The organism is Azospirillum largimobile, from assembly GCF_977007025.2.
Genome location: NZ_CDRMUA020000002.1, coordinates 115344 through 228912 on the forward strand (window position 1 = coordinate 115344; position 113569 = coordinate 228912).

Sequence of the window (113569 nt, forward strand, 5' to 3'; positions counted from 1 at the left end):
GCTGAAGCAGTCCGGCGTCAACTACGCCTATCTCGGCAACACCGCCGGCTCCAACATCTCGGTGCTGAAGGCCTGCCAGACGGTCGGCGCCAAGGTGCAGTTCATGGGCAATGTCTGGGGTATGGACGAGAACGCCGCCAAGGCCGCCGGTGCGGCCGCCGACGGCGTGGTGTTCCCGATGCGCACCGCAGTGACCTGGAACGCTGAAGTGCCGGGCATGAAGACGCTGAAGGACATCTCCAAGATCTCCGACGCGGCCGGCACCGCCTACCGTCCGGTGCACTACATGGCCGGCGTCTGCACCGCCTTCTACATGAAGGAGGCGATGGACTGGGCGTCGAAGAACGGCGGCGTCACCGGTCCGAACATCCGCAAGGCGATGTACCAGAAGAAGGACTGGGTCCCGGCCGGGCTGGAGGGCGTCTGCGTTCCCTCGACCTGGACCGAGAACGACCACCGCGGCATGACGGCGGTCAACATCTACCGCGCCAAGGTCGGCGGCGACACCGGCGCCGGCGTGGACGAGTTGGTCAAGGCCGGCACGATCAAGCTGGACAAGCTGACCACCGTCGACGTCCCGCGCAAGCCGGAATGGCTGGGCTGGTAAGTCGATAAGCACGCGGCGCCTCCGCTTTTTTCGCGGCGGGGGCGCCCCCCTTCTTCCGAACAGTTCAGGTGCTGCATGCAGACCACCGCCACGGCCGCTTCGACCAACGCTCCCGTCCAAGCCGGAATGCCGCCCGTCACGGCTGCGAAGCGGATGATGCTGTCCGTCAACAACATCGAGGTCGTCTACAACGACGTGATCCTCGTGCTCCGCGGCCTTAGCCTGGAGGTGCCGGAGGGTGAAATCGTGGCATTGCTGGGCGCCAACGGTGCCGGCAAGTCGACGACGCTGAAGGCGATCTCCGGCCTGCTGAAGACCGAGGACGGCGAGGTCACCCGCGGCGACATCACCTTCAATGGCGAGCGCATCAACGGCATCGACCCCGACCAGATCGTCCGCAAGGGCATCTTCCAGGTGATGGAGGGCCGGCGCATCATCGCCGACATGACCTGCCTGGAAAACCTGCGCCTGGGCGCCTACACCCGCCGCGACAACGGGGTGAAGGACGACCTGGACATGGTCTTCAGCTATTTCCCCCGCCTGAAGGAGCGCACCGGCCTTGCCGGCTATCTCTCCGGCGGCGAGCAGCAGATGCTGGCGATCGGCCGCGCGATGATGGCCCGGCCGAAGCTGATCCTGATGGACGAGCCCAGCATGGGCCTGTCGCCCCTGATGGTGAAGGAGGTGTTCAGCATCGTCCAGCAGATCAACAAGGATCTGGGCGTCACCATCCTGCTGGTGGAGCAGAACGCCCGCATGGCGCTGCAGGCGGCATCCCGCGGCTACATCATGGAAAACGGCAAGGTCGTGCTGGACGGCACCGCCGAAGAGCTGCGCAACAACGAGGACGTGAAGGAATTCTACCTCGGCGGCGGCAACGAAGAGCGCAAGAGCTTCAAGAACCTCAAGAGCTTCAAGCGGCGCAAGCGCTGGATCTGAGGGCGGCAACTCTCCGCGTCACCTCGGCCGACCCCTGAACGGACGAACGACCATGACCGACTTCTACGACGACCTCGAAACCCGTTCCTCCGACCGGCGCGAGGCCGAGCAGTTCGCGGCGTTGCCCGCCCACCTGCACCACGCCAAGGACGCGGCACCCTACTTTCGCCAGCTTCTGGCGGAGATCGACCCGGCTGCGATCCACGACCGCGCGTCGCTCGCCACCTTGCCGGTGACGCGCAAGGCCGACCTGATCGCGCTGCAGCAGGCGAACCCGCCCTTCGGCGGTCTGGCGGCGGTGGAGATCGGCCGCTTGGCCCGCGTCTTCGCCTCCCCCGGACCGATCAACGATCCGGAGCCGCATGGCGTCGATCCCTGGCGCAGCGCCCGTGCGCTGTTCGCCGCCGGCTTTCGTGCCGGGGATCTGGCCCACAACTGCTTCGCCTATCACCTGACCCCTGCCGGCTCGATGTTCGAGACCGGGGCGCACGCCGTCGGCTGCGCCGTCATCCCCGCCGGCACCGGCAACACCGAGATGCAGGCGCAGGTCGTCGCAAGCCTCAAGCCGCGCGGCTACATCGGCACGCCCGACTTCCTGAAGATCATCCTGGAGAAGGGCGACGCGCTGGGGCTGGACGTGTCGTCGATTCGCATCGCCGCCGTGTCGGGCGGTCCCTATCTGCCCGACGCCCGCGCCTTTTACGAGGCGCGCGGGCTGGACGTCTACCAGAGCTACGGCACCGCCGACCTCGGCATCGTCGCCTACGAGACCGAAGCCCGCTCAGGTTTGGTGGTGAACGAGGGCTGCATCGTCGAGATCGTCCGGCCCGGCACCGGCGACCCGGTTCCCGACGGCGAGGTGGGCGAGGTGGTGGTGACCATCTTCAACCCGGCCTATCCGCTGATCCGTTTCGCAACCGGCGACCTGTCGGCGGTTCTGCCGGGAACCAGCCCCTGCGGCCGGACCAACATGCGGCTGAAGGGCTGGATGGGCCGCGCCGATCAGACAACCAAGGTCAAGGGCATGTTCGTCCATCCCGGGCAGGTCGCCGAGGTGCTGCGCCGCCATCCCCAACTCTCCCGAGGCCGCCTTGTCGTCGGGCGCCAGGACGCCAGCGACACCATGACCCTGCGTTGCGAAGCGGAGGAGACCGGGGACGATCTGGCCGCCGCCATCCGCGAGACGCTGTCGTCGGTGACCAAGCTGAAAGGCGCGGTGGAGTTCGTGCCGCCGGGGAGTTTGCCCAACGACGGCAAGGTGATCGACGACACGCGGGGGTGAGAGTGTCGCGGCGTGGAGTTAGACCCCCACCTATCCTCCCCCGCTGGGCGGGGGAGGGACTGCCGCCGCCTCCCCGCTTAAGCACTTGTCCCCTCCCCCGCCCAGCGGGGGAGGGTTAGGGTGGGGGTCTAAGTTAGCGAGACGCTACCCTCAGCACTCCGCGTCCGCCGACGGCATCAGCTCATACTGCGGCTTGTAGCCCGGCTGCGCGCGGATGCGGTCGGCCCAGGCCTGCACGTTGGGGTAGTCCTTCGCCTCGATGGCCGATTCGTTCAGCAGGTCGATCCAGGGGAAGGCGAAGATATCGGCGATGGTCAGCCGTTCGCTCTGGATGAAGCTGTGGCCAGCCAGATGCTCGTCGAACAGCTTCATGCCGCTGGCGGCGGAAGCGTCGAGCCAGGGCAGGGCGTTGGCGTCGCCGTTGAACTTGCGCACGGCCCGGGCGCGCTGGACCGGCAGAAGCACGTCGGCCAGCCAGCTCAGCCATTCGGCGATGCGCAGCTTCTCGGCGTCGTCGCGACCGCCGAACTTGCCGGTCTGTTCGGCCAGATAGGTCAGGATCACGCTGGATTCGGAAATCGAATGGTCGCCATGCACCAGCGTCGGCACCCGGCCGAACCGGTTGATCGCCTGGTATTCCGGCGACTTCTGCTGCCCATTGCGCAGGTCGACATGCCGGTACTGGAACGGGATGCCGGCCAGCCGGAAAAACAGCGCCACGCGGGTCGCCGGCTGGGAATTCACGTTGCCGTAGAGGATGAAGGGCGCTGTCACGATGCTCTGTCTCCCTGGTTTGCGGACCCGGATGGTCCCCCCCGGATGATCGTGCGGAAGATCGATCTCCGGCTTTGCCGGGAGGATGGCCTCAACCGGACCGGTCGCGCCAGCGGAAAGCGCAGCTCCACTATTCATGGCACTACTGCAACAAGTTTCACACAACATCGGTGAAAGTGCCCTTCTCCAAAGCTGTGGGCTGCTTGACCAGCGAAACCAAAAGCCGTAGACACTGAGTTACATGTGAAATACCGCGTGGATATGCCGTGTGTGGTCCTGTGCGCCGGTTGGCGCCGCATGGCCGGCGGCACGGGGCGCGGAACCAAGGTCCGGATGACGAGATGGTGGACACGGTCGAAAAGACGCGGACGATCCTGGTGGTCGAAGACAATGTGCTGATGCGCAAGCTCTTCGTCCGTTGCCTGGAGGAAGGCGGCTTCGCCGTGGTCGAGGCGTCCGACGCGACCTCGGTTCTGTCGCTGATGCGCGAGATGGTTCCTGACCTGGTGGTGATGGACATCGTCATGCCCGGCCTGTCGGGGCTGGAGTTGATCAAGCAGATCCGCGCCGACGGCGATCTCGCCGCGACGCCGGTGCTGGCCGTGACCAACCTCGCCACCCCCGCCGACAAGCGTCGGCTGGCGGATGCGGGCTTCGACGGTCATGTCTCCAAGCCGATCAAGCCCAAGGAATTCCAGGCTGCCGTCGCCGGTTTCCTGACTGCCGCCTGAGCCTCGCTGGGCCGGAGGGGAGCGTCCTCCTTGCGCGATTTTCGCGCAAGCGCGGGATCCGGGGCCCCGGTCCTCGCGTATTTTCCACCATGGACCCAAAAGCGGAGGGAGCCGCAGCGATGGCGCGTTATCTGGTCACCGGCGGTTGCGGCTTCATCGGCTCGCACCTGATCGAGCGGCTGCTGGCCGCCGGGCACGAGGTCCGGGTTCTGGACGACCTGTCCACCGGCAAGCGCGAGAACCTGCCCCCGACCGTGCCGGTGACGGTCGGCGATGTCGCCGACGCCGCGGCGGTCGAGGCGGCGATGGCCGGCCCCGAAGGTGAGCGCGTGGACGGCTGCTTCCATCTGGCCGCCGTCGCTTCCGTCGACCGCTCGCGCGAAGCGTGGCTGGAAACCCACCATGCCAATCTGTCCGGCACCATCGCCGTGTTCGACGCCGCCCGCCGCGCCAATCCCAAGGGGCCGGTGCCGGTGGTCTACGCCTCCTCCGCCGCCGTCTATGGCGACAATCCGGCCATGCCGCTGACCGAGGACGCGGCGACCCGCCCGCTGTCCGCCTATGGCGCCGACAAGCTGGGCTGCGAACTGCATGCGCGGGTGGCCGACATCGTGCACGGCGTGCCGACCACCGGTTTCCGCTTCTTCAACGTCTATGGACCGCGCCAGGACCCGAAATCGCCCTATTCCGGCGTCATTTCCATCTTCGCCGGCCGGATCGTGAGGGGAGAGCCGGTCACCATCAACGGCGACGGCGAACAGGTCCGCGATTTCATCTTTGTAAAGGACTTGGTGCGATACCTGACCGCGGCGATGGATAACCCAAGGTCCGGCGCACCGGTCTTCAACGTCTGCACCGGCCGTCCGACTTCGGTCAATCGGCTGGCGGAGGTGCTGGCGGAGCTGTCGGGCCGGGCGCTCGACCGCCGGCACGGTCCGGCGCGGCCGGGCGACATCCGGGTGTCCATCGGCGATCCGTCGCGCCTCGTCGCCGCCTTCGGCATGAGCTGCGACACGCCGTTGGAGGACGGGCTGCGCGAGACGCTGGCGTGGCTGGGATGACCGTTCAGGTCGGGTAAGCGTCGGGAAGGGTTCGGCTGGCGTGATCGGTGGTCTGATCGGGCGGCGCGCTGTCGCCGTGGGGCTGGTTTCGGGTGCGGCGTCTCTGGCGCTGCCCAACCGCCCCTTGCGGGCCACCGAGGCCGGCCAAGCTTCCGCCTCTGCATCCTCCGCCACTCAATCCCCAAATTCTCCCTGGGCGGTCTATTACGCCGATGCCGCTCCGCTGTCGGCCTTCCAGCCCTACCGGTTGCTGGTTCTGGACAGCCGCACCCATCCGCCGCTCCAGCCGCTGGCCGACCGCGGCAAGACCCTGTTCGGCTATCTCAGCGTGGGCGAGGTGGAGACGCACCGCCCCTGGTTCGGCCGGGTGAAGGGCTGGGGCATCCTGGACCAGGAGAACCCCAACTGGCCCGGCAGCTTCTATGTCGACGTCCGCGACCGCCGCTGGGTCAAGCTGGTGGTGGAGGAGCTTGTGCCGGCGATCCTGCGCGAAGGCTTCCACGGCGTCTTCCTCGACACGCTCGACAACCCGCCGCATCTGGAGCGCACCGATCCAAAGCGCTGGCGCGGCATGACCGATGCTGCGGCGGCCCTGGTGCGGGCCATCCGCCGCAACTGGCCGGACATCGGCCTGATGCAGAACCGCGCGTATGAGATCCTGCCGCAGACCGCGCCGCTGCTGAGCCATGTGCTGGGGGAGAGCGTCTATGCCGGCTGGGACTTCGCCGCCAAGCGCCCGCACCGCCAGAGCGCCGAGGATTACCGGTTCCAGGTGGAGGCACTGAAGGCCGCCGGCGCGTCGAACCCGCGGCTCGGCCTGCTTACGCTCGACTATTGGGACCCGGCCGATACGGCAGGCGTCCGGGCCATCTATGCTCTGCAGCGGGCCAACGGCTTTTCCCCCTATGTCTCGACGGTCGAACTCGACCGCCTGATCCCGGAGCCGCCCCGGTGATGCGCATCGCCAAAGCGACAGCGGCGGTGGCGGCGCTGGCGCTCGGCCTTCTGCTGCCGGGGTTCGCGCTCGCCGCGGCGGCCGGCGTGCAGCCCGCGGCCGCAACCGCCCGGCAGGAGGTGCCGCGCACCATCCTGGCGCTGGTCGACCTGCGCGAAGAGGAAACGATTCGCCTCAGCCGCATCCACACGATGGCGGAATTGCCGCTGAACCATCTGGGCCTGTCCGTCGTCTATTGGAACGTCGCCGACGGCCTTCCCGACCTGTCGCGCTATCCGGGCTTGCGCGGCGTCGTCACCTGGTTCGCCGGCGAGCCCTTTGCCGATGTCGGCGCCTACATCGACTGGGTGGGGCGGGCGATGGACCGCGGCGTCCGCTTCGCCGTGCTGGGCCAGCCTGGGGTTCGGCTGGAAAGCGGCGGCAGGCAGGTGCCGCTGGCGCTCGCCAACCGCTTCTTCGCGCGCTTCGGGCTGCGCGACGACGACGGCTTTTCCGACCTGACCTATAAATCCAAGCCGGCACTGGCCGACGGGATGATCGGCTTCGAACGGCCGCTGTCGGGCGTGCTGCCCGGTTACCCGCTGTTCCGCAAGACCGATGCGCGCGTCGCCTCCCATCTGGTGATGCGGCGGGCGGACGATCCGGCCAGCGACAGCCATCTGGTGGTGACCGGCTCGGCCGGCGGGCTGGCGGCCGAAGGCTACAGCCGCCATTTCGACGCCGAGTACAACCGGCGCCAATGGATCATCGATCCCTTCGCCTTTTTCGGCGACGCCTTCGCCACCGACGACCTGCCGAAGCCCGACGTCACCACCTTGTCGGGCCGGCGGCTCTATTTCAGCCACATCGACGGCGACGGCTGGCGCAACGTGACGGAGGTGGCGCCCCATGCCGTCAAGCGCGTCCTGTCCGCCGACATGGTGCGCATCGCCGGTATCGAGCCCTTTCCCGACCTGCCGGTGACCGTCGCCCCCATCGTCGGCGACCTCGACCCGACCTGGAACGGCACGCCGCAGTCGGTGGAGGCCGCCAAGAAACTGTTCGCCCTGCCGCAGGTCGAACCCTCCAGCCACACCTGGACCCACCCCTTCCAGTGGGCCTTCTTCAAGGACTACAGCCGGCAGAAGGAGGCCCCGTTTCTCGACCGCGACGGCACCTACCGCCCCGCCAAGGGCGACGACCATGCGGCGGAGACGGCGGGCGAGGTGTCGGACATCGGCCGCTATGCCCTGCCGCGGGCCTATCTGCAGCAGCCCTTCGACCTCGACCAGGAGATCGGCGGCGCGCTGGACTATTTCACCCGGCTGGCCCCCACCGGCAAGCGGGCGGTGCTGGTGCAGTGGTCGGGCGACACCTCTCCGTTCGAGGCGGCGCTGGCGGCGGTCCGCAAGGCGGGCGGCGTCAACATGAACGGCGGCGACGCCCGCTTCGACGCCGATTTCCCCTCCATCACCGGCCTGCCGCCCATCGGCCTGCCGGTGGGGGCGGAGCGCCAGATCTACGCCGCCGGCAGCAACGAGAACACCTACACCGACCTGTGGACCAGCCGCTTCTACGGCTACCGCAATCTGGTCAACACCATGCGGCATGCCGGCGACCCGATCCGGCTGAAGCCCTTCAACGTCTATTACCACATGTACAGCGGCCAGAAGGCGGCCAGCCTGAACGCGCTGGTTTCGGTGCTGACCGCTGCCCGCGGCCAGGAACTGGCGCCGGTCGCCGCCTCCACCTATGCCCGCATCGCCGAGGGCTTCTATACCGCGCGATTCGAGCCGTTGGAGGATGGGCGGCGCTGGCGCGTGCGCGACCGCGGGGCGCTGAACACGCTGCGTTTCGACCGGGCCAGCGCCAGCGCGGTCGATTTCGCCCGCTCAACCGGGGTGCTGGGCCAGCGCCACAGCCAGGGCAGCCTCTATGTCGCGCTCGACCCTACGGTGGCTGAGCCGGTGGTGGCGCTCGCCGAGATCGACCGCGCCGACCGCGATCCGCCCGCGTCCTTGCCCTATCTGGTGGAGGGGCGCTGGGCCTTCTCGGCGCTGGCCGGCGAAGGGCAGGGCTTCCGTGTCGCCGCCACCGGCTATGGCGAAGGCGCCATGGTCTGGCGGGTTCCCCGTCCCGGTCCCTGGACGATCACGGCCGAGCGCGACGGCGCCACCCTGTGGACCGGCAGCGCGACCGCGGATGAGGATGGCCGGCTGGCGCTGACCGTCCCGGTGCCGGGCATCGCTCCGCTGCTTTTGCGGCTTCGCCCCATCCTTCGTCCCACCGGCGGCGTGGCGGGGTAGGGCGGCGATGCGTGCGAACATCCTGGTCGTCCTGCTGGTGCTGCTGGTGGGCATCGGCGCCAGCCTGCTGCTGATTCCGCGCGGCGGCGAGCTTGCCCTGCAGAAATTCCGCGACCGCGATTACGACAGCGCCCGCGCCGTCTATGAGGAGCGCTATGCCGCCGGCGACCGCGGCGGCGCCACGGTGATGCCGCTGACCCGCCTGTCGCTGGCCCAAGGCGACGTGGAGCGCGCCATCGCCCTGACCGAGGAGTTCATCGTCGCCGAACCGTCCTCGATCGAGGCGCGCGAACTGCTGAACCGCCTCTACCAGGATGCCCAGCGGCCGGGCGACTACCTGGAAAACCTGACGGTCCTGGCGGAGCTGCGGCGCAGCGCCGACCTTTACCGCGAACTGGCCTATGCCGCCGGTTTCCGCAACCGGATGGCGCTGAAGGCCGATGCGCTGGCCCGCTACTGCGCGCTGGCGCCCGAGGATGTCGAGGCGCAGCAGGAACTGGCCGCCCTACTGGCGGCGCGCGGCGACCATGCCGGCGCGGTGGATTGGCTTCTGCGCGCCGACGACCGTGCCCAGGGCAACATCGGCGCCGACAGCCGCGAATTGTTGATGAGCCTGCTGATCGACCTCGGCCGGGCGGAGGATGCCTTCGGCCGCGCCCGGCGCTGGCTCGGCGAGCAGCCGACCGTCGCCGCCATGATCGGTCTGGCGAGCCAGCTGGCGGCGGCCTCCCGGCCGGACCTGGGCCTGCGGCTGATTGAACCGCAGGTTTCCGGCCCGCAGGTGATCGGGCCGCAAGCAACCGGCCGAAAGCCCGCGCTGGCGCTGGAACTGACCTACATCGACCTGCTGATCGCCGCCGACCGCCGGGAGGAGGCGCGGACCCGCCTGTCGGCGCTGTCCGGCCCGGTGGAGGATGTCCAGTTCGGCCGGCTGCTGGCGCTGAAGATGAATGCCGGGCAGGCGCAGGAGGCCTTGCGGAACGCCAAGGGACGCGATCTGCGTCTGGCGCCCGATTGGGTGCTGGCCGGGCTGGCCGAGACGGCTCTGCGCGACGGCGACCGCCCCTTCCTCGACCGCCTGCATCGTGAACTGGGCGAAGGGTTCCTCGCCGATTACCCGGTTCTGGCGGCGAACATCGCGCTCGGCCGCGGCGACGCCGATTCCGCCGCGCGCTGGGCGGAGCGCGGTCTGGCCGGGAGAGCGCTGACCCTCGGCGACCGTCTGGCCGCCATCCGCATTCTCGACCGCGCCGGGCGTCGTGCCGCCGCGTCCACGGCCTTCGACCGTCTGGCGCTGTCGAACTCTCTCCCCGACGACCGGCTGCCCGACGACCAACTGGAGGAATTGGCAGCCCTGTTCATCGACCTGGACCGTGCGCCGGTCGGCCTGCACTGGTTCGTCGTGCGCCGGCAGGGCAAGCCCTCTCCGGCGGTCGAGCAGGGGTGGGCGAGGCTGGCGGCCAAGGCCGGCGATCCCGCTGCCGTCGCCGATTGGCTGACCGCCCGCCCGGTGCTGCCCGCCGCCCTGTTGCAGGACATCGCCGGCAGCGCGGCCGAGCGGGCTGTCGCTGACCGGCGTGCCGCCCCGCTGGCTCTGGCCGCCGCGCAGCGCGCCTTTGCGCTCGACCCCTCGCCGCGCAGCCGTCTGGCCGTCGCCGCCGCCCTGACCGCAACCGGAAAGCCGGCGGAGGCGCTGCCGCTGCTGGCCCCGCTGCTCGACCAGGGCGGTGCGGAGGTGGAGGCCGCCTACATCGCGGCGCTCGACGGCGCCGGCCGGTCGGAGGAACTGGCCCGCCACCTGACCGCCAAGCTGGCGAAGGGCGGCCTGACGGATGCGGAGGAGCAGGGCATCGCCTATCTGCTGCTCGACCACAAGGCCTACCGCGCCGCGCTGCCGCTGCTGCGCGCGCGGGCAGAGCGGCTGGGCGGCGACTGGCTGGCGGCTTATGCCGATGCCGCCGCCAAGGCGAACGCACTGCCCGATCTCGCCGCCCTGCTGCAACGGCAGGCCGCCGCCGCGCCACTGGCCGAGGCGGAGGATTCGCTCTATCGCGGCACGCTGGAAAAGCTGGGCCGCAAGGCCGACCTGCGCCGCTACCTGCTGGCCCGCGCCACCGACGACCGCCTGCCGGTGGAGCGGCGGCGGGAGCCGGCCTCCGCCCTGCTGGCGCTCGGCGACAAGGCAGGCGCGACGCAGGCTTTGCAGCGGCTTGCCGCCGGGCAGGGGCCGCAAAGCGACGATTTCAAGCAACTGGCCTATCTGTGGGGGCCGCGCCCGCCATCGGCTGCGCTGGACTGGCTGGAGACACGGGCCAAGGCGGCAACCGGCCCGGCGGAGCAGGCGGCATGGTACGATCGTCTGGCCGAACTCGGCGGCAGCGCCCGCGTCACCGCCGGCCTTGCGACGCAAGCCGGCCCGCCGGCCCAGTCGGCACTGAAGGCGCCCTACATCGAGGCGCTCGCGTCGGCCGGCAAGGGCAAGGAGCTGGCGGTCGCCGTGCGCGCCGCCCTGCGCGAGGAGACCGCGCCGGACCGGCTGCGCCGCTATGCCCGCCTCGCCGAACAGACCGGCCAGCGCACCGCCGCCGGGGAAGCCTGGACGGCCGTGCTGGCGCGGATGCCGGAGGATGCCGACGCGCTGCGCCAGCTTGGCATGCTGGCCTATGACGAGAACCGCCTCGCCGACGCCGAGCGCCTGCTGCGCCGCTACACCGCGCGTGGTCCCGACGATTACGAGGCGCATTACTTCCTGGGCGAGGCACTGACCGCCCTCAAGCGCCCGGCCGCCGCGGCACCCTTCTACCGTACCGCGCTGGCCCAGCTCCGCGCCCGCGGCAGCCGGGGCGACGCGGCGGTCCTGACGGAGGCGAACCTGCTGAACCGGCTGGGCAAGGTCGACGACGCCGTCACCCTGTTCGAATCGCTGCGCAAGCGCCGTCCGGGCGACCGGCAGCTGAAGGCGGACTATGCATCGATGCTGATCGAAAACGGACGACTGCCGGAGGCCCGCCGTGTCCTGGCTCTTCCGTGATGAATTCCGCGCCCTGACGCATTCCACCCCCTCTCCCCCCCGGGGAGAGGGTCGGGGTGAGGGGGTCACATCGCGTGACTTCCTGAGAATACTCGCCACGCATCCCCCTCACCCTAACCCTCTCCCCGGGGGGGAGAGGGGATTCTGGGTGCTTCTCCTCGCCCTCCTCCTCGCCGCCACCCCCATCCATGCTCAGCCGGCGCCATCCGCCGCACGCTTGGAAACGGTGCGGGAGGACCGCGCCGCCCGTCTCACCCTGGGCTGGACCGCTCCGGTCGCCACCGAGGTGGAGCGCCAGGGCCGTGAAATCGTCCTGCGCTTCAGCCGGCCGCTTGGCGAGGTCGCGCTTGACCGCGTGCCGGAGCGGCTGGAGTCCTGGATCGACAACATCCTCTATGGCTACGACAGCGTCGTGCTGGTCCTCGCCGCCGACGTGACGGCCGAGATCGTGGCGGACCCCAGGGGCGTCACCGTCGCGCTGGCCCGCGCCCCCGCCGCGCGCCCGACGCCGCAGGCCGAGGCGGCCGACCGTGCCGCCCAACGCCGCATCGACTATTTCCGTGCCCTGGCCCTGATGGAGGGCGGCGAGGTCCGGCCGGCGCGGGTGCTGCTGCGCGACCTGCTGGCGCAGGATCCGCGTGACGCCCAGTCCACCGCCCTGCTGGGCCAGGCGGAGGAACGGCTCGGCCGCTGGCGCGAAGCGGTCATGGCCTATGACAGCGCGCTGGAGCTGACGCCCGGCGAACCGTCGCTGGTCCAGGGCAAGGCACTGCTTCTGCATGCCAATGCCGACCGTATCCGCCTCGACGTCGATTGGCAGCAGGTGCGCAACGCCGACATGCAGCGCATCGCGCGGCTCAGCGGCGTGCAGGAGCTTGGCCGCTCCACCAGCCTGACCTGGGGGCTGGAGCGGCGCGAGGTGGATGTCGACGCTGCCCAGCGCGCCGACGGCCGGCTGGAGCCCTTCCACGGCGCACGATCCCGGCTGGAGGTCGGGCTGGTCCATGACTGGCCCGAGTTGCAGCGCTCCACCCTGTCCGTCTACGCCGCACCGCGGACGCTGGGCGCCGGCTACACCCATGGCTGGCGCGACGAGGAGTCTGAGACCCGCGCCGGCTTTGCCTGGAGCGAGCCGAACTTCGCCTTCCTGGAGGGCATCGTCGGCGGCGGGCGGCGCGACTGGGTTTTCCTGCAGCATGAGGAACGGCTGTCGGAGCGCTGGTCCCTGTCGCTCGGCGCCGGCTACAACCGCTATGGGCTGGCCGGGGCCGCCGATCTGGCGCGCAGCGCCACGGTTGAAGGCTCCCTGCGCTATATCCTCAACGCCGCCGGGCCGCTCGCCAGCGTCGCCTATGTGCTGGACGCCGAGTATGTCGGCCACCGCGAGGAACGGCAGAACGCGGACGGACAAGCCTACGTCCCGCTGCCGGCCGCGACGCGCGAGGTCCACGCGCTCCAGATCAATGTCGAGGACTATGTCACCGATTATGTCCGCTATGCCGCGCAGCTCGGCTACGCCTACGACCGGCGGGGGCGCAGCGGCCCGCAGGGCGCTGTTTCCCTGGGTTGGGAGCCGGCGGACGGGCTGGAACTGGGGATTCGCGCCGCCCACGCCCGCTCCACCGCCCGCGGCACGGCCAGCGCGGTGAACAGCGCAGGCGTCACTCTGGTCTGGCGATATTGACGGTGTGTCAACGTCTTCATGGTTAAAGGAAGGGAAACAGCGGAATGGGGATGCGTGACGCGATGGGGCCGACGGGCATGGGGATGAAAGCCAAGGGAATGCGGGCTTGCGGCGCGCTGCTGCTGGCCGGGATGCTGCTGGCGGGCTGCAGCGTCGGGCGGATCAACAGCCGCGACTTCGCCCAGCCGGGTGCCGCGCTGCCGGCCGGCGCAACCGTCGCCGTTCTGCCGTTCGAGAACCTGACCAACCACCCCAACGCCGGCCAGATCGCCGCCGATCTCGTCTCCACCGAACTGTACGGCGTCGGCAGCGTCCGCACCGTGGAGGCCGGCCGGGTCCGCAGCCGCCTTGCAACCCTGAAGTCGGCCGACGCCGGTGCCGCCGCGGTGCCGGAAGCCCCCGCCGATGCTCCGCTCGACGCGCAGGCCGCCGGCCGGGCGCTGGGGGTGGATGCGGTGCTGGCCGGCAGCGTGTCGGAATACGGCTATCAGCACGGCCTGCGGGAGGAGCCGGTGGTCGGGCTGAACGCCCGGCTGGTGCGGGTGTCCGACGGCGCCGTTCTGTGGACCTCCAGCCAGTCGGAGGCCGGGCGTGGCTATTTCAGCCGCGACAGCGTCAACAATGTCGCCCAGCGCGTGGCGACGCGCATGATCGACAGCCTGCGGCCGGTGGTCGCCGCCACTCCCTGAGGCTCGGTCCGACGATGAGCAGCCAGCCCCCCGCCGTCCCGGCAGCCACGATCCCCGCCGACGGTGCGCCCCGCCGCCGCTGGCTCGGCCTGCGTCCGGTGGCGCTGCTGGAACTCGTGCTGTTCTTCGCCGTGGCGCTCGGGCTGGATGTCTGGCTCGGCTCCGGGCTGCGGTTCGAGGGGGTGCAGCCGCATCCCTTCTGGATCCCGGTCCTGCTGCTGGCGATCCAGTACGGCACCAACGAGGGCGTGCTGGCGGCACTGGCCGCATCGGTGGCGCTGCGGCTGGGTAACGTGCCGGACGCCGGCATCAGCCAGGACCTCTACGACCATCTCTTCACCCTGACGCGCGAACCGATCCTGTGGCTGGTCGCTGCGGTGCTGTTCGGCGAACTGCGCATGCGCCAGCTGCGCGAGCGGGAGGAGCTTCGCGCCGGCCTTGCCACCGCCCGGCAGGAGGCGGAGGCCATCGCCCGGTCCTACCGCGCCCTGAAATCGGTGAAGGAAAGCCTGGAAACCCGCGTCGCCGGCCAGCTGCGCACCGTCTTCACCCTCTATCAGGCCGCCAAGTCCATCGACCGGCTGGACGAGGGGGAGGTGATGCTGGGCGTCGCCGACCTCGTGCGCACGGTCATGAAGCCTGAGAAGTTTTCGCTGTTCCTGCTGAACAACGACGTGCTGGAATCGGTGACGAACGAGGGCTGGGACGACGAGAACGACACCTACGCGCGCTGGTTCGACAGCGGCACCGCCCTGTTCCAGCAGGTGATCGCCCGCCAGCGCCAGGTCTGCGTCAGCCGCGCCGAGGACGAGCGCATCCTGGCCGGCGAAGGCGTTCTGGCCGGCCCGCTGGTCAGCAGCGACACCGGCGAGGTGGTCGGCATGGTGAAGATCGAAAGCCTGGGCTTCACCGACCTCAGCGTCAACACGGTCGAGAATTTCCGCATCCTGTGCGAATGGATCGGCACCGCGCTGGCCAAGGCGCGCCAATACCGCGCCGCCAACGAACAGCGGGTGTTCACCGACGACGCGCTCTATTCCTCCAGCTACATCGGCCGTCAGGCGGAGTTCCTGGCCCTGCTCGGCCGCCGCATGGGGTTCGAGACGACGGCCATCACCATCCGTCCGACCGGCATCGCCCGCCTGTCGGTGGGCCAGCGGGCGGAGCTTGCCGCCGCCATCGGCGAGGCTGTGCGCGGCAGCCTGCGCGACACCGACCTCGCCTGCGACTTCGGCCATCAGGGAACGTCCTTCGGCGTCGTGCTGGCCGGCACGCCGCTGGCCGGCGCCCGGCTGGTGGAGGCGAAGCTCGAACGGGCCGTCCGGCAGGCGCTTCCCGCTGCACTGGCCGACATCACCATCGGCTTCACCACGCGGCGGATCGAAGCCCCCGCGGATGGCCGGGTAGAGAACCGGCTGGACGGGCTGGAGGTGCGATGAGCGCCCCGACCCCCGCCGCTTTCGATGGTCTTCCCGGCGACCGGCCGTCCGCCGGCGTGGGCGAGCTGCTGCTGGTGGCGCCGGCCGCCGGCCTGCTCGACGCCGCGGTGGCGGCCTTTGCCCTCTCGGGACCTCCCTTCGCCCTGCCGATCGGCGCGGTGCTGCATCTGGCGCTCTGCGGTCTGGTCGGGCTGTGGGTGCGCGGTCTGGTGCGGCGCGGGCGGGACCTGCGGCTGGCCGGGCTTCTGCTGGTCACCATGGTGCCGCTGGGGCCGGTCGGAGCCGCCTGCACCGTGGTGACCGCGGCGCTGCTGGCGCTGTTCAGCCGCTATGCCACCGGGTTCCAGGACTGGTATCTCTCCCTCTTCCCCGACAGCGAGACCGGACCCGCGCGCGAGCTGTACGAACTGATCGTGACAGGGCGGGAGAACGCGCATCTCGCCGCCGGCGATTCCTTCACCGACGTGATGTGGATCGGCTCGCCGCAGCAGAAGCAGGCGGTGATCGCGCTCGTCGCCCGCCATTTCCGTCCCGCCTTCACGCCCGCGCTGAAGGCCGGCCTCGCCGACGCCGACCCGTCCGTCCGCGTCCAGGCCGCCACCGCCACCGCGCGGGTGGAGCATGAGTTCAACGAGCGTTGGCTTGCGCTGGACCATGCGGCACGCGACCGGGCGGAAGATCCGGACGCCCTGTCCGCACTCGCCCGCCATCTCGACGATTACGCCTTCTGCGGCCTGCTGGACGCCAACCGCGAGGCGGAGATCCGGGAAAAGGCGCTGGAAGGCTATCGCCGCAGCCTGGACCTTGCCCCCGACGACGACACCATCCGCCTCGACCTCGGCCGGCTGCTGCTGCGCTGCGGACTGGCGGCGGAGGCGGCGGCGCGGCTGGAGCCGCTGGTCGACCGCACGCCCGACCGCCGTATCCTCTACTGGTACGCCGAGAGCCTGTTCCGGCTGGGCCGCTTCGCCGAGCTCCGCGCGCTTCCCGCCCGCCGGCCCGACCTGCTGGGCGACGAGGAGGCGTTGCCCCACACGTTGCGCGACGTGTTCGCCCTCTGGCGCGACGATCCGCCATCGACACCGCCGGAGGCCGTTCCCCCGGTGGCCGGTGCGAAGGAGCTTGCCGCATGAGCCGCAGCACGCCTCTGCCGGAAGCACCCTTTGCCCCCAAGGCCGATGTCTGCCTGCTGATGGAGGGATCCTATCCCTATGTCGCGGGCGGCGTGTCGACCTGGACCCATGACCTGATCCGCTCCCATGCCGACCTGACCTTCCATGTCGTGGCGCTGGTCGCCGACCGCAGTGCGCGCCAGCTGGCATACGAGCTTCCGCCCAACGTCACCGGCTTGACCCATGTCTATCTCCAGGATCCGCCCGCCGGCTGGCGCTGGCAACCCGGCACCGCGCGGCTGGTGGCGGCGCTGGAGAAGCCGCTCGGCCGGCTGCAGCAGGGCGGCGGGCTGACTGAGGTGGCCGAGGTGCTGCGGCTGCTGGCGCCGCGGCGCGGCCGGGTCGGCAAGCGGGCGCTGCTGAACTCCGAGGACGCCTTCCAGATGGTGGTGCGCATGTGCAGGGCCGCCCTGCCGGACGCCTCCTTCCTCGAATATTTCTGGGGTAGCCGCGCGCTGATGAGCGGGCTGTTCGCCACGCTGCTGGTGCCGATGCCGCGGGCCTCCGTCTATCATGCCGTCTCCACCGGCTATGCCGGGCTGTTCGCCGCGCGGGCGAGGCTGGAGACCGGACGGCCGGCGCTGCTGACCGAACACGGCATCTACACCAACGAGCGGCGCATCGAAATCCTGATGGCCGAATGGCTGTTCGAGGGCGGCGACACCTCGCTGGTGCTCGACAGGAAGAAGCGCGATTTGCGGGATCTGTGGTTGGACACCTTCGCCAGCTACTCCAAGGCCTGTTACGACGCCTGCGACCGCATCATCACCTTGTACGGCGGAAACCAGGAGTTCCAGCGCCGCCAAGGCGCCGATCCGGCCAAGCTGATGATCGTGCCCAACGGCATCGACTACGCCGGCTATTCCCAGGTGCGGCGCGCCCCGGAACCGCGCCCGCCGACCATCGCCCTGATCGGCCGCGTCGTGCCGATCAAGGACGTGAAGACCTACATCCGCGCGGCCGCCATCCTGCGCGAGGACATCCCCGACCTGAAGGCGATGATCCTCGGACCGCTGGAGGAGGATCCCGGCTATGTCGAGGAATGCCGCACCATCGTGACCCATCTGGGGCTGGAGCAGACTGTGATCTTCGCCGGCCGGGTCAAGCTGACGGATTGGCTGGGCCGGGTCGACGCCATCGCGCTGACCAGCGTCAGCGAGGCGCAGCCGCTGGTGATCCTGGAGGCCGGCGCGTCCGGCGTGCCGACGGTGGCGACCGACGTGGGATCCTGCGCCGAACTGCTGCTGGGCCGCCCGGACGAGGTTCCGCCGCTGGGGCCGGGCGGGGCGGTGACGCCGCTGGCGAGTCCGCTCGACACCGCGCGGGAGCTGCGTGCGCTTCTGCTCGACCGCCCCTGGCGCGAGCGTTGCGCCCAGGCCATCGCCCGGCGCGTCGCCCAATCCTACGACAAGGTCGCCATCGACCGAATCTACCGCGCCATCTACGACGAGCACATCGCCATGCCGACACGGCCGACGCTTGACGAGTCCGAAGCGGGTGTGCCCGGCTCCGCCCTGAGCGGGGTGGCCTGAGATGGCCGGCATCGGCTTCGCGCTCCGCCGGCTGGCCCGGCGCGACGATTTGCTGGGCGTGCTGCAGGGCTACGCCCATTCCGCCTTCATCACGTCGGGGCCGTGGATGTTCACCATCTTGGCGCTGGCCGGCATCACCCTGATCGGCCGCGATCTGGTGGGGGTGGAGCAGTTGACGCTGTTCCGCGTGGTGGTGATCTACAATTTCTGCTTCTCGGTGGTCTTCACCGGGCCGCTGGTGATGGTCGCCACCCGCTATCTCGCCGACGCCATCTATGCCAAGGAGGTGGAGGCGGCGCCTGGAATGCTGCTGGCGACGCTGGGGCTTGCCTACACCATCGCCGCACTGACCGCCGGACCCTTCTATCCGCTGTTCAGCGGGCTGCCGCTGCCGGTGATGCTGGGCGGGTTGGCCAACTTCTTCCTGGTCTGCGGCATCTGGGTGGTGTCGATCTTCCTGTCGGCGCTGAAGGACTATCTGGCCGTCACCATCGCCTTCGGCGTCGGCATGGCGGTTGGCATGGCCGCCACGCTGCTGCTGGGCGACCGCTATGGTGCCGCCGGGATGGTCTGGGGCTTTTCCGCCGGGCTGGCGGTGATCCAGTTCGGTCTGATCGCGCGGGTGCTTGCCGAATATCCCTATCCCGTCGGCCGGCTGTTCGACTTCCTGTCCTACTTCAGGCGCTATTGGGACCTCGCCCTGATCGGCCTGCTCGCCAACGCCGCGGTGTGGACCGACAAATGGATCATGTGGTTCGCGCCGGAACGCGAGATCGTCTCCGGCGCCATGGCAATCTACAGCGCCTATGACGGCGCCATGTTCGTCGCCTACCTGACGACGCTGCCGGCGCTGACCCTGTTCACGGTGAACATCGAGACCCGCTTCTTCGAGCATTACCAGGGCTTCTACCGCGACATCCAGAAGCACGCGACCTTCGACCAGATCGCCCGCAACCACCGCGCCATCATCGCCGCCCTGCTGGACAGCAGCCGCAATCTGGTGATCCTGCAAGGCGCGGTCTGCGCCGTCTGCATCTTCCTCGCACCCACCATCGTCGGCGCCATCGGCCTGCAGTACCAGCAGATCGGCATGTTCCGCTTCGGCGTGCTGGGCGCCTTCTTCCAAGTGCTGTTCCTGTTCTGCACGGTGATCCTGGCCTATTTCGACCTGCGCGCGCGGAATCTGACGGTGCAGCTGGTCTATCTGGCCGCCAACGCCGGCTTCACCCTGCTGTTCAGCCGGATGGGCTTCCCGTGGTACGGCTACGGCTATTTCCTCAGCTCGCTGATCGCCTTTGCGGTCGCCTATCTGATGGTGGCGGACGCGGTGCGGCGACTGCCCTATTTCGCCTTTGTCGCCAACAACCCGTCGGTGCGATGACCCGCCTACTCCTGACCGTCGCGACGCTGGCCGCCCTCCTGCCTCATCTGTCCGCCGGAGCGCAGGAGGTGCTGCCCACCGACCGGACCGTCCCAGGCCATCTGCGCCCGCCCTTCCGCGCCTACGAGGCCCCGCCGCCGGGTCACGAGCCGCGCCCGCGCCGCACCGAAAGCCGCCGCGTCTACGCCCTGCCGCAGGGACTGAAGGGCCTCGCCACCTTCGACCGCACCCTGTCGCACCTGTGCCGGCGCGGCGCCTTCCTGCAGGAGATCGATGGCCTCTATTGGGCGGCGACGCCGGAGTTCCGCTATGGCGTCGCCTTTTCCGGCGGCGCCAACCTGTTGGATCCGCAGAACCGGCGCCAGCCCGGCAAGGTCTATTTCTTCCGCAACCAGGACAGCCGCTGCAGCGTCTGGATCGGCGATCAGGCGAAGCTGATGCCGCACTACATCGGCGGCTGACAGTCGGCGCCGCTCAATAACGCAGCGACAGCTTGAGTTTGGAGCCCGCGGCCGGGAGTGCGAAGGCCGACGCCTCGAAGGAGGGTGGGCCGGTCACTTCGGGATCGTTGCTCAAGGCATAGCCTTCCGTGGGGATCATGCCGAGGAAGCGGTTCATATCGCCGCTCGCGTCCTCGTCATGATAGGCCATGATCGCATAAGTGCCGGCGGGAAGGTCGCGGAAGACCACCTCCACCGTGCCGGGCGCCGCCGGAACAGCCTGGATGGCGCGGCTTTGCGCCTCCTTGCGGAAGCTGTCCGGGCGATCGTACAGGACGACCTTCACCTGCCCCGCCGCGTCCCGGACGGGGCCGACCGAAACGGCAAGGTCTGCCGCCGCCGCCGTGCCGTCCATGACCGTGCCGCCCGCGAACAGGGTTATGGCGGCGAGGAGAAGCGCGAGGTGTTTCATGGTCGTCCCTGTCCGGTCGTTCAGGCCGTGACCTTAGCCTTTTCCGCGAACTGGTCATAGGCTTCCAGCGCCTGCGCCGCATACATGACGGAGGGGCCGGCGCCCATGTAGACGGCCATGCCCATGGTCTCCATAATCTCCTCGCGGGTGGCGCCCTGCTTCACCGCGGCCTCGGCGTGGAAGGCGACGCAGCCGTCGCAGCGGATGGCGACGGCGATGCCCAGCGCGACCAGTTCCTTGGTCTTGGTATCCAGGGCGTTCGCCTTCAGCGCCGCCTGGGCCATGCCGGAAAAGGCCTTCATCACCTCCGGCGCGCCGCCGCGCAGTTCGCGGATGGCTCCGGACAGCTCGACCGTCATGTCGGGCCAGTTCTTGTGCATGAAACCTATCCTTCTGTGAGCGGTGGAGATCAGTTGAAGGCGCAGCCGGGGCGGGCGCCGGCCTTCTTCAGCACGATGGCCAGCGGGCAGAAGCCGGTGAAGGCGGCCTGCAGCATGTTCGCGCCGACGAAGGCGGGCAGCCACAGCCACGCCATGCTGTGAAGCTGCGACAGGGCGAGGCCGGCCAGGATGACGGTTCCGGCGAAGGCCATGACGATGCGGTCGATGTTCATGTGTCCACTCCGGTGAGAGTCCAACCGGGGCGTCGCCTTGCCCGGCGAGCCGCCAATGCATTCGTTGACGCTAAATTAGATTTATCTTATTAAATGGTCAAGCGTCAAACCGAGAGCCATAGGCCAGGGCTTCCCATCATGAGCACCCGCAAGAGCGCCCTTCCGGCGCTTTCCATTCTCGCCCTCCTGCTGTGTTGCCTTTCCACTCCGCTTGCGGCGGAGGAGGGCCGCGTGACCGTCGAAAGCCGCCCCGTCGAGGATCTGAAGTCCGTGTTCGCCACGGTGGACAGCGTCCGTCAGGCCAAGGCACGCACGCGGATCGGCGGCACGCTGTCCGGCCTGACGGTGCGGGAAGGCGACCGGGTGGCGGTGGGGCAGGTGATCGCCACGGTCGGCGATCCGAAGCTTCCGCTGCAGATCGCGGCGCTCGACGCGCGCCTGCAGTCGCTCCAGGCGCAGCAGCGCCAGGCGGAGATCGAGCTCGAACGCGCCCGCCAGCTTCGCGCCACCGGCATCGGCAGCCAGCAGAAGCTCGACGACGCGACGACCGCGCTCGACGTGGTGCGCGCCCAGATGGCCGCCATGAAGGCCGACCGCGCCGTGGTCGAACAGCAGCTTCGCGAGGGCAACGTGCTGGCCCCCGCGGCCGGCCGGGTCCTGCAGGTGCCGCTGGTCGACGGCGTCGTCGTGCTGCCGGGGGAGGCGGTGGCGACCATCGCCACGGAAAGCTATCTGCTGCGCCTGCGCCTGCCCGAGCGGCATGCCCGCTTCATGAAGCAGGGCGATCCCGTGCTGGTCGGCGCCCGCGGCCTTGCGCCGGATTCGGCGGCGGGCCTTTCCCGCGGAACGGTGCGTCGGGTCTATCCCGAACTGGAGGACGGACAGGTGGTCGCGGATGCCGAGGTCTCGGGCCTCGGTGACTATTTCGTCGGCGAGCGGGTGCGGGTTCTGGTCGCCACCGGCAGCCGCGAGGCGATCCTCATTCCGCAGGACTACCTGACCCGGCGGATGGGCCTGGACGTGGTGCGCCTCGCCGACGGGTCGGAGATCCCGGTGCAAGCCGGGCGGCCGGTTTCCGGCGACGATACGGGCGCCATCGAGATCCTGTCCGGCCTGCGGCCCGGCGACGTGATCGTGAAGGCGGGGGCGGCGCGATGAGGCTCGGCCTGTCCGGCTGGCTGACGCGGACCTTCATCCGCTCGCCGCTGACCCCTCTGATTCTGCTGGCCTCGCTGGTGGTCGGGACCGTCGCCCTGCTCTCCCTCCCGCGCGAGGAGGAACCGCAGATCAGCGTGCCGATGGTCGACGTCCATGTCCGCGCCGACGGGCTGCGCGCCGACGACGCGGTGGAGCTGGTGACCAAGCCGCTGGAGGAGATCGTCAAGGCGATCGACGGCGTCGAGCATGTCTATAGCCAGACGGTTGACGACGGCGCCGTCGTCACGGCGCGCTTCGTCGTCGGCACGCCCTCCGACAACGCCATCCTGCGCGTGCATGAGAAACTGCGCGCCAATTACGACCGCATGCCGCTCGGCATTCCGGAACCGCTGGTCGTCGGCCGCGGCATCGACGACGTGGCGATCCTGACGCTGACGCTGTTTCCCCACGCAGAGGCGGCGGCGCGCTGGGACGACAACGCGCTGTGGACGGCGGCCGACCGCATGCTGGCCGAATTGGTGAAGACCGACGATGTCGGCCTGACCTACATCGTCGGCGGCCGGCCGGACCAGATCCGGGTGGAACCGGACCCGGAACGTCTGGCGCTGGCCGGCGTCACGCTGAACCAGCTGGTCGAGAAGGTGAAGAACGCCAACCGCTCCTTCCAGGTCGGACAGCTGCGCTCGCGCGGCGGCAGCCTGCCGGCGGTGGCCGGGCAGACCCTGCAGGGCGTTCCCGACATCGGCCTGCTGCTGCTGACCACGCGCGACGGGCGCCCGGTCTATGTGAAGGACGTCGCCGACGTGATCGTCGGCGCCCGGCCGGAGGAGGCGCGGGCCTGGCATATGACGCCGGACGGCAAGGGCGGTCTGGTCCGCGTGCCGGCGGTCACCATCGCCGTTGCCAAGCGGGCGGGGGCGAATGCCGTGGTCATCGCCGACCATGTGCTGGGGCGCCTCGACGCCCTGCGCTCCGCCGGACTGCCCAAGGATCTGGAGGTCGCCGTCACCCGGAACTATGGCGAGACGGCGGACGAGAAGGTGGACGAGCTGCTGTTCCATCTGGCGCTCGCCACCCTGTCCATCGTGCTTCTGGTGGCACTTGCCATCGGCTGGCGCGAGGGGGCGGTGGTCTTCGTGGTCATCCCGACCACGATCCTGCTGACCATGTTCGCGTCCTGGGCGATGGGCTACACCATCAACCGCGTCAGCCTGTTCGCGCTGATCTTCTCCATCGGCATCCTGGTGGACGACGCCATCGTGGTGGTGGAGAACATCGACCGCCACTGGTCGATGCGCGATGGCCGATCCCGCATCCAGGCCGCCATAGAGGCGGTGGCGGAGGTCGGCAACCCCACCATCGTCGCCACCCTGACGGTGGTCGCCGCCCTGCTGCCGATGATGTTCGTCTCCGGCCTGATGGGGCCGTACATGAGCCCGATCCCAGCCAACGCGTCCGCTGCCATGCTCTTCAGCTTCTTCGTCGCCATGGTGCTGACGCCCTGGCTGATGGTGAAGCTGAGGCGCGGCGAGATGCCGCCCGCGCATGGCCATCATGGGGGCGGGGAGAGCCATGGCGGGCGTCTCGGCCGGCTCTATCTGGCGGCGGCGCGTCCGGTGGTGCGCAGCAGACGGTCGGCCTGGGTCTTCCTGCTGGCGGTGGGCGTCGCCACGCTGGCCTCGCTCCTGCTGTTCTACAGCAAGGACGTGACCGTCAAGCTGCTGCCCTTCGACAACAAGTCGGAGCTTCAGGTGGTCGTCGACCTGCCGGAGGGCGCCTCGCTGGAGGATACGGAACGCGCGCTGTTCGCCGCCGCCGACCGCATCGCCGGCCTGCCGGAGCTGACCGGCATCCAGGCCTATGCCGGCACAGCCTCTCCCTTCAACTTCAACGGCCTGGTCCGTCATTCCTATCTGCGCCGCCAGCCGGCCCAGGGCGATCTGCAGGTCAATCTGGCACCCAGGGCGGAGCGTGCGCGCGCCAGCCACGACGTGGCGATCGACCTGCGCCGGCGCCTTGCCGCCGTTCCCTTCCCCGCGGGAACCGTGGTGAAGGTGGTGGAGGTCCCGCCGGGGCCGCCCGTGCTGTCCACGCTGCTGGCCGAGGTTTACGGCCCGGATGCGGAGACACGTCGCGAGACCGCCGCTCTGGTCCGGGAGGCGTTCCGGCGGGTCGATTTCGTCGTCGACATCGACGGCACCGTCCGCCAGCCGGGGGAGCGCCTGCGCTTCGCGCTAGACCACGGCAATCTGGAGTTCTTCGGCGTCGAGGAGCAGGCGGTCTACGACACGCTGCAGGCGCTGCTCGGCGGCGTGCCGGTCGGCTATTCCCATCGCGGCGCCGGACGGCTGCCCATGGAAATCTCCGTCCGCCTGCCGAAATCGGACCTGTTCCTGTCGGAGCGCGTGCTGGCGACGCCGGTGCCCGGCCGGCGCGGGTCGGTGGAACTGGGCAACCTCGTCACCATGACCAGGGAGCCCGCCTCCTACACCGTCTTCCGGCGTGACGGGCGTTTCGCCGAAATGGTGCAGGCGGAGCTGGCCGGCAGTTTCGAGGCGCCGATCTACGGCATGTTGGCGGTGCAGGACCGTTTGTCGGAGATCGACTGGCGCGCCGTCGGGCTGGACCGCCCGCCGGAGGTGCGGCTGCACGGCCAGCCGGCGGACGAAACCCGACCCGTCATCCTGTGGGACGGCGAATGGGAGATCACCTATGTCACCTTCCGCGACATGGGGGCGGCCTTCGCCGTCGCCATCCTCGGCATCTATCTGCTGGTGGTGGCCCAGTTCGGCAGCTTCAAGCTGCCGCTGGTCATCCTGGTCCCGGTGCCGCTGACGCTGATCGGCATCCTGATCGGCCATTGGCTGTTCGCCGCACCCTTCACCGCCACCTCGATGATCGGCTTCATCGCGCTGGCCGGGATCATTGTCCGCAACTCCATCCTGCTGGTCGATTTCATCCGTCATCTGCAGGCTGGCAGCGGCGCGATCCGCGACATCGTGCTGGAGGCCGGGGCGATCCGCTTCAAACCGATCCTGCTGACGGCGCTGGCCGCGATGATCGGGGCGGCCTTCATCCTGACCGACCCGATCTTCCAGGGGCTGGCGATCTCCATGCTGTTCGGGCTTGCCAGCTCCACCCTGCTGACCGTGCTGGTCATCCCCGCCATCTACGTCGCGCTCCGCGGCGGGACCGCCCGCTAAGCGGACAGCGCCGTAGTGACGACCGCCAGCGCACGGTCGAGGTCGGCACGCGGGATGGTCAGCGGCGGGGAAAGCGTCAACACCGTCCCTTGCGAGATCTTCAGGCTGACCCCGCCCTCCAGTGCCGCATAGAATGCTACTTCCGCCCGGTCGGCTGCGCTGCGGCCGTCATGGTCGGCCAGTTCCACTCCGATCAGCAGCCCCGCACCGCGGATGTCGGCGATGCCGGGCAGAGCCGCGGTGTGGTCGCGCAGGCGGTCCAGCGCATAAGCGCCCAACTCGGCGGCGCGCTCCACCAGCCCTTCGTCGCGGATGATATCCAACGTGGTCAGGCCGGCGCGGGCGAGCAGCGGGTTCTTCTCGTGGGTGTAGTGACCGAGCGCGCGGTCGGCGGCGACGTCCAGCCCGGCGCGGGCGATCACCGCGGACAGCGGCAGCATGGCGCCGCCCAACGCCTTGCCCAACACCAGGATGTCCGGCCGCGCGCCGAACGGCTCGTGGCTGAACAGGCTGCCGGTCTTGCCGAGGCCGGTCGGGATCTCGTCGAAGATCAGCAGGGCGCCGGCCGCGTCGCAGGCCCGCCGGACCTCCGCCCAGAATCCCGGCGGCGGCACATAGGGCACGGCGCGCACCGGTTCCGCCACCACGGCAGCGACGTCACCCTCCTTCTCCAGGACATAGCGCAGCATCCGCGCGCATGTCATCCGGCAGGCATCCAGGTCGGGACCGCCGCCGGGGGCGGGGTCGAAGCCGTAGGGGCAGCGGGCGCAGGCGAAAGGCGCCACATGCTCCGCCCCCGGCAGCAGCGGCCCGATCCCGTGGGAGCGGAACAGTGCCTCGCCGCCGACGCCGGACGCGCCGAAGCCGGCGCCATGGAAGGCATCCCAGAAGGAGACGGTCTTGAAGCGGCCGGTGGCGACGCGGGCCAGCTTCAGCGCGATCTCGATCCCCTCCGACCCGCCGGGCGCGAACAGCACGCGGCTGCCGGGGCCGGTCGGGGCCAATGCCGCCAGCCGCTCCGCCAGTTCGGCAGCCGGCTCGCAGGCGAAGCGGCGCGGGGCGAAGCTCAGATCGTCCATCTGCGCCTTCAGCGCTGCCACCAGCCGGGGGTGGGCGTAACCGATGTGATGGACGCTGTTGCCATGGAAATCCATGAAGCGGCGGCCGTCCATGTCCTCGATCCAGATGCCCTCCGCCTTGCGGATCGCCGACAGGCAGGGGGTGGACAGCGACTGTCTCAGGAAGGCGGCGGCATCGCGCTCCACCAGGGCGCGGGAACGGGGGCCGAGCGCCTCGGCCATCCAGCGCGCGCGCCGTGGGCCAAGGTTGATGTCGCCTTCGGAACGGTCGGCCTGCATCGGGTCTTCCTTACTGTCAGTCGGTCCGTCAGCCGCCGGTCTTGCCGGAGCGTGCGGCGGCGCAGGCCTCGCGCAGCGTCGCGGAGAAGGGATCGAGCGCGCCGAGCCGGCCGGGCGCGAAGGGGGCGAGGTTTACCGGTCCCGGCTGGCCCAGGACGGCTGCCGCCACCGTTCGGCCGATGCCCCCCGACGCGGCGATGCCGGCACCGCAGCAGCCCGTCGCCATGAACAGCCCCTCCACCTCCGGAACCGGCCCCAGCACGAAGCGGCCGTCGGCGGTGTAGGTGGACAGGCCGGAGACGTAATGGGCGATGCCGGCCTGGAGCAGCGGCGGACAGAGCCGCGCCAATGCCTGCCAGCCCTCCTCCAGCGTCTCCAGCCCGCCGTCCGAATCGTCGAGGTCGAGCCCGGCCGTGTCGTGGGGAAGCCGTGCCAGGTCGAGCGCCAGCGACCGGCGCCCGCGCAGCCCGAACAGCAGCGCCCCCAGTTCCGGCCGGGCATAGGCGCCGGCATCGGGCATGACAAGCACGGGCAGGTCGTGGGGAAACAGGTCGGGGCGCGGCTCGGTGATCCAATACTGGCTGCGCACCGGCGCCTGCGGCAGTCCGACCCCGGCGGACCACGCCAGTCCGGCCGCCCAGGCTCCGGCGGCATTCACCACCACCGGTGCAGCGATGAAGCCCCGGTCGGTACCGATGCCCGCCACACGACCGCGCTCCACCCGGATCGCCTGCACAGACAGGCCGGTGCTGATCCGGACACCGGCATGGCGGGCCGATCGGCGGTAGGCGTCGGCCAGCCGCACCGGATCGATGAAGCCGTCCAGCGGCATGAAGGCGGCACGCTCGACCGCCTCGGTCGACAGGCAGGGGGCGAGGCGGGCGGCGCCGTCGCCGTCCAGCCAGTCCACCGGATCGGTGCCGGCGGTGACCAGGGTGCGTAGGGCATCGACGCGCGCGGCGCTGGCGGCGACATGCAGGGTGCCGACCCGCCGCAGGCCGAGATCCTCGCCCAACTCCTCTTCCAGGCTCGTGATCGCGGTGTAGGTGTCCCGCACCAGCGCCGCCGTCGCGACGTCGCCTCGGGCGCGGGTCAGCAGGGCGGCGGCCCGCGCCGTGGCCTGGGTCGAGGGCGGATGACGGTCGACCACCAGAACCGACCGTCCACCGCCGGTCCCCAGCGCCCGCCCCAGCGCCCAGGCGACCGCCAGCCCCAGGATGCCGGCGCCGACCAAGACGATGTCGGCGCTGTCGATAGGGGCAGGGCTTGCGGTCACGGCTTCTCGCCGCGCGCAAGCCGCGCTTCGATGGCGTCGAGCAGCGGCAGCGCCTCGGCCAGCGAGCGCACCACGTAATGGGCGCCGGCCCGCGCCAGCCGGTCGGCCGCCGCGGCGTGCAGCGCGTCGCGCCGGTCCTGTGCCAGCGCCTGCCAGTCGGCGAGCGGCAGGCCGACCTCGTTGCCGGTGTCGGCCACCGCGATGGTCCACATGCCGGCGTTCAGCCCCTCTTCCACATCGACGACGGTGTCGCCGATCTTCACGCAGGCCTCGACCGGTGAGACCGACAGCTCGACGACGCAGCGCAGAGCCATCGCCGGACCAGGGCGCCCGGCCGGCGTCTCCCCGGCGCAGACGGTGATGTCGGGCTGATAGCCCTGCGCGGCCGCCACCCGCTGCACCACATCCATCACTGGGCGCGGATAGCCGGTGGTCGAGCCGATCTTCAGCCCGCGTGCCCGCATGGCGGCGACCGTCTCCGCCGTGCCGGGGATCAGGTCGGAATGCTGTGCCACCACATCCACCTGCAGGGGCAGGAAGGTCTCATAGAGCCGGTCGACGTCGGCGTCGGTCGGGGCGGCGCCATGCACCGCGGTCCAGGCCTCGGCCACCGGCGCCATGCGGGTGATCGCCTGGATGTGGTGCCACTTGGCCATGCCCATGGGGGCGCGGGCCTGCTCCAGCGTGATGGTGACGCCGGAGCGGCGGAAGGCCTCCATGAAGGCGCCGGCCGGGGCGAGGCAGCCATGGTCCACCGTGGTCCCGGCCCAGTCGAGGATGACGGCCTGCAGCGGGCCGGTGTAGCGGCGCGAATAGACGAAGCTCATGGGATTGGGCTTTCGAGCGGAAGGGGGGGTCAGGGGGTGCCGGAGGCGACGCCCATCTCGGACAGGGTGGCGTGGATGGCGGCGATGGCGGCGGTCATCTCCTCCGCGCCCAGCCGGCCGATGCAGCCGATGCGGAAGCTGTCGGCCACCGTCAGCTTGCCGGGATAGATGACGAAGCCGCGCTGGCGCAGCCTGTCGTAGAACTCGGCGAAGACGAAGGCCGGGTCGGCCGGCATGCGGAAGGTGACGATGATCGGGGCCTGCAGGTGGTCGGGCAGCAGCGTCTCGAAGCCCAGCGCCCGCATGCCCTCGATCAGGATGGCGGCGTTGGCGCGATAGCGGGCGCCCCGCCCCTCGACGCCGCCTTCCGCCTCATGCTCGTCCAGCGCTTGGGCGAAGGCGGCGACCACATGGGTGGGCGGGGTGAAGCGCCACTGCGCGTTCGCCTCGAAGCCGCGCCACTGGTCGTGCAGGTCGAGCGACAGGGAGTGGGCGTTGCCCTTGGCGGTTTCCAGCGCATCGCGGCGGGCGATGACGAAGCCCATGCCCGGCACCCCCTCCAGGCACTTGTTGGAGGATGCGGCGACCGCCGCGGCGCCCAGCGCCACCATGTCGAGCGGCAGCGCGCCGAAGGCGCTCATGGCGTCGATCAGCAGGGCGCGGCCACGCGACCGGACGATCTCGGCCACCGCCTCGATGGGGTTGAGGATGCCGGAGGTGGTTTCGCAGTGGACGGCGGCGACATGGGTGATCGCCGGATCGGCGTCCAGCGCGTCGGCGAGCGCGGCGGGCGACACCGGCCGGTCCTCCGCCGTTTCCAGCGCGGTGACGGAGCGGCCGGCCACCTCGGCGATGCGGACCATGCGGGTGCCGTAGGCGCCGTTGACCAGCACCAGCAGCCGGCTGTCGCGCGGCACCAGCGTGCCGATCATCGCCTCCACTGCGAAGGTGCCGGAGCCCTGGACCGGAACCGCGACATGGCTGTCGGCGCTGCCGCCGGCCAGACGCACCAGCCGGTCGCGGATGCCGGCATTCAGCGCGATGAAGCGGCCGTCCCGCGATCCCCAGTCGCGCAGCATCGCCTGCTTGACGGTGGCGGAGGTGGTCAGCGGGCCCGGGGTCAGCAGATAGGGCACAGGGTCGGACATCTGGGAAAATCCCGAAGGGAAGAAGGGAGCCGTAACGGACGGAATGGCCCCATGACGCCGGTTCGCCTATCATAAATCCAATCCATTCGACCTATGGGTCCATAGATGAAATCAATGAACTTCGCGCAGCTTCGCGCCTTCCATGCAGTGGCGACGGAGGGGGGATTCACCAAGGCCGCCCGCCTGCTGAACGTGACGCAGCCCACCTGTTCGCAGGAGGTAAAGGCGCTGGAGGAGACCTATGGCGTCACACTGTTCGACCGCGGCAATCGTCAGGTGGTGCTGACGGAGGTCGGCACGGCGCTGTTCGCCGTCACCCGCCGCCTGTTCGCGGCGGAGCAGGAGGCGATGGAACTGCTGGCCGGGGTCCGGCATCTGGATGGCGGCACGCTGGCGGTGGGGGCCGACGGGCCGTTCCACGCGGTGCCGCTGATCGCCCGCTTCACCCGCGCCCATCCGGGACCGACGGTGACGCTGGCGGTCGGCAACTCGCGGACCATGCTGGAAGGGCTGATGGAGACGCGGATCGACGTGGCGGTGCTGGCCGACGTGCCGGGGGACTCACGGCTCTATGTGCTGCCGCTGCGCCGCGACCCGGTGCGGGTGCTGCTGCCGAAGGCCCATCCGCTGGCGCGGCGCCGGGCGGTGGCGCTGACCGATCTGGCGGCGGAACGGCTGGTAATGAGGGAGCCGGGATCGATGACCCGCCGGCTGATCGAACGGGCGCTGGCGGCGGCGGAGGTCACGCCCGCAGCATTCATCGAGATTCAAAGCCGCGAGGCGGTGGTGGAGGCGGTGGCGGCGGGGCTTGGCATCGGCTTCACCTCCGCCGCCGAATTCACCGGCGACGGGCGGCTGGTCCTGCTGCCCATCGCCGGGGCCGAGATCGAAATGGACGAATATGTGGTCTGCCTGCGCGAACGCCGCCGGCTGGCGGTGGTGCGGGCGTTCCTGGATCTGGCCCGGGAAGGAGTTTGAGGGTGCAGTTTCGCTTGAGTTAGATTACCTTCGCGGTAATATCCTCCCAGGGATCAACCTTGGGTAATTTTTTGAAATGAAAGCTGCAGCTTTTTACATCCTCATGTTTTTCCGGCCGATTCTGAAGATATCTCTGAGAATAATCGGTGGAATATGCATGTTTGGATTTCTAGCCACTCTGGTTATCGGCGGATTTAGCGACGTAAAAATTCCCATATGGGTGTCTCTATTTTACTTCCTGATCTCTTTTGGCGCATTTCTTGCGGGCTGGTTTTACGATAACCTGCTTCTCAAGCTCAATCCGGAATCGAATATTCTGATTCTTCAAAGGTGATCGAGCGCAGAAAAAGCGTAGCGTGCACTATCTTCGCCGCCACGCCTGCGTCCGCCGCTGCAGCGCCCAGGACAGCAGGGCGTGCAGCGCCCGGACCACGGCGGAGGTGAGGACGATCATCATCGCCATGGCGGCGGCCCCCGCCACCTCGCCGGCGTCGTCCATGTTCAGCACGGCGACCGACGCCGGCTTGGTGTCCGGCGAATAGAGGAAGACGACCGCCGACACCGTGGTCATGGCGTTGACGAAGAAGTAGATGGCGATGTCGAGGATGGCCGGCAGGCACAAGGGCACCGTCACCCGCAGGAAGGTGGACCAGACCGGCACCTTCAGGCTGGCCGACACCGCTTCGAACTCGGCATCCAGCTGCTTCAGGGCGGTGACGGCGGTCAAATGGCTGACGGTGTAGAAATGCGCCACCGTCGCCAGCACCAGGATCGCCATGCCGTGATAGAGCCAGCCCAGCGGGTTCCACGGCGCGTTGAAGAAGAAGATGTAGGCAAGCCCCAGAACCATGCCCGGCACCGCCAGCGGCAGGATCGCCATCAGTCGCACCGTGCCCTTCATCACCGCGCGCCCCGGCGCCCGTTCCACCAACCAGGCGCCGGTGAAGACGATGGCGGTACCGGCCAGCGCGGTCCAGAAGGCCAGGATCAGGCTGTTGGCGTAGCTGCTCCAGCCCGCTGCGTCCAACTCGGCGAAATCGTAGTTCGCCAGCGTCGGCGTCAGGTTGTAGGGCCAGAAGGTGACGATGGAGGCGAAACCAGCCACCCCCAGCAGCCCCAGCAGCAGGCCGCCGACCAGCGCGCAGAACAGGAAGGCCAGCCGGTCGCCGACCGGGTTCGGGCGCGGCTGGAACGGCACCGAGCGGGCGGACAGCAGCGCCACCTGCCGGCGCTGGCCGAACCAGTCAGCGACGAAGGCCAGCACCGCCGGCAGAAGCAGGACGATGCCCACCACCGCGCCCATGCCGAAATTCTGCAGGCCGACCACCTGCTTGTAGACGTCGGTCGCCAGCATGTTGGTGGAGCCGCCGATCACCTTGGGCACGCCGAAATCGGTGACCACCAGCGTGAACACCACGAAGACGGCGGAGATCAGGCCATAGCGAATGCCGGGCAGGGTGATGGTGACGAAGCGTTTCCACGCCCCGGCCCCCAGTGCCTCCGCCGCCTCGTAGAGCCGGGCGTCGGAGGTCGACAGCGCCACCGTCAGGATCATCACCGCATGCGGGAAGGCGTAGAAGACCTCGCCCATCACGATGCCGATGGGGCCGTAGATGCTCTCCCCCATCAGCAGGCCGCGCAGGATGCCCTTGTTGCCGAAGAGATAGACCAGCGCGATGGCCGGCAGCAGCGACGGCGCCAGCAGCGGGATCTGCGCCAGCAGCCGGAACACCCCTTTGCCCGCCATGGCGGTGCGGGTCAGGCAGAAGGCGTAGAGGAAGGCCAGCGTCACCGTGATGGCCGTGGTCAGCAGCGACAGCGTCAGGCTGTTGACCACCGACCGCACCAGCGTCGGCGTCTCCAGGAAAGCGGCGAAGTTGGCGAGCCCGACGAAGGCGCCGTCCCGATCATAAAGGCTGCGAAGGAACAGCGCGCACAGCGGCAGCAGGACGAACAGCGCCAGGAACAGCGCGATCCCGCCCATTCCCAGACCGAAAAGCCAGCGCTCGCCCCGCTCCACCGGCCGGCCGGTTTGGCGGGCGGCGAAAAAGGACGGCTTCAGCGCATTTGCCCTGAGCGCGCTCATCGCGTCGCCTCGAACACGCGCAGCCGCTCGCGCGGCAGGGTCACCGCCAGCCGGCGGCCGGGATCAAGCGACAGGTCGCGCACCAGATTGGCCGACAGGTCGGCGGTGACGCGGGCGTCGCCCAGCCCATCGGCGGCCAGCCGGGCGCGGTGGAAGGGGCCGAGGAATTCCAGGCTTTCGATCACCGCGTCGAGCGTGTTGGCGCCGCCGGCCGCGCGCACCTGCACATCCTCCGGCCGCAGGCAGACGGTGACGGCGGCACCGGGAGCCGTGGCGGACAGATGGTCGCCGTCGCAGTCGAAACCGTGCTCGCCCAGCCGCACCCGGCCCGGCGCCTCAAGCACGCCCGGCAGGAAATTCATCGCGCCCACGAAATCGGCGACGAAGGGGCTGGCCGGCCGGTGATAGACCTCGTTCGGCGCGCCGACCTGCTCGATCACACCGTTGTTCATCACCACGATGCGGTCGGCCATGGTCAGCGCCTCCTCCTGGTCGTGGGTGACCATGATGGTGGTGATGCCCAGCCGGCGGTGCAGGTCACGGATCTGGCGGCGCAGATGCAGCCGCACCCGTGCGTCGAGCGCCGACAAAGGCTCGTCCAGCAGAAGCAGGCCGGGGGAGGGCGCCAGCGCGCGGGCCAGCGCCACCCGCTGTTGCTGGCCGCCCGAAAGCTGGCCCGGGTATTTCGGTCCGGCGTCGGGCAGTCCGACCAGCGCCAGCAACTCCTCCACCCGCGCCCGTTCGGCGGCCCGGCCCAGCTTCAGGCCGTAGGCGACGTTCTTGTAGACGGTCAGGTTCGGGAACAGCGCGTAGGACTGGAAGACGATGCCGTAGTCGCGCGCCGAGGGCGGCAGGCGCGACACGTCGCGGTCCCCCAGCCACACCGTACCGCCGCTCTGCGGGTCAAGGCCGGCGATCACCCGCAACAGCGTGGTCTTGCCGCAGCCGGACGGCCCGAGGAAGCAGACGAACTCGCCGCGCCGGATGTCGAGCGACACGCCCTTCAGCGCGGTGAAGGCGCCGAATGTCTTGACGATGGAGTCCAGGCGGAGATGGGGCTTGGCGGCTGTCATTGGCGGCATGTCCCGGCGGGAAACGGAAAGGACGGGCGGGCGCGCATGGCACCCGCCCGCCGGCTCGATACGGGTCGGCTCGGCTTTTGCCGGCGTCAGCTCTTCGGTTCGGACTTGGCGCCGTAGCGCTTTTCCCAATCCGCCAGGATGCGGTCGCGGTTGGCGGCGGCCCAGGCGAAGTCGTTGATCTTGTTCATCGCCGCTTCCGCATTCTTCGGATAGTTCGGCGTCTCCTTGGTCACGCCCGGATGCGCCGTGACCTGATAGAAGTTCACATACTGCTCGTTCGCCTTGCGGCTGGCCGCCCAGTCGGCGAGCGCCTTCGCGGCCTCGACGTTGCGGGTGCCCTTGACGATGGCCGTCGCCTCCATCTCCCAGCCCACGCCTTCGGAGGCCAGGATCACGTCGATCGGCGCGCCCTTGGTCTTCTGCTGGGCGCCGGTGTATTCGATGGAGATGCCGATCGGGTATTCGCCGGCCGCCGCCATTTTGCAGGGCTTGGAACCCGAATGGGTGTAGAGCGCGACGTTGTCGTTCAGCTTGTCCATGTAGCCCCAGGCCTTGTCGCCGCCCATCGTCTGCAGCCAGCCCGACACGGCGAGGAAGCCGGTGCCCGACGAGGCCGGATTCGGCATGACGATCTGGCCCTTGTATTCCGGCTTCAGCAGGTCGGCCCAGGAGGTCGGCTTCGGCAGCTTCTTCTTCTCCGCCTCCACCGTGTTGAAGCAGATGGCGGCCATCCAGGCATCCATGCCGACCCAGGCCGGCGGGGACTTGGCGTCGCGGAAGCTCGGCTTCAACGCGTCGACACCCTTGGGCTGGTAGGGCATCAGCATGCCCTGGGCGTCCAGGATCATCAGGCTGGAGGCGGCGAGGCCCCACACCGCGTCGGCCTTGGGATTGTCCTTCTCGGCCAGCAGCTTGGCGGTGACGACGCCGGTGGAATCGCGCACCCAGTCGATCTCGATGCCGGGATTGTCGGCCTCGAACGCCTTCTTGTAGGGGGTGAGCTGTTCGTTCTCCAGCGCCGTGTAGACGGTCAGGCGGGTGGCGGCCCCGGCCGGGGAGGCGGTCGGAACGGCGGCCAGCAGCGCCAATGCGCAAGTGCCCAGCAGAATGGTGCGGCGGATCATCATGGTGCTCCCGTGGTCCAAAGGGCGGAGTGAAAGGGCGTCCTGGAACAGCCTGTCGGCCGTAGAGGCCGGCCTGTCTGTCGCCGCCGCCCCGGCACGGGAAATTTCTCTACGCCGAAGCCGCCGGTTACTCCCGTTAAGCTTTGGTGACTCGAGCGCCGCCCGGATCTCGGCCCGGAGCTCCGCCGGGATCGCCGGTTCCGGAAAAACCGGAACCCGAGGCAACGCGGGCGGGCTGCCGTTGTTTCATGAGCTGAACTTATAGGCTCTATCGCAAATCGGGGGCTAATCGTCCGGCCGGCGCGACCCAGCTTGTGGGGATGCGCGTTGGTGGAAGCGAAGCGGGGCGCCCCTTGCGCGCTGCCGACGGGCATGGCTTTGACGACAGGAGGGAAGCACGCGATGCACCAGTCCGGCGACCTGGACGTTACACGGCGCGGAGTCCTGATGGGAACCGCGGCGACGATCGCGCTGACGGCGGGAAGCTTCCCGGTGCCGGCCGAAGCGGCAATCGGCGACGCCGCCCCGCAGCAGACGCTGACCCCCGTCACCTCGACCGTGTCCTTCACGGTGAATGGCCGCAGCCATGACCTGACGCTGGACACGCGGACCACCCTGCTCGACGCGTTGCGCGAGCAGTTGCATGTGACCGGCCCGAAGAAGGGCTGCGACCACGGGCAGTGCGGCGCCTGCACCGTGCTGGTCGAGGGGCGGCGGATCAATTCCTGCCTGTCGCTGGCGGTGATGCACCAGGGCGACAGCATCACGACTATCGAGGGGCTGGGCATGCCCGACCGCATGCATCCGATGCAGGCCGCCTTCGTGAAGCATGACGGCTATCAGTGCGGCTATTGCACCCCCGGCCAGATCTGCTCGGCCGTCGCCGTTCTGAAGGAGATCGAGGCCGGCATCCCCAGCCATGTCAGCGCCGACCTGATGGCGGCGCCGAGGCTGACCGCCGACGAACTGCGCGAGCGGATGAGCGGCAACATCTGCCGCTGCGGCGCCTATTCCAACATCGTCGATGCGATCACCGAGGTCGCCGGGAGGGAAGCATGAGGCCCTTCAGCTACGAACGCGCCAGCACCCCGGCCGAAGCCGCGGCGGCCGCGGTCCGCACCCCCGGCGCCAAGTTCATTGCCGGCGGCACCAACCTGCTCGATCTGATGAAGCTGGAGATCGAAACGCCGGTCCATCTGATCGACGTCAACGGCCTGTCGCTGGACAAGGTGGAGCCGACCGCGGACGGGGCCTTGCGCATCGGCGCACTGGTGCGCAACACCGACCTCGCCGCCGACGAACGGGTGCGGCGCGACTATGGGGTGCTGTCGCGGGCGCTGCTCGCCGGGGCTTCGGGCCAGCTGCGCAACAAGGCGACCACCGCGGGCAACCTGCTTCAGCGCACCCGCTGCCCCTATTTCTACGACACGGCGCAGCCCTGCAACAAGCGCCGGCCCGGCAGCGGATGCGCCGCCATCGGCGGCTTCAGCCGCCAGTTGGCGGTGATCGGCGGCAGCGAGGCCTGCATCGCCACCCATCCCAGCGATATGGCGGTTGCCATGCGCGTGCTGGACGCGACGGTGGAGACGGTGCGGCCGGACGGCGCCGCCCGCAGCATCCCGATCGCCGACTTCCACCGTCTGCCCGGCGACACGCCGCATATCGAGACGGCGCTGGAACCCGGCGAACTGATCACCGCGGTGACTCTGCCGCGGCCGGCCGGCGGCACGCATCTCTATCGCAAGGTGCGCGACCGCGCCTCCTACGCTTTCGCGCTGGTCGCGGTTGCGGCGGTCGTCCAGCCGGATGGCAGCGGACGGGTGGCGCTGGGCGGCGTCGCGCACAAGCCGTGGCGTGTCGAGGCGGCCGAGGCCGAAATGCCCAAGGGGGCCAAGGCCGTTACCGCGCAACTGCTGGCCGGCGCCAAGCCGACGCCGGAGAACGCCTTCAAGCTGCCGCTGGTCGAGCGAACGCTCGGCTCCGTCCTGGCCGAAGCGAAAGGCTGAGCCATGAAGTTCGACACCCCCGCGACCACCAACCCGATCGACCAGCTGAAAATTATCGGCAAGCCGACCAGCCGCATCGACGGGCCGCTGAAGACCACGGGAACGGCCCCCTATGCCTATGAGCGCCACGACGTGGTGCCGGATCAGGTCTACGGCTATGTCGTCGGCGCCGGCATCGCCAAGGGGCGCATCGCGTCCCTGTCGGTGGAGGAGGCGAAGGCCGCGCCCGGCGTGCTGGCCGTCGTCACCCATGAGACGGCGGGCAAGCTCGGCAAGGGCAAGCGCAACGCCGCCCCGCTTCTGGGTGGTCCGGAAATCGCCCATTACCATCAGGCCGTGGCGCTGGTCGTCGCCGAGACCTTCGAGCAGGCGCGCGCCGCGGCCAACCTTGTCCGGATCGAGTACCGGAAGACCGACGGCGCCTTCGATCTCGCCCGCGCCAAGGACGCCATGGGCGATGCGGCCGAGCACAAGAAGGAGGACTCCGTCGTCGGCGACTTCGCCGGGGCCTTCGCTTCGGCGCCGGTCAAGCTGGACGAGACCTACAGCACGCCCGACGAGACCCACGCGATGATGGAACCCCATGCCAGCATCGCCGCCTGGCAGGGCGACCGGCTGACGGTGTGGACCTCCAACCAGATGATCGACTGGGCGGCGACCGACCTGGCCGAGACGCTGGGGATGCCGAAGGAGAAGGTCCGCGTGATCTCTCCCTTCGTCGGCGGCGGTTTCGGCGGCAAGCTGTTCCTGCGGGCCGACACGCTGCTGGCGGCGCTGGGCGCGCGGGCGGCCGGACAGCCGGTCAAGGTGGCGCTGCCGCGGCCGATGATGGCGAACAACACCACCCACCGGCCGGCGACGATCCAGCGCGTCCGCATCGGTGCCACCGCGGACGGCAAGATCACCGCCATCGCCCATGAAAGCTGGTCCGGCAACCTGCCCGACGGCAAGCCGGAGACCGCGACCGACCAGACCCGCCTGCTCTATGCCGGGGCCAACCGGCTGACCGGGACGCGGCTGGCCCATCTCGACCTGCCGGAAGGCAATGCCATGCGGGCGCCGGGCGAAGCGCCGGGCCTGATGGTGCTGGAAATCGCCATGGACGAAATGGCGGAGCGGCTGAAGCTCGATCCCGTCGAGTTCCGCATCCTCAACGACACCCAGGTCGACCCCGAAAAGCCGGAGCGCCCCTTCTCCCAGCGCCAGCTTGTGCAATGCCTGCGCACCGGTGCCGAGCGCTTCGGCTGGAACAAGCGCAGCGCCGAGCCGGCGCGGGTGCGCGACGGGCGCTGGCTGGTCGGCATCGGCATGGCTGCGGCCTTCCGCAACAACCTGCTGACCAAATCGGCGGCGCGGGTGCGGCTGGACAAGCGGGGCGTGGTGACGGTCGAAACCGACATGACCGACATCGGCACCGGCAGCTATACCATCATCGCCCAGACCGCGGCGGAGATGATGGGCGTCGGGCTGGACCGGGTGGTGGTGCGGCTGGGCGATTCCAGCTTTCCGGTGTCGGCCGGGTCGGGCGGGCAGTGGGGCGCCAACAACTCCACCGCCGGCGTCTATGCCGCCTGCGTGAAGCTGCGGGAGGCGGTGGCGCAGAAGCTGGGCTTCAATTCGGCCGACGCGCGGTTCGCGGATGGGCAGGTGCTGTCCGGCAACCGCCGCGTGCCGCTGGCGCAGGCGGCCGGCGATGGCGAGTTGTCGGTGGAGGACGGCATCGAATATGGCGACCTCGACAAGAAGGCCCAGCAATCGACCTTCGGCGCGCATTTCGTCGAGGTCGGCGTCGATGCCGCGACGGCGGAAATCCGCGTGCGGCGCATGCTGGCCGTCTGCGCGGCGGGCCGCATCCTGAACCCGCTGTCGGCGCGCAGCCAGGTGATCGGGGCCATGACCATGGGGGTGGGTGCCGCCCTGATGGAGGAGCTGGCGGTGGACACCCGCGGCGGCTTCTTCGTGAACCACGACCTTGCCGCCTACGAGGTGCCGGTCCATGCCGACATCCCGCACCAGGAGGTGGTCTTCCTGGACGAAACCGACCCGATGTCGTCGCCGATGAAGGCGAAGGGTGTCGGCGAACTGGGCCTGTGCGGCGTCGGTGCCGCCATCGCCAACGCCGTCTACAACGCCACCGGCGTGCGCGTGCGCGATTACCCCGTCACGCTGGACAAGCTGATCGACCGCATGCCGCCGATCGGCTAGCCCTACGCGGTCAGTCGCCCGCGGCGGGCGTCCCCAGGGAGGACAGATACTGCTCCTCCCACCGGCGGCAGGCGTCGAGTTCGCCGAACAGCCATTGGCGGAACAGCCGGATCTTCGGCAGGTCGGCGGTCGATTTCAGCGTGACGAAACCATGTCCCTGCGCCCGCAGGCCGCGGGTGGGGAAGGGGACGACCAGCCGGCCGGACTGAAGCTCCTGCCGGGCGAGCAGCAGGCTGTCCAGGCACACCCCCATCCCGTCGGCCGCCGCGCTGATCGCCATGAAGGAGCGGTCGAAGCGCAGGCCGCGATCCATGTCCAGCTGCACGCCGCGATGTCTGCGCGCCCAGTCGCGCCAGCCCACGATGTTGACCTCGGAATGGATCAGGATGTGTCGGCTGAGATCCTTCGGCTCGCGGATCGGGATCAGTCCGTTCGCCAGCGCCGGCGAGCACATCGGCACGATGACGTCCTCCGGGAACTGCTCCAGCACGCAGCCGGCCGGCGGCGGGCCAGGGTTGTAGCGGATGTCCACGTCCACCGCGCCCGTCGTCAGGTCGATTGGCGAGACCGAGGCCTGCAGCCGGATGTCGATGGCGGGGTGCAGCGCCTTCACCCGGTTCAGCCGCGGCATCAGCCATTGGGTGGCGAAGCTGGGCATCGAGCGGACGGTGAGGATCTCGGTGCCGCTGCTCGACGTGGTGACGTTGCGGATGGCGGTCTCCATCCGGGCGAAGGCGCCGATGATCTCGGTGGCGAAGCTGCGCCCGGCGTCGGTCAACGCGACCGAGCGGTGAACACGATGGAACAGCGGCAAGCCAAGCTGTTCCTCCAGGATTTTCACCTGATGGCTGATCGCCGAGGGCGTCAGTCCGAGATCCTCCGCCGCAGTCGCGAAGGATCCGAGCCGCGCGGCAGCCTCGAACGCCTGCAAAGCCTTGATTGAGACCCGTTTCCGCATTGCGCCATTCACATGAATTCGGCTCATCAATGCGCGATCTTATTCGTTTGTCGAATTCATCTCAAGATCATAGGATCACATCAATCATCGGCTGAACGAATCATCTGTCAGCCAGAGCGAAATCACCACAACCGAGCGAAACCGACGCTCCGTCGCGGCATCCACCGGGCCGCCACGGCGGAGCCTGCTTCGACAAAAGGGAGCGAGCATGCTGCTGTCCAACAAGGTCTGCGTGATCACCGGCGCCGCGTCGCGCCGCGGCATCGGCCGGGCGACCGCGAGGCTTTTCGCGCTGCATGGCGGGCGCGCGATCATCCTGGACCTCGACGCCGGGCAGGCTGCCGAAGCCGCCGCCGAACTGGGCGAGGCGCATCGCGGCCTGGCCTGCGACGTGACCGACCGCGACGCCTGCTTCGCCGCCGCGAACCGCGTGGTCGAGGAGTTCGGCCGCATCGACGTGCTGGTCAACAATGCCGGCATCACCCAGCCGCTGAAGTTCATGGACATCGGCCCGAAGAACTACGAGGCGGTGACCGACGTCAGCCTGCGCGGCACGCTGTACATGAGCCAGGCAGTCGTCCCGCACATGCGGGAGCGCAAGTCCGGCTCCATCGTCTGCATCTCGTCCGTCTCGGCGCAGCGCGGCGGCGGCATCTTCGGCGGCCCGCACTACAGCGCGGCCAAGGCCGGCGTTCTGGGCCTCGCCAAGGCGATGGCGCGCGAACTGGGGCCGGACAACGTCCGCGTCAATTCGGTGACGCCGGGCCTGATCCAGACCGACATCACCGGCGGCAAGCTGACCGACGAGCTGCGGGCGGAGATCCTGAAGGGCATCCCGCTGAACCGCCTGGGCGATGCCGAGGATGTGGCCCGCTCCTGCCTGTTCCTGGCTTCGGAGCTGTCCTCCTACATCACCGGCGCCACGCTCGACGTCAACGGCGGCATGCTGATCCACTGATCCCGAAATGCTGGAGACACCTCCCGTGGACACCGCACTCGACACCACCCCGCTGGGGCACAATGTGCCGCTGGCCGAACGTGCCTACCGCATCCGCCGCAACGCCCTTCTGATGGGCGAGGTGCAGGGGCAGGGCTACATCGGCCAGGCGCTCGACATCGCCGACGTTCTGGCGGTCTCCTATTTCCACGCCATGAAGTACCGGCCCGAGGACCCGCATTGGGAGGAGCGCGACCGCTTCCTGCTGTCCAACGGCCATTACGCCATCGCGCTCTACGCAGCATTGATCGAGGCCGGCATCGTCCCGGCGGAAGAGCTGGAGACCTACGGCAGCGACGACAGCCGCCTGCCGATGTCGGGCATGGCCAGCTACACGCCGGGCATGGAGATGTCGGGCGGCTCGCTCGGCCTCGGCCTCGGCATCGCGGTCGGCATCGGGCTGGGCCTGAAGCGCAAGAACTCCGCTGCCCGTGTCTACACGCTGTTCTCGGACGGCGAACTGGACGAGGGCTCGGTGTGGGAAGCCATCATGTCGGCCGCCCATTACAAGCTCGACAACATGATCGCCATCGTCGACGTCAACAACCAGCAGGCCGACGGCCCCTCCACCCAGGTGATGGCGTTCGAGCCGCTGGTGGACAAGCTGGAAGCCTTCGGCTGGTTCGTCCAGCGCATCGACGGCAACGACATGGACGCGGTGGTCGCCGCCTTCGACGCCGCCAAGTCGCACCCCGAGGCCAAGCCGCGGATGATCGTCTGCGACACCAAGATGGGCAAGGGCGTGCCCTTCCTCGAAGCCCGCGAAAAGAACCACTTCATCCGCGTCGACGCGCACGAATGGCAGCTGGCGCTTGACGCGCTCGACGCCGGGAGGACCGCATGAGCACCGCTGCCAACACCACCGCCGCCAAGCCGCGCCTGAAGACCTCCGCCATGATTGCCTCGATCGCGGCGGAGGGGCAGCGGACCAAGCCGGCCCCCTTCGGCCATACGCTGGTCGAGCTGGCGAAGCAGCGGCCGGAGATTGTCGGCATGACCGCCGATCTCGCCAAATACACCGACCTGCACATCTTCGCCCAGGCCTATCCCGACCGCTTCTATCAGATGGGAATGGCCGAACAGCTGCTGATGGGCGCGGCGTCGGGCATGGCGCATGAGGGCATGATGCCCTTCGTCACCACCTACGCCGTCTTCGCCTCGCGCCGGGCCTACGACTTCGTCCACCAGACGATCGCGGAGGAGAACCGCAACGTCAAGATCGCCTGCGCCCTGCCGGGGCTGACCTCCGGCTATGGTCCCAGCCACCAGGCGGCCGAGGATCTGGCGCTGTTCCGCGCCATGCCGAACATGGTGGTGATCGATCCCTGCGACGCGCACGAGATCGAGCAGGTGGTGCCGGCCATGGCCGCGCACAACGGCCCGGTCTACATGCGGCTGCTGCGCGGCAACGTCCCGCTGGTGCTGGACGAGTACGACTACAAGTTCGAACTCGGCAAGGCCAAGCTGCTGCGCGACGGCGCCGAGGTGCTGGTCATCTCGTCCGGCATCATGACGATGCGGGCGCTGGAGGTGGCGCAGCGGCTGGAGGCCGACAAGGTCGGCGTCGCCGTGCTGCACGTCCCCACCATCAAGCCGCTCGACACCGAGACCATCCTGCGCGAAGCGGCACGCACCGGCCGCATGGTGGTGGTGGCGGAAAACCACACCGTCATCGGCGGGCTGGGCGAGGCGGTGGCCGGCACCCTGCTGCGCGGCGGCGTCGCCCCGGTCTTCCGCCAGATCGGCCTGCCCGACGAGTTCCTGAAGGCCGGCGCCCTGCCGACCCTGCACGACCTCTACGGCATCTCCACCGAAGCCATGGCGGCGAGCATCAAGGGCTGGCTCTAAGACGGCCGGCCATCCGACCCGATCAACCAACAAACGTCTGTTGGGCAAACGCCCATAGGGCAAACGTCCATAGGGAGAGGAATCCGATGAAGAAGCTGCTCTTGTCGCTGATGGTGGGCACCGCCCTGGTCGCGTCGCCTGCCGCCTGGGCCCAGCAGGTCCTGCGTCTGGCCCACAACGCGGCCCCCGGCAACCCGAAGGCGGAAGCCTCGCTGAAATTCGCGGAACTCGTCGCCCAGAAGACGGACGGACGGGTGAAGATCGAGGTCGGCGGCAGCGCCCAGTACGGCGACGACGTGGAGGCGCTGACCAGCATGCGTCTCGGCACGCTGGCCTTCAGCGCCAACTCGCAGGGCACCACTTCGGGCGTCGTGCCGGACTATGCCGTGCTGGGCCTGCCCTTCCTGTTCCAATCGCTGCCGCAGGCCTGGAAGGTGCTGGACGGCCCGGTGGCGAAGAAGCTGGACGATGCGTCGAAGACCAAGGGGCTGGTGCTGCTGGCGATGTGGGACAACGGGATCCGCCATGTCTCCAACAACGTCCGCCCGATCGCCAAGCCGGAGGATCTGGCCGGCGTCAAGGTCCGCACCCCGCCGGACCCGATGACCGTGGACATCTTCAAGGCGCTGGGCGCCAACCCGACGCCGCTGGCCTTCTCCGAACTCTACATCGCGCTCCAGCAGGGCGTGGTCGACGGGCAGGAGAACCCGCTGATGAACATCCACTCCTCCAAGCTCTTCGAGGTGCAGAAGTTCATCTCGCTGACCGGCCACAAGTATGAGGCGACCCCGCTGCTGGCCAGCAAGATGGTGTTCGACACCCTGTCGAAGGCCGACCAGAAGGCGGTGCTGGACGCGGCGGCGGAGGCCGGCAAGCTGAACCGCGAAATGTCCGCCAAGGCCGACAAGGAACTGCGGTCGAAGATGGAAGACGCGGGCGTGAAGTTCAACACGGTCGACCCGGCCCCCTTCGTCGCCAAGACCAAGTCCGTCTACGACAAGTGGGAGAAGCAGTTCCCCGAACTGGTGTCGCTGGTCCGCAAGGAAGCGGCGGCCGGGGCCGCGCCGTGATGACGGTGTCCCACGACCGGGAGCATGTGGTGGCGGGACTTCCCGCCACCCTTCTCCAGGCGGCCGACGGCGCGATTTCCGTCGCCTCCGCCGCCGTGTCGATCCTGTCGCTGGTCGTGCTGTTCCTGTCGCTGGGGGCCGAGGTCGTCGTCCGCTACCTGACCACCCAGGGCATGGGCTGGCCGTCGGAGCTGCCGAACCTGCTGTTCCCCTGGCTGGTGATGGGCGGCGTGGTGCTGGCGGCGCAGAAGGGCGCGCACATCTCGGTCACGCTGCTGCTGGACATGCTTCCGCGCACCGCCGCCCGGGCGCTGCTGCTGGCGATGCAGGTGGTGGTGGCGGCGACCTTCTTCTATCTCGCCTACATCGGCCTCGCCGTCATCGAGATCACCGGCAGCGAAATCTATCCGGTGACGGGCGTCAGCGCCCGCTGGGCCTACCTGTCGCTGATCGCGGGATTCGTCGGGGTGGGGCTGACCGCCGTCACCACCTTCCTGCGCCTTCTGATCGCCGAGGATCCGCGGTCCGTCCGCGCCCATGTGTCGGAGGAAGAGATATGACCGCCATGATGGTCGCCGTCTTCGGCCTTCTCCTGCTTCTCTCGTTCCCCGTCGGCTACGCGCTGGTCATCAGTTCGGGCGCCGCCGTCATGACGCTGGGCTCCGTTCCCACCGTCATCTCCGTCATCAAGCTGTTCCAGCCGACCCAGAGCTTCCCGCTGCTGGCCATGCCCTTCTTCATCCTGTCCGGTGCGCTGATGATGAGCGGCACGCTGGGCCAGAAGCTGGTGCGTTTCGCCGCGGCACTGGTCGGGCGCTATCCCGGCGGGCTGGCGCAGGTCACCGTCGTCGGCTCCACCATCTTCGGCGGCGTGTCCGGCTCCGCCGTGGCGGAGGCGTCGGCACTGGGCTCCATGCTGATCCCCTGGCAGAAGCGCGAAGGCTATCCCGCCGCCTTCGGCGCGGCGGCCACCGCCTCCTCGTCGGTGATCGCGGGCCTGATCCCGCCGTCGATCCCGCTGATCCTCTATGCCGCGGTGTCGAACGCCTCCATCGCCTCGCTGTTCCTCGCCGGCATCCTGCCGGGGCTGATGCTGGCCGCCGGCATGATGATCGTCTGCTATGTCAGCGGCCGCATGCGCAACTTCCCCCTGCTGAAGAGCGAGGGCGGGCTGCGGGCGCTTGGGATGGCGACCGTCGCGGCGCTGCCGGCGCTGCTGATGCCGGCCTTCATCCTGGTCCTGCTGCGCTTCGGCATCGCCACCCCGACCGAAGTCAGCGTCATCGCCGTCGCCTATGCCCTGCTGGTCAGCGTGCTGATCTACCGCGACCTGACGGTGAAGCGGATCTACGCCGCGCTGCTGGGCACGGTCGTGACCACGGGCGTCGTCATGCTGGTCATCGCCGCCTCCAACCTCGTCGGCTATGTGCTGATCACCGAAGCCATCCCGAACGCGGTGGCCGGCTATGCCGAGAGCGTGCTGAAGGAGCCGTGGCTGATCATCCTGGCGATGAACCTGATCATGCTGGTGGTCGGCATGTTCCTCGACCTGCCGGCGGCGATCCTGCTGCTGGGTCCCACCTTCGTCGCGGTCGGCGGCGCCATCGGCATGGACCCGATCCAGCTGGGCATCATGATGGCCGTCAATCTCAGCATCGGCCTGTTCACCCCGCCCATCGGCACCACCCTGTTCATCTCCGCCGCCATCTCCCGCGAGCCAATCGGCGCCATCGTGCGCGAGCTGTGGCCCTTCTATCTGGTGGCGCTGATCGTGCTGGGGCTGGTGTCCTACATACCGGCGACGATCCTGTACTGACCCGGCGGCACCTCGATCCAAGGCCCAATCCAAGGATGTTCAAGCGATGACGACAGTCGGTTTCATCGGCCTCGGTTCCATGGGCATGCCCATGGCGCACAATCTGCTGGCGAAGGGCTTCGAAGTTCAGGGCTTCGACGTGCGGGCCGAGAGTGTCCGGACGCTGGAGACCGCGGGCGGGAAGGGCGTCTCAAGCGCTGCTGCTGCGGCTGTGGATGCGGACGCGCTGGTGCTGATGGTGGTGAACGCCGCCCAGGCCGACGCCGCCCTCTTCGCCGATGGCGCGCTGGAGGCCCTTCCGGCCGGCGCGGCGGTGATCCTGATGGCGACCTGTCCGCCGGGCGCGGTGGCCGCCCTGGCGGAGCGGGTGGAGGCGGCCGGGCGCCGCTTCGTCGACGCCCCCGTCTCCGGCGGGGTGGTGGGGGCCGTGGCGGGCACGCTGTCGATCATGGCGGCGGCCCCCGCGGCGACGGTGGAGCGGGTCCGCCCGGTCCTGGCCGCCATGGGCGACAAGGTCTTCCACGTCGGCGAGAAGCCGGGGCAGGGCGCCACGGTGAAGACCGTCAACCAGCTGCTGTGCGGCGTCCACATCGCGGTGGTGGCGGAGGCCTTCGCGCTGGCCGCCAAGGTCGGCGTGGATCTGAAGGTCCTGCTGGAGATCATGAGCGGGTCTTCCGCCTCCAGCTGGATGCTGAAGGACCGCGGGCCGCGCATGCTGGAGGCGGAGCCGGACATCACCAGCGCCGTCGACATCTTCGTCAAGGATCTCGGCATCGTGCTGGAGGCCGGGCGCGACGCCAAGGCCGCCCTGCCGCTGGCCGCCGTCGCCCACCAGATGTTCCTGGCGACCTCCGGCCGCGGTGAAGGGGCGATGGACGACAGCCAGGTGATCCGCAGCTACCACGCGGTCAACGGCACGCCCTTGCCGCGCTGAGAAATGGTCCGGGAGCCTCCCTCAGGCTCCCGGCACCACCCAGGGCCGGGCCGCGCCGTCGGTCCGGTCGAAGGCGTCGATGGCATCCTGATGGCGCAGGGTCAGCGCCACGTCGTCCAGGCCCTCGACAAGGCATTCCTTCTTGAAGGGGTCGATGGCGAAGGACAGCGCCCGCCCGTCCGGATCGGTCAGGGTCTGGGCCGGCAGATCGACCGTGACGGATGCGCCCGGCGCCTCCTGCAGCTGGCGGCGCAGCGTCGCCACCGCATCCTCCGGCAGGGTGATGGTCAGCAGGCCGTTCTTGGCGGCGTTGGCGGCGAAGATGTCGCCGAAGTTCGGTGCGACGACGCAGCGGAACCCGCCATCCACCAGCGCATAGACCGCCCCCTCGCGCGACGAGCCGCAGCCGAAATTGCGGTCGCTCACTAGGACGCGGGCACCGGCATAGGCGGGGTCGTCCAGCGGGAAGCCCGGCTTGCGCTCGTCATGGAACAGGAAGTTGCCGTAGCCGGCGCTGCGCGGCTTCTTCAGGAAGCGGGCGGGCAGCAGCTGGTCGGTGTCGATGTTGGCGATGTCGAGCGGCACCGCCGGCGCGGTCAGCGTGACGAAGGGTTCCATTCTACGACGCTCCCAGCTTGCGGACATCGAGCTTGCGGACATCGGTGAGGCGCCCCGTGGCGGCGGCTGCGGCGGCCATCGCCGGGCTCATCAGGTGCGTGCGGGCGTTCGGCCCCTGGCGGCCGGGGAAGTTGCGGTTGGTGGTGGAGGCGCAGCGTTCCCCCGCCGGAACGAGGTCGCCGTTGATGCCCACGCACATGGAGCAGCCGGGCTCCCCCCATTCCAAACCGGCGTCGATGAACACGCGGTGCAGCCCCTCCGCCTCCGCCTGCCGACGCACCGGGACCGAGCCCGGAACCACCAGCCCCGGCACCACGGCGCGGCGGCCGCGCAGCACCTCGGCGGCGGCGCGCAGATCCTCCAGCCGGGCGTTGGTGCAGGAGCCGATGAAGACGCGGTCGATGGGCACATCCTCCAGCGCCATGCCGGGAGCGAGGCCCATGTAGTCCAGCATCTTGCGCATCTGGCCGGCGCGCACCGGATCGGCCTCTGCACCGGGATCGGGCACCTCCGCGGTCACCGGAACCGCGGTTTCGGGGCTGGTGCCCCAGGTCACCGCCGGGGCGATGTCGGCGGCGTCCAGCGTCACCTCGCGGTCGAAGACGGCGCCGTCATCGCTGGGCAGGGTCCGCCAATGCTCCACCGCGCGGTCGAACAGCGCGCCCTTGGGGGCGTAATGCCGCCCCTCGATCCAGGAGAAGGTGGTGTCGTCGGGGGCGATCATGCCGGCCCGCGCCCCGGCCTCGATGGACATGTTGCAGACGGTCAGCCGGCCTTCCATCGACAGGGCGCGGATGGCGCTGCCGGCATATTCGATGACGTGGCCGGCGGCTCCGTCGGCGCCGATGGCGGCGATCACCGCCAGGATCAGGTCCTTGGCCGTCACGTGCGGCCCCAGCACCCCGTCCACGGTGATGCGCATCGTCCTGGGACGGCGCTGCCACAGGGTCTGGGTCGCCAGCACATGCGACACCTCGGTGGCGCCGATGCCGAAGGCCAGCGCGCCGAAAGCCCCGTGGGTGGAGGTGTGGCTGTCGCCGCAGACGATGGTCAAGCCGGGCAGGGTCAGCCCCTGTTCCGGCGCCAGCACATGGACGATGCCCTGCGCCGGGTCGTGCAGGCCGAAATGACGCAGGCCGTGGCGGCCGGCATTCGCCTCCAGCATCGTCACCATGTTGGAGATCTCGGGATCGGCGATGGGCCTGGACCGGCTGTGCGACGGCACGTAATGGTCGGCGACGGCGAAAGTCAGTTCCGGCCGGCGCACCTTGCGGCCGGCATGGTCGATCATGCCGAAGGCGTGGAAGGAGCCCTCGTGCAGGAAATGACGGTCGATGGCGAGCAGGGCCTGACCGTCCGGCCGGGTCGCCACGACATGGGCGTCCCAGACCTTCTCGAACAGGCTGCGTGGCTGCGATGTCATTGGCTGGTTTCCTCCCTTACGGCACTTGCAGCGGCGTTTCCGGCGATGCGCCCCAGCGCCACCGCGGTCAGCAGGCCATTGCCGGACAGATAGCCGGACGCCTTGGATCCCGACACGCCGCAGGCGGCCCCGCCGGCGGCATAGAGGTTGGGCAGCGGCATCCCCTGTCCGTCGATAACACGGGCATCGTCATCGACGACCAGCCCGCCCTGGGTGTGGAACAGGGCACCGGTGACACGAACCGCGCGGTAGGGCGGGACCAGCGGGGCCGAACCGGTGAAGTCGCGGCCGAAAGCGTCGGTTCCGCTCTCCGCCTTCAGCCGGTCGATCTCGACGAGCGTGTCCGTCAGAGCGTCCGCGTCGATCTTCATCTGCCGGGCAAGCTCGGCGGGGGTGTCGGCGCTCAGCACCGCGCCCATCGCCTCGGCCTGCCGGAAATCCTCGAACTGGCGGGCGATGCCGGCGATGCGCTCGTCGAACACCGTCCAGGCGATGCCGTCCGGCTGGCGCAGCACGACGGCGGCCTGTTCCGAATAGCCCTGCGCCTCGTTTGAGAAGCGCTGGCCCTCCGCATTCACCTGCACGCCGCCCTCGGTGATCGTCGCCCAGGTGACGAGGATGCCGGCGGGGTGGGCGACGGAGCCATGGCCCTGGTGCCCCGACAGGTGCCGGGTGGCGGCGCCCAGCGCCTCGCCCCACAGCAGCGCGTCGCCCTGGTTACCGGGGTGGCCGAAATAGAGCGCGTCGGCCAATTCCGGCACATGCCGCTCGACCAGCGCCCTGTTGCCGCCATAGCCGTTGCAGGCGAGGATCAACGCGCCGCAGCCGACCCGCTCGACGCTGCCGTCGGGGCGGGTGATCTCGACGCCACGGACCAGAGGTCCATCGGCATGGAGCGCGGTGACATGCGCCTCGCACAGCACGTCGATGCCGGCGGCCTCCACCGCACCGCGCAGGCGGTCGATCAGCTCCGCCCCCGACCGGCTGGGCAGCCCGTGCATGCGCCGGGCGCTGTGTCCGGGATAGCTGAAATTGTCCACGACCGAGAAGGGCAGGCCGTAGCGGTCGGCGAGCCATTCCAGTGCGGGCCCGACCGCCTGGGTGACGCGGGCGACTTCGGCCGGGTCGGGTTCTCCCTTCGCCTTGGCGATGATGTCGGCGGCGAAGCGCTCCGGGCTGTCCTCGATCGCGGCGTCGCGCTGCCAGCGGGTGCCCGGCGCCGGGATCAGCCCGGCCGACAGGGCGGTGGAGCCCTGGGGCAGCGCATCGCGCTCCAGCACCAGCACGCCGGCGCCCTGCTCATGCGCGGCCAGCGCTGCGACCATGCCGGCCGCTCCGCCGCCGATCACGACGACGGGGACGGTGAACTCGAACTCCACGCCGTCGGCGGGCAGGATGCGGCTCATGAGCTTGCCACCTCCTCCAGCATCGTTGCGACGGTCGCCACCCGGGAGACCGGGCGCAACGCGGCAACGGAGACCTCATGCACCTCGCGGCTGAAGGCGGCGCAGCCGTCCTCCAGCAGAATGGTGTCGAACTCGCGGACATGGGCGTCGCGCACGGTCGAGGCGACGCCGCCGTTGGTGACGATGCCGCAGACCAGCAGCCGCTCCACCCCGCATTTCCGCAGCACCCATTCCAGCCGCGACATGTAGAAGGCGGAATAGGCGACCTTCTCCACCTCCACATCGACGGGCTGCAGCGCGTCGACGGTGCGGTGCCCCCAGCTGCCGGGCTGGAAATCGCCCTTCGCCAAGAAGGGGCGCAGCGATTTCAGATGCGGGGAGATCATCGGCTCGCTGCCGCGGCCGGGCACCAGCGTGAAGTTGGTGGAGATGATCCAGCCGCCGCGCGAGCGCAGCAAATCGGCCAGCGGCTTCACCCGCTCCGGCAGCGCCAGGATCTCCGGCGCCGTCTGCCCGGCGCGGCCATAGGCGCCGTCCGGGTGGATGAAGTCGTTCTGGAGGTCGCAGACCAGCAAGGCGGTCCGTTCGACAGGGATGGCGGTGCCGCTCATCGGGCGCTCCTTTCCACGATGACGTTGCCGAAGCCGTCGACGCGGGCGGACAGGTCGGGGTCGATCACGGTGGTGGCGTCCGGCTGCTCCAGGATCGCCGGCCCCTGGATCACCGCGCCGACCGGCAGGTCGAGGCGGTTGTAGACGGCGGTCTCATGCCACGCCCCGTCGAACCACACCGGCCGCGACCCGGCATGGGCGCCCTCCACCGTCGTCCCGGCCGCCGGTGCGAGCGCGGAGAGGTCGAAATGCGGACGGCGGCCGATGGCGGCGGTGCGCAGGTTGACGATCTTGGCCCCCACCCCCGGCAGAAGCCGGCTGAAGGAGGCCTGATAGGCGCGCTCGAAGGCGGCGCGGATGGTCGCCTCGTCGATGCCTGTGGTGCCATTCTCGACCGACACCGGCAGCGGCACGGCGACCGTGTGGGTCTGGCCGATGTAGTGCATGTCCAGTTCGAAGACGAGGTCGATGCGCTCGACGCTGAGCCCGGCGGACTCCACCACGGCGCGGGCGGCTCCGGCTTCCTCCACCATGCGGCGGTCGAGCGACCCGGCATCGATGCCCGCCAGCGGCAGGTTGACCGTCTGCACCTGATCGTGGCGGATGTCGGCGATGACGCAGCCGAGCGCCGAGGTCACGCCGGGGAAGCGCGGCACCAGCGCCGCCTTCAGCCCAACCTCCTTGATCAGCGCGCCGACATGCAGCGCCCCGCCGCCGCCGAAGGGCACGGCGGCGAACTTGGCCGGGTCATGGCCGCGCTCGATGGAGACGAGGCGGATGGCGCCGGCCATCTTGCTGTTGGCGATGCGCACCACCGCTTCCGCCGCCGCCATGACGTCGAGGCCGAGCGGCTCGGCGACATGGGTGGCGATGGCCGTGCGGGCGGTATCGACGTCCAGCCGCGCCAGCTTGCCGCCGATGGGACGCTCCGCGTTGATGCGGCCGAGCAGCACGTTGGCGTCGGTCAGCGTCGGACGGGTGTTGCCCTGGCCGTAGCAGACCGGCCCCGGCCGCGAACCGGCGCTTTCCGGCCCGACCTGCAGCATGCCGCCGGGATCGACCCCGGCGATGGAGCCGCCGCCGGCGCCGATGGTGGTGATCTCGATCATCGGCGTGCGGACGACCAGACCGAAATCGATGGTGGTCTGGGCGGCCAGCATGGTCTGCCCCTCCACCACCAGCGACACGTCGAAGCTGGTGCCGCCGAGATCGCCGGTGATGACGTTGGGGAAGCCCGCCGCCTTCGAGATCGCCGCCGCGGCGATGACGCCCGCCGCCGGCCCCGACAGGGCGGTGCGCACCGGCAGACGCCGGGCGGTGTCGGTGGACATCACGCCGCCGTTGGACTGCACGATGTGGAATCGTCCGCCGAAGCCCTCCCCCGCCAGCGCGTTGTCGAGCTTGGCGAGATAGCTGCCGACCACCGGCTGGAGATAGGCGTTCAGCGCGGTGGTGGAGGTGCGCTCGAACTCGCGGATTTCCGGCAGGATGCGCGACGAGCATTCGAGATTGGCGTTCGGCCAGACTTCGCGCGCCGCCTCCAGCGCCGCCAACTCGTTGGCCGGGTTGGCGTAAGCGTTGATGAAGACGATGGCGAGCGCCTCCGCACCCTGCTCGGCCAGCCGGCGGGCGCAAGCGCGGACCTCCTCCGGGTCGATTTCGCTGCGGATCGTGCCGTCGGCCAGCGTGCGCTCCGCCACCTCCATCCGCATGTCGCGGTCGACCACGGGGACGAAATCGCCCCACAGGCCCCAGGTGTGGCGACGGTCGCGGCGACGCATTTCCAGAACGTCGCGGAAGCCGGCGGTGGTGATCAGTCCGACCTTGGCGCCCTTGCGCTCCAGCAGCGCGTTGGTGCCGACGGTGGTGCCGTGGACGATGGAGCCCAGCTCGGCGACCGGGCCGAAGCTCTGCAGCCCGGCGAGGAAGCCGACAGCCTCGTCGCCGCGGTTGGAGGGGACCTTGGCGGTGCGGAAGCTGCCGCGCGCCTCGTCGTAATGGAACAGGTCGGTGAAGGTGCCGCCGACATCGACGCCGACGATTGCACCCTTGGGGGCACCCTTGGAGATACCGTTGCTCATGGTCTTGCTTCCGGGTTCGTCAGGCGGCGGGGGATTCGCGCAAGGTCGCGGTGGCGGCGATGTCCAGCGCGCCGTCGTCGGTCAGCGCCACGCCATAGGCGCTACGCGCAGCCTCTCGGCCGAGGTAGCCGAGCCGCACGTCGCGGGCGACGGCCTCCGCATCGCGCCGCTTCGGGTCACCCCAGCCGCCGCCGCCCGGCGTCTCCAGCCGCACGCGCTGGCCGTCGCGGATCTTAACGTCGGTGACCTTGGAGGCGAGCGGCGGCGACTTTTCGCCCTCGTCGCTCTGCCAGGTGAAGCGGTTCAGCGCCGCAGGAGTGCCGCCGGCCACGCCGAAGGGCGCGAAGACGCCGCGCTCGCCCAGCAGGAAGGCTTCGGCATCGGTCAGCGCCTCGATCTCGTAGACCGCACCCAGCCCGCCACGATGCAGGCCGGCCCCGGCGGAGTCCGGGCGCAGAGCCCATTGGGTGAACATCACCGGATAGGCCGCTTCGAGGATTTCCACCGGCGGGATGGTGGCGGTGGAGATTGGGTTGTTGGCGTGGTTCAGCCCGTCCGTCTCCGGATTGCCGCCCAGGCCGCCGCCGAAGAAGGAGAACATCACCCAGCGCGAGCCGTCCTTGCGATGGCCGGCCAGCGACAGGGCGTTGATGGTGCCGAAGGGCGCTGCGGTGGCGCGGGCCGGATCGGCCAGGGCGAGCGCGCCGAACACCACGCCGATGACGCGCAGGATGGTTTCCGTATAGCCGCCGACCGGCTTCGGCGGCTTGACCGCCAGCAGGGTGCTTTCCGGGATGACGAAGGTGATCGGGTTGAGGCAGCCGGCATTGGCCGGCACGTCGGTGAAGACATGCTTCAGCGCGACGTAGCAGCAGGCGACCGCTGTGGAATAGGCGATGTTCAGCGGACCGGCGCAGGGGGCGGACGAGCGCGAGAAGTCCAGCGTCATCCGGTCGCCGGCGATGGTCAGGTCCAGCGCGATCAGAAGCCGGTCCGCCGTGATGCCGTCATTGTCGAGGTAATCCTCGAAGCTGTAGACGCCGTCCGGCAGTTTGCCGATGGCGCTGCGCATCAGCGCGTCGGCCCGCGCGGTGAAGGCGTCGAAGGCGGCGGCGACCGTCTCCTCGCCATGTTCGTCCAGCAGTTCCGAAAGGCGGCGCACGCCGAGATCGAGCGCGTTGAGCTGCCCGTTCAGGTCGCCGTAGTTCGACACCGGAACGCGGGAATTGGCGGCGAGGATCGCCAGCAGGTCGTGGTTCATCGCGCCGGCCTTGACCAGCTTCACCGGCGGGATGCGCACGCCTTCCTGGAAGCTGTCGGTGGCGCGGGCGTTGAAGTTGCCAGGCACATTGCCGCCGATGTCGAGCCAGTGGCCGACCGACGCCATCCAGCAGAACAGCCGGCCATTGCGGAAGATCGGCCGCACCAGACGGAAGTCGTTCAGATGGGTGCCGCCGTCATAGGGGTCGTTGAACAGGAAGATGTCGTCAGGATGAAGGTCGCCTTCCCGAGCCACCTTGTCGATCACCGCCTTGACCGCGAAGGCCATGGCGCCGACGAAGATCGGCAGGCCGTTGGTGCCCTGCACCAGCGTGGCGCCGGTTTCCGCGTGGTAGAGGCCGTGGCAGGCGTCGCGCGCCTCGGCGATGATCGGGTTGAAGGCGGAGCGATAGAGCGTCGCGTCCATCTCGTCGGCGATCTGCTCCAGCCGGCCCTTCAGGACGGCCAGCGTGACGGGGTCGATTGCGGTGGTTTTGGCGGCGGTCTTCATGGTCATGCTGCGTCCTCCCGCTTGGCGGGTGTGAAGTCCTTGTAGGTTTCGCCGAGCGCCAGCATCTCCGGCGTGCCGATCAGGTCGTTCAGTGCGTTGAAATCGAACATGCGGTCGCGGAAGGGCTGGGTGGTGCCATGCTGTGCCAGCGAGCCGTAATAGTCCTGCGCCTGCCGGGCGAGCGCGCGCACGATGCCGCCCGGGAAGATCACCAGCCGGTAGCCCAGCTCGCCCAACTCCGTCGCGGAACTGATCGGCGTCTGTCCGCCCTCCACCATGTTGGCCAGCAGCGGGCGGATGCCGCCCAGGTCGGTGGCGATGGCGGACAGCTGCTCGCGGCTCTTGGGCGCCTCGACGAACAGCACGTCGGCACCGGCCTCGACATAGAGCCGGGCGCGGTCGAGAGCGGCCGAAACGCCTTCCACCGCCACCGCATCGGTGCGGGCGATGATCAGCGTGCCTTCGCTGGTGCGGGCATCGACCGCCGCCTTGATCTTGCCGGCCATCTCGCCCGCGGGGATCACTGCCTTGTCGGTCAGGTGGCCGCAGCGCTTGGGGAAGCTCTGGTCCTCCAACTGCAGCGCGGTGGCGCCGGCCCGTTCGAACATGCGCACGGTGCGCTGTACGTTGAGCGCGTTGCCGTATCCAGTGTCGGCATCGACGATCAGCGGCGTCGGCACCCGGTCGCGCACCAGGGCGATGGTGTCCGCCACCTCGCTGACCGATACCAGCCCGATGTCGGGCCGGCCCAGCCGGGTATAGGCGATAGCGGCGCCGGAGAGGTAGAGCGCCTCGAATCCCGCCCGCGCCGCCATCGAGGCGGTGAAGGCGTCATAGACGCCGGGGGCCAGCACGACGCGGTTCTCGGAGAGCCGCTGTTTGAAGCTGAGGTCGGGCATGGTCATCTCAGACGCTCCCCCCGGCGGCGGCGGGCGCCGACAGAAGCCGGGTCAGGGTTGAAAGATCGGCCGCGCGGTCGATGGTTTCGACGCAGTCGGCAATGGCGGCGGCGTGCTTGGCGCCCCAGACCGGCCCGGCGAGTTCGGCGAACTTCGCCCGCACCTCGTCGGGGCTGTAGGGGTCTTCGGTGTCGCCCTTGTTGGTCAGCGCCTCCGCCGCGAAGCTGCGGCCGTCGGCGAGTGTAAGGCGGACACGGGCCGGGCGCAGGCCGGGAAGGCGGGCGGTCAGCTCCGTGTCCTCGCGGACCGTCACCCGGCGGGCGAGGTCGCGGGTCGCAGTCGCCTGCCGGGCCTCGTCGCGGAAGGCGTCGGGCGTCGCCGCCCCATTGGCGAGGAAGGTCGCCAGCGCGAAGGGCAGCGAGAATTTCGCGGCCAGCATGTTCTTCGGCTCCGGCCCGTTCAGCTGGGCGGCCCAGACATAGGTATCGACCTCGATGGCCGCGACCTGTTCCGGGGCGATCCGCCCGCCGGCCTGGGCCACGATGTCGCCCAGCGCATCCAGTGCGCCGTGGGTGTAGCGGCAGGCGGCGTGGCGCTTGAAGTAGTTACGGGCGATCTCCCAGCGCTCGCCCAGCTCGTCCACCATCAGCTCCGGCCGGAAATCGCGGGCGATGACGCCGCCGAACACGCTGCCCACCCCATCGGTCTCGCCGATGATGCCGCTGGCCGCCAGATCCCAGGCGGTCAGGCCCAGCTGGTTCGACACGCCGGCATAGGCGTTGCGCACGGTGCCACCCTCCAGCATCGTTCGCCGGCTGGTGGCGAGGCCGAGGGTGGAGGCGATGTTGATCGTCTCGATCATCGCCGCTGCGTCGGCGCGGTTCAGATGCGCCACCGCCAGCGCCGCCCCCGCCGTGCCCCAGGTGCCGTGCGGATGGGTGGTGACCAGCAGCTTGGCGGCGATGCCGATGCGCGAGCCGATCTCGTAGCCCAGCGCCAGCGCCGTCAGCAGGTCGGCGCCGGAGGATTTCAGCCGCGGACCAGCAGCCAGCGCCGCCGGCAGCACATGGATGCCCGGATGGCCACGGGCATACTGGTTGCCCTCGTCCAGCTCCAGCATCGTCCCGGCGAGGCCGTTGAGGAAGGCGGCCGAACCGGCGGGGAAGCCATGGCCCGAACCGATGGCCGGGCAATTTCCCGAACCGGCGGTCTCAACCATCCGGCCCACCATCGCGCGGCATTCCGGTTCCTGCATGCCGGCGGCGATCACACCGATGCAGTCGAGCAGCACCAGCTTCGCCCGCTCCACCACCGGGGCCGGCAGCTCGGCGAAGGTCAGGCCGGCGGCGAAGGTGCCCCAACGGTCGAGCCAGGACGGGCGGGCGGCGGCGAGCAACTCGCTCGCCGGCTTCACGTCGAAGGACAGGCTTGTCATGTCACCGCTCCCAGGCGGACGGCCCGTTACAGGCCGAGATAGGTGCGTTTCAGTTCGGGGTCGCGCGCGATCTCGTCGGACGGTCCCGACAGCGCGAAGACGCCGTTTTCAAGGATGTAGGCCCGGCGGGCGACCTCCAGCGACTGGACGACGTTCTGCTCGACCAGCAGGATCGCCAGCCCGTCGCCATTCAGCTTGCGGATCAGCCCGAACATCTCCTCCACCACCAGGGGCGAGAGGCCGAGCGACGGCTCGTCGAGGATCAGCAGAAGCGGCTCCGCCATCATGCCGCGGCCGATGGCCAGCATCTGCTGCTCGCCGCCGGACAGGGTACCGGCGAACTGGGCCTCGCGCTCCTTCAGCCGGGGGAATGTCGCGAAGATGCGCTCAAGGTTCCGTGCCCGGTTCGGCTTGCCGCGGCGGTAGCTGCCGAGTTCCAGATTCTCGCGGATCGACAGGTTGGGGAAGATCTTGCGGCCTTCCGGCACCTGGATCAGCCCCTCCTCCACGATGCGCGCGGCGGACTTGCCGTCGATGCGCTGGCCGCCGAAGCGGATCTCGCCGGTCCAGGGCGGCAGCACGCCCGACAGCACCTTGTTCAGCGTCGTCTTGCCGACGCCGTTGGAGCCCAGAACCGTGACGATCTCGCCGGCATGCACGGCCATGTCGATGCCGCGCAGAACCTCGGTCGCGCCATAGCCGGTCTTAAGGCCGTTGATTTCCAGAAGCTGCTCAGCCATGGGCCGCCCCCTCCGCCTTCAGGCGGGCGGCGGCGCCGTGGCCGAGATAGGCCTCGATCACGCGGGCGTCGGCGCAGACGGCGGCGGGCGGCCCCTCGGCGATCATGCGGCCCTGGGCCAGCACATAGACGCGCTCGCACAGGTTCATCACCGCCTGCATGACGTGTTCGATCATCAGGATCGTCACCCCTTCGTCGCGGATGCCCCGGATCACCGGGATGATGTCGCGGATCTCCGACGGGTTCAGGCCGGCCAGCACCTCGTCCAGCAGCAGCAGCTTGGGTTCGGTGGCGAGCGCGCGGGCCAGCTCCAGCCGCTTGCGCCCGGCCACCGTCAGTCCGCCGGCCGGCCGGTCCAGTTCGGCGCCCAGCCCGACGCGGCGCGCCACCTCGCGCGCCTTGGCGGTGGCGTCGGCTCGCCTGGCGTGGCGCAGATAGGCGCCGACCGCAATGTTCTCGCACACCGTCAGCCCGGCGAAGGGCTGGACGATCTGGAAGGTGCGACCGATGCCGCGCTCCGCCCGCCGATGCGGCTCCTCGGCGGTGATGTCGGTGCCCTCGAAGCGGATGCGGCCGTCGGTCGGGGCGATGAAGCCGGAGATCATCGAGAACAGCGTGGTCTTGCCGGCGCCGTTCGGCCCGATCAGTCCGATGATGCCGCCGGGCTCCAGCGACAGCGTCGCGCTGTCCACCGCCATCAGCCCGCCGAAACGCTTGGAAACGCCGTCAACGGCCAGCATGGGAAACCTCCTTGGTGCCACGGGTCACCATCCCCCGGCCGCGGTCGCGCAGCCGCTCCAGCAGGCCCAGGATGCCGCCGCGGGCGAAGGCCACGGCCAGCACCAGCACGCCGCCGAAGACGATCAGGTCGATGCCGGGAATGCGGCCGGCGAACTGCTTGGCGACCTCGCCCAGCCCGTGCAGGGTCAGCGCCCCCACCACAGGGCCGAAGACGGTGCCGACGCCGCCGATGATCGGGGCCAGCAGAAGCTCCACCGAAATCCAGCTGCCATAGGCGATGTTGGCGTCGATGTAGAGGAAGTATTGGGCATAGAGGCAGCCGGACAGCGCCGTGACGCCGCCCGACAGGGCGATGGCGCGCAGCTTCACCTTCAGGGAATCCACGCCCAGCGCCTTGGCGGCATCCTCGTTCTCGCGCACCGCCACCAGCTGCGCCCCGAAGCGCGAGCGCTGGATCCAGCGCGTCAGCAGCAGCACCGCCGCAACGAAGGCCAGCACCAGCCAGTAGAAGACGGCGCGGTCGTCGAACTGCAGGTTGGCCGGCCGCACGTCCAACTTGATCAGCAGGCCCGCCGCACCGCCGGTGAAGGAGGCGGCGTTGGCGAGGATGCGGAACACCTCGGCGAAGGCCAGCGTCACCAGCGCGAAGTAGGAGCCGCGCAGGCCTGAGCGGAAGCTGAGGAAGCCGATGACCCAGCCGACCGCCGACCCGGCCGCCGTCGCCAGCGCCAGACTGGCCCAGGCGTTGACTCCGTAGCGCAGTTGCAGGATCGCCGTCACATAGGCGCCGGTGCCGAAGAAGGCGGCATGGCCGAAGCTGAACTGGCCGCCGAAGCCGCCCAGGATGTTCCAGCCCTGCGCGCCCAGCGACACGATCAGCGTGAAGACCAGGAAGTTCAGCACCGTGCTGGACGTCACCACCAGCGGCAGCAGGGCCGCCAGGATGGTCAGGACGGCGATCGGAATCAGGTCGCGCGCGGTCATGCCTTGGCTCCGAACAGTCCGGTCGGCCGCACCAGCAGCACGGCGATGAAGATCAGGAAGATGCCGATCTGGCCCAGGCTGTCGCCCAGGAACAGGCCGCACAGGCTCTCCACCACGCCGATGAACAGTCCGCCCAGCAGCGCGCCGGGAATGGAGCCCATGCCGCCCAGCACCACCACGGTGAAGGCGACCAGCACGAAGGCGCCGCCAATGCGCGGGTTGACGTAGAAGGTCGGCATCAGCAGCCCCGCCGCCACGGCAAGACAGGCGCAGCCCAGGCCGAAGGTGACGGCATAGATGTGCGGCACGTCGATGCCGACCAGATTGGCGCCCAGCTTTTCCTTGGCGACGGCGCGGATCGCCTTGCCGGTGTCGGTGCGGTTCAGCACCAGCCACAAGAGCCCGGTCACCACCACCGCCATCCCCAGCCCGATCACCCGCGGGTAGGACAGAAGCAGCGGCCCCAGCGCCACCACCTGGAAGGAATAATCGGTGTCGAGCGTGCGGGTGTCCGACTGGAACAGCGCCAGCAGCACATTCTCCAGCACGATGGACAGGCCCAGCGTGACCAGCAGGATGTTGCCGTCGTCGCCATGGCTGGCCGGCCCGACGACGAAGCGCTGCAGGCCGTAGCCGAGCGCGAACATCAGCGGCACCAGCGGCAGGATGACCAGATAGGGGTCGATCCCCAGCCCGGCCCAGGCGCCCCAGACCGCGAACATCGCGCAGGTCAGCAGCGCGCCATGGGCGAAGTTGATGATGTGGAGCACGCCGTAGATCAGCGTCAGGCCGAGTGCGATCAGCGCATAGACCGCACCGGTCATCAGACCGTTCAGCGCCGCTTCCAGGATGATCTGAGGTGAATACATGGCAGCCCGCGCATGAGAGGAATGACCCCCTCGCCCGTCCGGACGGCCGGTTCGCGGCCAGCCCGGGACGGGCGAGGGGACTGCGGAGATGCGACGGCGGAAAAAGAGATCAGGCCGCCGGGAAGTTGGCCTTCGCCTCGGCGAACGCCTCGGGGAAGATCACCTTGATGTCGCTGCCCTGAATCTGGGTGTTGATCGGGGTGGCGCCCTCGTTCTGGCCGTTCACGAACTTCGTCGGTCCGTAGGGCATGATGTGGCCGGCGAAGCTGGAGGCGTTCAGCGCCTCGATGATCTTCTTGCGGTCGGTGGAGGCGGCGCGCTCGATGGCGTCGGCCAGCAGCAGAAGGTTCGAATAGTTCAGCGGCACATTGTAGGCGAAGGATTTGCCCTGGTCCTCCACCGCCTTGCGCAGGGCCAGCGCCTTCGGATTCTTCGGATCGTGCCAGTGGTTGCAGTCGATGACGTTCTGGGCAGCCTGCGGGAATTCCTTGACGAAGCGTCCGTTCGACGCCGCGCCGCCCAGGATCGCATAGACGCCCTTCGGCTTGATGCGCTGCTGCTGCATGGTGCGGGCGAGCAGCACGAACTCGCCGTAGTAGTTTGACGGGATCACCAGATCCGGGTTCAGCGAGCGGATGCGCAGCGCCACGTTGGACATGTCGCGCGCCGGCGTCGGATGGGCGATGGTCTCCAGGATCTCGAAGCCGCGCTTGGGCAGTTCCGTCTGCAGCAGCTTGGCGAGGCCGGAGCCGAACAGCCCGTCCTCATGCACCAGCACGACGGTCTTGGCCGGCTTGCCCGCCCGCTCATTGATGGCGGTCAGGTTGTCGAGCGCCACCTGCGTGACCTTGCCGAAGCCGGGGCTGAAGCGGAAGGTGTTGGTCAGGCCGCGCGCCATGATCTGGTCCGACACGCCGACATCGACCAGATAGGGCAGGTCGTAGCGCGCCGCCGCCTGCGAGGCGGCGAGGCAGATCGGGCTGGCGAAGCCGCCGACGATGGCCGATACGCCTTCGGCCTGCATCCGCTCGACTTCCTGCGTGCCGGCTTCGGGCGTGGAGCGGGCGTCGCCGAACACCATCTCGATCTTGGCGCCGCCCAGCGACTTGATGCCGCCGGCGGCGTTGATCTCGTTGATCGCGATCTCGGCGCCCAGACGGCCGAGGTCGCCGTCATGGGCGAGCGCGCCGGTCACCGGCTGGAGGATGCCGATCTTCACCGCCGGGGTTTGCGCCCGCAGGATCGACGGGGCGGCCACCGGCACAGCGACGAAGGTCGCGGCTACGGCACCGGCCTTCAGCACGGTGCGGCGGGAAATTCCGCAAAGGGCGGGGTCCTGAACCGAACGTCCCATAACGCTCAACTCCTCTGTTTGGTGACCCGCGGCGTGCGGGTGGGCTTTTCGCCCGATTTGCCTTTGTCGGTCTTGGTCTTGTCGGTCTTGGTCTTGTCGCTGCTGCGCGGCCGGCCCAGCGCGGGGCTCCAGCGCCGTTCGCCGTCGTTGCCGGTGCGCACGAGGTCCATGTGGAAGCTGTAGCGGTCGGGCCGGTACTGCGCATGCAGATGCTCGACGCCGCGGCCCGACGGCTCGTAGACGATGCGGGTCAGCGTCAGCAGCGGCGATCCGATCTCCAGATCCAGCGCCGCAGCGGCGTCCGGCCCGGCCAGCGTGGCGTTGATCGCCTGGGTCGCCCGGTCGGTTTCCACGCCCGACCGTTCGATCAGCTCCAGCAGCGGGCGCGCCGCCAGTTCCGCCTCCGAATAGGTCAGGCCGATCCATTCCGGCACATGGGTGGTCAGGTAGGAGAAGGGCTCCCCATCGATCAGGCGCACGCGCACCGACCGCTGGACCCGCTCCCCCGGCTGCAGCCCCAGGCTCGCGGCGATCGCTTCGGACGGCACGACATAGCCGAAGGACAGCAGCCTCACGTCGGTGCTGCGCCCCATGTCGATCAGGTGCGACAGCACGTTGGACAGGTCGGCGACGATCGGGCGGACGGTGCGCGTGTCGTGCACGAAAGTGCCGGAGCCGGGCTTGCGCTGCACCAGCCCTTCCTTTTCCAGCAGATCGAGCGCACGGCGCACGGTGACCCGCGACACGGCATGTTCGGCCGCCAGCGCCGGCTCGCCCGGCAGGCGCGCACCCGGCGGCAGTTCGCCGGCGACGATGCGGTCGCGCAGCAGCAGATAGATCCTGCGCGCCTTCAGGGGTTCGACCGCCGCCTTCACAGTGCTCCGCCTCCCCCGTCGTTGGAAAAGTCGCTGGAACCCGCTTCCTGTCTCTTCATCAGACAGGAACCTGTATGATCCATAATACAGGTTTGGTCAACAGCGATGTTCGGGGTCTGAACGGTCCGTGGGACGAGCGGCAGAGGGATCGACCCGGTTCCCGGCGCATGCAAGACGCGTGTGGAGTGGAGAAATTCGAGGCCAATGGTGGTTCGGTCGGGCGTGATGTGTAATAGGGTGTGACCATAGTGGTAATAAAACTACGGATCGGCGCAATCTTGAACCGACTGATACAAAGTCTCTTTTCGAGAGAAATGATATGCCGAAGGGGTCATTAATTAATTTCTGAATGCGTGGTTTATGCATTCGAGAAGTGTCAGGGTTTCCCTCAGATAGTCCGTTCATCTCGCCATGATATCTCTTGAGTACTGAAGTAGGAGATTTCAGTCGCCGGCCCATGCATGGGCGCAGCAGGGAGGGAAATGCGAATGTCATGGGTCACTGACACCACCATCCGGACGAAGTCGCTGATCAGCTTCGCCTTGGTCATGCTGTTCACGCTCGTCCTCGGTGTTTTCTCAATCGAAAGGCTCTCCGAAGTAAACGATGAGGCAGCGGAGGTTCGGGACAATTGGCTGCCCAGTGTCAAATCCATCGGCGAATTGCGTGCGGCTTTCGATTTCTACCGGATTCTCGAAGGAGCCCATATCGCCTCCGAAACGCCCCAGGAATTGAAGGTCGAGGAAGACACGATGCAGGTCGTGCTGAACGATCTGGAGAGGGCAAAGCAGGCCTATGCCGCGCTCCTGACGCCGGGGTGGGAGACGGAGAACTACCGAAAATTCATCATGCTCTGGGACAGCTACCTGTCCATCAGCCAGCAGAAGCTTTTGCCCGCGTCACGCGACAACCGGAACAGCGAGGCGGCGGTGCTGTATCGCGGCGACTCCCGTGTGGCCTACCGGTCCGCCAAGAAGCTGCTGGACGAACTGACGGAGTTCAACACCAGGAACGGAGCCGAGGCGGCGACCCGTGGCGAACAGGTCTACCTGAGCAGCAGAATCCTCATCGTCGTTGCGCTCGGCGTCGTCATGGCGGTCTGCCTTGGCGCCGCCTGGATGATCATCGCCACGGTGTCGCGGCCGATCCAGGTCATCACCGGCACGATGAGCCGGCTTGCCGCCCGCGACCTGTCGGTCGAGGTGACCGGCTCCGGGCGGGGCGACGAACTCGGCGCCATGGCGCGGGCGGTCCAGGTGTTCAAGGACGGGCTGGTTCAGGCGGACCGGATGGCGGCCGAGCAGGCGGCGGAGCAGGCCGCCAAGCAGCGCCGGACCGAGCGGATCGAGCATCTGATTTCCGACTTCGACCGGGTTGCCGCCTCCGCCCTGCGCACCGTGTCGTCGGCCGCGTCCGAACTGGACGCGACGGCCCAGAGCATGGTGGCGATGGCACAGCAGACCAACGTCCAGGCCGGCACCGTCGCGGCGGCGGCCGAGCAGACCAGCGCCAACGTGCAGACCGTCGCCACCGCGACGGAGGAGATGAGCAGTTCGATCCGCGAGATCAGCCAGCAGGTCACCAACTCCACCCGCATCGCGGGGCAGGCGGTGGAAGAGGCGTCGCGGACCAACGACACGGTGCGCGGACTGGCCGATGCCGCCCAGCGCATCGGCGACGTCGTGAATCTCATCACCAACATCGCCAGCCAGACCAACCTGCTGGCGCTGAACGCCACCATCGAGGCGGCGCGGGCCGGTGAGGCCGGCAAGGGCTTCGCCGTCGTCGCCGGGGAGGTGAAGTCGCTTGCCGCCCAGACCGCAAAGGCGACCGACGAAATCGCCAGCCAGATCGCCGGCATTCAGTCCGCGACATCCGGCGCCGTCGCCGCCATCGGCGGGATCAGCGGGACCATCACCAGCATCAACGACATCTCCACCGCCATCGCGGCGGCGATCGAGGAGCAGGGTGCGGCGACCAACGAAATTTCCCGCAATGTGCAGCAGGCCGCGGTCGGCACGCAGGAGGTCTCCGTCAACATCACCCAGGTGACGCAGACCGCGGGCGAGACCGGCAGCGCCGCCGGTCAGGTCCAGTCGGCCGCCGGCGAACTGGCCCGGCAGGCCGAAACCCTGCGCCACGAGGTGGAGCAGTTCCTGGCGTCGATCAAGGCGGCGTGAGGCGGGGTCCGGGAGCGCCGCAGTCCGGCGCTCCCCGTTGCTTGCCGATCAGCTGTGCAGGCCCGGCGCTTCCTGTCCGGTGCTCGCCACATACTCGGTGTAGCCGCCGCCATACTGGTGGATGCCGTCGGGCGTCAGTTCCAGCACCCGGTTGGACAGCGCGGCCAGGAAATGCCGGTCGTGCGAGACGAACAGCATCGTGCCCTCATACGCGCCCAGTGCCGCGATCAGCATCTGCTTGGTGTCGAGGTCCAGGTGGTTGGTCGGCTCGTCCAGCACCAGGAAGTTCGGCGGGTTGAACAGCATGATCGCCATCACCAGCCGGGCCTTCTCGCCGCCCGACAGCACGCGGCACTTCTTTTCCACATCGTCGCCGGAGAAACCGAAGCAGCCGGCCAGCGCCCGCAGCGACCCCTGGCTCGCCTGCGGGAAATGCGCCTCCAGCGATTCGAAGATGGTCTGGTCGCCGTCCAGCAGTTCCATGGCGTGCTGGGAGAAGTAGCCCATCTTGACGCTGCCGCCGACGGTGACGGTGCCGGCGTCGGGCTCGGTCGCGCCGGCGATCAGCTTCAGCAGGGTGGATTTGCCTGCGCCGTTGACGCCCATGACGCACCAGCGCTCCTTGCGGCGGATGGTCAGGTCGAACCCCTGGTAGATCGCCCGGCTGCCATAGCCTTTGTGCACGTTCTTCAGAACCGCGACGTCGTCGCCGGAGCGCGGGGCAGGCGGGAAGTCGAAGGTCACGACCTGACGGCGCTTGGGCGGCTCGAAGCGTTCGATCTTGTCCAGCTTCTTCACCCGGCTCTGCACCTGGGAGGCATGCGAGGCGCGGGCCTTGAAGCGCTCGATGAACTTCAGTTCCTTCGCCAGCATGGCCTGCTGCCGTTCGAACTGCGCCTCCTGCTGCTTCTCCTTCAGCGCCCGCTGCTTTTCGTAGAAGGTGTAGTCACCGGAATAGCTGGTCAGCGTTCCGCCGTCGATCTCGATGATCTTGGTGACGATCCGGTTCATGAACTCGCGGTCGTGCGAGGTCATCAGCAGGGCGCCCTCATAACCCTTCAGGAAGCCTTCCAGCCAGATCAGGCTTTCGATGTCCAGGTGGTTGCTCGGCTCGTCCAGCAGCATGGCGTCGGGCCGCATCAGCAGGATGCGGGCGAGCGCCACGCGCATCTTCCAGCCGCCGGACAGGCCGCCGACATCGCCGTCCATCATCTCCTGGCTGAAGCTGAGGCCGGCCAGCACTTCCCGCGCCTTGCCCTCCAGCTCGTAGCCGCCCAACTCGTCGAAGCGCGCCTGCACCTCGCCGTAGCGTTCGATGATGGCGTCCATCTCGTCGGCACGGGTAGGATCGGCCATGGCCGCTTCCAGTTCGGCCAGTTCGGCCGCGACGACGCTGACCGGGCCGGCGCCGTCCATGACCTCGGCTACCGCGCTGCGGCCGGACATCTCGCCGACATCCTGGTTGAAATAACCGATGCTGACCTGCTTCTCGATGGCGACCTGACCGCCGTCCGGCTGCTCCTCGCCGGTGATCATGCGGAACAGGGTGGTCTTGCCCGCACCGTTGGGACCGACGAGGCCGATCTTTTCACCCCGGTTCAGTGCCGCAGAGGCCTCCAGGAAAAGAATGCGGTGACCATTCTGCTTGCTGACGTTATCGAAACGAATCATGTCCGGCTGAAATCCCGTGGCGTGGTTGGCCCCTTATGCCACAGGATGTGCGCCGCAACAGAGTCCTGATCGCTGCAGGGACGCTCAGTAGTCGCCCAGCGAGCGTTCGACCTCCGACACGAGGCGGTCGGCCAGCCGGATCGAGCGGTGCAGGTCGTCGGCGCTCATGCCCAGGCCGGGGTCCTCGATCACCGGGAAGCTCTCCGCCCGGTCGACGCCCATGGCCCGGGCGCAGACCAGCACTTCGTAGCTGCGGTTGTCTTCGTTGAACAGGCATTCGGTCTGGAAGCCGCGGGCATCGGTTTCGGCCCACATGATCGCTTTGCTCATGGCTTTGGTCCTTGGATGGAATTGAAAAGGGCAGGGGGCTTGCGGCATGGCAGACCCCCTGCCGCAGGTTACTTGGCGAGCGCCGCTTCCTTGCGGGCGGCGTCCTTGCGCGCGGCGGGCTTCGTCTGTGCCTGGGCCTGCGCGGGAGCGGCATCCTGGGCGGACGGCTCGGCATAGGCGCGGCCGTAGTAGCTGTCGATGAGCAGCTGCTTGATCTCGGCGACCAGCGGATAGCGCGGGTTGGCGCCGGTGCACTGGTCGTCGAAGGCGGCTTCGGCGATCGCATCGACCCGCGCCAGGAACGCCGCCTCCGGCACCCCCGCCGCCTGGATCGAGGCCGGGATCTCCAAGGCCTGCTTCATCTCCTCGACCCAGCCGATCAGCTTCTCCACCCGCTCATGGTCGCGGCTGCCGCCCAACTCCAGATGCCGGGCGATCTGCGCATAGCGCGCCACGCCCTTGGGCCGGTCATACTGGCTGAACGCCGTCTGCTTGGTCGGGATGTCCGCCGCGTTGTAGCGGATCACGTTGGCGATCAGCAGGGCGTTGGCGATGCCGTGCGGCAGGTGGAACTCCGCCCCCAGCTTGTGCGCCATCGAATGGCAGACGCCTAGGAAGGCGTTGGCAAAGGCGATGCCGGCCAGCGTGGCGGCGTTGTGCACCAGCTCCCGCGCCTTGGGGTCCTTCGACCCGTTGCGGTAGGCCGACGGTAGGTTCTCCTTCAGAAGCTTCAGCGCCTGCAGGGCCTGCCCGTCCGAATACTCGTTCGCCACCACCGAGACATAGGCCTCCAGCGCGTGGGTCACCGCGTCGATGCCGCCCGCCGCGGTCAGACCCTTGGGCATGTCCATGACGAGGTTGGCGTCGATGATCGCCAGCGTCGGCGTCAGCTCATAGTCGGCGATCGGGTACTTCGTGCCGGTGCGTTCGTCGGTCACCACCGCGAAGGGCGTCACCTCCGACCCGGTGCCCGAGGTGGTCGGCACCGCCACCAACTGCGCCTTCATCCCCAGCTTGGGGAAGGTGTAGATGCGCTTGCGGATGTCCATGAAGCGCAGCGCCAGATCCTCGAAGGCAACCTCCGGCGCCTCGTACATCACCCAGATGATCTTGGCCGCATCCATCGGCGAGCCGCCGCCCAGCGCCAGGATCACGTCGGGCTGGAAGGCATTCGCCAGGGCCACGCCCTTGCGCACCACCGCCAGCGTCGGGTCGGCGCTGACCTCGAAGAAGGTCTCGACCTCCAGACCCAGCGACTTCAGGACGCGGACGCTCTCGGCGACATGGCCGTTCTCGAACAGGAAGCGGTCGGTGACGATCAGGCAGCGCTTCTTGCCGCGCAGCTCCTCAAGCGCAAACGGCAGGCAGCCGCGGCGGAAGTAGATCGACTTGGGCAGCTTGTGCCACAGCATGTTCTCCGCCCTCTTCGCCACCGTCTTCTTGTTGATCAGGTGCTGCGGCCCGACATTCTCGGAGATCGAGTTGCCGCCCCACGACCCGCAGCCCAGCGTCAGCGACGGGGCAAGGCGGAAGTTGTAGAGGTCGCCGATGCCGCCATGGGACGACGGCGTGTTGATCAGGATGCGGGCGGTCTTCATCTTGTCGCCGAAATGGCGGATGCGCTCGGCCTGCTGGTCCTGGTCGGTGTAGAGCGCCGAGGTGTGGCCGATGCCGCCCAGCGCCACCAGGGCGGCCGCCTTGTCGCAGGCCTCGGCGAAGTCCTTGGCGCGGTAGAGCGCCAGGGTGGGGGAGAGCTTCTCGTGGGCGAAGGGCTCGGCGTCGTCGACGTCCGTGACCTCGGCGATCAGCACCTTGGTGGCGTGGGGGACGGTGAGGCCGGCCATGGCGGCGATGGCGTGGGCGGGCTGGCCGACGATGTCGGCATTCAGGTGGCCGTCGACCAGCAGGACCTTGCGCACGGCGTCGGCCTCGCGGGCCGACAGGATGTAGCCGCCATGATGGGCGAAGCGGTCGCGCACGGCGTCATAGACGGCATCGACCACCACAGCCGACTGTTCGGACGCGCAGACCACGCCGTTGTCGAAAGTCTTGGACATCAGGATGGAGGCGACGGCGCGCTTGATGTCGGCGAACTCGTCGATGACGGCCGGGGTGTTGCCGGCGCCGACGCCGATGGCGGGCTTGCCGGACGAGTATGCCGCCTTGACCATGCCCGGCCCGCCGGTGGCGAGGATCAGGTTGATGTCGGGATGGTGCATGACGGCGTTGGAGAGCTCCAGCGAGGGCTCGTCGATCCAGCCGATGATGTCCTCGGGCGCACCGGCCTCGACCGCGGCGGCGAGCACCAGGCGGGCGGCCTCGCAGGTCGATTTGCGGGCGCGGGGATGGGGGGAGAGGACCAGTCCGTTGCGGGTCTTCAGCGCGATCAGCGCCTTGAAGATGGCGGTGGAGGTCGGGTTGGTGGTGGGGACGATGCCGCAGATCAGGCCGACCGGTTCGGCGATGGTGAGGATGCCGGCGTCATGGTCTTCCGCGAGGACGCCGCAGGTCTTGTCGTCCTTGTACTTGTTGTAGATGTATTCGGCGGCGAAGTGGTTCTTGATGACCTTGTCCTCCATCACGCCCATGCCGGTCTCCGCCACCGCCATCTTGGCGAGCGGGATGCGGGCGTCGGCGGCGGCCAACGCCGCGCTGCGGAAGATCAGGTCCACCTTCTCCTGCGGATACTCGGCGAAGCGCGCTTGCGCCGCCTTCACGCGGGATATCAGGGCGTTCAGGTCGGAGAGGGATTTGACAGTCGTAACCATGATCGGGCGTCTCCCGTCGGGTGTCGCCATGCGGCCGGCAAACGGGCCCGGAACCTGCTATGTCGCGGTTCCCTGCGGTATGTAGGAAACCTACATCCTCCCTGATCGGTTCGCAAGAGTGGTCATACCACTTGCCAAAATGATTGATCTGGATCATTTGGTGGAGCGGTTGCTTGCCAGTTGGAAGAACTAATTTCAAAAATTCTCCAAACTCCACAATGTAGTTTAACTACATAAAATATATGTCGGGGGCAGTGTGGCAGGAAACGCTTCGCCGTCTCGATAAGGTGAAGAAGATCAGTGGGAGTGATTGGTTGTCGGAGCTGAGCCGTGTTGGCGACATCCACCCCACGGCCGTTGAGAGCAGGTGTGGAACAGCAACGCCGGTCAGGACCTTCGAACGCCTGCGGCGAAGTCCGGCTTGCGACCATGTCTCGGGCGGGGAGCGCTGTCCTGCCTGTCCGCCGCAGCCCTGCAGCGGCTTCGTCATCCAGAATATCAGGCGGACCGCCATGGCCCCGGCCGCGGAGTGAGACCGCCGGTCCTCAGCCGATCCGGCGGAGCGCCAGCCCAGTCGCGGCGACGCGGAACCCGCCGTCCGCCGTCTCCTCCACCGCCTCACCGCCGTCCAGGCGATAACTTTTCCCGTCCGGCACCCAGCCGGCGGGACCGCGGAAGGTGACCATCTGGATGTAGCTGGTGACCTCGACGACCGAATGGACGGTGCCATCCTCGGCCCGTGCCTCGAACCGGCCGGTCTCCATGTCCTGACGCAACGGCATCCGCCTGCTCCCTTCGCCCAACGCTGGCGGTCCATAGGGTGCCATGGCGGCGGCGGACCGGGGAAGCTCTTCTGCCATTAGTTTTATTTGTGGCTTCCGCGAGGAAACCTCGTTTGTTCGCGTGGCGCCGGCTTTCTATCGTCCGGCCATCGCAACGGCAAGGATGGAGGTCGCAATGATCGGAAGACGGGGTTTCCTGGCGGCGACGGGCGGGGCGCTGCTGTTTGCTGCAACTGCGGCGCAGGCGGCGAAAGTCAAGGACTCCGCGGCCGATGGGCTGGCAGAGCGCCTGTCGGCGCTGGAGGGACGGACCGGCGGACGGCTGGGCGTCGCGATGCTCGACACCGGAACGGGCCGGCTGCAGGGCTGGCGCGTGGACGAGCGGTTCCCGATGTGCAGCACCTTCAAATTTCTATTGGCTGCTGCCGTGCTGAAGGCGGTGGACCAGGGCAAGGAGCGGCTGGACCGCCGGATTCCGGTGACATCGGCCGATCTGGTGCCCTATGCGCCCTTCGCGGAAACCCGGCTGAACGGCATGCCGCCGACGGTGGCGGAACTGTGTGAAGCGACGATGACGCTCAGCGACAATGTGGCGGCCAACCTGCTGCTGCCGGGTGTCGGCAACCCGGCCGGCCTCACCGCCTTCCTGCGGGGAATCGGCGACAAGACCACCCGCCTGGACCGCAACGAACCGACGCTGAACACCGCCATTCCCGGCGATCCGCGCGACACCACCACGCCGGCCGCCATGGTGCGCAGCATGGAACGGCTGCTGGTCGGCGAGGTGCTGCGCCCGGACTCCCGCCGGCAGCTGGCCGATTGGATGATCGCCAACAAGACCGGCGACAAGCGGCTGCGCGCCGGGCTGCCGGCCGGCTGGCGCGTCGGCGACAAGACCGGGACCGGCACCAACGGCACGGCCAACGACATCGCCATCCTCTGGCCGGAGAACCGCGCGCCGCTGCTGGTCGCCAGCTACCTGACCCAGACGGCGAAGGACTTCAAGCAGCACGATTCCATCCACGCCGAAGTGGCGCGGGCGGTGGCGGCCAGCGTCGGCTGACGCTGCTCAGACGGGTGTATCTGCGGGAGCCGCATGCGGCGGCCGGGCCCACCGTACGATGGCACGTACGGCGTTCAGGGCGTTCACATTGTCCTGAATGGGGAAATGTCGCCGCAACTCGACGACCGCCGCCCATTCGCCGCTTTCGTGAAACGCCTTCTGAATGGCGGCGGCTTCATCCTGGCTGACGCTGAACATCCCGACCCCTCGGCCGACCACGCGGTCCGTACCGCCGATCATGCCCCGCCGCCGGCCCTGGTTGCAAGCAGGGCCTGTCGCAGGGGGCGGGTTCGCTCACGCGCCTTCCATTTCGGCGCCCGGCTCCATGCCGCCGGACTCGTCGAAGTAATCGCCGGCGACGTCCGGCCCCCATTCCTGGACCAGCGCCACCTTCTTCTGCTTCAGCACCTCCACCCGCTTTTCGGCGCGGGTGACCTCCATGCCGGCGACCAGCGGCGGGATGCCGTAGTAGAGACCCCAGCCGACGGCGGCGGCTGTGTACATCACCAGCCAGGCCAGCGGGTCGGCGAAGATCTTCGCGGCGGCGCCGATGGTGTGCTGGTGCTTCCACAGATCGATGGCGAAGGGCATGCAGCCGCAGAAATTCAGCCCGCCGACGGTGATCGGCGCCGATTTGTCGGGATCGCGGTCGACGACATAGGCGACGATGGTCGGGATCATCCCCACCCCGAACAGGATGGTGGTCGGCAGCACGATCAGCGCCGCCGGGATGATCAGCAGGATCAGCGTGAGGGCGCCGCCCTTCTTCTTTTTCTTGCGCGCCATGGCGATCCCCCGTTATCCGGTCAGAAGGCGAAGAACAGGATGATGCCGGCGACCAGCACGGTCGACAGCAGGCTGGACACGATGGCGGCGACCTGCCGGCCCGACGTCTCGATGATGGCGTTGCGGTCGGCGATGGTGTGGCGGATCTTGTCCATCTCCGCATCCGCCTCGCGATAGGCGATCTGCGCCGCTTCGAATTCCAGCCGGTCGCGCCGCAGCGCCTCGGGGTCGTCGACCACCTTCAGCAGTTCGGTCAGCCGCCCGTTGTGCGCGGCGGCGTCGGCCATCTTGCGCACCTCCTGCTGCTGCGGCCGGTTGTGGAAGCGGCGAAAGGCGGGATCCAGCAGCGCCACCACCCAGGAAGCCAGATGCGTCAGCCCGTCCACCCCGGTGCGGGCCTGGATGTCGGACAGGATGGTCAGCATGGCGATGACGCGCCGCATCGGCTCCACCCCGCTGCCGAGCTGGGTGAACAGCAGTTCGTCGCCGCGCTTGTTGCGGGCACCGAGGAAAGCGGCGACCTGCCGGTCGATGGGGTCCTTGTGCCGCTCGCCCCCGGCGGCGATCCAGTCCAGCGCCCGCAGCAGTTCGGCCGGCGTCGTCGGCAGCTGCTTGGCGACCAGGGCGCTCATGCAGGGCATGGTCGGGTTCATCTCGTACAGCACGCGCTCCACCCCCAGCCCGTGGGACGAGCGGTCGAGGAAGCCGCGCAGCTGGTCGAAGGTCTGCACCAGCGGCACGAATTCCGGCTTGAAGTCCGTCTGGACGTTGACCCAGAACATCGGCAGCTGGTTGGCGATCACCTCCGCCACCGCCTGTGGGGATTCGCCGCGCATGAAGGCCTCGGCCAGCATGGTGGCGATGCCGTCCGGCATCATCGCCCGGCCGCGGTAGCGGATGGGGGCGGTCGGGTCCAGCGCGATGCAGACGCGCGCCACCAGCCGGTCGCCCTGGCTGCCGCCCTTGCCGCTGGACGCGGTCTGGATGGCGTTGCCGACCGCCTCCGCCCGCACCTCGTCGCCCATCGACCGGCGCAGCCACTTGTCCAGTTCCCCGCTTTCGATGACGCTGGCGGCGGCCGGGGCGTGGCGGGCGAAGGCGCGGGCCAGCGTGCGGCAGTGCCAGTACTCCGCCCCCTGGAATTCCAGCGGCCGGGCGGCGCGACGGGAGATCTGCGGCTGTTTCGGGCTGAGGCGGCGGCCGGCCACCCACAGGTCGAGGTCATTCAGGGTCCAGCGCTGCTTCGGATCGTCCACCAGCAGGCCGCGCACCACCTCGTTGATCGCCAGCGGCAGCCGGAGCTGCTGGACCAGGGCCGGGTAGGACCCCCGCTCCATCTTCGCCTGCAGGACGGCGTCGTCGTCCAAACCGGCCAACGGGTTGCGGCCCAGCGCCAGGATTAGCAGGGTGACGCCCAGCGAATAGAGGTCGTCGGCGATGGTGCCGGTGCCGCGGCCGGCCGGGTTGGCCATGCCGCGCTCGATCGTCTCCAGCAGAACCGGCTGGCCATAGCCGGGCTGCGTGGACACGCAGTCGCCCAGCATCAGCCCGCCACCCGCGAGATCGCGGTAGAACAGGTTGGTCGGGCGGATCGCACCGTGGATCACGCCGCGGCTCGACAACTCCTTCAGCGCCGACACCAGTGGGTGAATGATCTGCCGGGTCAGCTGGTCTTCCGGCATCGGGTCCAGCGTGTCGGTCAGCGACCCCATCAGCCGCTTGCCGCCCGGCCGTTCGAACACCAGGCAATAGCGCCGGCCGCGGTCCTGCGGCCAGTCCACCAAACCCCAATCGAGCAGCCGCATGTGGGTTGCGTTGTCGAGGCTGCCCACCGTGGAGCAGATGTCCATCCGCGGCAGCATCGCGGCATGGCAGATGATCGCGAAGGGCTCGATCCGCTTCTCGCGCAAAGCCTTGGCGGTGAAGGCGTTGCCGCCGACGGCATTCAGCAGGGGTATCGGCGCGCCGGGCTGTATCTCGTAGCGTTCTGCGAGCTTGACCGGTTCGGCATTGCCCATCGCTGCCGCGGCGGTTCCCATCGTTCCAGTCTGGGCGTTGGAAGGCATGGACGGCGGATCCCCGGGGCGTGCGAATGTGCGCAGGCCTTAGGTGGCGTGAAAAGGGCAAACAAACCCTTAACGTGCGCGTGCGTAACACTATCGGATTGGCCCGGACAGGAAAACCCCCGCCGGGAGCCCCCACCGGCACCTCTCCCCGGGAGGCCGCGGCGGAGGTTCCGCGTCACGCCGCCGCCCGTTCCTCCTCGACGCGGAAGGAAAGCCGCAGGAAGGTGCCGGCCCCCGCGCCCCATTCCGGCTTCGCCCCCACCTGTCCGGCCAGCATCGAGATCAGCCGCATGCCGGACGACCGGGTCCGGTTCGGCGGCAGCCCGACCCCGTTGTCCGACAGCCGCAGGCGGACTTCGCCCGGTTCGGGCACGGCAAGGTCGAGGCTGATGGTCCCGGCCCGGCCGGGGAAGGCATGCTTTGCGCTGTTGGTGATGAACTCGTTGGCGATCAGGCCGAGCGAGACGGCGGTGTCGTGGTCGACATGGATTTCGTCGACCGCCGCTTCGAAGCGGATGCCCACGGCATGGCCGCGCCCATACAGGGCGACGGAGTTTCCGCACAGCTCGCGCAGATACCCGCCCAACTCGATCCGGCCGATCAGCTTGGCCTCGTACAGGCGGCTGTGGACGAGCCGGAGCGCTTCGATGCGGCCTTCCAACTCCTTCAGGATGCGTTGGGTCTCGTCGCTCTTGCTCTGCCGGCTTTCCAGCGCGAGCAGGGCCATGATCGCTTGCAGGTCGTTCTTCACCCGATGCTGAAGTTCGCGCATCGAGGTCATCCGTTGTTCGTCCGCTTTGCGCAGCTGGTCGGTCGCCTGCCTCATGCTGTCATAGACGGAAGTCAATTCCTCCATGTCGGCGGGCGGCGGCGGCGGCAGGGTGGCGCCCGGCGTCTGCATCGCTTCCGCCATCCGCGCCAGCCCGACGACGGAGCGGGACAACCGCCGGGCATAGTGCAGGACCAGCAGCGATGCGGCACCGAGTGCGAGGCCGCAGATCGCCATGCCGGTCCACAGCGACCGGCGCAGCGGCTCCTCGAAGAAGGCGGCGGGTGCCGCGAAGGTCACCGTCCAGCCGGAAACCGCGGAGCGCGAGAAGGCGAGGGACAGAAGCTCTCCCTCCAAAGCGGGGCCTTCCGACCGTCCTTCGGGTGCCGACTGGATCGCCTCTCTCATCCAGTCGCGGACGGGCTTGCCGATATACTGCTCACTGGCGCGGGTCCGGGCGATGACGATGCCGTTCCGGTCGACGATGCCCGCCACCCAGCCCGCAGGGATCTGCTGGTTGCGCAGCAGGTCTTCCCATTTGGATGCCGCGACCTCCGCCACCAGCGCGAAGCGCCGGCCGTCCCGGCCCTGGACCGGTACCAGGACCGCCGCGACGGGGGTCTTCGAAACCGGGTCGTACATCAGGCCGGTGACCTGGGGATGTCCGCCGCCGATCACCTCGGCGATCTGGCTGGCGACATCGGCCGGCTGGGACTCCGGGGCTCCAGAGGGGGCCGCGGTGGTGAACAGCGTGGCGCCATCGGCATCGAGCAGGCTCACGGACGACCAGTTGGGATGCATCGCCTGGACGGTTCGGGAGATGCGGCGGAGCTGTTCCGGATTGCCGCCTTCGCTCACCGCCGCGCCGATGCTCTCGAGCGCGGCCCTGGTGACGAGCAACTGCTGGTCGAGGGCGACGGACAGGGCGCGGGCGGTCACCGACATTTCCGCTTCGGCGAAGTCGCGCTGCCTCGACAGGTTGTAGGTGACCAGGCCAATGGCAATCAGCGCCATCGAAACCAAAGCGGTGACCACGATCCCAAGAAGATGGGAGCTGATGTTCCGTTGTGTCGACCGCATGCTGAGGAAGGAATCAGGAGAGAAAATCAAGCTCATGTCTCAACTGCCCGGTATCGGATCCTGCTGACTTCGGCCCCCTGTTCGGCGGCGGGTGAGGACGTTTCAATCCCTTCTTGCCGAAAGCGTCGGAGGATCATGCCAAAACTGCCGGAAACCTCTCTTTGATCCGGGTCAAATCGATTGCCCTGCCGGCTCGGCGGACAAAGAAAAAGCCCCTCTCCGGTCGGGAGAGGGGCCTTCATCATAGGAACCCGTTCGTCGGGCTTACTCGTTCTTGACCTTGACGTAGGAGCCGGGGGCGTCTTCCAGGGCGGGGAGGGCGCCGTCGCCGGGCTGCCGGGCCGGGACCTTGCCGTCGGCGTACTGGCCGACCCACTTGTTCCACTCCGGCCACCAGGAGCCGGGGGTCTGGGTCGCCTTCTCCAGCCACTCGTCGGAGGTCTTGGCCAGCTTGTCGCTGGTCCAGTAGCAGTACTTGTTGGCCGCCGGCGGGTTGACGACGCCGGCGATGTGGCCGGAGGCGCCGAGCACGAACTTGACCGGGCCGCTGAACAGCTGGGCGCCGCTGTAGGTGCTCTTCCACGGGGCGATGTGGTCCTCGCGCGCCGACAGGAACAGCGTCGGGACCTTGACCTTGCCCAGGTCGATCGGAACGCCCTTCAGCGTCACCGCCCCCGGCTGCGCCAGCATGTTCTTCTGGTACATGTTGCGCAGGTAGAAGCTGTGCATCGCCGCCGGCATGCGGGTGCTGTCGCCGTTCCAGTACAGCAGGTCGAACGGGAACGGATCCTTGCCCAGCAGGTAGTTGTTGACCACGAACGACCAGATCAGGTCGTTGGCGCGCAGCATGTTGAAGGTGGTCGCCATCTTGGAGCCGTCGAGATAGCCCTGTTCGGCCATCTGCCCTTCGATGAAGGTCAGCTGCTCCTCGTCGATGAAGACGGACAGCTCGCCGGCTTCGGTGAAGTCCAGCATGGTGGTGAAGAAAGTCGCCGACTTGATGCGGTCGTCCTTCTTGGCCGCCATGTAGGCCAGCGTCGAGGCCAGCAGCGTGCCGCCCAGGCAATAGCCGATGGCGTTGACGTCACGCTCGCCGGTCGCCTTCTGGATGGCGTCCAGCGCCGCCAGCGGGCCTTCGACCATGTAGTCCTCGAAGCCCTTGGCCGCCAGCGTCTCGTCCGGGTTGACCCAGGACAGGACGAAGACGGTGTGGCCCTGGTCGACCGCCCACTTGATGAAGCTGTTCTTCTCGCGCAGGTCCAGGATGTAGAACTTGTTGATCCAGGGCGGCACGATCATCAGCGGGCGCTTGTTCACGTCCGGCGTGGTCGGCGTGTACTGGATCAGCTGCATCAGGCTGGTCTGGAAGACGACCTTGCCCGGCGTGACCGCGATGTTCTTGCCCAGCTGGAAGGCGTCGTAGTCGGTCATGGAGATGCGCAGCTCGCCCTTGCCGCGCTCCAGATCCTTCAGCAGATGCTCCAGCCCCTTGACCAGATTCTCGCCGCCGCTCTCGATGGTGGCGCGCAGGACCTCCGGATTCGTCATGACGAAGTTGGAGGGCGCCATCGCGTCGACGAACTGGCGGGTGTAGAAATCGACCTTCTTGGCCGTGTGGTCGTCCAGCCCCTCGACCTGATTGACGGTCGACTGCATCCACCGGGCGCTCAGCAGGTAGGACTGCTTGATGAAGTCGAACAGCGTGTTCTCGTCCCAGGCGGCGTCCTTGAACCGGCGGTCGTCCTTGGCCGGGGCGATGACCGGCTGCGTCTCCTGCCCGAAGAAGCGCTGGGTGGTGCGCTGCCACAGGGTCAGGTAGTCCTGCCACAGCGACATCTGCGCCTGCATCAGCTTGGCCGGGTCGGCCATCATGCGGGTGGTCATCTCGAGGAAGGCATGGCCGACGCCCATCGGATCCGGGCTCTTCGGGCCGGCGCCGTCGGACGCCTGGCGCGCGAGGAATTCGGAAACCAGCCGCTGGCTCTGTTCGGCGATGCGGGTCATCGCCCGCGACATCTCGACCGGGTCGGGCAGCTTGACGTCGGGCACCTGGGGGGAAGCCGGGGTGGAAGCCTGAGGGGGGGCCTTGGTCTCGGCCATGTGCACGGTCCTTCTTCTTTGGGCGGGTGTCGCGTCGTCGGTCACGTCGTATCGGCCACCATGGTCCGTATGGCCCAGATAGGGCTTTGGGCCTTGCGGACGGGCGGCTATACAGGCTTGCGGTTGATGTTATCAGCGGGCGTTCTGCACCATGTCGCTGTGGGTGGCGTGCGGCGGTCCGGCCTTCTGGTGCGGTGCGGGAGAAATCCGGAACCTCTCATACACCGCTGATGTGAACATTTCATTTCACGGATCGTCGCACAAGTGCGGCGTCGCGGCCAGACACGGGGAAGGATGATGGTGACGGGCAGTCAGGAAGGCGGTCGGGGCATCGCGGCGACCGGACGGGTGTTCGGCACCCTGATCTTTGTAATGCCAATGGTTTTCGGGCTGACGGCCTGCAGCGACCGGGCGCTGGACACCGGCCTTCTGGGCGCCGTCACTGGCCAGCCTTCGCCGGTCAGCGACAATACGTCGCCCATCCGCGGCATGAGCGGTGAACGTACGGAATATCCCAATCTGGGCACCGTGCCTGCGCGCCCGACCGATCTGACCACGGAAGCGGAGCGCCAGCAGGCGATGGACCGTCTGGCGCAGGACCGTGCGGCATCTCGCCGCACAAAGGAGCAGACGGAGGCGATCCAGGTGCCGGAACCGCTTCCCACCCCGATGGCGGTCCCGCCACGGCCGGATTTGCGGCCGGGGCGGAGCTGAGGGTCTGGGGTAAAGGAAAAGCCCCCGTGCCGGATGGCCGGGGGCTTTTCTGTGTGGGGCGTGTCGGCTCCGATTGCCCCCACCCCGACCCTCCCCCGCTGGGCAGGGGAGGGGGTAAGTGCTTGTTTGGGAGAGCAGCGGAGTTCCCTCCCCTGCGTAGCGGGGGAGGGTTAGGGTGGGGGTCTAGCTTCCCACCCATCACTCCTGGATGAACGCCTTCACGTAGGACTGGCTCAGCGGCTGGATCAGGTAGTCCAGCGGGGTGCGGGGGGAGAGCACGATGCGGGCTTCCACCGGCATGCCGGCCTTGATCTTCAGGTGGCCAACCTCGTGGCTATCGGCGTCCTTCAGGCGGATGCGGGCCAGATAATAGTCCTGGCGGGTGGCGTTGTCGGTCAGGCGGTCGGCCGAGACGTAGGACACGGTGCCGTCGATGGTGCCGACGACGCGGCTGTCATAGGCGGTCAGCTGCACCTTCACCGGCAGGTCGACGGCCATCGACTTGATGTCCTTCGGCTGGATGCGGACCTCGGCCAGCAGGGCCTTGTCGTCGGGGACGATGTCCAGCACCGGTTCGTTGGCGGTGATGGAGCCGCCGACGGCCGGGTGGCCGTAGATCACGACGTTGCCGGCATCCGGCGCCTTGATGGTGCGGTTGTCCAGGCGGTTCTTGGCGTCACGGATCTGCTCGACCAGCTTCTGGGCGTCGCCGCGGGACTTTTCCAGCTCGACCAGCACCTTCTCGCGGAAGTCGCTGCGGCGGCGGACCAGATCGCCCTGGGCGTCGACCGCCTGCTGGCGCGACTGGGACATGCGGGCTTCCAGCGCATGGTCCTGGGCGTGCAGCTGGGCATTCTCCTTCTGAGCCGCGACCAGCTTGGTGCGGGTGGAGTTGCCGCGGTCCAGCAGGCCCTGGGTGATCTGGATGTCCTCGTCCGACAGCTTGATCTCACGGGCCAGGAAGGCGCGCTGCTGTTCCAGGCTGCGCACCTCGTCGCCCAGCGTGGCGATGCGGTCCTGGGTCAGCTTGGCCTCGGTCTCCAGCTGGTTGCGGCGAACCTGGAACAGCTTCTCCTGGTTCCGCATGGCGTTGTCGACCGCCGGCTCCTTGGCGCGGCGGGCGGCCAGCTCGGCCGGCCATTCGATCGCCGGCTTCTCGAACATCTCTGCGGACAGGCGCGCCTCGGTCGCCAGCGTGTCGAACAGGGCGACGTTCAGCATCTCCAGCCGGGTCTGCGCCTCGGTGCTGTCCAACCGCATCAGGACCTGCCCCGCCTCGACCCGGTCGCCTTCCTTGACCAGGATGGCGCTGATCACGCCGCCCTCGGTGTTCTTCACCACCTTGCGGCCGGTTTCCGGGGCCAGCGAGCCCACGGCGCTGATGGCGCTGTGCAGCGGGGCCACCGCCGCCCAGCCGGTCATGCCGCCGAAGCCGACCGCCAGGACCAGGAAGCCGCCCAGCAGCAGGCCGCGCACGCCCGTTTCCGGCATCGCCGCCCGCAGCGCATGGATCGAGGTGATGGTCGCGGTCTTGCGCGAAGGCTTGCCGGCGGGGGTCTCGGGACCGGTGTCGGAGGAGAGCGGGGCGGGGAAACTGGTGGTCATCGTGGTCATGGGACTTCCTTGGCTCTGTCGGGTCGGGCGTCGCCAGCCGGGTAAAAGGGGCCGGATGCTCGGGTCTCAGGGGCGGTGCCGGCGGTCAGCCGGCGGCCCCTGCCGTGGCGGCGGACGGACCGGCCTGAGGGCCGAGATTGCGAAGGCGGGCGAGGTTGACGGCGCCGGGCTGGGCCTGCTGCTGCTCCGGACGGGGCAGCTCCATCGCCATGCCGTTCTTCAGGACGTAGGTGTGGTCTGACATATCGACGAAGACCGGGGCGTGGGTCATAACGATGGTGGTCGCCCCGCGCTGCTTGGCGGCCGCCACGAAGGCGCGGACGGCCTTGATGCCCAGCTCGTCCAGGCCGGCGGTCGGCTCGTCCAGCACCATCAGCGGCGGCTGGCCGAAGGCGGCGCGGGCAAGGCCGATCAGGCGGGCGCTGGCGCCGGTGATCGGGGACAGCGGGTCGTTGACCTCCGTCTCGTAGCCCATGGGGAGGCTTTCGATCCACTCGTGGATGCCGACGGCCTTGGCGGCCTCTTCCACCTGTTCGCGGGTGGCGCTGGTGAAGCGGGCGATGTTGTCGGCGATGCTGCCGGGCAGGAGATCGACCTGCTGCGGCAGGTAGCCGATGCCCTGTTCGGGAGCGTCGGGGGTCAGGGTGGCGACGGACAGGCCGCCGAGCCGCACCGTTCCCGCCGACGGGAGGGCGACACCGGCCAGCAGGCGGGCCAGGACCGACTTGCCCGAGCGGTTGGGACCGGCGATGCAGACGGTCTCGCCCGGCTCGATCGACAGGTTGACGCTGCGCAGGATCGGCTTCTGGTCGCGGGGGGAGACGAACAGCAGGTTCTCGACGGTCAGGCGCTCGCTCTCCACCGGGACGGCGGGACGCTCCGGCTCACGCGACAGGCGCTTCAGCAGCGGCAGCAGGCGGCGGACGGCCTGTGCGGAGCGGACCAGCCCGCCCCAGGCGCCGGCGGTCTGTTCGATCGGGGCGAGGCCGCGGCCGACCAGCATCGAGGTGGCGATCATGCCGCCGAAGGACAGGTGCTGCTCGATCACCAGCCAGGCGCCGATGCCCGTCACGGCGATCTGCAGGACCATGCGGACCCACTTGGTGGCGGCGCCGATGGAGGCGCTGCGCTCGTAGCCCTGGTTCTGCAGGGCGCTGGCGGTCAGGAAGTCGCGGTTGACGGCATCCAGCGCGGTATCGCCCATGCGCAGGCCGCGCACGGTGTCGGAGCGGGAGGCGAGGGCCTCGAACAGCTTCTGGGCGCGGCCGGCCGGCAGCTTGCTCTCGTCATTGACGTCCTTGACGGCCACATAGCCGATCCAGCCCATCACCGCCATGATCGCCATCGACACGACCAGGACCAGCGCCAGCATCGGATGGATCACGTAGATGCCGATGACGTAGAGCGGAGCCCAGGGAAGGTCCATCAGCGCCGGCAGCGACGGACGGCCGAAGGCGCCCTTCAGCTCCATCAGGTCGGCGAGCGGGCCATTGTCCGGACGGCCGCGGCCGGCGGCGTCCAGGGCGTCGGCGGTCAGCCGGCGGCGCCACCGCACCTCCAGCGCGTTGCCGGCACGGGCCAGCAGGCGCGAGCGCACCATTTCCAGCACGCCGCTCAGCGTCAGCGCGATGACCACGATGAGGGTCAGCATGACCAGGGTGTCGTAGTTGCCGGACGGAATGGCCCGGCTGAACACCTGAAGCGAATAAAGCGGCATTGCCAGCATCAGAGCATTGATGGTGGCGCTGAAGATAAATGTACTAACAAGTACCCTGGTAAAATAGCCGCGGTTGAAAGCCGCTTCCGGCTTATCGATGCCGGTCCCTTGCGTAGTGTTGGACTTGGTCGAAATAGGCATAAACAGCCCTCCAATTGTCACCGGTCGGCACAGTGCCCACTGGATGCAGGCGAGCTTAGGGAACGCGATCTTGGTAAATGGGACCTTAACATCCGGGGGCGTCACAGGATTGCCACGGGATGCCACCACTTTTGCGCAGCTCTACCCCTGTCTTGGCTGCTCTTACGGTCAGACTTGCGGCATTTTGCCGGAAGGGGGTGCATGACTTATTGCCGGTTGGAGGAGGCGGGGGGAGCCGTTATCGTGGCCGGCGTCGGACCCGGAGGGTGCGGATGCGGCGCGGCTCACCCCATTGGCCGACACAGTCGAAACCATATTCGGAGATGAGGATGGAAGGGCGCAAGGTCCCCTCGGTGGTGTTCAAGACCCGTGTGCGCGACGAAAGCGTGGACGGCCCCAATCCGTTCCGCTGGCAGGACGTGGCCAGCGACGAACTTTTCCAGGGCAAGCGCGTCGTTCTGTTCTCCCTGCCCGGCGCCTTCACGCCGACCTGCTCCAACGAGCAATGCCCGGCCTTCGAACGGCTTTACGACGAGTTCAAGGATCTCGGCGTCGACGAGGTCTATTGCCTCAGCGTCAACGACGCCTTCGTCATGTTCCAGTGGGGCAAGAGCCTGAACCTGAAGAAGGTCAAGCTGATCCCCGACGGATCGGGCCACTTCACCCGCCGCATGGGCATGCTGATCGACAAGGATCATCTGGGCTTCGGCTTCCGGTCCTGGCGTTACGCCATGGTGGTCAAGGACGGCGTTGTCGAGAAGTGGTTCGAGGAGCCCGGCATCAACGACGACGGCGAGAACGGCGATCCCTACGGCGAATCCTCGCCGGAGAACGTGCTGGCCTATCTGCGCGGCTGAAGCCGCCGATTCGGCGACCGATGATGGAAGGCCGGCGGGGCTGGGGCTCCGCCGGCCTTTTCCGTGCCCACCGAAAGGCATTGAGCACCATTCGGAAGCCTTCCGGTTGTGAAGCGTCCTGCATGCGCGTGCATCGGATGGCGTCGAATCCTTTTCGGTAGACAAATGTCGTTCCCTTGCTACCTTCCGCATCGAATACCGCGGATGGGGCGTATCAGGTGGCATCGAATCGGCAGGCCCGGAATTTCCTGGTTGCATGGATTGCGGCGCTGACGTTGCTTGCTGTTTTCGCTGACGGGCCGGGCGCCAGGGCCGGTGAGCCGGTACCGCCGCTCCTGCCGCGCAAGGTCGTCATCGAGAAGAGCTCGGCGTCGGGGCTGGCGGCGGGTGCCTTCATGGCGCTCCAGTTCCATGTCGCCCATTCCACCGAGATCACGGGCGTCGGCCTGGTTGCCGGCGGCCCCTTCCTCTGTGCCGCGGAGAATCCACTGCTGGCGGCGTCCTGCATGCAGGGCAACGCGCTTTGGCCGCGCGGGCAGTCGCTGTACGAGGCGGCGCAGCCGCTGGCCGCCGCCGGGGCGATCGATCCGCTCGACCGTCTGCCGGAGGCCCAGGTCTACCTGTTTAGCGGACGTGCCGACATGGTGGTGAACCGCAAGGCGGTGGAGGAGGCAGAGGCCTTCTACCGCGCCGCCCGCGTCCCGGCGAACCGGATCCGCCTGGAAGCGGGTCTGGAGGCCGGCAACGGCTTCATCTCACCGGGCGCGCCCAACGACTGCAACGCCAACCGCAGCCCCTACGTCAACGCCTGCGGCGACTACGACCAGGCCGGACGGATCCTGTCGCATATCTATGGCGGCCTGAATCCGCCTGCCCCGGATCTGCCGGCGGCCAGCCCCTTCGACCAGACGCCTTTCGGCGATCCGGAACGGACCGGTCTGGCGCCGGCCGGCTACGTCTATGTGCCGCCGGCCTGTGCGGGGGGATCGGCCTGCGCCGTGCACATCGTCTTTCATGGATGCCGCCAGTCCGCGGCGGAGGTCGGCGACGCGGTGACCACCGGCGCCGGCTTCAACCGCTGGGCGGCCAACAACAATCTGATCGTGCTCTACCCGCAGCTGTCGCCCCGCCGTTCGGCGGACCCGATCGCCTGCTGGGACTGGATCGGCACGACGGGGACGGATTACGCGACGAAGGGCGGGGCGCAGATCGCCGCTGTCCATGCGATGTTGACAACCCTTGCAGGGCAAAGGTGACCCTCCCATGACCATTTCCAATAAAGTCATTTTGAAATCGGCGCTGGCGGTGTTCGTCGCTCTCGCGCCGCTTCCCGCTGCGGCGCAAAACAGCGCTCAGATCAAGCTGTCCGATCTGAGGCTGAAGATCGATCCGGCGCAGACCACGGTGTCCGGCATTTCCTCCGGCGCCTACATGGCCGGCCAGTTCCAGGTCGCCTATTCGGGTCTGGTCAAGGCGGCCGGTCTCGTCGCCGGCGGCCCCTATGCCTGTGCCGAGGTGTCGGAAGGCGGCATCGCCCCGGCGGTGGTGGCGCTGAAGCGCTGCATGGACGTGGCGATGGGCGCGCCGAATGTCGACGCGCTGGTCGCCAACGCCAAGGCCCGCGAGAAGTCGAAGGACATCGATTCGCTGTCCAACATGGCGCAGTCGAAGATCTACCTGTTCAACGGCGACAACGACCTGACGGTGAAGCGCCCGGTCGCCGACGCCACCGAGCAGTTCTACAAGGCGCTGGGCGTGGCGGACGCCAACTTCACTTATGTGAAGCTCCCGAAAGCGGCGCATGCCTACATCACCGACGGCTATGGCGCCGCCTGCGACTTCATCCCGAAAGAGGATGAGAAGAGCGAATACATCAACAACTGCCAGTACGACCAGGCGGGAGCCATCGTCCGCTTCTTCTACGCCGACGCCAAGACCCCGAACGCCCCCGCCGCGGCCCGGCAGCCGCAGCTGTTCAACCAGGCCCCCTTCGTCGGCGACACCAGCCGCAGCGGCATGGCCAAGACCGGCTACATCTATGTTCCGGAAGCCTGCGAGGGCGGCAAGCAGACCTGCCGCATCCATGTCGCCTTCCATGGCTGCAAGATGGCGTCGAACCTGATCGGCGATCATTTCGCCGTGAATGCCGGCTACAACCGCTGGGCCGACGTCAACAACATCGTCGTGCTGTACCCGCAGATCGACGCCAACGCCAAGCCGTCCTCCAACCCCAAGGCCTGCTGGGACTGGTTCGGCTACACCGGCTACGATTTCGCCCGCAAGGGCGGCTTCCAGATGACCGCCGTCCGCAAGATGATCGGCGCGCTCGCCGGGGAGTGAGGTTCGGCGGGTGGTGCCCCCTCCCTAACCCTCCCCCACCTTCGGTGGGAGAGGGAACTCTGCCGCTCTCGCGCTTTACTCCCTCTCCCGCGATCGGACCGGCCTTCGGCCGGCCGAGAGCGGGGGAGGGTCGGGGAGGGGGCACCCGAAGCCCGCACCCAGCCATGAAAAAAGCCCCTCTCCGGCTTCCCGGAGAGGGGCTTTTTCCTACCCTAAGACCATCAAGCCTTCAGGATGCCGCGGCCGGCGAAGCGGGCGGCGACGCCCAGCTGCTCCTCGATGCGGATCAGCTGGTTGTACTTGGCGAGACGATCCGAACGGCTCAGCGAGCCGGTCTTGATCTGGCCGCAGTTGGTGGCGACGGCGAGATCGGCGATGGTGCTGTCCTCGGTCTCGCCCGAACGGTGCGACAGCACGGCGGTGTAGCCGGCCTTGTGCGCCATATCGACCGCTTCCAGCGTCTCCGACAGCGTGCCGATCTGGTTGACCTTGACCAGGATGGCGTTGGCGACGCCCTGCTTGATGCCCTGGGCCAGACGCTTGGGGTTGGTGACGAACAGGTCGTCGCCGACCAGCTGCACCTTGTTGCCGATGGCGTCGGTCAGCGCCTTCCAGCCTTCCCAATCGTCCTCCGCCATGCCGTCCTCGATCGAGATGATCGGGAAGCGGCCGACCAGATCGGACCAGTAGGCGACCATCTGCTCCGGCGACAGCGACTTGCCCTCACCGGCCAGCTCGTACTTGCCGTTCTTGAAGAACTCGGTCGAGGCGGCGTCGAGCGCCAGCATGACGTCGTCACCCGGCTTGTAGCCGGCGGCCTCGATGGCCTTCATGACGAAGCCGAGCGCCTCGTCGGTGGAGCCGATGTTGGGGGCGAAGCCGCCCTCGTCGCCGACATTGGTGTTGTGGCCGGCGTCCTTCAGCTTCTTCTTGAGGGACTGGAAGATCTCGGAACCCATGCGGATGGCGTCGGCGCCGGTTTCGGCACCCACCGGCATGATCATGAATTCCTGGATGTCGATCGGGTTGTCGGCATGGGCGCCGCCGTTGATGATGTTCATCATCGGCACCGGCAGCAGCGAGGCGAAGGCGCCGCCGACATAGCGGTAGAGCGGCAGGCCGGCATCCTCGGCGGCGGCGCGGGCGACCGCCAGCGACACGCCCAGGATGGCGTTGGCGCCCAGGCGGCCCTTGTTCTCGGTGCCGTCCAGGTCGATCATGGCGAGGTCGATGGCGCGCTGGTCGTCGGCGTCCAGGCCGGCGAGCGCGTCGTAGATCTCGCCGTTGACGGATTCGACCGCCTTCAGCACGCCCTTGCCGCCGAAGCGGCCCTTGTCGCCGTCGCGCAGCTCGACCGCCTCATGGGCGCCGGTGGAGGCGCCCGACGGCACCGCGGCGCGGCCGAAGGCGCCGCTGTCCAGCGCAACGTCCACTTCCACGGTCGGGTTGCCGCGGCTGTCCAGGATTTCGCGGGCGTGAATCTCGGTGATGACGCTCATGGTGGGTCGATCCTTCGAGGAAAGGCAGCCGCGTTATGGTCGCGGGCCGCGTTTTGGGGCGCGCAGGCTTGATAGCCCCGACGTCCGGGCGATGCAATATCTGCTTCGGCTTACAACCACGCGAAAATGCGGAGTTTTGCCGCGGAAATCAGAGGAATCCCTCCACCATCGCCGCGAATTCGGTCGGGCGTTCGGCATGCAGCCAGTGGCCGACCCCCTCGATCATGCGGATTTCCGCCTTGGGGAAATGGCGGCGGATGGCGTCGTGATGCTCCGGCCGGACATAGTCGGACGCGCCGCCGCCGATGAACAGAGCAGGGCCTTCATATCGGGCGCCCGCGAAATCGGGGAAGCCGATCAGCCCCTCCATGTTCGCGCCGATGGAATCGAGGTTGATCCGCCAGGAGAAGACGCCGTTCTCCAGCACCAGATTCTGCATCAGGAAGGAGCGCAGCGGCGCCTCCGGCACGGCATCGGCCAACTGCGCCTCCACTTCCGGCCGGCGGGTGACGCCCTCCAGCTTCGCGGCCTTCATCGCGGCGACGTAGGGGGCGTGGGTGTGGGTGTAGGCAACGGGAGCGATGTCGGCGACCACCAGCCGCTCCACCCGCTCCGGATGGGCAAGGGTCAGCGCCATGGCCGTCTTGCCGCCCATGGAATGACCGACGACGGTGGCGCGGGCGAAGCCGCGGTCGTCCAGGAAGCGCAGCACGTCGGCCGCCATCTCCGGGTAGCTCATGCCCTCGGCCCAGGGCGCGCCGCCGTGGTTGCGCAGGTCCAGCGCATAGACCCGGCGCGATTCGCCGAAGCGGCGGGCCAGCGTCTGCCAGTTGCGGGCCGAGCCGAACAGGCCGTGCAGGACCAGCATCGGCGTTCCGCCATTGGCTTCGCCGGCTTCCAGATAGGTCAGGGGGAGGGCTTGCTGCTGCGGCATGTCGGGGCCTTCGGCCTGTGATGTCGGAAGATGCGTTCTGGACGAATGCGGGTCGCGATCCTATGACGAACGCGGGCGCATCGCTAGGATGCCGCCGGGCTAAACCTGCACCACAAGAGCGACCCAGCCATCGTGTTCCGTCATATCCTGTCCGTCGGCGGCCTGACCTTGGCCAGCCGGGTGCTCGGTTTCCTGCGCGACGTGCTGACCGCGGCGCTGCTCGGTGCCGGGCCGGTGGCCGACGCCTTCTTCGTCGCCTTCCGGCTGCCGAACCATTTCCGCGCCCTGTTCGCGGAGGGCGCCTTCAACTCCGCCTTCGTGCCGCTGTTCTCGGGCAAGCTGGTGCAGGACGGCGCAGCATCCGCCCGCCGGTTCGCCGACGAGGTGATGACCCTGCTGGTCATCGTGCAGATGGTGCTGCTGCTGGCGGTGCTGGCCTTCATGCCGCAGTTCATGACGGTCTTCGCCCCCGGCTTCGCCGACGACCCGGAGAAGTTCCGGCTGGCGGTGCTGTTCACCAGCATCACCTTCCCCTACCTGCTGCTCATCTCGCTGGTGTCGCTCTATGGCGGCGTGCTGAACAGCATGAGCCGCTTCGGGGCGGCTGCCGCAGCACCCATCCTGATGAACCTCTGCCTGATCGCGGCGCTGGTGGTGGGAACCCCGCTGATGCCCAGTGCCGGCCATGCGCTGTCCTGGGGCGTCCTGGCGGCGGGCGTCGCGCAGTATCTCTATCTGGCCTGGGATGCGCGGCGGGCCGGCATGACCCTGCGGCCGGTGATGCCGCGCCTGTCGGCGGACGTGAAGCGCTTCCTGACGGTTCTGGGGCCGGCGGCGTTGGGGTCGGGCCTCACGCAGATCAGCCTGTTCGCCGACACGCTGATCGCCTCGGCCCTGCCGACGGGTGCGGTGTCCTACCTCTATTATGCCGACCGGCTGAACCAACTGCCGCTGGGGGTGATCGGCATCGCCGTCGGGACCGTTCTGCTTCCGGAAATGTCCAGGCGGATCAAGAGCGGTGACGAAGCCGGCGCGGTCGACAGCCAGAATCGGGCCATCGAGCTGTCGCTGGTGCTGACCCTGCCGGCGGCCATCGCCTTCCTGGTCGCGGGCACGCCGATCCTGTCGGTGCTGTTTCAGCGCGGCGCCTTCGGCCCGTCGGACGCCGCGGCCTCCGCCCTCACCCTGCAGGCCTATGCGCTGGGTCTGCCGGCCTTCGTGGTGATCCGCAGCCTCGTCAACGGATTTTATGCCCGTCAGGACACGGCGACGCCGGTGCGGGTGGCGCTGGTGGCGGTCGGCATCAATGTGGCGCTGAAGCTTGCGCTGATGGGGCCGCTGGCCCAGGTCGGGCTTGCGGTCGCCACCTCCGTCGGCGCCTGGGTGAATGCCGGTCTGCTGGCGCTGCTGCTGCACCGGCGCGGCCTGTTCCGGGCCGATGCGCGCCTGACCCGCAACCTGCCGCGCATGGTGCTCGCAGCGTCCGCCATGGCCGGCGTCCTGTGGCTGGCGACCGAACGGCTGGCGCCTTGGCTGGGTGCCACCGGGCTATTCGAGCGGCTGGGTGGGCTGCTGGTGCTGGCGGTGGTCGGGTTGGCGGTCTACGCCATCGCTGCCGTGCTGCTGGGGCTGGTGCGGCGCAGCGACATTGGCCGTCTGCGCCGCCGTCGCGCCAAGTCGTGAGTCAGCCCTCGCTCTGCAGCGGACGTTCCGGGTCGGCGCTCCATTCCGACATGGAGCCGTCATAGAGCCGAACGCCGGGCACGCCGGCGATCTCGCTCAGCGCGAACCAGGACACCGAGGCGAGGTGGCCGGTGTTGCAGAAGGTGATGGGCTGGTCCTGCAGCGGCAGCCCGGCCTGCCCGGCCAACGCCTTCACCGTTTCGGCCGAAGCGAAGCGATGGTCCGCCGCGGAGAAGAGCGGGGCGATGTCCAGATTGACGGCGCCAGGGATGGTGCCGGCGGCACGGGCCTGCGGGCTTTTGGCCTTGCCGGCGAACTGCTCGGCGGAGCGGGCATCATGCAGCGGCGCGGTTCCTTCCTTCATTGCCGCCTCAACATCCGCCACGGTGGCGCGCAGATCGGTGCGCGGATGCGCGGTGAAGGTCGCCGGCTTGCGTTCCGCCTGCAGCGGCTTAACCGGACCGCCGGCCGCGGTCCAGGCGGCGAAACCGCCGTCCAGAACCGACACCGCCTCGTGGCCCAGCATCTTGAAGGTCCAGTAGACGCGGGTGGCGTTGCCCATGTCAGACGCGTTGGCGCCGGCCGCCACCAGGACCACATGGTCGCCATTGCCGATGCCGAGACCACCGATCAGCCCCTCCAGCACTGCCGGTTCCGGCAGCATTCCGGCCCCTCCGCCGACCACAGTCCGCCAGCCAGCTGTTGCATAGTCGGAATGAACCGCTCCCGGAATGAAGCCGTCGTTCGGCGGGGTCCGCACGTCCAGGACGACGATGCCGGGGCTGTCGAGCCTGCTTTTCAGCCAGGAAACGTCCACAAGCGGGGAATTGCTGCTGTCGGTCATCACGGTGAACCCGGTTCCAGTTGGTCGCTGCCATTGCGTTGCAGACGTCGTTACTCAATCGTAACGAATGATCCGGCAAGATGGCGGATGCCCGCCGTGGCGGGCGGTCCGACAGTTTGGGCGAAGCTCCGGGGCGGGGAAAGCCCAATCTTGTCGCAAAACCCGCCGGTCGGTGGCGTTGCCCGCCCACCCGTCCGGGGTGTAGAGTAAGCCGTTCGTGTAAATGGCGCCCCCTCGCGGCGCGGGAGCTTGGACATCCATGGCCAACATCGACGACCTGCTCGGCGCGCCCGATCCCAACGACGGCGATGCCTCGTCCTTCGCCATCGGCGACGCGCCGGTGGAGATCAAGGTCGTCATCGGCACCGCCATGCTCCGCGTCCGCGACCTGCTGAAGCTTGGCCGCGGCGCCGTCGTCGAACTCGACCGCCATTTGAAGGATCCGACCGACGTCTATGTCGAAGGCGTTCTGGTCGCCCGCGGCGAAGTGGCGATCATCGACGACAAGATCGGCGTTACCCTGACCGACTTCATCAAGTCCAGCCGCGAATGGAAGCGCTGACCGCCGCATTCCTTCCTCGCCGTCGTTTATTCTGTCGATGCTTCATTCGGTAGCAGCCGCGCTCACGCTGGAGTCTTGACGGCGGGCGATGGCATCTGGTCTCGTTGTTCGCGGTCGCGGGATGTGCCGTCGCGGACGGCGTCGCCCACCGGCCGGCCCGGAGAGCGAAGCCATGCCCCACCAAGCGGTCTCCCCATCCTCCTGCCTGCCGCGCCTCCATTCGAACCCGCGCGCCGACCATGAGCGGGCCTACGGCCCATCCGAACGCGCAATCCTGAGCCGCGCCGCCTTCGAAGAGGCGATGGCGGAGATCGGCGCCTGGCCCGGCTACGCTCCGACGCCGCTGCGCTCCCTGCCGGGTCTGGCGCGGGAGGCCGGGATCGACCGGCTCTGGTACAAGGATGAAAGCGCCCGCTTCGCGCTGGGCAGCTTCAAGGCGCTGGGCGGCGCCTATGCCGTGCTCCGGCTGCTGGCGCGGGAGGTGACGGCGCGGGTGCCGGGCGTGCCGGTGACGGCGCTGGATCTCGTCGTCGGCCGCTATGCCCAGGTGACGCGTACACTGACCGTGACCACCGCGACCGACGGCAACCACGGCCGTTCGGTGGCCTGGGGCGCGCAGGTGTTCGGCTGCAACTGCGTCGTGTATGTGCCGGCCGCCTGCTCGCCCGGACGCCGTGCGGCGATCGAGGCGTACGGGGCGCGGGTGGTTGTGGTGGACGGACCGTACGATGATGCCGTGCGCCGGGCCGCCGCCGAAGCGGCGGAGCATGGGTGGTTCGTCGTCTCCGACACCTCCTACACCGGCTATATGGATGTCCCGCGCGACGTGATGCAGGGCTACACCGTGATGGTGGAGGAGGCGATCTCGCAACTCCCCGCCAGCGAACGGCCGACCCACGTCTTCGTACAGGGCGGCGTCGGCAGCCTGCCGGCGGCTGTCTGCGGCCATTTGTGGGAAAGCTGGGGGCGCCAGCGTCCGCGCTTCGTGGTGGTGGAGCCGCACAACGCCGACTGCCTGTACCAGAGCGCCGTCGCCGGCCGTCCGACGCGGTCGGAGGGCGACCTGGACACGGTGATGGCCGGGCTCGCCTGCGGCGAGGTCTCGTTGCTGGCCTGGGCAATCCTGGAGCGCGGAGCCGACGATTTCCTGACGATTCCCGACGAGGGCGCCGTCACCGCCATGCGCAAGCTGGCCGACGGCAAGCATGGCGGCCGGCCGATCGTGGCGGGCGAATCGGGCGTGGCCGGGCTGGCCGGGCTGCTCTGCGCCGCGGCACATGACGATGTACGGCTCGCGCTCGGCCTTGCGCCCGACGCCCGGGTGCTGGTGTTCGGGACCGAGGGGGCGACCGACCCGGAGGTCTATGAGCGGATCGTCGGCCGCTCGCCGGAAATGGTAGCGGAGGAGCCGGTCAGCGCAGCAGGTCGGTGACGATGTTGGCGCCGTCGGCGGTCAGGCGGTCGGCGGTCTCGCGATAGTCGCGGGTGCCGGAGAAGCCGCCCGCCGCCGTCACGCGCTGGATCCAGGCCGGGGAGGCGCCGAGCGACACCAGCCGCTGCACCATCGCCTGGGTGGACCGCATGGTCATCCGGCCGTTCTCCGCCATGCGCGGGGCATGGACCATGAACTCGGCGCGGGGGGCCGCATAGCGGGGGTAGCCGGCCAGATAGAGGCCGACGCACATGCTTTCGCAAGAGTCGCCGTCGCGCACCCGGGTAGCGATCGGACGGCCGCCCTGGCGCTCTGCCAGCACCGCGTCGATCATGCGGTATCCCGCCGCCGTGAAGCCGCCGGGGCTCGACAGTTCGACCACCACCGGACGGCTTGCGGGCAGGGCGTGCAGGGCGTCGACGAAGCGGCGCTCCGCCCCCGGCGTGATGATGCCGTCCAGCCGCAGGACCGTGGCATCGCCCTGATCGCTGCGCGACAGGATGGCGTCGGGGAACTCGGCGGAGGCCGGAGCCGCGGGCGCCGGGTTGACGGTCACCGGGGCGAGCGAGACGCTGGCCGGGCGCGTGGCGGCCGGCTGGGTGGCGGCATGGCTGATCGCGGCACCTGCCATCACCAGCCCGCCCAGAGCCACACCGAACCCAATCTTCCGCACCAGCGCTTGAACCGACATCACGACCTCCCCGCTCTACCTGTTCAGCGTGGCGGTCAAAGCTTGCCCGAGGGTTAACGGAACGTCTGTGGCGGGCCGCACAATGGAGGTAGGAAAGCCGCGGCGCGATAAAGCGTGCGCGCGGGCGCAAAGGGCGTTAGAAGAAACAGGATTCCAAGGGTATGGCCGGGGCGCCCGTTTTCGCGGCGGTCCATGGCCCGTCCCGTGCCGTGAACGTCGAAGAGCGGAACGATGTCGTACATCCAGGGTGAAACGGGCGATTGGGAAGTCGTGATCGGGCTTGAGGTCCATGCCCAGGTGATTTCGAACGCGAAGCTGTTCTCCGGCTCCGCCACCGAATTCGGGGCCGCGCCGAACAGCCAGGTCAGCTTCGTCGACGCCGCGTTCCCCGGCATGCTGCCCGTCATCAACGAATATTGCGTCGAACAGGCGGTCCGGACGGGGCTGGGCCTGAAGGCGCAGATCAACCTGAACTCGGTCTTCGACCGCAAGAACTACTTCTACGCCGATCTGCCGCAGGGCTACCAGATCAGCCAGTTCCTGCAGCCGATCGTCGGCAAGGGCGAGATCGTGCTGGACCTGCCGGACGGCACCAGCCGCACCGTCGGCGTCACGCGCCTGCACCTGGAACAGGACGCCGGCAAGTCGCTGCACGACCAGCACCCGTCCAAGACCTACATCGACCTGAACCGGTCGGGCGTGGCGCTGATGGAGATCGTGTCGGAACCCGACATGCGGAGCTCGGAGGAGGCGGGCGCCTACGTGCGCAAGCTGCGGTCGATCCTGCGCTATCTCGGCACCTGCGACGGCAACATGGAGGAAGGCTCCATGCGCTGCGACGTCAACGTGTCGGTGCGCAAGCCGGGCGACCCCTTCGGCACCCGCTGCGAGATCAAGAACGTCAACTCGATCCGCTTCGTCATGCAGGCCATCGAGTATGAGGCGCGCCGCCAGATCGAGATCATCGAGGAAGGCGGCAAGATCGACCAGGAGACCCGGCTGTGGGACACGACCAAGTTCGTGACCCGCTCCATGCGGTCGAAGGAAGAGGCGCACGACTACCGCTATTTCCCCGATCCCGACCTGCTGCCGCTCGAACTCGATGCGGACTGGGTGGAGGACATCAAGAAGACGCTGCCCGAACTGCCGGACGACAAGAAGGCCCGCTTCATCGAAGACTACAAGCTGTCGGTCTATGACGCCGGCGTGCTGGTGTCGGAGAAGTCGAAGGCCGACTATTTCGAGGCGGTGGCGAAGGGCCGCGATCCGAAGCTGGCGTCCAACTGGGTCACCGGCGAACTGTTCGGCTATCTGAACAAGGCCGGCAAGGAGATCGAGGAGAGCCCGGTGTCCGCCGAGAATCTCGGCGGGCTGATCGACCTGATCGCCGACAACACCATTTCCGGCCGTATCGCCAAGGAAGTGTTCGAGACGATGTTCGAGACCGGCGAGAAGGCTGCCGACATCGTCGAGAAGAAGGGTCTGCGGCAGGTCACCGACACCAGCGCCATCGAAGGATCGATCGACGCCGTTCTGGCCGCCAATCCCGACAAGGTGGCGGAATTCCGCAGCGGCAAGGACAAGCTGTTCGGCTTCTTCGTCGGTCAGGTGATGAAGGCGACGCAGGGCAAGGCCAACCCGGCGATGGTCAACGAGATTCTCACCAAGAAGCTGAAGGGGTAAGCGACCGCACCCCTTTGGCGGTGCGCAATCGCCGTATTGTCCGAAAGAAAGCCTCTCCCCCGCGGGAGAGGCTTTTTTCTTGGGTGACGCGCGGCGATGCGGAAAAGCCCCAGTTGAATTTTCCCGGTTACTATCGCCACAGTGCTGGAAACGGCGGAGGTTCCATGGCGGCAGAACCGGAGATGGTGGCGCTGGCGGGTGTTGCCGCCGGTGGTCTGCTGGGGATGCTGCTGGGCCTTCTCGCCGGGCGTCGGTCCGCCCGCCGGCACACTGCGCCGGGACCGGCCATCCATGAACCGGACATCGGCGAACGGCTGGAGATGGCTCTGGAGGCGACCGGCGCCGCCGTGTGGGATGCCGATCTGGTAGCCGGCACCTGCTGGTGGTCGGATACCTTCCCGCGTATGTTGGGCTATCGCACGCGGCCGCCGATGCCGCCGGACTTCTGGGAAAAGCGGCTGCACGCGGACGATCGCGAGCGGGTGCTGGCCCACATTGCCTCGCATCTGGCGGGGGAGACGACCAGCTACGCCTATTCCTACCGCCTGCGCCACGAGGGCGGCGGCTGGGTGTGGATCGCCGCCAAGGGCCGCGCCTTTCGCGACGAGACCGGGCGGGCAGTGCGCTATGCCGGCATCATGACCGACATCACCGAAGCCCGCCGGCAGGAGGAGCGGCTGCGCGCCAGCGAGGAACGGCTGCTGAAGATCATGGAGGCGGCGCCGATCGCGGTCAACGTCACCACCCGCGATGGCCGCTGGCTGTTCTGCAATGCCCAATCCGTGCGGCTGATGGGGCGCAGCCGGACCGAGTTGATGCGCACGCCGGTGGCCGATCTCTATGCCGATCCCGCCGACCGCGCCGCGCTGATCGCCCGATTCGACCGCGAAGGACCCTTCCGCAATGCCGAAATCCGTTTCCGCCGGCCCGACGGCAGCGTCGTCTGGGTTTTGTCGTCCTGGAACAGCATCGAACTGGACGGCGAATCGGCCCTGTTGACCTGGCTTTACGACATCACCGACCGGAAGGCCGCCGAGTCGGCGATGGTTCAGGCGCGGGAGGAGGCGGAGCAGGCGTTGGCGGACCTGCGCGAGGCACAGGAAAGCCTGATCCAGGCCGAAACGATGGCCTCGCTCGGCCAGTTGGTGGCGGGTGTCGCGCACGAGATCAACACGCCCATCGGCATCGGCCTGACGGCGGCCAGCCACATCGGCGAACAGGCGCAGATCCTGCGCGACCGTTTCACCGGCAACACCCTGCGCCGGTCGGAATTCCTGGAGTTCCTGGATGGGTTGAGCGAGAGCAGCCGCCTGCTGATGGCCAACATCGACCGAGCCGCCTCGCTGGTGCAGAGCTTCAAGCAGGTGGCGGTCGACCAGTCTTCCGGCGACCGGCGGGTGTTCGAACTGGGCAGCTATATCCGCGAACTGCTGTTCTCGCTCCGCCCGCGGCTGAAGCGCACGAACCTGAAGGTGGCGGTGGAGTGTGACGACGAACTGACGATGGACAGCTTCCCCGGCGCCCTGGGGCAGGTGCTGACCAATCTGGTGATCAATGCCGTCGTCCACGCCTATGGCGACGGCGACCGGACGGGGGATAGGCCGGCCGGCACGATCCGGATCACCGCGCAGCCGGATGGGACCGAGCGGGTGCGAATCGACTTCATCGACGACGGCGCCGGCATCGCACCGGAACATCTGTCGAAGGTGTTTGATCCCTTCTTCACCACAAAGCGGGGGCAGGGCGGTTCGGGCCTTGGCCTGCACATCGTGTTCAACACGGTCACCGGTCCACTGGGCGGTACGGTGTCCGTCCAGTCCTGGCCGGGGCAGGGGACCCGCTTCACCATCCTGCTGCCCCGTGAAGCACCGGCGATTCATGCGATGCCAGCCGAGGAGCCGGCACTGACCTGAACTGGCGGTACGGACCAGGCGGTCGGCCGGGGCAGCGGATCAGGCGACGTGCAGTTCGTGGAACTGGAGATGCTTGGGCCGGCGGCCGCGGCGCTTGGGAGCCGCGAAGTTGGCGAGGGCCCCGTTCTCACCGCGCAGTTCGGCATTCAGTTCCTGAACGCAGCGCTGCAGCAGTTCCTTCTCCCGCTGGTCTTCGCGGTCGGTGATTTCCAGGCAGCTCAGCTTGATCTCGACAAGATCGATCAGCGTTTCGGCGCAACGGCGTGACAGGGTCATCGAATCCTCCACGGCATCGGGGTGCGGCGTCACTGTCCGGTGGGGCGGGCCTTTCGGAATCGACCTCGCACGACCGAATTGAGCGTCACCCGGGCTTTCTGTTGGGCTTTTTGTTGCTCATGGTTGCATCATAACCGACGAACCTTAAAAAGTATCTAAAATTTTATACAGATTTGTCCCATTATGATGTTTTTCAGGAAAAGCGGATTTCGGCCTCTGTAAGCGTTGACAAGGGTACGGCTGGCCATTAGAAACCTCCCCACGCCAGCGGTGCCCCACGGGACGCCGCACTGGCTGGAGGGGTGGCCGAGTGGCTGAAGGCAACGGTTTGCTAAACCGTCATAGGGTTTAAAGCCCTATCGTGGGTTCGAATCCCATCCCCTCCGCCACCTTGTTGTTTTCCAAAAAATTCGAAATCATCGCAACTGCCTGCTGTTCTGGGCAGCACGCCGCTCTCGGCGAGCGGCTATGTTCGTTGCGGCCTTTGTATCGACTGTCCAATTCGGTCGAGTTGGGCGCCGACCTTAGAACGCCGGATTCCGATATCAAGCCAAAATATGAACTCGTCGTTCAGGAAGCGCGGCAGGGCTTCCGACATCTGGACCATTGACGCTTCCAGGTAAGCCCTGTGCTGCCGACCAGGTAGAATGAAGGCAATGTTGCCGGTCCTCAGGTTCATTCAGGACTACATCATCAAAGCCGTCAAAGAGACCGCCACGCAAAGTCGATGCGGCAACTCACCACTTTTTCAGCAGGTCGAGCGAGAGAGGTTACCGGCCTTGCGCCGATAACCTCTTGCCGATGCGCCTCTGTGACCGCCGACGACCTAGGCGGCGCGGATACCGGTCAGGAACCGTTCCACTTCGGTCTTCATCATCTCTGACTGGCGGGAGAGTTCGCCTGCCGCTCCCAGAACTTGGGTGGCAGCTGACCCGGTTTGCGTGGCGCCACGGCTGACGTCGGTGATGTTGATGGTCACCACCTCGGTGCCGCGCGCCGCTTCCTGGACGTTGCGGGCGATCTCGCCGGTTGCCGCGCCCTGCTCCTCGATCGCCGAGGCGATGGAGGTGGCAATTTCATTGATGCTGCCGATCGTGGAGCCGATGCCGGTGATCGCCGTTGCAGCTTCGCTGGTGGCCTGCTGCATCGATGCGATCTGGGTGGCGATTTCCTCGGTCGCCTTCGCTGTCTGATTGGCGAGATTCTTCACCTCGCTGGCGACCACGGCAAAACCCTTGCCGGCTTCGCCGGCCCGAGCCGCCTCGATGGTGGCGTTCAGCGCGAGCAGGTTCGTCTGGCTGGCAATGTCGGTGATGAGTTTCACCACATCGCCGATGCGCTGGGCAGCGTCGACCAGACCACGGACGCGATCGTTGGTGGCCTGCGCTTCCTCGACGGCCTGACCGGCAATCTCGGTGGAGCGGGTGACTTGCGAACTGATCTCCCGGATCGAGACCGACAATTCGTCGGTCGCCGAAGCGACGGTCTGCACGTTGACCGAAGCCTCTTCAGCTGCAGCCGCAGTGCTGGCCGCCTGGCTGTTGGTCAGTTCCGCCGTGTGCAACATGCTCTGCGCGGTGGCGTCCAGTTCAGTTGCGGCAGCGCTGACTGTGCGCAGGATGCCGGACATGCTGTTGTCGAAGCCGGCAATCAACTGCTCGACGGCGGTGGTGCGTTGCTCCTTGAGCTTGCGCTCGGCCTCCTCGGCTTCGGCCAGCCGTTGCCGATCAAGCGCATTGAGCTTGAAGACCTCCACCGCGCGGGCCATGCCGCCGATCTCGTCGCCACGCTCGGCCCCGTTCACCTCAACCGTCAGATCGCCCTGGGCCAGTCGCGACATCGTGTCAGTGATGCTGGCAATGGGGCGGGCAATGCCGGAACGAGCGATAAGGATGCTGCCGATCAGCGCAACGCCGATGCCCGCGATGCCGACAACGATCATCAGCATCAGCATACGCGCGCCATATGCCTCCAGATCGTCGTTCGCTCGTTGAATGCTGTCGAAGTTCTGCTGCGCCCGCCGTTCCAGCTCCTCGCCCAAAGCCTTGCGATTGGCACGAGTGACGTCGGTGTTTCCGTACTTGTTCGCTTCATCGGGGCTGACCTCGACACCTAGACGAGCCGCTTCGTTGCGAAGCTTGATGAATTCGGCCACACTCTGCTCCAGAGGCAGAAAAGCCGCATGCCGATCCGGAGGAAGAAGAGCCTTCCACTCGGCCATCCGCTTCCCCATCAGCTCTGTGCTCTTCCAAACCGACTTTGCGAAAGTCTCGATTTCCGCCTTCGATTTGCTGGCATAGAGCCCGCGGCTCTCCATCACGACCTTAAGGACGAGCCCGTTGATCTGCTCGCCCAACAGAGCGCGCAGGGATGAGCTTTGGATATCATCGACGCGAGAGTCGTATGTTGCCATTCCGCGAAAGCCGATTCCACCGAGCAGGGCGGCCGTCAGGGCCAGCCAGAGTACAGCGGTGGTGATCTTGGTGCTGATGCTGAAGCGTGCGAGGAACCTGCCCATGACATAGTCCGCCTATGGCCAAACTGATATGTCAGTTAGCCTATCACCCTAGTTCCTCAAGAAAGCGTTACGAAACGTGTGAAGTCACAGCCGCATTACTTAAGGTCGTTCGAATGTTCCCACGTTTTATTAGATAGAAAATCTAGACAGTTTTGCGCCTTCGCTGGTTGTGGAGCATTGGTTAGACCATCTCCTGCAGAACTACAGCTTCTTACTCCGTCATATATCTGATCTGGAATGGCTGCCGCGGACGGTAAGTCCGCGACGGCCATCCGTCGGCATCAGCCCTCCTGGAGCAGTTCGACCTCGACGAATACGATGTCCGTGGTGCCGTTGTTGATCACGTTGTGGCTGACGCCGGCCTTGCGGAAATAGGACCGTCCCGGCTCCAAGGGGAACTGCCGCTCCGATCCGTCCGGATCCACGATGGTGAAAGCACCAGAGGTGATCGGCACGATCACGTAGTCGTAACCATGGACATGGGCTCCGGTCTCGGCCCTCGGCACCAGACGCCACTCGGTGACACGGGTGCGTTCGCCTTCGACATGGGTCACCGAAACGGCCTGTGGGCGCGTGCTCATCACATTCCTCATTCTTCGTTCGAGCCTACCCATTGAGCCTAGCACGCAAACCGTTGAAATGACGGGGTGAAAGCCATGCGGCACCTTCGTCCGCACTGCCGATTCCATCAGCAGGCGCTGGAACGGCCGACCGGCTTTTCCTCCAGGGTGAAGCCGCACTGAAGGGACGCGCCCGCCGGGGGGCAGGCGCGTCCCTTCAGCATCCTCTTGTGGCCGTCAGTCGGCCATCCGGGTGGTCAGGCGCGGTGCAGTGCCGGTGGCGGCGGCGATGTAGCGGGCGCGCCGCGGCTTCAGGACGAACAGGGCGAGGAAGGCGGCCAGCGCGTTGACGATGGCGACGCTGTAGAAGACCGTCTGCCAGCTGCCGGTCGCCTCGACCATCAGGTTGCCGATGGGGACCAGAAGCGCCGCCGTGCCCTTGGCGGTGTAGAGAAGCCCGGCATTGGTGGCGGCGAAGCGCGAGCCGAAGGTGTCGCCGCAGCAGGCCGGGAACAGGCTGAAGATCTCGCCCCAGGCGAAGAACACCAGACCGGTCAGGATGACGAAGGCCAGAGGGTCGGCCCCATAGGCGCTGAGCGCCATCACGCCCGCCGCTTCGATGGCGAAGGCGATGAACATTGTGTTCTCGCGGCCGATATGGTCGGACACCCAGCCGAAGAAGGGACGCGTGATGCCGTTCATCACCCGGTCGATGGACAGGGCGAAGGTCAGGGCCGGCAGGGTCAGGCCCAGGATGCTGACCGGCGCATCGACCAGACCTATGTCGGCGGCGATAGGTCCCAGCTGCGCCGTCACCATCAGTCCGCCGGCGGCGACCATGGTGAACATGGCGTACATGATCCAGAAGACGGGGGTACGCAGCATCTCCTGCGGGGTGAAGTGGCGGCGCTCGGCAGCGGCGGTCGCGGTGGGGCGCCCGTAGCCCATCTTCGGCGGGTCGGCCAGGAACCAGGCCAGCACCAGGATCACCAAGCCCTGGCCCAGCCCGAACACCATGAAGGTCTGCTCGAAGCCGGAGGTCTCGATCATGGTGGCGATCGGCACCACGGTGAGGGCGGAGCCGGCACCGAAGCCGGCTGCGGTCAAACCTGCGGCAAGGCCGCGGCGGTCGGGAAACCACTTCAGCGCATTGCCGACGCAGGTGCCATAGACGCCGCCGGCGCCGATACCGCCGATCACCGCGGCGAGGTAGAGCAGCGTCAGCGAATCCGCCACAGCGTTCAGCGCCCAGGACAGGGCGCACAGCACGCCGCCGACCAGCACGACGATGCGTGGACCGAATCTGTCGACGAACCACCCCTCCACCGGCACCAGCCAGGTTTCGGTGACGATGAAGATGGTGAATGCCACCTGGATCGCGGTGCGACCCCAGCCATGCTTGTCGTCGATCGGCTCGACGAACAGGGTCCAGCCATATTGCAGGTTGGCGATCATCGACATGCAGACGATGCCGATGGCCAGCTGCATCCAGCGCCCGCCCCAGGGCGCGACCTGAGCGGTGTTGCCGTGCGTCTCACGCACCATGTCCTTCCTCCCCGTTTCCACCCGACAAGTTCTGTTCGGACGTCCGGACCATTTGCTTTTTCGTGGCTTTGCCGTGCGCTTTTGGTGTCTGGTCCGGAAAAAGGCCATGGGACGGGGCGGTTCTGGACCAACTTATGGTTGCTGGCATGCCAAATGCCCCATGCCCGCCTTAACGATCATCAGTTTGACGAACAGTGTCAATACAAAGCATTTTGCCGCGCTGCGGCGATCCGCTTTTTGTCCAACGAATTCCGTTGAATTTCCGCGGATTGGAAAGGTTTGGATCCAGTATATGGCCGAAGGGACTACGCCCTGTGTTCGTGCTCGGCCGAATTGGAGAGGGATTGGACCTATGATCGTGCCCGTGCCGCCGCTGCTGGTGATCACCGACCGGCACCTCTCGTCCCTGCCGCTGCCGGAACTGGTCGATCGGCTCTTCGCGTCCGGCGTGCGCTGGCTGTCCTTGCGCGACAGGGACTTGCCCGATGTGGAACGTCTGGCTCTGGCCCGTGCGCTGCTTGGGCGCGCCCGGCCCTGGGGGGGCAGGGTCACCCTGCACGGCGACCCGGCGTTGGCGGCGGAAGCGGGGGTGGACGGGGTGCATCTGCCGGCGGGTTCCGATCCGGCTGCGGCGCGTGCCCTGCTGGGACCGGCGGCATTGATCGGGCTGTCGGGCCACGACTCGGATGGCGCCGATCTGATCGAACGGGTGCGCGGGCAGGTCGATTACCTCACGCTGTCGCCGATCTTCCCCTCGGCCAGCAAGCCGGGCTATGGGCCGTGCCTGGGCACCCCGGGGTTGCGCCGATGGGCGGGGCGGGGCCTGCCTGTGGTCGCGCTGGGCGGCATCGACGGGGCGCAGGCGGTGGCGGACTGCCTTGCCGCCGGCGCCGCCGGGGTGGCGGTGATGGGGCTGGCGATGCGTGATCCGCAAGCGCTGGGTCCGCTGCTTGCGGCGGCGTCGAGGGACGGATCCGCGCCACCGTCCCGCGGTTGAAATCAGGCGGCTTTCCGCCGCGTGCCCCTGGACATTTCAGCGCCTTGCAAGCATCTGGTATGTAGGATACGAAAAGACCAAAGGACCAGAGCCCGCGCCTGACCAGCCGGAGCCTGACCGGGCGCGCCGCAATACCCGGCGAGACATAAGGACATCCATTTCATGACCGTTCCCGCTCTCAACGTTCAGCCCCTCGACACCGGAACGACCTTCCGCAGTCAGGTCTATCACGCGCTGAAGCAGGCGATCACGGAGATGGACATCTACGACCACGACCGCGAGATCCGGCTGGACGAACGGCAGCTCAGCGACAAGCTCGGCGTCAGCCGCACCCCGATCCGCGAGGCGCTGACCCTGCTGGAGCAGGAGGGCTTCATCCGCCTGCAGCCACGCCGCGGCATCTTCGTGGTGCGCAAGACCAAGACCGAGATCATCGAGATGATCCAGGTCTGGGCCGCGCTGGAAAGCATGGCCGCGCGCATGGCCGCGGAGCACGCCCCGGCTGCGGAGATCCACAAGCTGTGGGACCTGTTCGGCAGCTTCGAGCAGCGCAGCCCGAAGGACCATGTCAGCGAATATTCCGACGCCAACATCGCCTTCCACAAGAGCATCATCCAGCTGAGCGGGTCGAAGCTGATCCAGGACGTCACCGACAACCTGTTCATCCACATGCGGGCGATCCGCAAGCTGACCATCGGCCAGGAGGACCGGGCCGAGCGGTCGATCCACGACCACCGCGCCATCATCAAGGCCCTGGAGGAACGCAACGCCGACCTCGCCGAACGGCTGGTGCGCGAGCACACCATGGGTCTGGCCGCGCATGTGCAGAAGCACTGCGATTTTCTGGAGTGAGGGTATTCAGGCGGCGTGAGACCCCCACCCTTACCCTCCCCCGCTGGGCGGGGGAGGGGATTAAGTGCTTGGTCGGAAAAGCAGCGGCAGTCCCTCCCCCGCCCAGCGGGGGAGGATAGGTGGGGGGCTAACTCCACCGACTATCACGCCGTAACCACCTCCCTCTGCGCCGCCTCCACCTTCTGCACGTCCTCCCCGTCGATGGTCACCACCCGCAGGGAGTTCGTCTTGCCCGGCGTGCCGAACGGAACGCCTGCGGTGACCACCAGCGACTGGCCCGGGCTGCCGATGCCGGTCTCGGCCGCGGCGGTCAGCGCACGGCCGACCATCTCCGAGAAATTCGCCACGTCGTCGGTCAGCACCGCATGGACGCCCCAGGCCAGCGACAGCCGCCGCGCGGTCTCCCGCTTGGAACTGAGGCCGAGGATCGGCACGCTGGGCCGTTCGCGGGAGGCGCGCAGCGTGGTCGATCCGGTGGTGGTGTAGGTGACGATGGCGGCGGCGCTGATGGTCTCCGCCACCTGCCGTGCCGCGGCGGTCAGCGCGTCGGCGGCGGTGGCTTCCGGGCTCGGATGGTCGGCATCCATGATGCGGCGGTAGAGCGGGTCGCCCTCCACCCGGCGGACGATGCGCTCCATCATCTGCACCGCCTCCACCGGATAGCGGCCGGAGGCCGATTCGGCAGACAGCATCACCGCATCCGCCCCGTCATAGACGGCATTGGCGACGTCCGACGCCTCGGCGCGGGTGGGGGTCGGTTCGGACACCATCGATTCCAGCATCTGGGTGGCGACGATCACCGGCTTGCCCATGGCGCGGCTGAGGCGGATCATCTGCTTCTGCAGTCCCGGCACGTCTTCCGGCGGCAACTCCACGCCCAGATCGCCGCGGGCCACCATCACCGCGTCGGACAGCTCGATGATGCGGTCCAGCGTCGGCAATGCCGCCGGCTTCTCGATCTTGGTCATCACATGGGCGCGGTTGCCGATCAGCTCGCGCGCCTCCAGGATGTCCTCCGGCCGCTGGACGAAGCTCAGGCCGATCCAGTCGACCCCCAGCTCCAGCCCGAAGGCGAGGTCGCTGCGGTCCTTCTCCGACAGGGCGCTGAGCGCCAGCGCGGCACCCGGCACATTGACGCCCTTGCGGTCGGACAGGGTGCCGCCGGCCACCACCTCCGTCTCCGCGAAGTCGGGGCCGCAGTCCAGAACGCGCAGCCGGATGCGCCCGTCGTTCAGCAGCAGGTCCAGCCCCGGCTGCAGGCTGGCGAACACCTCCGCATGGGGCAGGCAGACGCGGCGGCTGTCGCCCGGCCGGCGGTCGAGATCCAGGCGGAAGCGGTCGCCGATGGCGAGGTCCACCGGCCCGAAGCCGAAGGTTCCGACCCGCAGCTTCGGCCCCTGGAGGTCGAGCAGCACGCCGATCGGCCGGCCCAGCCGCTCCTCGGCGACGCGGATGCGGGCGTAGCGCTCGGCATGTTCGGCCTGAGTGCCGTGGCTGGCGTTCAGGCGGAAGACGTTCACGCCGGCCTGGGCCAGGGCGGTGATCTGGCTTTCCGACGAGCTGGCGGGACCCAGCGTGGCGACGATCTTGGTGCTGCGGTGAAACGGCATGACGACAGCCTTCCTCCGCCCGGCCCTCGACGCGGAGGGGCGGGACTGGCGAATGATGGTGCGCTGAATGGCGGTGGTGGCGGGATGCTGGAAGGGATAAGCCGGACGGTCAAACCCCGCCGGCCTTGTATTCCGCATCGTGAGAGTGGTTCTGCCCGCCGCGCATGGACAGGTGAAGGGGCCGTCGGCGACACTGGGGCATGTCCGATACTGCCCCCGATACCCCCGTTCCGGCCCATCCCGCCGCCACCCTGATCCTGCTGCGCGACGGGCCGGAAGGCCTGGAACTGCTGGCGATCGAGCGGCATGCCGGCCTGCGCTTCGCCCCCGGCGCCACCGTGTTCCCCGGCGGCCGGCTGGAGGCGGCGGACCATGATCCATCCTGGCATGTCCATTGGCGGCGCGACCGTTGGCCGGGTGCCGGCCTGCCCGCCGATCTGCCCCACCGCGTCGCCGCGGTGCGGGAATGCGTGGAGGAATGCGGGGTTCTGCTGTCCCGCGACCCACCGCAGGCCGCCGCACTTGCGGGCCTGCGCGCGGCGTTGGCGGCAGGGGAGGGGTTCGGGCCGGTGCTGGCGCGGGCCGGACTGGCCCCGGCGCTGGAACGCTTGGTGCCGCTGGCGCGCTGGGTGACGCCTGTTGGTCTCCCACGCCGTTTCGACACCGTGTTCTTCCTGGCTCCGGCGCCGTCGGGACAGGAGCCGCTCTGCGACGGTCGCGAGGCGGTCGGCGCGCTGTGGGCCACCCCGCGCCGCCTGCTGGAGGAGGAAAAGGCCGGGCGACGGCGGCTGGTCTACGCCACGCGGATGACCCTGCTGCGGCTGGCGGGCTGTGCCGACATGGCGGCGGCGATGGCCTTTGCGAAGGACGGTGCGGCGGCTGGTGAGGAATTGCCGCCGGCGATCCTGCCACGTCTGGTTGAGACGGCGAACGGGCCGGTCTGGCGGATTCCGGCGACATGCGGCTTTTTGCCACTGGAGACATCGGCCGAACATGTTAGGCTCGGGTAAGAATAGGTAAGCCTGGGCGGGTTTCCGCAATGTGAAAATTGCGCGATGGTGCTGTTGTGCGATGCGAAGCGCGCAACGAAGCTCTCCTCTGACGCTCCGCCGTCCAACAACGGCAGCAGGGGGCGGGAGCGGGAGGATCGCGGAATGGATATCGGGTTCATCGGGGGTGGGGAGGTAGCCGATGCGATCATGGACAGGCTGCGGGAGGTGGGGCACCGGCTCCATCACCATTCCAACGCTCACGCCTGCGGGCCGCTCCGTGCCCTCGCCGAACGCTGCGACGTCGTCATGATGCTGCTGCCCGATGCCCGCGCCGTGGAAAGGGCGCTGTTCGCCGATGACGGCCTTGCCGCCGCCATGCCCAACGGCGGGCTGCTGATCGACCTGTCCTCCCTGTCGCCGGAACGGGCTGCAGCCAGCGCCGCCCGCATCGCGGATTTGGGTGGGCAACTGGTCGATGCGTCGGTCGGCACGGGCGCACAGGGGTACAGAATCGATCTTGGCGGCAGCGATGCGGCCTGCGCGTGGGCGGAATCGCTGCTGCGGGTGTTTACCTCCACAGTCGAGCGGGCCGGTGGTCCGGGAACCGGGCAGCGGGCCCGTCTGGCGCGGAGCGCTGGCCGGACCGCCGGCTTGATCGGCGACGACCCGGATGGGCTGCACCGGTTGCTGCGCCTGATGGCCTTCGACGAGGCCGATTGTGCGTTGAGCGCGGGATGACCACAGCCATGATGTCCGATATCACCCCCACCCGCCTTCCCGCCCCGGCCATCGGCGTGCCGCACCGCCCGACCCGGCCGGAGGTGATCGTCCCGTTCGGTGCCGGGCTCTCCCGAAGGGCGGACGTGGATCGCCTTGGCAATAAGGGCGCGCGGCTGGTGGAGATGGCCGGGCTCGGCATTCCGGTACCGCCGGGCTTCGTCATCGCGGCGGAAGCCGGTCAGGGGCTGACCGCCGGGGACCCGCTTCCGGCCACCCTGTGCGCGAGCATCGACGAGGCGATCGCTTCGCTGGAGGACCGGGCTGGCGGGCGCTTCGGCGATGCCGGGCGGCCGCTTCTGCTGTCGGTCCGCTCGGGCGCGGCGGTGTCGATGCCCGGCATGATGGACAGCATCCTGAACCTGGGGCTCAACGACCGCACGGTGGCGGGGCTGACGGCGTCGTCGGGGGATGCGCGCTTCGCCCATGACTGCTATCGGCGGCTGGTGCAGTCCTTCGGCTGCGTCGTCATGGGCGTTCCCGGCCATCGTTTCGAGGACCTGCTGGAGGAACTCAAGGAGGAGCGCGGGCTCCAGCGCGACGGCGACCTGACGGCGGAGGACTGGCAGAGCCTGCTGCCGCGCTTCCTGCAACTGGTGGAGACGCGTTGCGGCCGGCCTTTCCCGCAGGATCCGGCGGAACAGCTGCGCATGGCCGTGGCGGCGGTTTTCCGCTCTTGGATGAATCCGCGGGCGGTCGCCTTCCGTGTCCTGCATGACATCCCGGAGGATATGGGCACGGCGGTGACGGTGCAGGCGATGGTGTTCGGCAACCGCGGGCAGGACTCGGGCACCGGCGTGCTGTTCACCCGCGATCCCTCCACCGGCGCCCCCGGCCTGTGCGGCGAATTCCTGGCCAATGCCCAAGGGGAAGACGTGGTGTCCGGCACCCGCGATCCCGATCCGCTCAGCGCCGCCCAGCCGCATCCGGAGCGGTCGATGGAGCGCCGGCAGCCCCCGGTCTTCGCCGAGCTGTGCGCAATGGCGGAGCGGCTGGAGCGCGCCTTCGGCGACATGCAGGACATCGAATTCACGGTCGAATCCGGACGCCTGTTCATCCTGCAGTCCCGCAGCGGCAAGCGTTCGTCGGAAGCCGCCGTGCGCATCGCCGTCGACATGGCGGAGGAGGGGATCATCAGCCGGGACGAAGCGGTGCGCCGCGTCGATCCCCAGGCGCTGGATGAGCTGCTGCGCCCCACCCTGGCGCCGGAGGCGCTTGCCGGCGCGCTTGCGATGGGACTGCCGGCCTCGCCCGGTGCGGTGACCGGCCGTGCCGCCTTCACGACCGAGGACGCCATTCGCATGGCCCGCGGCGGCGCACCGGTGGTGCTGTGCCGGCCGGAAACCTCGCCGGAAGACATCCACGGCATGCAGGCCGCCGCCGGTGTCGTCACCGCGCGCGGCGGCTTCACCAGCCACGCCGCCACCGTTGCCCGCGGCATGGGTCGTCCCTGCGTCTGCGGAGCGCGCGCACTGCGGATCGATGTCGAGGCGGGGGTGATGCGGGTGGGCGAGGTGACGGTCCGCACCGGCGATCTGCTGACCATCGACGGCAGCAACGGGGCGGTGGTGCTGGGAACGGCCTCCTTGCAGCGGCCGGAACCGGATGGCGCCGTCGCGCGCCTGCTGGAATGGGCGCGGAACTGCGGAGTGGGGTTCGCGGCGGATTGAGGGGAATCGCCTTCGACATCGGAGAAGCGACGTTCCATTCTGCAAGCCCGTCTCCCCTTGCGGGGCGGGATGAGGGGTGCGGCGGCCGGAGGCCGGTGGAAGCCAAGCTTGCGACCCCTCACCCCAACCTGCGGGTCGGCAAAACGCCGTTGGCGTTTGGCCGATCCCGCCCCGCAGGGGGAGAGGGGCTTCAGCAGCATCGTGGCCGCAAATGCGAAGGCCTCATGATTGGGGGCAAGTTTGCCGCCCCTGCCTAACGAGGCATTCCTTAGGCTCGCATCAACGCCTTCAGATGCGCAGCACAGCCTTCCGCCAGTCCGGTCGCGTCATAGCCGCCTTCCAGCGCCGAGACGACCCGCCCGCCGCAGACCCGGTCCGCGAGATCGACCAGCTTGCGGGTCACCCACTCGAAATCCTCGTCGGTAAGACCGAGCTGGGCCAGCGGGTCGCGCTTGTGCGCGTCGAAGCCGGCCGAGATCAGCAGCAGTTCGGGTTGGAAGGCCTCCAGCGCCGGCAGGATCGCGCGCTCCACCGCCTGGCGGAACTCGACGGAACCGCTGTAGGGCTCCAGCGGCAGGTTCAGGATGTTGCCGTCCACTCCGCGTTCCCAGGAATTGCCGGTGCCGGGATAGAGCGGCGACTGGTGGGTGGAGGCGAAGAACAGGTTGGGATCGTCGGCGAACATCGCCTGGGTGCCGTTGCCGTGATGGACGTCGAAATCGACAACGGCGACGCGCTTCAGCCCATGGGTCTTGCGGGCATGCTCCGCCCCCACCGCGATGTTGTTGAAGACGCAGAACCCCATGGCGCGGGCCGGTTCGGCGTGGTGGCCGCAGGGCCGCACGGCGCAGAAGGCATTCGTCGCCTCGCCGGCCAGCACCGCATCGACCGCGGCGCATACCGATCCCGCCGCGCGCAGGATCGCCCCGCGCGACCCCGGCGACAGCAGCGTGTCGCCGTCCAGCCGCCGATATCCGTCGTCCGGCACCGCCGCCAGAACCGCCTCGACATATTCGCGGTCATGGACGCGCGACAGCTGTTCCACATCGGCTTCGGGGGCGGACCGGCGCTCCAGCTCGCGGAACTCCGGCCTGTCGAGGACCTGCCACACGACGGCCAGCCGGTCCGGAGCCTCCGGATGGCCTGGGCCGGTGTCGTGGGCGAAGCAATCGTGATGGGTGAAGATCAGGGTGGTCACGGGGCGGCCTCTCCCATGGGAAAGGCGCCGCCGGCCTTGGGTGGGCCTGCGGCGCCGGGTTCGGGGGCGTGGATCAGTGGGCGTAGGTGGTGCCTGCCGGCGGCTCCGGCGGCGCGGAGGCCGTGCCTTCCAACTCCTGCAGCTGCAGGCGGGTGAAGTCGCGGGCGCTGACGACGCCGACCAGATGGCCGTCCTCCAGAACCGGAAGGTGCCGGATATGGTGCTTTTCCATCAGCTGCAGGGCTTGCCGGACGCTGTCGGACGGGGCGCAGGTCACCGGCTGTCGGGTCATCAGCTGTGACACCGGCATGGACAGCAGCGGCGCGCCCCGGTCCAGCAGGGCGTGGACAATGTCACGTTCCGACAGGACACCGGCCAGTGTGTTGCCTTCGGTCCTGCAGACGTCCTTGACGACAAGGGCGCTGATGTTCTCCGCCTTCATCAGGCTGATGGCATCGGCGACCGTGGCGCTGGTCCGCACGGCGACAACACGGGATTCCTTGGTGCGCAGGATATGTTCGACGTTCATGGCGTGGCTCCTGTCGGCTGGCGGCTGAACGGCTGATGGGGCGGCGGGGCGCTGGGTTCGGCACCACGCTATGAATATGGTATGCCAAATACAGTACGCCAATCAAACAATTTCGTCAGCCAATCAGTGCCCACGGAGCCCATTCAGGCATAAGCTGTTGGATCCATTGTACGAAGGCACCAGAGAGAAAATGCTGGCCACGCGGTATGTTTGCTATGCATGCAAATAGATTGACGCATGCGATATGCGCATGACCGGTATCATGTACCTTGTATACCAAAAAACTTGATCCGGTTTTTGCGGCGCGTCATAACAGTCCGGCCAAGCCGAAGCCGTACGATAAAAAAGCACCCCACCGAGACACTGGAGCGATGAACATGTTGGAAATCCTGGTTCTGGCGCTTGTGCTGTCCGTCTTCGGCGGCACGGTCCATTACATCCTGTCGATGCAGGTCGCCAATGCCGGCAAGTCGCAGCGCGATTTCTCCGCGGCACCGCTTCGGCTTGCCAATCCGACTGAGGCCGACCTGAAGGAACAGGAAGACGAACTGCCGCCGGGTCCGGCCTGGGCCAGCTTCCCGCGCGCCTTCTGAGCGACGCGTTCCTTCATCCGCCACAGCGGCAACACGAAAAGACGGCCTCCGCAGGCCGTCTTTTTGTTTGTGTGCCTCCGCAGTCTCAGGCGAGCGGCAGCACCAGCTGGAAGCTTTTGATGGTCATGCGCTTGCGGTGATAGAAGCGGTGGGCCTCGCCGCGCTGGATGCCGGAGATGATTTCCATCTGGGCGCAGCCGCGTTCCCGCGCCTCGTTGGCCAGCCAGTCGAACAGCTTGTCGCCCAGCCCGTAGGACCGCTTGGCGGCGCTGGTCACCAGATCCTCGACATACATGTAGCGGCCGCGCGACAGCGTCTCGTGCACGCGGAAGCCGCCGCAGCCGGCGATCTCACCGTCGAGCCGCAGCAGGGCGAGGTTGTAGCCGTCGTCCATCTGCCGGCGGATCTGTGCGCGGTAGGCCTCGGGGTCGGTCATGTGGGTCCGCAGCTCCTTCATGATCGGGTAGCTGGCGGCGATATCGGCATCGTCCCGCGCCACGACGATCTCGATGTTCTGCTGCTGGTCCATGGCGGTCGACTCCTTATCAATATGGGTTCTGCCGGGAAGGGCCCGAGCGTCGGCCCCTGGGAATGATCCCTGAGACTGGGCTCTGAGAGCGGCCGATCGGTTCCTTTAAGGGCTCGTCCGCCCCCGACGCTGGCATACCATATGCCACAGTACCCGCCGCCCAAAGGCGCGTGGTGTCGCTTTCCGCATAACGGAAAATCAGTATGTCGAACCCGCATACCAGCCGTCTCAATTGCGGGGCATTGAAACAGTTGGTCAGCCCCACTGACTACTTGTCTGCTGCTCGGCATCTGGTATACCATATTGATAATTCCAGACCGAACCTAGGACCGCATCGGTCTGGCGGGGGGGCAAAAAACCGCCCCCCACAAAACCGTGGAGTGCCCCGAGGCCGCATCCTCGCCGCACGACCACCGACAGCAAAGAACCGCGTCAAACCTCTTAAGCATCAAACAAGACGCTCAAGCATCAAAACAGAAGCGACGCCCGAACCGGCACAAAACCGCTTCCTAGGAGGAGATAGATAGATGCAACATACGAATTCGGAGGCGCAGGGCGCACCGCTCGGCGGCCGCTGGATGCAGTTGGTCATTGGCGTGATCTGCATGTCGATGATCGCCAACCTGCAATATGGCTGGACGCTGTTCGTCAACCCCATCGAAGAAAAGTATCACTGGGGTCGTGCCGCCATCCAGGTCGCCTTCACCATCTTCGTCGTGACCGAAACTTGGCTGGTCCCCGTCGAAGGCTGGTTCGTTGATAAATTTGGACCCCGCATCGTCGTTCTGATCGGCGGCGTGCTGTGCGCGCTGGCCTGGGTCATCAACTCGTTCGCCGACTCGCTGGCGCTGCTCTATCTGGGCGCCGCCGTCGGCGGCATCGGCGCCGGTGGTGTCTATGGCACCTGCGTCGGCAACGCCCTGAAGTGGTTCCCCGACCGCCGCGGCCTCGCCGCCGGCCTGACCGCGGCCGGCTTCGGCGCCGGCTCTGCTCTCACCGTCGTGCCGATCGCCAACATGATCCAGACCTCGGGCTTCGAGCAGACCTTCCTGGTGTTCGGTCTGGGACAGGGCCTGATCGTCTTCGCGCTGGCGTGGTTCCTGAGGGAGCCGAACCCCGACATGCTGCCGAAGACCAAGTCCAACATCGTGCAGAGCCGCCGCAACTACACCCCGCAGGAGACGCTGAAGTCGCCGGTCTTCTGGGTGATGTACCTGATGTTCGTGATGGTCGCCGCCGGCGGTCTGATGGCAACGGCCCAGCTCGGCCCGATCGCCAAGGACTTCCACCTCGACGGCATGCCGGTCAGCATCATGGGCCTGACCCTGCCGGCGCTGACCTTCGCGCTCACCATCGACCGCGTGCTGAACGGCGTGACCCGTCCCTTCTTCGGCTGGGTGTCCGACCATATCGGCCGTGAAAACACCATGTTCGTCGCCTTCGCCATCGAGGCCGTCGGCATCCTGGCGCTGAACCAGTGGGGTCACAACCCGGTCGCCTTCGTCATCCTGACCGGTCTGGTGTTCTTCGCCTGGGGCGAGATCTACAGCCTGTTCCCGTCCTGCTGCGCCGACAGCTTCGGGTCGAAGTTCGCGACGACCAATGCCGGCCTGCTCTACACCGCCAAGGGCACGGCATCGCTGGTGGTTCCCTTCGCCAACGTGATCGTCGCTTCCACCGGCAGCTGGCAGACGGTGTTCTTCTTTGCCGCCGCGGTCAACGCCATCGCCGCCTTCA

94 protein-coding genes, 1 tRNA gene and 1 pseudogene (2 of these 96 only partly in view) are annotated in these 113569 nt (G+C 68.1%); 47 read left to right on the forward strand and 49 right to left on the reverse strand.

Annotated elements, in window-relative coordinates:
- From ACWPKK_RS13915 to ACWPKK_RS13925, 3 genes are all read left to right on the forward strand, one after another.
- Nucleotides 1-607, forward strand: partial view of an ABC transporter substrate-binding protein gene (locus ACWPKK_RS13915; protein WP_452005006.1) — the 3' end only. It extends 686 nt beyond the left edge of the window; the window shows 607 of its 1293 coding nt (coding positions 687-1293); its start codon lies off the left edge, out of view; it ends in the stop codon at nt 605-607.
- Between the two features lie 75 nt (nt 608-682).
- Complete coding sequence (locus ACWPKK_RS13920) at nt 683-1546, forward strand: ABC transporter ATP-binding protein (RefSeq protein ID WP_452005009.1); 864 nt, start codon at nt 683-685, stop codon at nt 1544-1546.
- A gap of 52 nt (nt 1547-1598) precedes the next feature.
- On the forward strand, nt 1599-2828 hold the full coding sequence (locus ACWPKK_RS13925) for a phenylacetate--CoA ligase family protein (protein WP_452005012.1): 1230 nt from the start codon (nt 1599-1601) through the stop codon (nt 2826-2828).
- 150 nt (nt 2829-2978) lie between these two features.
- On the opposite strand, the gene ACWPKK_RS13930 is transcribed toward ACWPKK_RS13925, so the two are convergent.
- Nucleotides 2979-3602, reverse strand: coding sequence for a glutathione S-transferase family protein (locus ACWPKK_RS13930; RefSeq protein ID WP_324868266.1), 624 nt, complete (start codon nt 3600-3602; stop codon nt 2979-2981).
- Nucleotides 3603-3943: 341 nt separating this feature from the next.
- Between ACWPKK_RS13930 and ACWPKK_RS13935 the strand changes: the two genes are divergently transcribed.
- The 12 genes from ACWPKK_RS13935 (at nt 3944) to ACWPKK_RS13990 (ending at nt 20023) form a co-directional block, all read left to right on the forward strand.
- Nucleotides 3944-4333, forward strand: coding sequence for a response regulator (locus tag ACWPKK_RS13935; protein ID WP_452005014.1), 390 nt, complete (start codon nt 3944-3946; stop codon nt 4331-4333).
- Between the two features lie 119 nt (nt 4334-4452).
- Complete coding sequence (locus tag ACWPKK_RS13940; protein ID WP_452005017.1) at nt 4453-5394, forward strand: SDR family oxidoreductase; 942 nt, start codon at nt 4453-4455, stop codon at nt 5392-5394.
- Nucleotides 5395-5434: 40 nt separating this feature from the next.
- On the forward strand, nt 5435-6349 hold the full coding sequence (locus ACWPKK_RS13945; protein ID WP_452005020.1) for an endo alpha-1,4 polygalactosaminidase: 915 nt from the start codon (nt 5435-5437) through the stop codon (nt 6347-6349).
- Nucleotides 6349-8634 carry a polysaccharide deacetylase family protein gene (locus ACWPKK_RS13950; RefSeq protein ID WP_452005022.1) on the forward strand — a complete coding sequence of 762 codons (2286 nt, stop codon included), beginning with the start codon at nt 6349-6351 and terminating at the stop codon, nt 8632-8634. The genes ACWPKK_RS13945 and ACWPKK_RS13950 overlap by 1 nt, the downstream gene beginning before the upstream one ends.
- Nucleotides 8635-8641: 7 nt before the next feature.
- The gene (locus ACWPKK_RS13955; RefSeq protein WP_452005024.1) at nt 8642-11665 is read left to right on the forward strand and encodes a tetratricopeptide repeat protein; all 3024 of its coding nucleotides are present in this window, start codon (nt 8642-8644) and stop codon (nt 11663-11665) included.
- 148 nt (nt 11666-11813) lie between these two features.
- On the forward strand, nt 11814-13349 hold the full coding sequence (locus tag ACWPKK_RS13960; protein WP_452005027.1) for a tetratricopeptide repeat protein: 1536 nt from the start codon (nt 11814-11816) through the stop codon (nt 13347-13349).
- A 44-nt stretch (nt 13350-13393) separates the two neighbouring features.
- Nucleotides 13394-14038 carry a hypothetical protein gene (locus tag ACWPKK_RS13965; protein WP_452005030.1) on the forward strand — a complete coding sequence of 215 codons (645 nt, stop codon included), beginning with the start codon at nt 13394-13396 and terminating at the stop codon, nt 14036-14038.
- A gap of 14 nt (nt 14039-14052) precedes the next feature.
- Nucleotides 14053-15477, forward strand: a complete 1425-nt coding sequence (locus ACWPKK_RS13970; protein WP_452005033.1) for a GAF domain-containing protein — start codon at nt 14053-14055, stop codon at nt 15475-15477.
- Nucleotides 15474-16610 carry a tetratricopeptide repeat protein gene (locus ACWPKK_RS13975; protein WP_452005035.1) on the forward strand — a complete coding sequence of 379 codons (1137 nt, stop codon included), beginning with the start codon at nt 15474-15476 and terminating at the stop codon, nt 16608-16610. Before ACWPKK_RS13970 ends, ACWPKK_RS13975 begins: the two co-directional genes overlap by 4 nt.
- Nucleotides 16607-18181, forward strand: coding sequence for a GT4 family glycosyltransferase PelF (pelF, locus tag ACWPKK_RS13980; protein WP_452005038.1), 1575 nt, complete (start codon nt 16607-16609; stop codon nt 18179-18181). Before ACWPKK_RS13975 ends, pelF begins: the two co-directional genes overlap by 4 nt.
- Before the next feature lies 1 nt (nt 18182).
- Nucleotides 18183-19562, forward strand: coding sequence for an exopolysaccharide Pel transporter PelG (gene pelG / locus ACWPKK_RS13985; protein ID WP_452005041.1), 1380 nt, complete (start codon nt 18183-18185; stop codon nt 19560-19562).
- The gene (locus ACWPKK_RS13990; protein WP_452005043.1) at nt 19559-20023 is read left to right on the forward strand and encodes a hypothetical protein; all 465 of its coding nucleotides are present in this window, start codon (nt 19559-19561) and stop codon (nt 20021-20023) included. The genes pelG and ACWPKK_RS13990 overlap by 4 nt, the downstream gene beginning before the upstream one ends.
- A 13-nt stretch (nt 20024-20036) precedes the next feature.
- Here the strand turns inward: ACWPKK_RS13990 and ACWPKK_RS13995 are convergent, their stop codons facing one another.
- From ACWPKK_RS13995 to ACWPKK_RS14005, 3 genes are read right to left on the reverse strand one after another with little or no spacing between them, the layout of a single operon-like run.
- Nucleotides 20037-20474 (reverse strand): DUF2141 domain-containing protein, encoded by a 438-nt coding sequence (locus tag ACWPKK_RS13995; protein WP_452005045.1) that lies wholly within the window; start codon nt 20472-20474, stop codon nt 20037-20039.
- Nucleotides 20475-20494: 20 nt separating this feature from the next.
- Entirely contained in the window at nt 20495-20854 is a 360-nt protein-coding gene (locus ACWPKK_RS14000; RefSeq protein WP_324868295.1) for a carboxymuconolactone decarboxylase family protein, read from the reverse strand.
- Between the two features lie 29 nt (nt 20855-20883).
- Entirely contained in the window at nt 20884-21087 is a 204-nt protein-coding gene (locus ACWPKK_RS14005; RefSeq protein WP_108547940.1) for a YgaP family membrane protein, read from the reverse strand.
- Between the two features lie 138 nt (nt 21088-21225).
- On the opposite strand from ACWPKK_RS14005, the gene ACWPKK_RS14010 reads away from it, so the two are divergent.
- Complete coding sequence (locus ACWPKK_RS14010) at nt 21226-22245, forward strand: efflux RND transporter periplasmic adaptor subunit (protein WP_452005049.1); 1020 nt, start codon at nt 21226-21228, stop codon at nt 22243-22245.
- Nucleotides 22242-25448: an efflux RND transporter permease subunit gene (locus ACWPKK_RS14015; protein WP_452005052.1), complete on the forward strand. Its 3207-nt coding sequence runs from the start codon at nt 22242-22244 to the stop codon at nt 25446-25448. The genes ACWPKK_RS14010 and ACWPKK_RS14015 overlap by 4 nt, the downstream gene beginning before the upstream one ends.
- Here ACWPKK_RS14015 and ACWPKK_RS14020 read toward each other — a convergent pair.
- Genes ACWPKK_RS14020 through ACWPKK_RS14035 form a run of 4 tightly spaced genes read right to left on the reverse strand, consistent with a single transcriptional unit; the run spans nt 25445 to nt 30057 of the window.
- Nucleotides 25445-26806, reverse strand: a complete 1362-nt coding sequence (locus ACWPKK_RS14020) for an aspartate aminotransferase family protein (RefSeq protein WP_452005054.1) — start codon at nt 26804-26806, stop codon at nt 25445-25447. The genes ACWPKK_RS14015 and ACWPKK_RS14020 overlap by 4 nt on opposite strands.
- A 28-nt stretch (nt 26807-26834) precedes the next feature.
- A complete protein-coding gene (locus ACWPKK_RS14025) occupies nt 26835-28082 on the reverse strand; it encodes an NAD(P)/FAD-dependent oxidoreductase (RefSeq protein WP_452005057.1) in 1248 nt (415 codons plus the stop codon).
- The gene (gene phnX, locus ACWPKK_RS14030) at nt 28079-28909 is read right to left on the reverse strand and encodes a phosphonoacetaldehyde hydrolase (protein WP_452005059.1); all 831 of its coding nucleotides are present in this window, start codon (nt 28907-28909) and stop codon (nt 28079-28081) included. Before phnX ends, ACWPKK_RS14025 begins: the two co-directional genes overlap by 4 nt.
- A gap of 29 nt (nt 28910-28938) precedes the next feature.
- Nucleotides 28939-30057, reverse strand: a complete 1119-nt coding sequence (locus ACWPKK_RS14035; protein WP_452005062.1) for a 2-aminoethylphosphonate--pyruvate transaminase — start codon at nt 30055-30057, stop codon at nt 28939-28941.
- A 105-nt stretch (nt 30058-30162) separates the two neighbouring features.
- Here ACWPKK_RS14035 and ACWPKK_RS14040 point away from each other — a divergent pair, with 105 nt between their 5' ends.
- Entirely contained in the window at nt 30163-31035 is an 873-nt protein-coding gene (locus ACWPKK_RS14040) for a LysR substrate-binding domain-containing protein (protein WP_452005065.1), read from the forward strand.
- Between the two features lie 361 nt (nt 31036-31396).
- On the opposite strand, the gene ACWPKK_RS14045 is transcribed toward ACWPKK_RS14040, so the two are convergent.
- The 3 genes from ACWPKK_RS14045 to ACWPKK_RS14055 form a co-directional block, all read right to left on the reverse strand.
- The gene (locus ACWPKK_RS14045) at nt 31397-33121 is read right to left on the reverse strand and encodes a putative 2-aminoethylphosphonate ABC transporter permease subunit (RefSeq protein ID WP_452005067.1); all 1725 of its coding nucleotides are present in this window, start codon (nt 33119-33121) and stop codon (nt 31397-31399) included.
- A complete protein-coding gene (locus ACWPKK_RS14050; protein ID WP_452005070.1) occupies nt 33118-34194 on the reverse strand; it encodes a putative 2-aminoethylphosphonate ABC transporter ATP-binding protein in 1077 nt (358 codons plus the stop codon). Before ACWPKK_RS14050 ends, ACWPKK_RS14045 begins: the two co-directional genes overlap by 4 nt.
- 95 nt (nt 34195-34289) lie before the next feature.
- Nucleotides 34290-35330 (reverse strand): putative 2-aminoethylphosphonate ABC transporter substrate-binding protein, encoded by a 1041-nt coding sequence (locus ACWPKK_RS14055; protein WP_452005073.1) that lies wholly within the window; start codon nt 35328-35330, stop codon nt 34290-34292.
- A 399-nt stretch (nt 35331-35729) separates the two neighbouring features.
- On the opposite strand from ACWPKK_RS14055, the gene paoA reads away from it, so the two are divergent.
- From paoA to paoC, 3 genes are read left to right on the forward strand one after another with little or no spacing between them, the layout of a single operon-like run.
- Complete coding sequence (gene paoA, locus ACWPKK_RS14060) at nt 35730-36386, forward strand: aldehyde dehydrogenase iron-sulfur subunit PaoA (protein ID WP_452005075.1); 657 nt, start codon at nt 35730-35732, stop codon at nt 36384-36386.
- A complete protein-coding gene (locus ACWPKK_RS14065) occupies nt 36383-37333 on the forward strand; it encodes an FAD binding domain-containing protein (RefSeq protein WP_452005077.1) in 951 nt (316 codons plus the stop codon). Before paoA ends, ACWPKK_RS14065 begins: the two co-directional genes overlap by 4 nt.
- Before the next feature lie 3 nt (nt 37334-37336).
- On the forward strand, nt 37337-39538 hold the full coding sequence (gene paoC, locus ACWPKK_RS14070) for an aldehyde oxidoreductase molybdenum-binding subunit PaoC (RefSeq protein WP_452005079.1): 2202 nt from the start codon (nt 37337-37339) through the stop codon (nt 39536-39538).
- Between the two features lie 10 nt (nt 39539-39548).
- Here paoC and ACWPKK_RS14075 read toward each other — a convergent pair whose 3' ends face one another.
- Complete coding sequence (locus ACWPKK_RS14075; RefSeq protein WP_452006641.1) at nt 39549-40496, reverse strand: LysR substrate-binding domain-containing protein; 948 nt, start codon at nt 40494-40496, stop codon at nt 39549-39551.
- Between the two features lie 208 nt (nt 40497-40704).
- Here ACWPKK_RS14075 and ACWPKK_RS14080 point away from each other — a divergent pair, with 208 nt between their 5' ends.
- The 7 genes and pseudogenes from ACWPKK_RS14080 to ACWPKK_RS14110 all read left to right on the forward strand — a co-directional run.
- Nucleotides 40705-41454: an SDR family NAD(P)-dependent oxidoreductase gene (locus ACWPKK_RS14080; protein ID WP_149224772.1), complete on the forward strand. Its 750-nt coding sequence runs from the start codon at nt 40705-40707 to the stop codon at nt 41452-41454.
- A 7-nt stretch (nt 41455-41461) separates the two neighbouring features.
- On the forward strand, nt 41462-42337 hold the full coding sequence (locus tag ACWPKK_RS14085; protein WP_452005082.1) for a transketolase: 876 nt from the start codon (nt 41462-41464) through the stop codon (nt 42335-42337).
- On the forward strand, nt 42334-43341 hold the full coding sequence (locus tag ACWPKK_RS14090; RefSeq protein WP_452005085.1) for a transketolase family protein: 1008 nt from the start codon (nt 42334-42336) through the stop codon (nt 43339-43341). The genes ACWPKK_RS14085 and ACWPKK_RS14090 overlap by 4 nt, the downstream gene beginning before the upstream one ends.
- Nucleotides 43342-43427: 86 nt before the next feature.
- Entirely contained in the window at nt 43428-44411 is a 984-nt protein-coding gene (locus ACWPKK_RS14095; protein ID WP_452005087.1) for a TRAP transporter substrate-binding protein, read from the forward strand.
- Entirely contained in the window at nt 44411-44971 is a 561-nt protein-coding gene (locus ACWPKK_RS14100; RefSeq protein WP_324871294.1) for a TRAP transporter small permease, read from the forward strand. The genes ACWPKK_RS14095 and ACWPKK_RS14100 overlap by 1 nt, the downstream gene beginning before the upstream one ends.
- Entirely contained in the window at nt 44968-46227 is a 1260-nt protein-coding gene (locus ACWPKK_RS14105; protein ID WP_452005090.1) for a TRAP transporter large permease, read from the forward strand. Before ACWPKK_RS14100 ends, ACWPKK_RS14105 begins: the two co-directional genes overlap by 4 nt.
- Before the next feature lie 40 nt (nt 46228-46267).
- Nucleotides 46268-47161, forward strand: a pseudogene (locus ACWPKK_RS14110) (NAD(P)-dependent oxidoreductase); the annotation flags it as partial.
- Nucleotides 47162-47182: 21 nt separating this feature from the next.
- Here ACWPKK_RS14110 and leuD read toward each other — a convergent pair.
- From leuD to ACWPKK_RS14180, 14 genes are all read right to left on the reverse strand, one after another.
- Entirely contained in the window at nt 47183-47779 is a 597-nt protein-coding gene (gene leuD / locus ACWPKK_RS14115; protein WP_452005093.1) for a 3-isopropylmalate dehydratase small subunit, read from the reverse strand.
- 1 nt (nt 47780) lies between these two features.
- A complete protein-coding gene (gene leuC, locus ACWPKK_RS14120) occupies nt 47781-49202 on the reverse strand; it encodes a 3-isopropylmalate dehydratase large subunit (protein WP_452005096.1) in 1422 nt (473 codons plus the stop codon).
- On the reverse strand, nt 49199-50608 hold the full coding sequence (locus tag ACWPKK_RS14125) for an FAD-dependent oxidoreductase (RefSeq protein WP_452005098.1): 1410 nt from the start codon (nt 50606-50608) through the stop codon (nt 49199-49201). Before ACWPKK_RS14125 ends, leuC begins: the two co-directional genes overlap by 4 nt.
- Nucleotides 50605-51219: a cysteine hydrolase family protein gene (locus ACWPKK_RS14130; protein ID WP_452005101.1), complete on the reverse strand. Its 615-nt coding sequence runs from the start codon at nt 51217-51219 to the stop codon at nt 50605-50607. Before ACWPKK_RS14130 ends, ACWPKK_RS14125 begins: the two co-directional genes overlap by 4 nt.
- Nucleotides 51216-53300, reverse strand: coding sequence for a hydantoinase/oxoprolinase family protein (locus ACWPKK_RS14135; RefSeq protein ID WP_452005103.1), 2085 nt, complete (start codon nt 53298-53300; stop codon nt 51216-51218). The genes ACWPKK_RS14130 and ACWPKK_RS14135 overlap by 4 nt, the downstream gene beginning before the upstream one ends.
- 19 nt (nt 53301-53319) lie before the next feature.
- On the reverse strand, nt 53320-55077 hold the full coding sequence (locus ACWPKK_RS14140) for a hydantoinase B/oxoprolinase family protein (protein WP_452005106.1): 1758 nt from the start codon (nt 55075-55077) through the stop codon (nt 53320-53322).
- Nucleotides 55074-55976: an isocitrate lyase/PEP mutase family protein gene (locus ACWPKK_RS14145; RefSeq protein ID WP_452005109.1), complete on the reverse strand. Its 903-nt coding sequence runs from the start codon at nt 55974-55976 to the stop codon at nt 55074-55076. Before ACWPKK_RS14145 ends, ACWPKK_RS14140 begins: the two co-directional genes overlap by 4 nt.
- Nucleotide 55977: 1 nt before the next feature.
- On the reverse strand, nt 55978-57405 hold the full coding sequence (locus ACWPKK_RS14150; RefSeq protein WP_452005112.1) for an MmgE/PrpD family protein: 1428 nt from the start codon (nt 57403-57405) through the stop codon (nt 55978-55980).
- A gap of 26 nt (nt 57406-57431) precedes the next feature.
- Nucleotides 57432-58145 (reverse strand): ABC transporter ATP-binding protein, encoded by a 714-nt coding sequence (locus ACWPKK_RS14155; RefSeq protein ID WP_452005114.1) that lies wholly within the window; start codon nt 58143-58145, stop codon nt 57432-57434.
- The gene (locus ACWPKK_RS14160; protein WP_452005117.1) at nt 58138-58884 is read right to left on the reverse strand and encodes an ABC transporter ATP-binding protein; all 747 of its coding nucleotides are present in this window, start codon (nt 58882-58884) and stop codon (nt 58138-58140) included. The genes ACWPKK_RS14155 and ACWPKK_RS14160 overlap by 8 nt, the downstream gene beginning before the upstream one ends.
- Nucleotides 58871-59869: a branched-chain amino acid ABC transporter permease gene (locus tag ACWPKK_RS14165; RefSeq protein ID WP_452005119.1), complete on the reverse strand. Its 999-nt coding sequence runs from the start codon at nt 59867-59869 to the stop codon at nt 58871-58873. The genes ACWPKK_RS14160 and ACWPKK_RS14165 overlap by 14 nt, the downstream gene beginning before the upstream one ends.
- Nucleotides 59866-60738, reverse strand: a complete 873-nt coding sequence (locus ACWPKK_RS14170; RefSeq protein WP_310115981.1) for a branched-chain amino acid ABC transporter permease — start codon at nt 60736-60738, stop codon at nt 59866-59868. Before ACWPKK_RS14170 ends, ACWPKK_RS14165 begins: the two co-directional genes overlap by 4 nt.
- Nucleotides 60739-60847: 109 nt before the next feature.
- Nucleotides 60848-62092, reverse strand: a complete 1245-nt coding sequence (locus ACWPKK_RS14175; RefSeq protein ID WP_452005122.1) for an ABC transporter substrate-binding protein — start codon at nt 62090-62092, stop codon at nt 60848-60850.
- A gap of 5 nt (nt 62093-62097) precedes the next feature.
- A complete protein-coding gene (locus tag ACWPKK_RS14180; RefSeq protein WP_452005124.1) occupies nt 62098-62967 on the reverse strand; it encodes a GntR family transcriptional regulator in 870 nt (289 codons plus the stop codon).
- A 488-nt stretch (nt 62968-63455) separates the two neighbouring features.
- Here ACWPKK_RS14180 and ACWPKK_RS14185 point away from each other — a divergent pair, with 488 nt between their 5' ends.
- A complete protein-coding gene (locus ACWPKK_RS14185) occupies nt 63456-65147 on the forward strand; it encodes a methyl-accepting chemotaxis protein (protein WP_452005126.1) in 1692 nt (563 codons plus the stop codon).
- A 48-nt stretch (nt 65148-65195) separates the two neighbouring features.
- Here the strand turns inward: ACWPKK_RS14185 and ACWPKK_RS14190 are convergent, their stop codons facing one another.
- The 4 genes from ACWPKK_RS14190 to ACWPKK_RS14205 all read right to left on the reverse strand — a co-directional run bounded on the left by ACWPKK_RS14190 (nt 65196) and on the right by ACWPKK_RS14205 (nt 70698).
- Nucleotides 65196-66818 (reverse strand): ABC-F family ATP-binding cassette domain-containing protein, encoded by a 1623-nt coding sequence (locus tag ACWPKK_RS14190; RefSeq protein WP_452005129.1) that lies wholly within the window; start codon nt 66816-66818, stop codon nt 65196-65198.
- A gap of 84 nt (nt 66819-66902) precedes the next feature.
- Nucleotides 66903-67148 carry a hypothetical protein gene (locus tag ACWPKK_RS14195; RefSeq protein ID WP_452005131.1) on the reverse strand — a complete coding sequence of 82 codons (246 nt, stop codon included), beginning with the start codon at nt 67146-67148 and terminating at the stop codon, nt 66903-66905.
- A gap of 68 nt (nt 67149-67216) precedes the next feature.
- Nucleotides 67217-69916: a bifunctional acetaldehyde-CoA/alcohol dehydrogenase gene (gene adhE / locus ACWPKK_RS14200; protein ID WP_452005134.1), complete on the reverse strand. Its 2700-nt coding sequence runs from the start codon at nt 69914-69916 to the stop codon at nt 67217-67219.
- A 545-nt stretch (nt 69917-70461) separates the two neighbouring features.
- Nucleotides 70462-70698, reverse strand: coding sequence for a hypothetical protein (locus tag ACWPKK_RS14205; RefSeq protein ID WP_452005136.1), 237 nt, complete (start codon nt 70696-70698; stop codon nt 70462-70464).
- Nucleotides 70699-70873: 175 nt separating this feature from the next.
- Between ACWPKK_RS14205 and bla the strand changes: the two genes are divergently transcribed.
- Nucleotides 70874-71761, forward strand: coding sequence for a class A beta-lactamase (gene bla, locus ACWPKK_RS14210; protein WP_452005138.1), 888 nt, complete (start codon nt 70874-70876; stop codon nt 71759-71761).
- A gap of 6 nt (nt 71762-71767) precedes the next feature.
- Here the strand turns inward: bla and ACWPKK_RS14215 are convergent, their stop codons facing one another.
- From ACWPKK_RS14215 to ACWPKK_RS14235, 5 genes are all read right to left on the reverse strand, one after another.
- Entirely contained in the window at nt 71768-72001 is a 234-nt protein-coding gene (locus ACWPKK_RS14215; protein ID WP_452005140.1) for a hypothetical protein, read from the reverse strand.
- A gap of 54 nt (nt 72002-72055) precedes the next feature.
- Entirely contained in the window at nt 72056-72547 is a 492-nt protein-coding gene (locus ACWPKK_RS14220) for a hypothetical protein (RefSeq protein ID WP_452005142.1), read from the reverse strand.
- Between the two features lie 20 nt (nt 72548-72567).
- Nucleotides 72568-74613, reverse strand: a complete 2046-nt coding sequence (locus tag ACWPKK_RS14225) for a serine/threonine protein kinase (RefSeq protein WP_452005145.1) — start codon at nt 74611-74613, stop codon at nt 72568-72570.
- A gap of 175 nt (nt 74614-74788) precedes the next feature.
- Nucleotides 74789-76396, reverse strand: coding sequence for a sensor histidine kinase (locus ACWPKK_RS14230; protein WP_452005147.1), 1608 nt, complete (start codon nt 76394-76396; stop codon nt 74789-74791).
- 330 nt (nt 76397-76726) lie between these two features.
- Nucleotides 76727-78562 carry a PHA/PHB synthase family protein gene (locus tag ACWPKK_RS14235; protein ID WP_324869330.1) on the reverse strand — a complete coding sequence of 612 codons (1836 nt, stop codon included), beginning with the start codon at nt 78560-78562 and terminating at the stop codon, nt 76727-76729.
- 372 nt (nt 78563-78934) lie between these two features.
- Here ACWPKK_RS14235 and ACWPKK_RS14240 point away from each other — a divergent pair, with 372 nt between their 5' ends.
- Nucleotides 78935-79276, forward strand: a complete 342-nt coding sequence (locus tag ACWPKK_RS14240) for a hypothetical protein (RefSeq protein WP_452005150.1) — start codon at nt 78935-78937, stop codon at nt 79274-79276.
- A 198-nt stretch (nt 79277-79474) separates the two neighbouring features.
- Here the strand turns inward: ACWPKK_RS14240 and ACWPKK_RS14245 are convergent, their stop codons facing one another.
- Nucleotides 79475-80890, reverse strand: coding sequence for an HlyD family type I secretion periplasmic adaptor subunit (locus tag ACWPKK_RS14245; protein WP_452005153.1), 1416 nt, complete (start codon nt 80888-80890; stop codon nt 79475-79477).
- A gap of 85 nt (nt 80891-80975) precedes the next feature.
- On the reverse strand, nt 80976-82607 hold the full coding sequence (locus tag ACWPKK_RS14250; protein ID WP_452005155.1) for a type I secretion system permease/ATPase: 1632 nt from the start codon (nt 82605-82607) through the stop codon (nt 80976-80978).
- 470 nt (nt 82608-83077) lie between these two features.
- On the opposite strand from ACWPKK_RS14250, the gene ACWPKK_RS14255 reads away from it, so the two are divergent.
- From ACWPKK_RS14255 to ACWPKK_RS14265, 3 genes are all read left to right on the forward strand, one after another.
- Nucleotides 83078-83605 (forward strand): peroxiredoxin, encoded by a 528-nt coding sequence (locus ACWPKK_RS14255; RefSeq protein ID WP_324869334.1) that lies wholly within the window; start codon nt 83078-83080, stop codon nt 83603-83605.
- 275 nt (nt 83606-83880) lie between these two features.
- Nucleotides 83881-84861 (forward strand): extracellular catalytic domain type 2 short-chain-length polyhydroxyalkanoate depolymerase, encoded by a 981-nt coding sequence (locus ACWPKK_RS14260; protein ID WP_452005158.1) that lies wholly within the window; start codon nt 83881-83883, stop codon nt 84859-84861.
- Nucleotides 84862-84868: 7 nt separating this feature from the next.
- Nucleotides 84869-85945, forward strand: coding sequence for an extracellular catalytic domain type 2 short-chain-length polyhydroxyalkanoate depolymerase (locus ACWPKK_RS14265; protein WP_452005160.1), 1077 nt, complete (start codon nt 84869-84871; stop codon nt 85943-85945).
- Nucleotides 85946-86166: 221 nt separating this feature from the next.
- On the opposite strand, the gene eno is transcribed toward ACWPKK_RS14265, so the two are convergent.
- Both eno and ACWPKK_RS14275 read right to left on the reverse strand, forming a co-directional pair.
- Complete coding sequence (eno, locus tag ACWPKK_RS14270) at nt 86167-87444, reverse strand: phosphopyruvate hydratase (RefSeq protein ID WP_452005163.1); 1278 nt, start codon at nt 87442-87444, stop codon at nt 86167-86169.
- 148 nt (nt 87445-87592) lie between these two features.
- Nucleotides 87593-88378 (reverse strand): alpha/beta fold hydrolase, encoded by a 786-nt coding sequence (locus tag ACWPKK_RS14275; RefSeq protein ID WP_452005165.1) that lies wholly within the window; start codon nt 88376-88378, stop codon nt 87593-87595.
- Between the two features lie 132 nt (nt 88379-88510).
- Here ACWPKK_RS14275 and murJ point away from each other — a divergent pair, with 132 nt between their 5' ends.
- Nucleotides 88511-90061: a murein biosynthesis integral membrane protein MurJ gene (gene murJ / locus ACWPKK_RS14280; protein WP_452005168.1), complete on the forward strand. Its 1551-nt coding sequence runs from the start codon at nt 88511-88513 to the stop codon at nt 90059-90061.
- A gap of 1 nt (nt 90062) precedes the next feature.
- Here murJ and ACWPKK_RS14285 read toward each other — a convergent pair whose 3' ends face one another.
- Complete coding sequence (locus tag ACWPKK_RS14285) at nt 90063-90905, reverse strand: sulfurtransferase (protein WP_452005171.1); 843 nt, start codon at nt 90903-90905, stop codon at nt 90063-90065.
- 259 nt (nt 90906-91164) lie between these two features.
- Here ACWPKK_RS14285 and fliN point away from each other — a divergent pair, with 259 nt between their 5' ends.
- Complete coding sequence (gene fliN / locus ACWPKK_RS14290) at nt 91165-91467, forward strand: flagellar motor switch protein FliN (protein WP_014188019.1); 303 nt, start codon at nt 91165-91167, stop codon at nt 91465-91467.
- 172 nt (nt 91468-91639) lie between these two features.
- The gene (locus ACWPKK_RS14295; protein ID WP_452005174.1) at nt 91640-92899 is read left to right on the forward strand and encodes a diaminopropionate ammonia-lyase; all 1260 of its coding nucleotides are present in this window, start codon (nt 91640-91642) and stop codon (nt 92897-92899) included.
- Here ACWPKK_RS14295 and ACWPKK_RS14300 read toward each other — a convergent pair.
- Nucleotides 92880-93590, reverse strand: a complete 711-nt coding sequence (locus ACWPKK_RS14300; protein ID WP_452005177.1) for a hypothetical protein — start codon at nt 93588-93590, stop codon at nt 92880-92882. The genes ACWPKK_RS14295 and ACWPKK_RS14300 overlap by 20 nt on opposite strands.
- Before the next feature lie 231 nt (nt 93591-93821).
- Between ACWPKK_RS14300 and gatB the strand changes: the two genes are divergently transcribed.
- A complete protein-coding gene (gene gatB, locus ACWPKK_RS14305) occupies nt 93822-95273 on the forward strand; it encodes an Asp-tRNA(Asn)/Glu-tRNA(Gln) amidotransferase subunit GatB (RefSeq protein WP_149200153.1) in 1452 nt (483 codons plus the stop codon).
- A 164-nt stretch (nt 95274-95437) separates the two neighbouring features.
- Complete coding sequence (locus ACWPKK_RS14310) at nt 95438-97186, forward strand: PAS domain-containing sensor histidine kinase (RefSeq protein WP_452005180.1); 1749 nt, start codon at nt 95438-95440, stop codon at nt 97184-97186.
- A gap of 39 nt (nt 97187-97225) precedes the next feature.
- Here ACWPKK_RS14310 and ACWPKK_RS14315 read toward each other — a convergent pair whose 3' ends face one another.
- Nucleotides 97226-97462, reverse strand: coding sequence for a hypothetical protein (locus ACWPKK_RS14315; RefSeq protein ID WP_014188024.1), 237 nt, complete (start codon nt 97460-97462; stop codon nt 97226-97228).
- Between the two features lie 296 nt (nt 97463-97758).
- On the opposite strand from ACWPKK_RS14315, the gene ACWPKK_RS14320 reads away from it, so the two are divergent.
- Nucleotides 97759-97851: transfer RNA gene (locus ACWPKK_RS14320), tRNA-Ser, on the forward strand.
- Nucleotides 97852-98288: 437 nt separating this feature from the next.
- On the opposite strand, the gene ACWPKK_RS14325 is transcribed toward ACWPKK_RS14320, so the two are convergent.
- The 3 genes from ACWPKK_RS14325 to oxlT (ACWPKK_RS14335) all read right to left on the reverse strand — a co-directional run bounded on the left by ACWPKK_RS14325 (nt 98289) and on the right by oxlT (ACWPKK_RS14335) (nt 102085).
- Nucleotides 98289-99980, reverse strand: coding sequence for a methyl-accepting chemotaxis protein (locus ACWPKK_RS14325; protein ID WP_452005183.1), 1692 nt, complete (start codon nt 99978-99980; stop codon nt 98289-98291).
- Between the two features lie 281 nt (nt 99981-100261).
- On the reverse strand, nt 100262-100561 hold the full coding sequence (locus tag ACWPKK_RS14330) for a cupin domain-containing protein (RefSeq protein WP_452005186.1): 300 nt from the start codon (nt 100559-100561) through the stop codon (nt 100262-100264).
- A gap of 216 nt (nt 100562-100777) precedes the next feature.
- Nucleotides 100778-102085, reverse strand: a complete 1308-nt coding sequence (gene oxlT / locus ACWPKK_RS14335) for an oxalate/formate MFS antiporter (protein WP_452005189.1) — start codon at nt 102083-102085, stop codon at nt 100778-100780.
- Between the two features lie 352 nt (nt 102086-102437).
- Here oxlT (ACWPKK_RS14335) and ACWPKK_RS14340 point away from each other — a divergent pair, with 352 nt between their 5' ends.
- Together ACWPKK_RS14340 and ACWPKK_RS14345 are read left to right on the forward strand one after the other, a co-directional pair.
- Nucleotides 102438-103082: a thiamine phosphate synthase gene (locus ACWPKK_RS14340; protein ID WP_452005192.1), complete on the forward strand. Its 645-nt coding sequence runs from the start codon at nt 102438-102440 to the stop codon at nt 103080-103082.
- A gap of 162 nt (nt 103083-103244) precedes the next feature.
- Complete coding sequence (locus ACWPKK_RS14345) at nt 103245-103934, forward strand: GntR family transcriptional regulator (RefSeq protein ID WP_014188034.1); 690 nt, start codon at nt 103245-103247, stop codon at nt 103932-103934.
- A 143-nt stretch (nt 103935-104077) separates the two neighbouring features.
- Here ACWPKK_RS14345 and pyk read toward each other — a convergent pair whose 3' ends face one another.
- Entirely contained in the window at nt 104078-105544 is a 1467-nt protein-coding gene (pyk, locus tag ACWPKK_RS14350) for a pyruvate kinase (protein ID WP_452005195.1), read from the reverse strand.
- A 200-nt stretch (nt 105545-105744) separates the two neighbouring features.
- Here pyk and ACWPKK_RS14355 point away from each other — a divergent pair, with 200 nt between their 5' ends.
- The 3 genes from ACWPKK_RS14355 (at nt 105745) to ACWPKK_RS14365 (ending at nt 108983) form a co-directional block, all read left to right on the forward strand.
- Nucleotides 105745-106554, forward strand: a complete 810-nt coding sequence (locus ACWPKK_RS14355) for an NUDIX hydrolase (RefSeq protein WP_452005198.1) — start codon at nt 105745-105747, stop codon at nt 106552-106554.
- 144 nt (nt 106555-106698) lie between these two features.
- Nucleotides 106699-107274 (forward strand): NAD(P)-binding domain-containing protein, encoded by a 576-nt coding sequence (locus ACWPKK_RS14360; protein WP_452005200.1) that lies wholly within the window; start codon nt 106699-106701, stop codon nt 107272-107274.
- A gap of 8 nt (nt 107275-107282) precedes the next feature.
- Entirely contained in the window at nt 107283-108983 is a 1701-nt protein-coding gene (locus ACWPKK_RS14365; protein WP_452005203.1) for a pyruvate, phosphate dikinase, read from the forward strand.
- A 268-nt stretch (nt 108984-109251) separates the two neighbouring features.
- On the opposite strand, the gene ACWPKK_RS14370 is transcribed toward ACWPKK_RS14365, so the two are convergent.
- Complete coding sequence (locus ACWPKK_RS14370; protein ID WP_452005206.1) at nt 109252-110181, reverse strand: histone deacetylase family protein; 930 nt, start codon at nt 110179-110181, stop codon at nt 109252-109254.
- A gap of 73 nt (nt 110182-110254) precedes the next feature.
- Nucleotides 110255-110710 carry a CBS domain-containing protein gene (locus tag ACWPKK_RS14375; RefSeq protein ID WP_452005208.1) on the reverse strand — a complete coding sequence of 152 codons (456 nt, stop codon included), beginning with the start codon at nt 110708-110710 and terminating at the stop codon, nt 110255-110257.
- Nucleotides 110711-111087: 377 nt separating this feature from the next.
- Here ACWPKK_RS14375 and ACWPKK_RS14380 point away from each other — a divergent pair, with 377 nt between their 5' ends.
- Nucleotides 111088-111303 (forward strand): hypothetical protein, encoded by a 216-nt coding sequence (locus ACWPKK_RS14380; RefSeq protein ID WP_452005210.1) that lies wholly within the window; start codon nt 111088-111090, stop codon nt 111301-111303.
- A gap of 85 nt (nt 111304-111388) precedes the next feature.
- Here the strand turns inward: ACWPKK_RS14380 and ACWPKK_RS14385 are convergent, their stop codons facing one another.
- Nucleotides 111389-111832 (reverse strand): GNAT family N-acetyltransferase, encoded by a 444-nt coding sequence (locus ACWPKK_RS14385; protein ID WP_324868924.1) that lies wholly within the window; start codon nt 111830-111832, stop codon nt 111389-111391.
- A gap of 527 nt (nt 111833-112359) precedes the next feature.
- Here ACWPKK_RS14385 and oxlT (ACWPKK_RS14390) point away from each other — a divergent pair.
- Nucleotides 112360-113569, forward strand: the 5' portion of a protein-coding gene (oxlT, locus tag ACWPKK_RS14390; RefSeq protein WP_324868923.1) for an oxalate/formate MFS antiporter. The gene runs 95 nt beyond the window's last position; the window shows 1210 of its 1305 coding nt (coding positions 1-1210); it begins with the start codon at nt 112360-112362; its stop codon lies off the right edge, out of view.

Bases quoted from the DNA above. Each gene is read 5' to 3' on its own strand.
- phnX (WP_452005059.1), bottom strand. From the start codon at position 28,909: ATGAGCTTCGTCTATTCGCGCCGCTACACCGGCCCGCTGCAGGCCGTC.
- ACWPKK_RS14075 (WP_452006641.1), bottom strand. From the start codon at position 40,496: ATGCGGAAACGGGTCTCAATCAAGGCTTTGCAGGCGTTCGAGGCTGCC.
- ACWPKK_RS14225 (WP_452005145.1), bottom strand. From the start codon at position 74,613: ATGCCTTCCAACGCCCAGACTGGAACGATGGGAACCGCCGCGGCAGCG.
- ACWPKK_RS14175 (WP_452005122.1), bottom strand. From the start codon at position 62,092: ATGGGACGTTCGGTTCAGGACCCCGCCCTTTGCGGAATTTCCCGCCGC.
- ACWPKK_RS14140 (WP_452005106.1), bottom strand. From the start codon at position 55,077: ATGACCATGAAGACCGCCGCCAAAACCACCGCAATCGACCCCGTCACG.
- ACWPKK_RS14340 (WP_452005192.1), top strand. From the start codon at position 102,438: ATGATCGTGCCCGTGCCGCCGCTGCTGGTGATCACCGACCGGCACCTC.
- ACWPKK_RS14130 (WP_452005101.1), bottom strand. From the start codon at position 51,219: ATGAGCGGCACCGCCATCCCTGTCGAACGGACCGCCTTGCTGGTCTGC.
- ACWPKK_RS14000 (WP_324868295.1), bottom strand. From the start codon at position 20,854: ATGCACAAGAACTGGCCCGACATGACGGTCGAGCTGTCCGGAGCCATC.
- ACWPKK_RS14285 (WP_452005171.1), bottom strand. From the start codon at position 90,905: ATGACCGACAGCAGCAATTCCCCGCTTGTGGACGTTTCCTGGCTGAAA.
- ACWPKK_RS14205 (WP_452005136.1), bottom strand. From the start codon at position 70,698: ATGCCGTTGCGTCAGGACATGGAGACCGGCCGGTTCGAGGCACGGGCC.
- ACWPKK_RS13990 (WP_452005043.1), top strand. From the start codon at position 19,559: ATGACCCGCCTACTCCTGACCGTCGCGACGCTGGCCGCCCTCCTGCCT.
- pyk (WP_452005195.1), bottom strand. From the start codon at position 105,544: ATGCCGTTTCACCGCAGCACCAAGATCGTCGCCACGCTGGGTCCCGCC.
- ACWPKK_RS14365 (WP_452005203.1), top strand. From the start codon at position 107,283: ATGATGTCCGATATCACCCCCACCCGCCTTCCCGCCCCGGCCATCGGC.
- paoC (WP_452005079.1), top strand. From the start codon at position 37,337: ATGAAGTTCGACACCCCCGCGACCACCAACCCGATCGACCAGCTGAAA.
- ACWPKK_RS14085 (WP_452005082.1), top strand. From the start codon at position 41,462: ATGCTGGAGACACCTCCCGTGGACACCGCACTCGACACCACCCCGCTG.
- ACWPKK_RS13975 (WP_452005035.1), top strand. From the start codon at position 15,474: ATGAGCGCCCCGACCCCCGCCGCTTTCGATGGTCTTCCCGGCGACCGG.
- ACWPKK_RS14020 (WP_452005054.1), bottom strand. From the start codon at position 26,806: ATGCAGGCCGACCGTTCCGAAGGCGACATCAACCTTGGCCCACGGCGC.
- paoA (WP_452005075.1), top strand. From the start codon at position 35,730: ATGCACCAGTCCGGCGACCTGGACGTTACACGGCGCGGAGTCCTGATG.
- ACWPKK_RS13920 (WP_452005009.1), top strand. From the start codon at position 683: ATGCAGACCACCGCCACGGCCGCTTCGACCAACGCTCCCGTCCAAGCC.
- bla (WP_452005138.1), top strand. From the start codon at position 70,874: ATGATCGGAAGACGGGGTTTCCTGGCGGCGACGGGCGGGGCGCTGCTG.
- ACWPKK_RS14245 (WP_452005153.1), bottom strand. From the start codon at position 80,890: ATGACCACGATGACCACCAGTTTCCCCGCCCCGCTCTCCTCCGACACC.
- ACWPKK_RS14065 (WP_452005077.1), top strand. From the start codon at position 36,383: ATGAGGCCCTTCAGCTACGAACGCGCCAGCACCCCGGCCGAAGCCGCG.
- ACWPKK_RS14235 (WP_324869330.1), bottom strand. From the start codon at position 78,562: ATGGCCGAGACCAAGGCCCCCCCTCAGGCTTCCACCCCGGCTTCCCCC.
- ACWPKK_RS13950 (WP_452005022.1), top strand. From the start codon at position 6,349: ATGCGCATCGCCAAAGCGACAGCGGCGGTGGCGGCGCTGGCGCTCGGC.
- ACWPKK_RS14040 (WP_452005065.1), top strand. From the start codon at position 30,163: ATGAAATCAATGAACTTCGCGCAGCTTCGCGCCTTCCATGCAGTGGCG.
- ACWPKK_RS14360 (WP_452005200.1), top strand. From the start codon at position 106,699: ATGGATATCGGGTTCATCGGGGGTGGGGAGGTAGCCGATGCGATCATG.
- ACWPKK_RS14145 (WP_452005109.1), bottom strand. From the start codon at position 55,976: ATGACCATGCCCGACCTCAGCTTCAAACAGCGGCTCTCCGAGAACCGC.
- pelF (WP_452005038.1), top strand. From the start codon at position 16,607: ATGAGCCGCAGCACGCCTCTGCCGGAAGCACCCTTTGCCCCCAAGGCC.
- ACWPKK_RS14035 (WP_452005062.1), bottom strand. From the start codon at position 30,057: ATGTCCGACCCTGTGCCCTATCTGCTGACCCCGGGCCCGCTGACCACC.
- leuD (WP_452005093.1), bottom strand. From the start codon at position 47,779: ATGGAACCCTTCGTCACGCTGACCGCGCCGGCGGTGCCGCTCGACATC.
- ACWPKK_RS14090 (WP_452005085.1), top strand. From the start codon at position 42,334: ATGAGCACCGCTGCCAACACCACCGCCGCCAAGCCGCGCCTGAAGACC.
- ACWPKK_RS14295 (WP_452005174.1), top strand. From the start codon at position 91,640: ATGCCCCACCAAGCGGTCTCCCCATCCTCCTGCCTGCCGCGCCTCCAT.
- eno (WP_452005163.1), bottom strand. From the start codon at position 87,444: ATGAGCGTCATCACCGAGATTCACGCCCGCGAAATCCTGGACAGCCGC.
- ACWPKK_RS14155 (WP_452005114.1), bottom strand. From the start codon at position 58,145: ATGGCTGAGCAGCTTCTGGAAATCAACGGCCTTAAGACCGGCTATGGC.
- ACWPKK_RS13935 (WP_452005014.1), top strand. From the start codon at position 3,944: ATGGTGGACACGGTCGAAAAGACGCGGACGATCCTGGTGGTCGAAGAC.
- ACWPKK_RS14300 (WP_452005177.1), bottom strand. From the start codon at position 93,590: ATGTCGGTTCAAGCGCTGGTGCGGAAGATTGGGTTCGGTGTGGCTCTG.
- ACWPKK_RS14170 (WP_310115981.1), bottom strand. From the start codon at position 60,738: ATGTATTCACCTCAGATCATCCTGGAAGCGGCGCTGAACGGTCTGATG.
- ACWPKK_RS14165 (WP_452005119.1), bottom strand. From the start codon at position 59,869: ATGACCGCGCGCGACCTGATTCCGATCGCCGTCCTGACCATCCTGGCG.
- ACWPKK_RS14380 (WP_452005210.1), top strand. From the start codon at position 111,088: ATGTTGGAAATCCTGGTTCTGGCGCTTGTGCTGTCCGTCTTCGGCGGC.
- ACWPKK_RS14125 (WP_452005098.1), bottom strand. From the start codon at position 50,608: ATGAGCCGCATCCTGCCCGCCGACGGCGTGGAGTTCGAGTTCACCGTC.
- ACWPKK_RS14315 (WP_014188024.1), bottom strand. From the start codon at position 97,462: ATGACCCTGTCACGCCGTTGCGCCGAAACGCTGATCGATCTTGTCGAG.
- oxlT (WP_452005189.1), bottom strand. From the start codon at position 102,085: ATGGTGCGTGAGACGCACGGCAACACCGCTCAGGTCGCGCCCTGGGGC.
- ACWPKK_RS14275 (WP_452005165.1), bottom strand. From the start codon at position 88,378: ATGCCGCAGCAGCAAGCCCTCCCCCTGACCTATCTGGAAGCCGGCGAA.
- ACWPKK_RS13925 (WP_452005012.1), top strand. From the start codon at position 1,599: ATGACCGACTTCTACGACGACCTCGAAACCCGTTCCTCCGACCGGCGC.
- ACWPKK_RS14185 (WP_452005126.1), top strand. From the start codon at position 63,456: ATGTCATGGGTCACTGACACCACCATCCGGACGAAGTCGCTGATCAGC.
- ACWPKK_RS14080 (WP_149224772.1), top strand. From the start codon at position 40,705: ATGCTGCTGTCCAACAAGGTCTGCGTGATCACCGGCGCCGCGTCGCGC.
- ACWPKK_RS13955 (WP_452005024.1), top strand. From the start codon at position 8,642: ATGCGTGCGAACATCCTGGTCGTCCTGCTGGTGCTGCTGGTGGGCATC.
- ACWPKK_RS14095 (WP_452005087.1), top strand. From the start codon at position 43,428: ATGAAGAAGCTGCTCTTGTCGCTGATGGTGGGCACCGCCCTGGTCGCG.
- ACWPKK_RS14050 (WP_452005070.1), bottom strand. From the start codon at position 34,194: ATGACAGCCGCCAAGCCCCATCTCCGCCTGGACTCCATCGTCAAGACA.
- ACWPKK_RS14135 (WP_452005103.1), bottom strand. From the start codon at position 53,300: ATGAGCAACGGTATCTCCAAGGGTGCCCCCAAGGGTGCAATCGTCGGC.
- ACWPKK_RS13965 (WP_452005030.1), top strand. From the start codon at position 13,394: ATGGGGATGCGTGACGCGATGGGGCCGACGGGCATGGGGATGAAAGCC.
- ACWPKK_RS14100 (WP_324871294.1), top strand. From the start codon at position 44,411: ATGACGGTGTCCCACGACCGGGAGCATGTGGTGGCGGGACTTCCCGCC.
- ACWPKK_RS14055 (WP_452005073.1), bottom strand. From the start codon at position 35,330: ATGATGATCCGCCGCACCATTCTGCTGGGCACTTGCGCATTGGCGCTG.
- ACWPKK_RS14240 (WP_452005150.1), top strand. From the start codon at position 78,935: ATGCCAATGGTTTTCGGGCTGACGGCCTGCAGCGACCGGGCGCTGGAC.
- ACWPKK_RS13995 (WP_452005045.1), bottom strand. From the start codon at position 20,474: ATGAAACACCTCGCGCTTCTCCTCGCCGCCATAACCCTGTTCGCGGGC.
- gatB (WP_149200153.1), top strand. From the start codon at position 93,822: ATGTCGTACATCCAGGGTGAAACGGGCGATTGGGAAGTCGTGATCGGG.
- ACWPKK_RS14195 (WP_452005131.1), bottom strand. From the start codon at position 67,148: ATGAGCAAAGCGATCATGTGGGCCGAAACCGATGCCCGCGGCTTCCAG.
- ACWPKK_RS14265 (WP_452005160.1), top strand. From the start codon at position 84,869: ATGACCATTTCCAATAAAGTCATTTTGAAATCGGCGCTGGCGGTGTTC.
- fliN (WP_014188019.1), top strand. From the start codon at position 91,165: ATGGCCAACATCGACGACCTGCTCGGCGCGCCCGATCCCAACGACGGC.
- ACWPKK_RS14355 (WP_452005198.1), top strand. From the start codon at position 105,745: ATGTCCGATACTGCCCCCGATACCCCCGTTCCGGCCCATCCCGCCGCC.
- ACWPKK_RS14190 (WP_452005129.1), bottom strand. From the start codon at position 66,818: ATGATTCGTTTCGATAACGTCAGCAAGCAGAATGGTCACCGCATTCTT.
- adhE (WP_452005134.1), bottom strand. From the start codon at position 69,916: ATGGTTACGACTGTCAAATCCCTCTCCGACCTGAACGCCCTGATATCC.
- ACWPKK_RS14330 (WP_452005186.1), bottom strand. From the start codon at position 100,561: ATGAGCACGCGCCCACAGGCCGTTTCGGTGACCCATGTCGAAGGCGAA.
- ACWPKK_RS14215 (WP_452005140.1), bottom strand. From the start codon at position 72,001: ATGATCGGCGGTACGGACCGCGTGGTCGGCCGAGGGGTCGGGATGTTC.
- ACWPKK_RS13970 (WP_452005033.1), top strand. From the start codon at position 14,053: ATGAGCAGCCAGCCCCCCGCCGTCCCGGCAGCCACGATCCCCGCCGAC.
- ACWPKK_RS14385 (WP_324868924.1), bottom strand. From the start codon at position 111,832: ATGGACCAGCAGCAGAACATCGAGATCGTCGTGGCGCGGGACGATGCC.
- ACWPKK_RS14325 (WP_452005183.1), bottom strand. From the start codon at position 99,980: ATGGGCAGGTTCCTCGCACGCTTCAGCATCAGCACCAAGATCACCACC.
- pelG (WP_452005041.1), top strand. From the start codon at position 18,183: ATGGCCGGCATCGGCTTCGCGCTCCGCCGGCTGGCCCGGCGCGACGAT.
- ACWPKK_RS14345 (WP_014188034.1), top strand. From the start codon at position 103,245: ATGACCGTTCCCGCTCTCAACGTTCAGCCCCTCGACACCGGAACGACC.
- ACWPKK_RS14015 (WP_452005052.1), top strand. From the start codon at position 22,242: ATGAGGCTCGGCCTGTCCGGCTGGCTGACGCGGACCTTCATCCGCTCG.
- ACWPKK_RS14160 (WP_452005117.1), bottom strand. From the start codon at position 58,884: ATGCTGGCCGTTGACGGCGTTTCCAAGCGTTTCGGCGGGCTGATGGCG.
- ACWPKK_RS14230 (WP_452005147.1), bottom strand. From the start codon at position 76,396: ATGGCGCTGATTGCCATTGGCCTGGTCACCTACAACCTGTCGAGGCAG.
- ACWPKK_RS14310 (WP_452005180.1), top strand. From the start codon at position 95,438: ATGGCGGCAGAACCGGAGATGGTGGCGCTGGCGGGTGTTGCCGCCGGT.
- ACWPKK_RS13940 (WP_452005017.1), top strand. From the start codon at position 4,453: ATGGCGCGTTATCTGGTCACCGGCGGTTGCGGCTTCATCGGCTCGCAC.
- ACWPKK_RS14255 (WP_324869334.1), top strand. From the start codon at position 83,078: ATGGAAGGGCGCAAGGTCCCCTCGGTGGTGTTCAAGACCCGTGTGCGC.
- ACWPKK_RS14010 (WP_452005049.1), top strand. From the start codon at position 21,226: ATGAGCACCCGCAAGAGCGCCCTTCCGGCGCTTTCCATTCTCGCCCTC.
- ACWPKK_RS14005 (WP_108547940.1), bottom strand. From the start codon at position 21,087: ATGAACATCGACCGCATCGTCATGGCCTTCGCCGGAACCGTCATCCTG.
- ACWPKK_RS14150 (WP_452005112.1), bottom strand. From the start codon at position 57,405: ATGACAAGCCTGTCCTTCGACGTGAAGCCGGCGAGCGAGTTGCTCGCC.
- ACWPKK_RS14105 (WP_452005090.1), top strand. From the start codon at position 44,968: ATGACCGCCATGATGGTCGCCGTCTTCGGCCTTCTCCTGCTTCTCTCG.
- ACWPKK_RS14220 (WP_452005142.1), bottom strand. From the start codon at position 72,547: ATGGCGCGCAAGAAAAAGAAGAAGGGCGGCGCCCTCACGCTGATCCTG.
- ACWPKK_RS14250 (WP_452005155.1), bottom strand. From the start codon at position 82,607: ATGCCGCTTTATTCGCTTCAGGTGTTCAGCCGGGCCATTCCGTCCGGC.
- leuC (WP_452005096.1), bottom strand. From the start codon at position 49,202: ATGACATCGCAGCCACGCAGCCTGTTCGAGAAGGTCTGGGACGCCCAT.
- ACWPKK_RS14375 (WP_452005208.1), bottom strand. From the start codon at position 110,710: ATGAACGTCGAACATATCCTGCGCACCAAGGAATCCCGTGTTGTCGCC.
- ACWPKK_RS14045 (WP_452005067.1), bottom strand. From the start codon at position 33,121: ATGAGCGCGCTCAGGGCAAATGCGCTGAAGCCGTCCTTTTTCGCCGCC.